The sequence below is a fragment of the Fusibacter sp. 3D3 genome (assembly GCF_001748365.1).
Classification (GTDB): Bacteria; Bacillota; Clostridia; order Peptostreptococcales; family Acidaminobacteraceae; genus Fusibacter_A.
Window position 1 is genome coordinate 1 of the sequence record NZ_BDHH01000018.1, and the last position, 98,177, is coordinate 98,177.

Annotated in this window: 89 protein-coding genes, 2 tRNA genes, 6 pseudogenes and 1 riboswitch; of the genes and pseudogenes, 17 read left to right on the forward strand and 80 right to left on the reverse strand. The window is 36.4% G+C overall.

All coding sequences use genetic code 11. The features are described 5' to 3' along the window. Positions 1–20 precede the first annotated feature (20 nt). The 4 genes and pseudogenes from F3D3_RS17730 to F3D3_RS17745 all read right to left on the reverse strand — a co-directional run. Positions 21–374 (reverse strand): annotated as a pseudogene (locus F3D3_RS17730) (Glu/Leu/Phe/Val dehydrogenase dimerization domain-containing protein); the annotation flags it as partial. A gap of 140 nt (positions 375–514) precedes the next feature. Then, the gene (gene gabT / locus F3D3_RS17735; RefSeq protein WP_069875798.1) at positions 515–1,909 is read right to left on the reverse strand and encodes a 4-aminobutyrate--2-oxoglutarate transaminase; all 1,395 of its coding nucleotides are present in this window, start codon (positions 1,907–1,909) and stop codon (positions 515–517) included. Between the two features lie 88 nt (positions 1,910–1,997). Then, positions 1,998–3,464: an APC family permease gene (locus F3D3_RS17740; RefSeq protein WP_069875799.1), complete on the reverse strand. Its 1,467-nt coding sequence runs from the start codon at positions 3,462–3,464 to the stop codon at positions 1,998–2,000. Between the two features lie 260 nt (positions 3,465–3,724). Continuing rightward, positions 3,725–5,485 (reverse strand): sigma-54-dependent Fis family transcriptional regulator, encoded by a 1,761-nt coding sequence (locus F3D3_RS17745; protein ID WP_069875800.1) that lies wholly within the window; start codon positions 5,483–5,485, stop codon positions 3,725–3,727. A gap of 534 nt (positions 5,486–6,019) precedes the next feature. On the opposite strand from F3D3_RS17745, the gene F3D3_RS17750 reads away from it, so the two are divergent. From F3D3_RS17750 to F3D3_RS17760, 3 genes are all read left to right on the forward strand, one after another. Then, positions 6,020–7,474 carry a 4-hydroxyphenylacetate 3-hydroxylase family protein gene (locus F3D3_RS17750; RefSeq protein WP_069875801.1) on the forward strand — a complete coding sequence of 485 codons (1,455 nt, stop codon included), beginning with the start codon at positions 6,020–6,022 and terminating at the stop codon, positions 7,472–7,474. A 21-nt stretch (positions 7,475–7,495) separates the two neighbouring features. Next, positions 7,496–7,789 carry a NifU family protein gene (locus F3D3_RS17755; protein WP_069875802.1) on the forward strand — a complete coding sequence of 98 codons (294 nt, stop codon included), beginning with the start codon at positions 7,496–7,498 and terminating at the stop codon, positions 7,787–7,789. A 284-nt stretch (positions 7,790–8,073) separates the two neighbouring features. Then, complete coding sequence (locus tag F3D3_RS17760) at positions 8,074–9,366, forward strand: acetyl-CoA hydrolase/transferase family protein (RefSeq protein ID WP_069875875.1); 1,293 nt, start codon at positions 8,074–8,076, stop codon at positions 9,364–9,366. A 154-nt stretch (positions 9,367–9,520) separates the two neighbouring features. Here F3D3_RS17760 and F3D3_RS17765 read toward each other — a convergent pair whose 3' ends face one another. The 5 genes from F3D3_RS17765 to F3D3_RS24275 all read right to left on the reverse strand — a co-directional run bounded on the left by F3D3_RS17765 (position 9,521) and on the right by F3D3_RS24275 (position 13,096). Further along, the gene (locus F3D3_RS17765) at positions 9,521–9,874 is read right to left on the reverse strand and encodes a hypothetical protein (protein WP_255364405.1); all 354 of its coding nucleotides are present in this window, start codon (positions 9,872–9,874) and stop codon (positions 9,521–9,523) included. 220 nt (positions 9,875–10,094) lie between these two features. Then, entirely contained in the window at positions 10,095–11,228 is a 1,134-nt protein-coding gene (locus F3D3_RS17770; RefSeq protein WP_069875804.1) for an anti sigma factor C-terminal domain-containing protein, read from the reverse strand. Then, complete coding sequence (locus F3D3_RS17775) at positions 11,218–11,709, reverse strand: RNA polymerase sigma factor (protein ID WP_069875805.1); 492 nt, start codon at positions 11,707–11,709, stop codon at positions 11,218–11,220. Before F3D3_RS17775 ends, F3D3_RS17770 begins: the two co-directional genes overlap by 11 nt. A gap of 243 nt (positions 11,710–11,952) precedes the next feature. Further along, positions 11,953–12,741, reverse strand: a complete 789-nt coding sequence (locus F3D3_RS17780; RefSeq protein ID WP_084389143.1) for a TspO/MBR family protein — start codon at positions 12,739–12,741, stop codon at positions 11,953–11,955. A gap of 175 nt (positions 12,742–12,916) precedes the next feature. Beyond that, positions 12,917–13,096 carry a hypothetical protein gene (locus F3D3_RS24275; protein ID WP_175438420.1) on the reverse strand — a complete coding sequence of 60 codons (180 nt, stop codon included), beginning with the start codon at positions 13,094–13,096 and terminating at the stop codon, positions 12,917–12,919. Between F3D3_RS24275 and F3D3_RS24740 the strand changes: the two are divergent. Continuing rightward, positions 13,085–13,748: pseudogene (locus F3D3_RS24740) on the forward strand (transposase); the annotation flags it as partial. The gene F3D3_RS24275 and the pseudogene F3D3_RS24740 overlap by 12 nt on opposite strands. Before the next feature lie 64 nt (positions 13,749–13,812). On the opposite strand, the gene F3D3_RS17790 reads toward F3D3_RS24740, so the two are convergent. The 8 genes from F3D3_RS17790 to F3D3_RS17830 all read right to left on the reverse strand — a co-directional run bounded on the left by F3D3_RS17790 (position 13,813) and on the right by F3D3_RS17830 (position 21,087). Beyond that, the gene (locus F3D3_RS17790; RefSeq protein WP_069875808.1) at positions 13,813–14,706 is read right to left on the reverse strand and encodes a nucleotidyl transferase AbiEii/AbiGii toxin family protein; all 894 of its coding nucleotides are present in this window, start codon (positions 14,704–14,706) and stop codon (positions 13,813–13,815) included. Beyond that, positions 14,706–15,293, reverse strand: a complete 588-nt coding sequence (locus F3D3_RS17795) for a type IV toxin-antitoxin system AbiEi family antitoxin (protein ID WP_069875809.1) — start codon at positions 15,291–15,293, stop codon at positions 14,706–14,708. The genes F3D3_RS17790 and F3D3_RS17795 overlap by 1 nt, the downstream gene beginning before the upstream one ends. 836 nt (positions 15,294–16,129) lie before the next feature. Beyond that, complete coding sequence (locus tag F3D3_RS17800) at positions 16,130–16,870, reverse strand: type II toxin-antitoxin system PemK/MazF family toxin (protein ID WP_069875810.1); 741 nt, start codon at positions 16,868–16,870, stop codon at positions 16,130–16,132. Positions 16,871–17,438: 568 nt separating this feature from the next. Then, positions 17,439–17,777, reverse strand: coding sequence for a hypothetical protein (locus F3D3_RS17805; RefSeq protein ID WP_069875811.1), 339 nt, complete (start codon positions 17,775–17,777; stop codon positions 17,439–17,441). A 1-nt stretch (position 17,778) separates the two neighbouring features. Then, complete coding sequence (locus tag F3D3_RS17810; protein ID WP_069875812.1) at positions 17,779–18,846, reverse strand: site-specific integrase; 1,068 nt, start codon at positions 18,844–18,846, stop codon at positions 17,779–17,781. A 346-nt stretch (positions 18,847–19,192) separates the two neighbouring features. Continuing rightward, positions 19,193–20,191 carry a type II toxin-antitoxin system antitoxin SocA domain-containing protein gene (locus F3D3_RS17820; RefSeq protein WP_069875813.1) on the reverse strand — a complete coding sequence of 333 codons (999 nt, stop codon included), beginning with the start codon at positions 20,189–20,191 and terminating at the stop codon, positions 19,193–19,195. Positions 20,192–20,212: 21 nt separating this feature from the next. Then, the gene (locus F3D3_RS17825; protein ID WP_069875814.1) at positions 20,213–20,638 is read right to left on the reverse strand and encodes a hypothetical protein; all 426 of its coding nucleotides are present in this window, start codon (positions 20,636–20,638) and stop codon (positions 20,213–20,215) included. A 98-nt stretch (positions 20,639–20,736) separates the two neighbouring features. Then, complete coding sequence (locus tag F3D3_RS17830; RefSeq protein WP_175438421.1) at positions 20,737–21,087, reverse strand: helicase C-terminal domain-containing protein; 351 nt, start codon at positions 21,085–21,087, stop codon at positions 20,737–20,739. On the opposite strand from F3D3_RS17830, the pseudogene F3D3_RS23485 reads away from it, so the two are divergent. Next, a pseudogene (locus tag F3D3_RS23485) lies at positions 21,066–21,167 on the forward strand (IS3 family transposase); the annotation flags it as partial. The gene F3D3_RS17830 and the pseudogene F3D3_RS23485 overlap by 22 nt on opposite strands. 221 nt (positions 21,168–21,388) lie before the next feature. Here F3D3_RS23485 and F3D3_RS17835 read toward each other — a convergent pair. From F3D3_RS17835 to F3D3_RS17845, 3 genes are all read right to left on the reverse strand, one after another. Further along, positions 21,389–22,567, reverse strand: coding sequence for a M20 family metallopeptidase (locus tag F3D3_RS17835; protein WP_069875816.1), 1,179 nt, complete (start codon positions 22,565–22,567; stop codon positions 21,389–21,391). Positions 22,568–22,599: 32 nt separating this feature from the next. Then, on the reverse strand, positions 22,600–24,003 hold the full coding sequence (locus F3D3_RS17840) for a YfcC family protein (protein ID WP_069875817.1): 1,404 nt from the start codon (positions 24,001–24,003) through the stop codon (positions 22,600–22,602). Positions 24,004–24,136: 133 nt separating this feature from the next. Further along, positions 24,137–25,015 carry a LysR family transcriptional regulator gene (locus F3D3_RS17845; RefSeq protein ID WP_069875818.1) on the reverse strand — a complete coding sequence of 293 codons (879 nt, stop codon included), beginning with the start codon at positions 25,013–25,015 and terminating at the stop codon, positions 24,137–24,139. Between the two features lie 119 nt (positions 25,016–25,134). On the opposite strand from F3D3_RS17845, the gene F3D3_RS17850 reads away from it, so the two are divergent. Genes F3D3_RS17850 through citF form a run of 3 tightly spaced genes read left to right on the forward strand, consistent with a single transcriptional unit; the run spans position 25,135 to position 27,651 of the window. Beyond that, entirely contained in the window at positions 25,135–25,386 is a 252-nt protein-coding gene (locus F3D3_RS17850) for a citrate lyase acyl carrier protein (protein ID WP_069875819.1), read from the forward strand. Then, positions 25,383–26,255: a CoA ester lyase gene (locus F3D3_RS17855; protein WP_069875820.1), complete on the forward strand. Its 873-nt coding sequence runs from the start codon at positions 25,383–25,385 to the stop codon at positions 26,253–26,255. Before F3D3_RS17850 ends, F3D3_RS17855 begins: the two co-directional genes overlap by 4 nt. Further along, complete coding sequence (gene citF / locus F3D3_RS17860) at positions 26,245–27,651, forward strand: citrate lyase subunit alpha (protein ID WP_069875821.1); 1,407 nt, start codon at positions 26,245–26,247, stop codon at positions 27,649–27,651. The genes F3D3_RS17855 and citF overlap by 11 nt, the downstream gene beginning before the upstream one ends. Before the next feature lie 39 nt (positions 27,652–27,690). Here citF and F3D3_RS17865 read toward each other — a convergent pair whose 3' ends face one another. Next, positions 27,691–27,921 carry a transposase domain-containing protein gene (locus tag F3D3_RS17865; RefSeq protein WP_374700088.1) on the reverse strand — a complete coding sequence of 77 codons (231 nt, stop codon included), beginning with the start codon at positions 27,919–27,921 and terminating at the stop codon, positions 27,691–27,693. Positions 27,922–27,995: 74 nt separating this feature from the next. On the opposite strand from F3D3_RS17865, the pseudogene F3D3_RS24750 reads away from it, so the two are divergent. Next, positions 27,996–28,247: pseudogene (locus F3D3_RS24750) on the forward strand (IS66 family transposase); the annotation flags it as partial. Positions 28,248–29,275: 1,028 nt separating this feature from the next. Continuing rightward, a complete protein-coding gene (locus F3D3_RS17870) occupies positions 29,276–29,962 on the forward strand; it encodes a type II toxin-antitoxin system PemK/MazF family toxin (protein WP_069875823.1) in 687 nt (228 codons plus the stop codon). 322 nt (positions 29,963–30,284) lie between these two features. Here the strand turns inward: F3D3_RS17870 and F3D3_RS24940 are convergent, their stop codons facing one another. From F3D3_RS24940 to F3D3_RS17900, 8 genes are all read right to left on the reverse strand, one after another. Next, positions 30,285–30,416: a hypothetical protein gene (locus F3D3_RS24940; RefSeq protein WP_255364406.1), complete on the reverse strand. Its 132-nt coding sequence runs from the start codon at positions 30,414–30,416 to the stop codon at positions 30,285–30,287. A 268-nt stretch (positions 30,417–30,684) separates the two neighbouring features. Then, positions 30,685–31,635, reverse strand: coding sequence for a nucleotidyl transferase AbiEii/AbiGii toxin family protein (locus F3D3_RS17875; RefSeq protein ID WP_069875824.1), 951 nt, complete (start codon positions 31,633–31,635; stop codon positions 30,685–30,687). Further along, positions 31,610–32,380, reverse strand: coding sequence for a DUF6088 family protein (locus F3D3_RS17880; protein ID WP_069875825.1), 771 nt, complete (start codon positions 32,378–32,380; stop codon positions 31,610–31,612). Before F3D3_RS17880 ends, F3D3_RS17875 begins: the two co-directional genes overlap by 26 nt. A 255-nt stretch (positions 32,381–32,635) precedes the next feature. Next, positions 32,636–32,770, reverse strand: a complete 135-nt coding sequence (locus tag F3D3_RS24945; RefSeq protein WP_084389147.1) for a helicase C-terminal domain-containing protein — start codon at positions 32,768–32,770, stop codon at positions 32,636–32,638. 42 nt (positions 32,771–32,812) lie between these two features. Beyond that, a complete protein-coding gene (locus F3D3_RS17885; protein ID WP_069875826.1) occupies positions 32,813–33,334 on the reverse strand; it encodes a DNA/RNA helicase domain-containing protein in 522 nt (173 codons plus the stop codon). Further along, positions 33,331–33,960 carry a hypothetical protein gene (locus F3D3_RS17890; protein ID WP_069875827.1) on the reverse strand — a complete coding sequence of 210 codons (630 nt, stop codon included), beginning with the start codon at positions 33,958–33,960 and terminating at the stop codon, positions 33,331–33,333. The genes F3D3_RS17885 and F3D3_RS17890 overlap by 4 nt, the downstream gene beginning before the upstream one ends. Before the next feature lie 44 nt (positions 33,961–34,004). Continuing rightward, on the reverse strand, positions 34,005–34,523 hold the full coding sequence (locus F3D3_RS17895; protein WP_242877168.1) for a ParB N-terminal domain-containing protein: 519 nt from the start codon (positions 34,521–34,523) through the stop codon (positions 34,005–34,007). Beyond that, positions 34,510–35,298 carry a ParA family protein gene (locus F3D3_RS17900; protein ID WP_069875828.1) on the reverse strand — a complete coding sequence of 263 codons (789 nt, stop codon included), beginning with the start codon at positions 35,296–35,298 and terminating at the stop codon, positions 34,510–34,512. The genes F3D3_RS17895 and F3D3_RS17900 overlap by 14 nt, the downstream gene beginning before the upstream one ends. Before the next feature lie 178 nt (positions 35,299–35,476). Here F3D3_RS17900 and F3D3_RS17905 point away from each other — a divergent pair, with 178 nt between their 5' ends. Both F3D3_RS17905 and F3D3_RS17910 read left to right on the forward strand, forming a co-directional pair. Continuing rightward, a complete protein-coding gene (locus F3D3_RS17905; RefSeq protein ID WP_069875829.1) occupies positions 35,477–35,692 on the forward strand; it encodes a helix-turn-helix transcriptional regulator in 216 nt (71 codons plus the stop codon). Positions 35,693–35,728: 36 nt separating this feature from the next. Beyond that, positions 35,729–36,844 (forward strand): sigma factor-like helix-turn-helix DNA-binding protein, encoded by a 1,116-nt coding sequence (locus F3D3_RS17910; RefSeq protein WP_069875830.1) that lies wholly within the window; start codon positions 35,729–35,731, stop codon positions 36,842–36,844. On the opposite strand, the gene F3D3_RS17915 is transcribed toward F3D3_RS17910, so the two are convergent. After that, the gene (locus F3D3_RS17915; RefSeq protein WP_069875831.1) at positions 36,805–38,418 is read right to left on the reverse strand and encodes an IS1634 family transposase; all 1,614 of its coding nucleotides are present in this window, start codon (positions 38,416–38,418) and stop codon (positions 36,805–36,807) included. The two genes, F3D3_RS17910 and F3D3_RS17915, sit on opposite strands and share 40 nt — an antisense overlap. Before the next feature lie 96 nt (positions 38,419–38,514). Between F3D3_RS17915 and F3D3_RS17920 the strand changes: the two genes are divergently transcribed. Beyond that, positions 38,515–39,612: an RNA-binding domain-containing protein gene (locus F3D3_RS17920; RefSeq protein WP_069875832.1), complete on the forward strand. Its 1,098-nt coding sequence runs from the start codon at positions 38,515–38,517 to the stop codon at positions 39,610–39,612. 303 nt (positions 39,613–39,915) lie between these two features. Here F3D3_RS17920 and F3D3_RS17925 read toward each other — a convergent pair whose 3' ends face one another. The 4 genes from F3D3_RS17925 to abc-f all read right to left on the reverse strand — a co-directional run bounded on the left by F3D3_RS17925 (position 39,916) and on the right by abc-f (position 45,299). Beyond that, positions 39,916–41,046, reverse strand: coding sequence for an ISAs1 family transposase (locus F3D3_RS17925; RefSeq protein ID WP_069872581.1), 1,131 nt, complete (start codon positions 41,044–41,046; stop codon positions 39,916–39,918). A 151-nt stretch (positions 41,047–41,197) separates the two neighbouring features. Further along, positions 41,198–42,700, reverse strand: coding sequence for a glycerol kinase GlpK (gene glpK / locus F3D3_RS17930; protein ID WP_069875833.1), 1,503 nt, complete (start codon positions 42,698–42,700; stop codon positions 41,198–41,200). Between the two features lie 76 nt (positions 42,701–42,776). After that, the gene (locus tag F3D3_RS17935; RefSeq protein WP_084389148.1) at positions 42,777–43,616 is read right to left on the reverse strand and encodes an MIP/aquaporin family protein; all 840 of its coding nucleotides are present in this window, start codon (positions 43,614–43,616) and stop codon (positions 42,777–42,779) included. Between the two features lie 186 nt (positions 43,617–43,802). After that, complete coding sequence (abc-f, locus tag F3D3_RS17940) at positions 43,803–45,299, reverse strand: ribosomal protection-like ABC-F family protein (RefSeq protein ID WP_069875834.1); 1,497 nt, start codon at positions 45,297–45,299, stop codon at positions 43,803–43,805. 491 nt (positions 45,300–45,790) lie between these two features. On the opposite strand from abc-f, the gene F3D3_RS17945 reads away from it, so the two are divergent. Then, complete coding sequence (locus F3D3_RS17945; RefSeq protein ID WP_069875835.1) at positions 45,791–46,993, forward strand: winged helix-turn-helix domain-containing protein; 1,203 nt, start codon at positions 45,791–45,793, stop codon at positions 46,991–46,993. Between the two features lie 88 nt (positions 46,994–47,081). On the opposite strand, the gene F3D3_RS17950 is transcribed toward F3D3_RS17945, so the two are convergent. The 14 genes from F3D3_RS17950 to F3D3_RS18010 form a co-directional block, all read right to left on the reverse strand. Then, positions 47,082–47,567 (reverse strand): GNAT family N-acetyltransferase, encoded by a 486-nt coding sequence (locus F3D3_RS17950; RefSeq protein WP_069875836.1) that lies wholly within the window; start codon positions 47,565–47,567, stop codon positions 47,082–47,084. Between the two features lie 324 nt (positions 47,568–47,891). Continuing rightward, positions 47,892–47,966 (reverse strand) — tRNA-Met (locus F3D3_RS17955). Positions 47,967–48,004: 38 nt separating this feature from the next. Then, positions 48,005–48,079, reverse strand: a tRNA-Met gene (locus tag F3D3_RS17960). 372 nt (positions 48,080–48,451) lie between these two features. Further along, positions 48,452–49,966 carry a Ppx/GppA phosphatase family protein gene (locus F3D3_RS17965; RefSeq protein ID WP_069875837.1) on the reverse strand — a complete coding sequence of 505 codons (1,515 nt, stop codon included), beginning with the start codon at positions 49,964–49,966 and terminating at the stop codon, positions 48,452–48,454. A gap of 51 nt (positions 49,967–50,017) precedes the next feature. Then, on the reverse strand, positions 50,018–52,057 hold the full coding sequence (gene ppk1 / locus F3D3_RS17970; protein WP_069875838.1) for a polyphosphate kinase 1: 2,040 nt from the start codon (positions 52,055–52,057) through the stop codon (positions 50,018–50,020). Position 52,058: 1 nt separating this feature from the next. Further along, complete coding sequence (locus F3D3_RS17975) at positions 52,059–53,567, reverse strand: HD domain-containing protein (protein WP_069875839.1); 1,509 nt, start codon at positions 53,565–53,567, stop codon at positions 52,059–52,061. A gap of 145 nt (positions 53,568–53,712) precedes the next feature. After that, positions 53,713–53,874, reverse strand: coding sequence for a hypothetical protein (locus F3D3_RS24280; RefSeq protein ID WP_175438422.1), 162 nt, complete (start codon positions 53,872–53,874; stop codon positions 53,713–53,715). Positions 53,875–53,905: 31 nt separating this feature from the next. Further along, positions 53,906–55,177: an HD domain-containing protein gene (locus F3D3_RS17980; RefSeq protein ID WP_069875840.1), complete on the reverse strand. Its 1,272-nt coding sequence runs from the start codon at positions 55,175–55,177 to the stop codon at positions 53,906–53,908. A gap of 73 nt (positions 55,178–55,250) precedes the next feature. Beyond that, positions 55,251–55,988 (reverse strand): hypothetical protein, encoded by a 738-nt coding sequence (locus tag F3D3_RS17985; protein ID WP_207645400.1) that lies wholly within the window; start codon positions 55,986–55,988, stop codon positions 55,251–55,253. Positions 55,989–56,156: 168 nt separating this feature from the next. Next, positions 56,157–57,422, reverse strand: coding sequence for a carbohydrate-binding domain-containing protein (locus F3D3_RS17990; RefSeq protein ID WP_069875841.1), 1,266 nt, complete (start codon positions 57,420–57,422; stop codon positions 56,157–56,159). A gap of 42 nt (positions 57,423–57,464) precedes the next feature. Continuing rightward, complete coding sequence (locus F3D3_RS17995) at positions 57,465–58,145, reverse strand: DUF4956 domain-containing protein (protein ID WP_069875842.1); 681 nt, start codon at positions 58,143–58,145, stop codon at positions 57,465–57,467. 14 nt (positions 58,146–58,159) lie between these two features. Further along, a complete protein-coding gene (locus F3D3_RS18000) occupies positions 58,160–58,921 on the reverse strand; it encodes a polyphosphate polymerase domain-containing protein (protein WP_069875843.1) in 762 nt (253 codons plus the stop codon). A 208-nt stretch (positions 58,922–59,129) separates the two neighbouring features. Beyond that, positions 59,130–60,650, reverse strand: coding sequence for a HAMP domain-containing sensor histidine kinase (locus tag F3D3_RS18005; RefSeq protein WP_069875844.1), 1,521 nt, complete (start codon positions 60,648–60,650; stop codon positions 59,130–59,132). Further along, entirely contained in the window at positions 60,640–61,317 is a 678-nt protein-coding gene (locus tag F3D3_RS18010; protein ID WP_069875880.1) for a response regulator transcription factor, read from the reverse strand. The genes F3D3_RS18005 and F3D3_RS18010 overlap by 11 nt, the downstream gene beginning before the upstream one ends. A gap of 187 nt (positions 61,318–61,504) precedes the next feature. Between F3D3_RS18010 and F3D3_RS18015 the strand changes: the two genes are divergently transcribed. Further along, the gene (locus F3D3_RS18015) at positions 61,505–62,068 is read left to right on the forward strand and encodes a TetR-like C-terminal domain-containing protein (RefSeq protein ID WP_069875845.1); all 564 of its coding nucleotides are present in this window, start codon (positions 61,505–61,507) and stop codon (positions 62,066–62,068) included. Between the two features lie 206 nt (positions 62,069–62,274). Here F3D3_RS18015 and F3D3_RS18020 read toward each other — a convergent pair whose 3' ends face one another. Together F3D3_RS18020 and F3D3_RS18025 are read right to left on the reverse strand one after the other, a co-directional pair. After that, a complete protein-coding gene (locus tag F3D3_RS18020) occupies positions 62,275–62,748 on the reverse strand; it encodes a hypothetical protein (protein ID WP_175438423.1) in 474 nt (157 codons plus the stop codon). A 146-nt stretch (positions 62,749–62,894) separates the two neighbouring features. After that, entirely contained in the window at positions 62,895–63,317 is a 423-nt protein-coding gene (locus tag F3D3_RS18025; RefSeq protein WP_069875847.1) for a hypothetical protein, read from the reverse strand. A gap of 442 nt (positions 63,318–63,759) precedes the next feature. On the opposite strand from F3D3_RS18025, the gene F3D3_RS18030 reads away from it, so the two are divergent. Next, positions 63,760–64,239 (forward strand): prolyl-tRNA synthetase associated domain-containing protein, encoded by a 480-nt coding sequence (locus F3D3_RS18030; RefSeq protein WP_069875848.1) that lies wholly within the window; start codon positions 63,760–63,762, stop codon positions 64,237–64,239. Positions 64,240–64,500: 261 nt separating this feature from the next. Here the strand turns inward: F3D3_RS18030 and F3D3_RS18035 are convergent, their stop codons facing one another. The 30 genes and pseudogenes from F3D3_RS18035 to rimP form a co-directional block, all read right to left on the reverse strand. Then, positions 64,501–65,076: a helix-turn-helix domain-containing protein gene (locus F3D3_RS18035; protein WP_069875849.1), complete on the reverse strand. Its 576-nt coding sequence runs from the start codon at positions 65,074–65,076 to the stop codon at positions 64,501–64,503. A 41-nt stretch (positions 65,077–65,117) separates the two neighbouring features. Further along, entirely contained in the window at positions 65,118–65,639 is a 522-nt protein-coding gene (locus tag F3D3_RS18040; protein WP_069875850.1) for a QueT transporter family protein, read from the reverse strand. Beyond that, positions 65,632–66,333 (reverse strand): radical SAM protein, encoded by a 702-nt coding sequence (locus F3D3_RS18045; protein ID WP_069875881.1) that lies wholly within the window; start codon positions 66,331–66,333, stop codon positions 65,632–65,634. The genes F3D3_RS18040 and F3D3_RS18045 overlap by 8 nt, the downstream gene beginning before the upstream one ends. A 102-nt stretch (positions 66,334–66,435) precedes the next feature. Beyond that, complete coding sequence (gene purB / locus F3D3_RS18050; protein WP_069875851.1) at positions 66,436–67,866, reverse strand: adenylosuccinate lyase; 1,431 nt, start codon at positions 67,864–67,866, stop codon at positions 66,436–66,438. Positions 67,867–68,032: 166 nt separating this feature from the next. Next, positions 68,033–68,293, reverse strand: coding sequence for a stage V sporulation protein S (locus F3D3_RS18055; protein ID WP_069875852.1), 261 nt, complete (start codon positions 68,291–68,293; stop codon positions 68,033–68,035). 14 nt (positions 68,294–68,307) lie between these two features. Continuing rightward, the gene (locus tag F3D3_RS18060; protein ID WP_069875853.1) at positions 68,308–68,574 is read right to left on the reverse strand and encodes a stage V sporulation protein S; all 267 of its coding nucleotides are present in this window, start codon (positions 68,572–68,574) and stop codon (positions 68,308–68,310) included. A 485-nt stretch (positions 68,575–69,059) separates the two neighbouring features. Continuing rightward, positions 69,060–70,616, reverse strand: a complete 1,557-nt coding sequence (gene rny / locus F3D3_RS18065) for a ribonuclease Y (RefSeq protein WP_374700089.1) — start codon at positions 70,614–70,616, stop codon at positions 69,060–69,062. A gap of 228 nt (positions 70,617–70,844) precedes the next feature. Further along, a complete protein-coding gene (locus F3D3_RS18070; RefSeq protein WP_069875855.1) occupies positions 70,845–71,615 on the reverse strand; it encodes a sirohydrochlorin cobaltochelatase in 771 nt (256 codons plus the stop codon). 154 nt (positions 71,616–71,769) lie between these two features. Next, complete coding sequence (locus tag F3D3_RS18075; protein WP_069875856.1) at positions 71,770–72,897, reverse strand: ABC transporter substrate-binding protein; 1,128 nt, start codon at positions 72,895–72,897, stop codon at positions 71,770–71,772. Positions 72,898–72,974: 77 nt separating this feature from the next. After that, on the reverse strand, positions 72,975–73,751 hold the full coding sequence (locus F3D3_RS18080) for an ABC transporter ATP-binding protein (RefSeq protein WP_069875857.1): 777 nt from the start codon (positions 73,749–73,751) through the stop codon (positions 72,975–72,977). A 10-nt stretch (positions 73,752–73,761) separates the two neighbouring features. After that, positions 73,762–74,766, reverse strand: a complete 1,005-nt coding sequence (locus tag F3D3_RS18085) for an iron ABC transporter permease (protein WP_069875858.1) — start codon at positions 74,764–74,766, stop codon at positions 73,762–73,764. Between the two features lie 310 nt (positions 74,767–75,076). Next, positions 75,077–75,251: riboswitch (cobalamin riboswitch) on the reverse strand. Positions 75,252–75,369: 118 nt separating this feature from the next. Further along, a complete protein-coding gene (gene recA / locus F3D3_RS18090) occupies positions 75,370–76,386 on the reverse strand; it encodes a recombinase RecA (protein ID WP_069875859.1) in 1,017 nt (338 codons plus the stop codon). A 277-nt stretch (positions 76,387–76,663) separates the two neighbouring features. After that, positions 76,664–77,926 (reverse strand): competence/damage-inducible protein A, encoded by a 1,263-nt coding sequence (locus F3D3_RS18095; protein ID WP_069875860.1) that lies wholly within the window; start codon positions 77,924–77,926, stop codon positions 76,664–76,666. 95 nt (positions 77,927–78,021) lie between these two features. After that, positions 78,022–78,546 carry a CDP-diacylglycerol--glycerol-3-phosphate 3-phosphatidyltransferase gene (pgsA, locus tag F3D3_RS18100; protein ID WP_069875861.1) on the reverse strand — a complete coding sequence of 175 codons (525 nt, stop codon included), beginning with the start codon at positions 78,544–78,546 and terminating at the stop codon, positions 78,022–78,024. Then, complete coding sequence (rimO, locus tag F3D3_RS18105; protein ID WP_374700090.1) at positions 78,530–79,873, reverse strand: 30S ribosomal protein S12 methylthiotransferase RimO; 1,344 nt, start codon at positions 79,871–79,873, stop codon at positions 78,530–78,532. Before rimO ends, pgsA begins: the two co-directional genes overlap by 17 nt. A gap of 59 nt (positions 79,874–79,932) precedes the next feature. Beyond that, positions 79,933–82,785, reverse strand: a complete 2,853-nt coding sequence (locus tag F3D3_RS18110) for a DNA translocase FtsK (protein ID WP_069875863.1) — start codon at positions 82,783–82,785, stop codon at positions 79,933–79,935. Positions 82,786–82,799: 14 nt separating this feature from the next. Further along, on the reverse strand, positions 82,800–83,996 hold the full coding sequence (gene dapG / locus F3D3_RS18115) for an aspartate kinase (RefSeq protein ID WP_069875864.1): 1,197 nt from the start codon (positions 83,994–83,996) through the stop codon (positions 82,800–82,802). Between the two features lie 67 nt (positions 83,997–84,063). Then, on the reverse strand, positions 84,064–84,495 hold the full coding sequence (gene dut / locus F3D3_RS18120; RefSeq protein ID WP_069875865.1) for a dUTP diphosphatase: 432 nt from the start codon (positions 84,493–84,495) through the stop codon (positions 84,064–84,066). Between the two features lie 100 nt (positions 84,496–84,595). Continuing rightward, entirely contained in the window at positions 84,596–85,879 is a 1,284-nt protein-coding gene (locus F3D3_RS18125; protein WP_069875866.1) for a pitrilysin family protein, read from the reverse strand. 136 nt (positions 85,880–86,015) lie between these two features. Next, the gene (pnp, locus tag F3D3_RS18130; protein ID WP_069875867.1) at positions 86,016–88,115 is read right to left on the reverse strand and encodes a polyribonucleotide nucleotidyltransferase; all 2,100 of its coding nucleotides are present in this window, start codon (positions 88,113–88,115) and stop codon (positions 86,016–86,018) included. A 261-nt stretch (positions 88,116–88,376) separates the two neighbouring features. After that, a complete protein-coding gene (rpsO, locus tag F3D3_RS18135) occupies positions 88,377–88,643 on the reverse strand; it encodes a 30S ribosomal protein S15 (protein WP_069875868.1) in 267 nt (88 codons plus the stop codon). Positions 88,644–88,747: 104 nt separating this feature from the next. Next, a complete protein-coding gene (locus F3D3_RS18140; RefSeq protein WP_069875869.1) occupies positions 88,748–89,686 on the reverse strand; it encodes a bifunctional riboflavin kinase/FAD synthetase in 939 nt (312 codons plus the stop codon). A gap of 31 nt (positions 89,687–89,717) precedes the next feature. Continuing rightward, complete coding sequence (gene truB, locus F3D3_RS18145) at positions 89,718–90,617, reverse strand: tRNA pseudouridine(55) synthase TruB (protein ID WP_084389150.1); 900 nt, start codon at positions 90,615–90,617, stop codon at positions 89,718–89,720. After that, positions 90,617–91,594, reverse strand: a complete 978-nt coding sequence (locus tag F3D3_RS18150) for a bifunctional oligoribonuclease/PAP phosphatase NrnA (RefSeq protein ID WP_069875870.1) — start codon at positions 91,592–91,594, stop codon at positions 90,617–90,619. Before F3D3_RS18150 ends, truB begins: the two co-directional genes overlap by 1 nt. Positions 91,595–91,695: 101 nt before the next feature. Further along, a pseudogene (rbfA, locus tag F3D3_RS18155) lies at positions 91,696–92,043 on the reverse strand (30S ribosome-binding factor RbfA); the annotation flags it as partial. Positions 92,044–92,132: 89 nt separating this feature from the next. Beyond that, positions 92,133–95,321 (reverse strand): translation initiation factor IF-2, encoded by a 3,189-nt coding sequence (infB, locus tag F3D3_RS18160; protein ID WP_069875871.1) that lies wholly within the window; start codon positions 95,319–95,321, stop codon positions 92,133–92,135. Positions 95,322–95,336: 15 nt separating this feature from the next. Continuing rightward, positions 95,337–95,645, reverse strand: coding sequence for a ribosomal L7Ae/L30e/S12e/Gadd45 family protein (locus tag F3D3_RS18165; protein WP_084389151.1), 309 nt, complete (start codon positions 95,643–95,645; stop codon positions 95,337–95,339). After that, a complete protein-coding gene (gene rnpM / locus F3D3_RS18170; protein WP_304456025.1) occupies positions 95,632–95,901 on the reverse strand; it encodes an RNase P modulator RnpM in 270 nt (89 codons plus the stop codon). Before rnpM ends, F3D3_RS18165 begins: the two co-directional genes overlap by 14 nt. Then, a complete protein-coding gene (gene nusA / locus F3D3_RS18175; protein WP_069875873.1) occupies positions 95,898–96,983 on the reverse strand; it encodes a transcription termination factor NusA in 1,086 nt (361 codons plus the stop codon). Before nusA ends, rnpM begins: the two co-directional genes overlap by 4 nt. Before the next feature lie 13 nt (positions 96,984–96,996). Continuing rightward, positions 96,997–97,464 (reverse strand): ribosome maturation factor RimP, encoded by a 468-nt coding sequence (gene rimP, locus F3D3_RS18180; RefSeq protein WP_069875874.1) that lies wholly within the window; start codon positions 97,462–97,464, stop codon positions 96,997–96,999. Positions 97,465–97,865: 401 nt separating this feature from the next. On the opposite strand from rimP, the pseudogene F3D3_RS18185 reads away from it, so the two are divergent. Beyond that, positions 97,866–98,177: pseudogene (locus F3D3_RS18185) on the forward strand (transposase); the annotation flags it as partial.

The following is a 98,177-nucleotide window of genomic DNA, read 5'->3' on the forward strand; positions in this document are numbered from 1 at the left end:
GWAKAAGAGCCAGTTAATTAGTTTTTCAAGATTTGCTCGAACCCTAAGAACTTAACGATGCCGATGTATACCGATTTGTGGAATCTTAAACCACCTTTGTAAGGTCCAATAGCGCCATTGAATTGAACTCTAAAGCCTCTATTGACTTGAAGTTTACCAGCATCATCCACCCAAGGTACTCTAAAAGTGATTTGTCTTTCTGGTTCTGCAAATCTTGCTAATAAGTTGGCTTCAATGTACTCTGGATGTTTTGCTAATACAGGTTCTAAAGATTTGAAAACTTCTTCCACTGCTTGTAAAAATTCTGGTTCGTTAGCATTTCTCATTTTAACTTGTTCAAATACTGCTTCAATATACGTTGCTACTTTTGTCATTTTAATTCAACCTCTTCTTCTCTTAAATATTCATCTAGGGTTAGAGTGTCAAAAGCCAGTTTTACATGAAGCATCAGCCCTCACTCTGATGCTTCATGAACTGCCATAAACCTTGAATGCAAGCTTTTTATCCTAAAACCTTACGCACTCGCACTCTCATCCGTACTTTCGAGCATAATACCATTTACTTTTGCAACTGCATTTTCAATAATATCAAGCGCTACAGTGAGCTGCTCATCTGTAATGCAGAGTGGCATTAAGAAACGTAGATTGTTGCCACGGATACCTGCATCCAAAACAACAAGTCCCTTTTTATTGCATTCTTGAATAACCGCTTTTGTCTCATCTTTAGCAGGTTCTTTAGTCTCGCGATCTGTGACAAACTCCATGGCAATCATAGCACCAAGCCCTCTTACATCACCAATCATTTCATAAGCATTTTTCATTTTGTTAAGTCGCGCCATAACGACTTCTGAAATTTTACTTGCTTTATCTGCAAAATTATCGCGCTCCATGATTTCAATCACTTTAAGCGCTGCAGTTGTTGAAATAGGGTTTCCACAGTAAGTCCCACCGATTCCCCCTGCTTGTGCAGCGTCGATGATTTCAGCTCTTGCAGTAACTGCGCTTAGTGGTAGACCGCCAGCGATTGATTTTGCACTTGTCATAATATCTGCATAGACACCGTGCTCCGCCCAATAGTCACTCGCAAACATTTTACCTGTTCTGCAATATCCAGATTGTACTTCATCACAGATTAAGAGCATGCCATATTCATCACATACGCGTCTAAGTTCTTTAACATACGCCATAGGGACTGGAATAAAACCGCCTTCCCCTTGAACTGGCTCAATAATGATCGCCGCTACTTCTTCAGGGTTTACTTCTTCAAGGAAGAAATTGTGTAGTTTCTCAATGAAGTAAGCCATTGCATTCTCTTCAGATATACCATTTGGACGTCTATAAGCATACGGGAATTCCGCACGGTGAATGCCTGTTGGAAAAGGACCAAATCCAAATTTGTACGGCTTGACTTTGCTTGTTAATGCCATTGTCAATGCTGTACGACCATGGAATGCACCCGTAAAGGTAACGAGTTCACTACGCTTAGTGTATTTACGTGCAATTTTCACTGCATTTTCAACCGCTTCAGCACCACTGTTTACAAACATCGTTTTCTTTGGAAAATCACCTGGTGATATAGCGTTAATTTTTGCTGCTAACCGTACATATTGCTCATATTGAACTACGTTGATACTCGTGTGAAAGAACTTCTCCGCTTGTGATTTAACAACCTCTACCACTTCAGGATGGCTGTAACCAATGTTCATAACACCAATCCCGCCAGCAAAGTCCATGAAAACATTGCCATCGATATCTTGGAACATGGCACCTTCACCCCGTTCGATAAAAGTTGGAATGCCATACGAAACCCCTACCGGTACATTTTCAGATCTTAAGGCTAATAATGCTTTTGACTTTGGTCCTGGTAACTCAGTAACCATCTTTGGTAAACTTAATCTTAACTTTGTCATTATACTTTCCTCCCAATTCCATATCTGTCATGTGATATAATATGCATTCAAATCTACTTAATTCAAATCCACTCAATTCAAACTCACTCTAAGCACTCTTATCTTTTTTTGCCACCGTGATCTCTTTTTTTTCTCCAATGATTGCTGCTCTGCCATACTCTTCGCCAAAGATCAAGAGTTCTCTTTCGCGTTTAGTCACATTAGGGTACGCCCTTTTTGTCATGAATGCCAACACCGCACCAAGTACTGTCCACCCCAAGATCATGCCCCATTCAAAAGGCCACACAAGAGCACCTGGTGAACCCGGTAAGTATAGCATGATAAATGCAATCGAGATTACAATCGCAGTATAACCCACAAACTTCCAATGCTTAATTGCGAATGGTCGATTCAAGTTGGGTTCTTTCTTTCTCAAGGCAACGAACGAAACCGTGACCATTAGATACGTTATAACCACGCCGAATGAACTTGCATTTACAAACCATACAAGAGCGTTTTTGCCAAGCAATGGTGATAATAAACAGATAAAACCAATCATAAGAATTGCAGCGTATGGCGATTGTGTTTTCGGATGTAATTTGCCAAAAATCGGTGGAAGCATCTTAGCTCTACCCATTGCAAACAATACCCGCGCACCCCCTACGATAAAGCCATTCCAGCTTGTGAGGATTCCACAAAGTGCCCCAACAATGATGACTTTTCCCCACATTGCCGAACCAAACAAGTAAGCTGCTGCATCGGCAACAGGCACAGCACCATTATCTCTAATTGTTGCTGGAGCTGCTTTGGCAATTCCAATTACCATCATGATGTACCAGCCTGCCGCCATGAAAATGGATAGAATCAAGATTTTTGCAACTTGCTTCAGCGGAATATTCATTTCCTCAGCCGACTGCGGTATGACATCAAACCCTACATACATCGCCGGAGCCATGAGCAATACAGCGATCAGTCCCTTACCACTTGTAAACATCACACCCATGAACTCAGTGTGTCCGACTGTCGTTCCACCGACCATAAAAAGAACGCCTACGCCTGTCAATCCAAGTGTTGCAATCGTTTGGAACAAAGCCGCACTTTTGCCACCCATGTAGTTCAAAATAATTAAAATGAGGCCAACACTCATGCCAACCGCACACCACGAGAGATAAACTTCATAGCCTGCAATCGTCCATAAATAACCAAGCTTTGGTATCGGGATCACATAATCAATCGCTGTGGATATGGCTATGCCTTCCCATGCAGCTACACCTATATAAGCAAAACAAGTTGCCCAAATGGTGATCCAAGACGCCACATAGCCTAAACTTCTATAGGCAAATACAAGTCCCCCACCCGCACAGGGTAACGCAGGCGTAAGCTCTGCATAACATAGCCCCACAAATATACACATTATCGCACCGATTGCAAACGCACCAATTGCACCGAGCCAACCTGCTTCTTTAACCCAATAGCCTGCAAGCATTACCCAGCCCCAACCGATCATAGCCCCAAAAGCCAAAGACAATACATCGCCTTTCGAGTAAACCTTTTCAAGTTCCTTACGTGACTCCATTCATGTTCCCCCTTATACATATTTTGTGTTCAGCCTATAACATCGCAAATCCCATGCCAAAATAAACCCTAGCAAAATACCCGTTTTTTTGCATAAAAAAAATATCAATCTTGCAAAAAAGAGTGATATCTGAATTATCAGAAAATTATCGAGTGTTTTCAACACTTCCAGACGAGTCACAAATGACTCCTATAATTCATTTGTGACTCACGTCTGTATTTCTATCCGTATTATTTTTTTAAGTTATCGTTTCACACACACTACGCAATGTCACAACAGCCATACTTCCGAAGCTTCCTAACCACCGTAGATTGGCTTACACCAAGAGCTTCAGCTGCTTTGTAAGTACTATTGAACTCTTTATATGCCCTCAAAATTAGATTTTTTTCAGTCTCTTCCATAGCCAGTTTTAGAGGCAATATTTCCTTTACTTCGACTTCCTTCTTGGACTTTATCAATAATTGTGCAGGCAAATCAGATACTCTGATGATATCTCTATCCACTGTCACCATAATTCTTTCGATGCAGTTCTCTAAATCTCTGACATTTCCAGGCCAATCATAGTCCGCCAAAACTTCATAGACGTCTAAATCCATTTTTCTGTTTGTGCCATATTTTGCATTCAATCTTTCCCAAAAAAGATTGACCAACATGATGATATCTTGCTTCCGCTCCCTTAGTGGTGGTATCTCTATCGGAATAACATTCAAGCGATAAAACAGATCCTCTCTGAACGTCCCCGCCTTTACCATGCATTTAAGATCCTTATTCGTCGCCGTAATAAGTCTAAAATTAGAAGTTAGGGTTTCAGTGCCTCCCACTCTTGTAAATTTTTTTTCTTGGATGGCTTTTAAGATTTTGACTTGCATTTGGAGAGGCAATTCACTGATTTCGTCTAAAAAAAGCGTGCCCTCATTTGCAATACTCAATTGTCCTTGTTTGCCTTCTTTTCTTGCCCCTGTAAACGCGCCATTTTCATATCCGAACAATTCCGACTCCAGTAAAGCCGCTGGAATTGCACCACAGTTGATACTCACAAAAGCACCCTTTGATCGATCACTTTGCTTATGAATTTCACTCGCCAGCATACTTTTGCCTACTCCAGACTCCCCTGTGATCAAAACATTTGAATCCACTCTAGCAACTCTATTGGCAGTCATCATGACTTTTTTCATCTCTGGACTTATGGAAATCATGGCATCTTGTTGTGTTTCTTGTTGTCTGAGAATACCCAATTGATAATAAAAATCTTGTGCTGTTTTTTTAGCCTCTGACAATTGCTCTTTAAGTATATGAACCTCGGTGATATCTTTAGCCGTGCTAATGACAGACATAAACGCTTTGTTCTCGTCAAATATAGGATATCCTGTTACAATTAATACTTTTCCCGAATTCGTTTTCTGTGTAATGGAAATCCGTTTCTGCTCTTTAATCACTTTCATCGTGACCGAAGGATTAAAAATACCTTTTTTCTCTAATTGCTTCACATTTTGACCTACAAAATCATCCATTTCAGCATTATACAATTTTCTATAGGCCTCATTTACTTTTAAAATATTCCCCTTTGCGTCTGTAACTACAATTTCATCATAAGAAGAATTGAGGACTGATTCTAACTCTCGGCTAATGCAATTACAGAGTTTTAAGGTATTCACAAAAGTTTCATTGTTCTGAGTATTTTCAAATACAACCGCCGCACCGACTATGTCTAGATTGATATCGATTGGGCTGATGTTTACAAAATGGGTTTCTCCAGAGAAGGAGGCCTTTACATTGCAAAAGCAAAGGCCGTTTATCAACACTTCTTTAATATTGCCAAAGGCTAAGATATTGGACAACTTCGTTTCTTGTATACTTTTCAGCGAATTATTCAATTGTTTTTGTGCTCTTTTGTTAGCGAAAATGATATTTTCATTTTTGTCTATGATCATTAAGCCTTTATCCAGTGTGTTGAAAAAAGAAAGAACCGATCCTTCACAAAAGATGGATTCCAATATCTCATTTACTTCGAACGATACCATTTCACCCTCCTATTTTAAATACATAAAGCGCTAACTCATTAACCCCACATTAAATTGAGCACAAGTTTTGTCATTCCATTTAATCTCTTATTTTATGATAGTTCATTAGTTAACGTCACGCAAGTCATTAAATTCAATTCGCCAAAATTATTGATATAAATTTCACATTATAGGTTTCTAATGTTTCAAATTTAGCCAATCAATTCGTTTTTATAGAAAAAATAGGCACATCTCAAGTTGTTTCTTTTTGGGAACGCGTTTTATTTATGAAACTAACTTTTCAAAACCTTACTTTGCAGGTGCCGCAGTCTAAAAAACAACGATTCAATTGTTCCATATATGAAACGATTGAATCGTTATATCGCCCACACTTTTTTTCCGATTTCTTCTCAATCCGATCTCAATCCATGCGGCCTCTCGATTGTATCTAATTTGCCTCACGTTATTCATTATTGGCATGTATATTGCTTTAATAATGGATAACATAAAACAATTGAAAACAGAAAACTTTACGAATTGAAAGGAGAAATACACATGGCATTAATGAATGGACAACAATACATTGAGAGTCTTCGCAAATTAAACATTAAGGTGTATATGTTTGGAGAGTTGGTTGAGAATCCAGTAGATCACCCTATGATTCGCCCATCGATCAACTCGGTGGCTATGACTTACGAACTCGCTCATGCAGCAGAACATGAAGATTTAATGACAGCGACTTCACACTTATCTGGAGAAAAAGTGAACCGATTCACGCATCTACATCAAAGTACTGATGATTTAAGGAAAAAAGTCAAAATGCAAAGACTGCTTGGTCAAAAAACGGCTTCATGTTTCCAACGTTGTGTGGGGATGGATGCCTTTAATGCCGTATTCAGTACAACCTTTGAAATCGATAAAAAACACGGCACTAAATACCATGAAAATTTCACAAAATATATGCACTTCGTACAAGAAAACGATTTAACGATAGATGGCGCTATGACAGATCCTAAAGGGGATCGTTCACTATCTCCAAGCCAACAACCTGATCCAGATTTGTTCTTACATGTTGTAGAGCAAAGAGCAGACGGCATTGTGGTTCGTGGCGCTAAAGCACATCAAACTGGCGCTGTAAATTCTCATGAACATTTGATCATGCCTACCATCGCTATGCGCGAAGACGACAAAGCTTATGCGGTGTCTTTCGCAATTCCATCCGATGCAGAAGGCATCTTAATGATCTATGGCCGTCAATCTTGTGATACGAGACGCCTCGAAGAAGATGCGGATTTAGATCTTGGTAACAAACAATTTGGCGGTCAAGAAGCCCTAGTTGTTTTCAATGATGTCTTTATTCCAAATGATCGCATCTTCTTAAATGGTGAAACTGAATTTGCAGGGATGTTGGTTGAACGTTTTGCTGGCTATCACCGTCAAAGCTACGGTGGTTGTAAAGTGGGTGTAGGCGATGTGCTTATAGGCGCAGCTTCTGTTGCTGCTGAATACAATGGTGCAGACAAAGCCTCTCATGTTAAAGATAAACTCATAGAAATGACACACTTAAACGAAACACTTTATTGTTGTGGTATTGCATGTTCTAGCGAAGGCTATCCAACCGAAGCTGGTAACTACCAAATTGATCTTTTGTTAGCAAATATCTGTAAGCAAAATGTAACACGCTTCCCATATGAAATTGCGCGTTTAGCTGAAGATATCGCTGGTGGTTTAATGGTTACAATGCCTTCAGCAAAAGATTTTAAACACCCAGAAATTGGTCCACTATGCGAAAAATACTTCAAAGGTATCAACAAAGTGCCTACTGAACAACGTATGCGTATTCTTCGTTTAATTGAAAACTTAACGCTTGGAACTGCAGCAGTCGGCTACCGTACTGAATCTATGCATGGTGCAGGTTCTCCACAGGCACAACGTATTATGATTGCAAGACAAAGTAACTTACAACATAAAAAAGACCTTGCTAAAAAAATAGCAGGTATTGATAAGTAAATGAATAAGAGGTGTATAATCATGTTTGATCAAATCAAAAAAGTCTTAATGGAAGAGGTTAGACCTCAGCTCAGACTCCATTCTGGAGATATTGAACTCCTGAAAGTAGAAAACAATACCGTTGAAGTCAAACTACTGGGTGCTTGCAGTAATTGTCCATCCGCAAATTTGACACTTCTAGAGGTGGTTGAAACAGCGTTAATGGCGCATTTTCCAGAAATTGAGCGCGTCATTTCAGTTAGTGAAACCAGTGAAGAATTGATTGATTTTGCAAAAAAACTATTAAGCAAGACGAAAGCAAGTGATCTTCATTGAAGATTGGCATCAAATATTGCGGCGGCTGCAATCCCCGATATGCGCGAACCGCATTTACAGGCCGTATTATAAGCACTCTACCAGACAGTATTGTTTTTGAAAAAGCCACTGAGGCATCAAACTATGATGTACTCCTCGTTATCAATGGGTGTAGGAACGCATGCACCCATTTTTCTCGTTTTTCAGTAAAACAGGATGTTATTCAGGTGATCCATGATTCAGACTATGAAAAGGTCCTGAATCTCATCACCCACTATAAAAGTGAAAAAGAACAGGAGATAGCCATGACCTTTCATAAGATGTACAATGAAAAACTGACCTCCGCAGAAGAAGCCGTTAAAATGATACGTTCTGGAAATCGCGTCGTCATTGGCCATGCTGCAAGCGAACCCAAAGCACTGGTCGCTGCTATGGTCAACAATAAAGCGCAATATGAAAACGTCGAAATCGTGCACATGGTGGCACTTGGAAAGACGGATTATACAAATCCTGAAATGACTAAACACTTTAGACACAATGCACTCTTCGTCTCTGGAAGCACAAGAGGTCCCATAAAAGAAAATCGTGCAGATTACACGCCTTGCTTTTTTTATCAAATTCCAAAGCTCTTAACAGAAGGTCATTTAACGCCAGATGTGGCATTAATCCAGTTAAGTCCTCCCGATGCCCATGGGTATTGCAGCTTCGGTCTATCGGTTGATTATACCAAGCCAGCAGCTATGGCTTCCAAAACTGTCATCGCAGAAATCAACGATCAAATGCCCCGTACTGCTGGGGATTCACTCATACACATTTCAGAGCTAGATTACATCGTTGAGACTTCATACCCCATCATTGAGCTCCCACCACCGCGAATCGGTGATGTGGAAAAAGCCATCGGTGAGCACTGCGCTTCGCTTATTGAGGATGGTTCTACCCTTCAACTGGGGATTGGTTCTATTCCAGATGCGGTGCTCCTTTTCCTAAAGGATAAAAAGGACCTTGGCATCCACTCGGAAATGTTCTCAGATGGTGTCGTTGAATTGGTTGAAGCCGGCGTCATCAACAACAGCCAAAAGACTTTGCACAAAGGCAAAATGGTTGCGACTTTCTTGATGGGCACCAAACGTCTATATGATTTTGTCCATAACAATCCAACCGTTGAAATGTATCCTGTGGATTATGTCAATGATCCCTGTGTGATCATGCAAAATTCTAAGATGGTCTCCATCAACTCTTGTATTCAAGTGGACTTAATGGGGCAAGTGGTATCCGATAGCATTGGGCTCACTCAGTTCAGCGGTGTTGGTGGCCAAGTGGACTATGTCCGTGGTGCGAGCATGGCTAAGGATGGCAAATCCATCATTGCAATGCCTTCAACGGCTAGTAAGGGCACGATTTCAAGAATCGTACCTTTTATCGACGAAGGTTCTGCAGTGACGACATCTCGTAACGATGTACATTATGTCATCACAGAACATGGTATCGCTGATTTAAGAGGTAAAACATTGCGTGAGCGCGCTACTGCTCTGATTGCCATTGCTGATCCTAAGTTTCACGCTGAGCTCACTGAAGAGTGGCATAAACGGTTTTCTTAGAGATAGGTTGTGCTCTATGTCCCACATGCGTGAGGGGCGTCTTCTGAGTAGAAAGGTCTCGAAAAATTTTAGAATTAAATAGAGTTGAGTATCAAATGGAATTTAATATATATAATGAACGGGCCAAAGCATCTATGCTTTGGTCCGTTCTGACTTAAGAATCTATATAACGCTCTTTAAAAGTGCTTACTGTACTGGTGGGAATTCTCACGGAATCCGCCATAAAACCGATTGTTTTAATTTCAGGTAAGATGAATTCGAGTGCTTTTGCAGCACCAGTAGAAGTCAAAATGATATTGTTCAGCGCAGATCGATTCTTTCTCAGGTCTTTATCCCCTGCACCAGGCATGGCATCCAGCAAATTCTGATTGTTCGTTGCCGCATGAATCGTCGACATTGAAGCGGTTAAAATCCTTGAGATCCCTGTTTTCTCACAAGTTCTATTGTAACACTGTTCGGGATAAAATAAACCCCGATTTGATGAATCTTTTAAAATTTTAGGAGGCAAATTTGAAAATTATAGATTCAATAAAAGGAATATACGGTTCCAATTCACGCTTTAAGGTTTTTTCATCCATAAAATAATTGGGATCAGTTGATATATATTCAGGTATTATTTGAATATCACTAATTATTTTGCGATAGAAGCGCTATATTGGTAAATCATAAGTTTAAAAATCAGATTCACATTAAAAGAGCTAACTTAGCAAATTACAAGCTTTCCAATTTTATTTTCTGCTATATTTAGATGCTTTCATATCTACTATTTGGATGCCATATACATCTGCTTTTTCAATGAAATTGACAAGATCATTGGTTTCGCCATAAATCAGCATCCCATCCACCTTAATGCCATTTTTATCAATGTATGACAAAGTATCTTCATAAAATTTTAGTCTCATATTATTTTTATCAAAAACTGTGACAAACGTTTTTCGATCAATCATATAATTCAAAAGTGTTTTGACATGTGTTTCATAATTGACTGCTAGGACTTCTTCAAAGGGACCGTCTACTTTTTCACCATTAAGATACATATCGTTTAAGTAAAACAGTGGATACAATTCTTTATTTGGACTATCTCCAAAACTGGTTCTGATTGACTTAACCGGTTGAAAACCAATTTTTTCATTTTGACGCTCTGTACCATGCTCTATAGACATCCATTGAAATACTAATTGATTGTAGGTTTGCTCATAGGATACAGCTTCTAATAATGACAACGGATTATTAAAAGTGATAAATACCGAAGCATAGTTATGCTCTGATTTTAAATCTTCAAGTGGCATTTCATAATCGAATAGAAAAGGCACCTCTTCAGTAAGCTTTGTTTCTAGATCATATGAAAATAAATAATCAAAAAAACCTGCTCTTGTATTTCGAGTCAACTGAATGGGGATTCGTTCTTCATTCCGTCCAAATTCATTTGTTCTTATCAAAATAATATCGTAACTGCCATAACCTTTTTTATTTACTAGAGCCATTTTTGATTGATAGCTAGGAACAGTCAGTTCTGTTAATGCTGTCATATCAAAGGTGATATCATTCATGCTTTCCCCTTGTGTCACTTTTTTAGGGTTATAATACATAGAATCTATCAACGGTGAAATCGCACTATTGATAAAAATATATATCAAAATAATACTTATTACTGAATATAAAACATTCTTCCTTAATTTGTTTGAAACCTGCTCTTTGATTTCTAATGGATCCGTATTCTCTTCTAGAAACAAATCATCAAGTGATTCTGCAAGGTAGTCATTGATGATTTTATTTTTTTCTATTTCAGCTTCAACTATTTTTATTTCAGCATCAGTGGCAGTGCCATTTTTATATTTTATAAACAACTCATTAAAATCCATCTATTTCTTCCTCCTGTAATTCTGCCATTAACTTAATTCTGGCTCTATAAAGCAATGTTCTTGCTGCACCGGGACTTACTTTTTTCATTTCTGCAATTTCTTTTAATGAGAAACCATTAAAATAGTAGTGTATTAATATTTCTTTGTATGGATTGGATAATCCAACTATAGATTCATAAACGGTTCTTTGTGTCTCGTTTAAAATCAATTGCTCCAATGGTCCTTTGCCTTGATCTATATAGTCATCCTCTATCGACAATTGAGGCTTCTTTTTTAGCGAATCTTGCCACAGGTTTTTCCCAACCCTAAGTAGCCAATACTTTAGATGTACTTCACACCCCTCTAAACTCAAAATGGCTTTAAAAAAAGTATCACTGACAAGTATTTCTGTCTCGTGATGATTTTTACAAAGTGAGTATATGTACAAGTATACATCCCTATAATACTTTTTATAGACCATATCGATGATGTCTTTTTTCAATTTTTCACCTCCCTACTTAATAAACGATTTTCTTTTAAATATGTCACATATGTATTGAATAGATTTTGAAAAATATTATTCACTTAATAAAAATACCAAACCGCCATTAAAAATACTAGGGGATTTGGTATTTTAGATTACTATAAGTTTTCTTTAGATTTCAAGTATTTATCTTGGTATCCGGCACAAAGACAAGAAATTCGATTATTTTGATTCATCAATATCTTGAAAAGAAGAAATGCACTATGCGCCATAACCCTTATCACTCAAAATTCGCCCCCTGATCACAACCCCCGTTGTCAAAATCAAGAGCGCAAGTGTCACATAAATCGTCATAACGACACCACTATATTCACCCTTAAACCCTATTGCCGAGGTATGTTTTGACCAAATCCCTAAATAGGCCCAAATCACAGTCAAGCCATAGGCCCCGCATTTACTCCATAGCATAGTCGCACAAGCAATTAATGCTGCAACAACCAAAATCGCCATCATCCATAATGCTTCTGAGATACCAAATCGATTCCAATTGATACTCACAAGATAGGTTGTGATGTTGGCAACCGTCGCCACTGTGATCCATCCTAAATAAACGCCAATCGGCGGTTTCATCCATTTGATCTCTGTTTTAGAAAATGGCGTCTTGATCAGCACATTCATCATTAAAATTAAACTCACTAATATTATGAGCATGATGAGTACACTAATTCCAATTAAGCGATAATGCCATGCTAAAATCCACGTTGCATTTGCAAACGATGAAATCATAAATAAATTCATAATGCGGCTAATGCCTTGATTTCTTAATGGATTATTGAGATAGTTGCTCCGCCTTACTAACGAAAAAACCATCAAACCTAGAAGCACATAGATAACACCCCATATGCTGAAAGTATACCCAGCAGGCGCAAATAAGTTAGGATAAGCATCCGATATATCCCCCGTATTTTGTCCATTAATCGGCAGTAAATTCGCAAGTACATTTAATGTGATCATCGTCATATAAGATAAAACAACCCATGCTTTTTTCATGGTCAGACCTCCAGTCATTTATTTAATCATAATGTTTTCTCTTTCAGGATTGATAATGAAGTTTTCTTTATATAATGATACCGCAATTCTTTCAAGAGGTCACACCAGTAGTCATTTAAATGGTTTTAGAGATTATGGATAAAAAAACCTTAAAACAAACTATAGGAAGTTTATTTCAAGGTCGGGATTTGAATTTACGTTTAAAGGGGATCAATCGAAGCTCATCTAATACTGATAACCCTTCTATATTTTTCTTACCTTCAAGTAAAAAATCATAATAGTCGCTGTTAAACAAAATAGCAGAAAGGCTCGCCACTTCATCAGAAACATGAAGTGGCATTAAGTGATATCCCACTTATCCCAACATCAGAATAAGTGTGACATTACGTATATGCCGGCTGGAATAAAAGGCAAATATCACTATTTATATTTAATCTTAGATTTATTCAGCAGAAAAATAATTGCATGGGAAGTTTATGAAAAAGAATACGCAAGCAGACTTGTGCGTCGAGCGATTATGAGCGAAAACCGTACAAAAGATAAGAGACCACTTGTGTTGCACTCGGACAATGGAAGCCCGATGAAAGGTGCAACCTTACTTGAAACGTTAATCACGCTAGGTGTCATGCCTTCAAACAGCAGACCTCGTGTAAGCAATGATAATGCCTATGCGGAATCAATCTTCAGAACACTTAAGTATCGACCGGGCTATCCACGAAAAGGGTTTGCAACTATTGAAGACGCTCGAAAATGGGTCCTCGGATTCGCACCGCTGGTATAACAAGGAGCATCATCACAGTGGGCTTAATTTCCTGACCCCAGAACAAAGGCACAACGGTCAATCAGAAACAGTTTTAGCCAATCGCAGAGCTGTATATGAAGCGGCTAAACTGAGACATACTGAGAGATGGTCTGGGAAAACGCGTAATTGGACTTTAAGTGAAAAAGTATGGTTAAATCCTGAAAAAGAAGAATCAATAGAATGCATTGAAAAATTATCATCTTAATTTTCAGGTTTTACTGACAACTATGTTGACAAACACCGTTACCAACCACATTGTCTAAATCAACTTATTTCCAAAGCAATTCTTCTGAGCTCCAATTGAATTCATATGGCTCTTTTTCTTTCAGAGATACAACTACCGGCACAAGAAATTTCTTGATACCTTCAATTACATTACCAAATTCTAACTGGCTCATTGCACGTTTCTTATTAATAAATGCATTCCATCTTGCTACTCTAGCTCTATCCTCATAAAACTTTTCTTCAAACGCCACAATATCAGTCAAAGGTGTTTTTCTATGACCGAAAGTTTGTTCAATTGCTTTTGATAGTTCATTTCCATCGAAGTTAAATTTATTAATCAGTAAATATACATCGTAAAAGTCTTTAAACCTACTGTTCGCGTAACCGAGTGAGACAATTGCTTCAAATTTTTCAGCTACAACCGATGACACTGAATACGCATAAATCTTCGGAAACTCCATATCCAGTAATGTTGGAAATCCCATAACAACTCGTTTAGGATATACCACATCACCAAACCCTATATCTATTGAAACAGGAACTCTTGTTTTATCCAACATAGCATTAACAGTTACATTGATACCAGGATACTCTTTAAGTTCCGTTATTGATTTTATCGAAATAGAATTTAGATCATAAACAATTGCATCATCAAATTTAATCGAAAATATTTCTTCAAATATTTTTCTCATAGTTTCAATCGTGTTATCCACTGATCTTCCTAATAAATCGATATCCCTTGTAGCTCTGCTAAAATCACCATCAAATACTGCATATAGAAATATACCACCCTTTAACGTGAAATTTTCATTATATTTTGATTGAGAAATTCTATAAATCGTACGTTCTAGGCAATATACTACCAACTCGTCTTGAAATAGTCGTTTGTTTTCTTTAGCGGATTTTTTTAGTTTGGCTTTAACAGAATCAGCATTCATCAAACGAGCACCTCCAAATAAGATTTTAGGATATCATGACATTTTAATTTTTCACTGTACTGTATCAATTTATTTAGATTCCTATCCTGTCGGCTAAGATAGTTTGTCAATATTTCTTTTGTTTCTTCAATACCAATTTTATTACGATAATATAATATATCAACAACAGTTTTCTCAATATCATATATCTTGAATCCATCTTTAGATGAAATTATGTTTTTAATTCCCAAATCATATCTATTTTTTTCAAAATAATACATTTTAAAAACAGGCCAATCTGGTAACGTAGATACATTCTTCTTTTTAGGGACAGCTACATCAATTGAATCAGGTCTAAAATTTGTCAATCTATAGTACACAGCCGCACTCAGCAAGCATACTACACCCTCTGGTGTATATGCAGTAACATAATAAAAATCATTATCTTCACCTTCAAAATAATTGTTTTCATAATAGCTTTTATTTAACCTTATTAGCCAGCCTTCATCCACTAATTTATTGATTTTATAATATGTCAATCCAACTGCCATAAGCTCTTTGGTGTGATATATTTTCTTGTCTTTCAAAAGAATTTCATCTATGTTCATACTACGACCTCCTTATGTATTATTGTACTATTTATTCTTAAACTAATACACCTTTTTTTAAAACAAATGCGGCTATTTTAGAAAATAGCCGCATTTGTTTTGATTTTTAATGGTAATAGATTTTAATTTTATGCTGAAGTCAAAAGGCAGTCAGGACTCAAAAGAGGTATCTAGCTCTGAACCTACATCACTTAACTGGCTTAAGACCTCGTATTACAAAATAAAGATTTCAACAATAAAATACTGTCAAAATCTTTTCTTAAATCAGACTGCTTTTTTTCGAGCTTTTAGCTCTCTCAGATACCTGTACAGTCTCAGATTTAGTTCCTATCCTAGGCCTTTCTGATATTACCTAGTGTCAAACGGCGATAACATAAAAATTTTAACCACCTTCATGTCTCTAATCATAGTATAATGTGGTTTTTTAAAATTATCAAGTGTAACTAAAGCTCGTAGAATTATAGATCACCGTTTAGACGATAGTCTTATTTTACCGCTGTTAAAACCATCCACTTATATGGCAGGATCTCTCCTTCAACATTCTATATTGTAAACCGAAGTAAATAAAACAGCTACATACCTTGCGAGCATGTAGCCCATCAAAATCTGACGCATACATTTTGTATGGTCTATCTTCAAATTACTGGTTGAACTTAATCAACCTCTCTTGTTTCATTCTTACCCATAAAATAAGAAATCATTCAAAAAAATGATAAACTGTACACCTTGCGAGTATACAGTTCACTTAAAATACTGGCGCATACTTTAGTATGACCTCTCTTAGTTGTATAGTATATCTTACCCCTCAAAGTTGTCAAGTAAATTTTGTTATAATATTACTTGCCTTTTAATAATGCTAATTCTGATTTTAATCGTTCGTTTTCCTCTTCAATATTGATTGTTTTCTCAGAAATCAATGCATTAAGAGATTCAACTTCATTTATTCTAAGTTTTAGAGTTTCAAGCAATTCATCTTTTTTCGGTGTAAAATTTTTCAATATCACATTATCGATCTGATTAAGCAAATCTACCCTCAGTTTTTTCTTCGTTCTATTTATTGATCGGTACTTACTAATTCTGCATATCTGATCAACCTGTATGACCGATTTCTTTTTGAAATAAAATTCATTTTGATCTGAACTTGGTTTAGTTTGAGCATCTACAAACACTTCAAAAGGTGGGTGGATTATTTCCTTGCCCGTACTTGGGTCAATTTGCGCCGCCGTTATCGGTGCAACAATTACCCAATCCTCATTGTTATCATAAAGTACAACACACGGATGCGGATATCTAATTTCAGTTCCCATATTAGAAGTCCCAAAGTCTACAGATAAAACTATGTCACCTCTTGAATAATTATAGAAACTATTTTTCCCTGTACCAGATTCATAATCAATCCACTTATCTTTGTAAAGAACCCAATTTGCAACTTTTTCAATCTTACTATTTACAAAGTGCTTTTCGGCCTTTTGAACAACATGACTTAAACTAGACATCAAATCTTGATCGCTTTTTACAACTTTATGTTTTAATGAATGATCCTTAGATTTGGCTTGCACCAAATTCACATCAATCATATTTCCTCCCCTAAATTAATATTTTTGTAAATCTGATATCAGTTTAACATATAAAAAAGACATGTAACCCTATAAACAACATTAAATAACTACAATAGATTGACGGAAGTCACTTTAAATCATCAATCTCCATAAGAAGACCGATATAGGGTCTTTTACGACCTTTTTCTTCATTCTCTCAAATATGATTTTGAAATTTATCAAGATATTCTATATAAGCCGTATCTATATGGTAAAACTGCAATTGACTCATTGTACACTCCTAAAAATAAAATAAAAGACGACTCAATTAAATAGTCGTCCACAATGTTAAAGCTTCCCACTTATATGGCAGGGACTCTCCGACTGTTAAAACCATCCACTTGTCTGGCAGGATCTCTCCGTCTACAACTATACAATACGCCTGACGCACTAAAATGTCAATGTCGCCCTTAAAACAGAACAACAAAATTCACAAACCAGTCATGTGCTTTTCAATATTATACACTAAGAAAAGGACCAAATCAAAGCACATCGCACGATGCACCCTCAATTTGGCCCTTTTCTTAAAGTACATTTCTAAATTTCTTCATTCTTTAAGCTCCATGCTCTCCTTCGTCACCATCTCATACATTTCTTGAAACATGATCTGGTTCTTTTTAATGAGCTCCATAACCTCATCAGTAAGATTTAGCTGCAACGCATTTTGCAACTCCCTCGTGATATTCCTGATTTCTATGGCCAGCTTATCGCTCTTAAACTTCCCTACGTTGATATGAATCTCAGCATTTAAGATAGCTTCCCTCAAATAATCACCTTTGATCTCACCCGTCACCTTTATTCTCTTGTCTATGGTTTCAAACTCTTCATCCGTGCATCTAAACGCTATGGTCCTTGGCCTTTCTCGGTTTCTATTTGGGCAAGCCATCTTATCTCAATTCCTTCCTATACTCTTCATCGAGTTTATTGGCAATTTCAGCCTGTTTGTTTGGATAAAGATGAACATAGGTATTCAATGTGGTTTCGACCTTCTCATGTCCAAGCCGCTCTGCAATTGCAACAGGTGTAAATCCTAACTCAATCAAATGACTGCTGTGACTATGTCGTAGATCGTGAAGCCTGATTTTCTTAACACCACTTTCCTTTACACCACGCTTCATTTCACATGTTAAATAGCCTTTTGTAAATCTGAAGATCCGATCAGTCTTCTTTAGCTTATAAAGCCTGGTAAAATAATCTTCAAAATCAGTTGCTAAAAATGTTGGTATACTAACGACTCTTTTACTTTTAGCCGTCTTTGGCTCTGTAATCACATCGCGTTTGTCAAATCTTTGATAGGACTTAGTAATTGAAATCGTCTTTTTCTCCGTATCAATATCTGCTCTAGTTAGGGCCAATAATTCACCAATCCTCATTCCAGTCCAATATAGCGTTGCGAAGTCCACATAGGATCCTTGTTTATCCATAACAGCCTCAATAAAAGTGTCAAACTCCTCTTTGGTCCAAAACTGCATGTCCTCCGCATTGCTTTTCCCCATACTACCGGCTTTTTTGCATGGATTGCTTTTTAATTCATAAAACCTAACCGCATGGTTAAGGATCGCACTTAACTGATTGTTGATGGTTTTGAGATAAGTCTCAGAGTAGCCCTCTCTCATGAGTTCATTCTGCCATTTTCTAATGGTTGCTGCTTTGATGTCACTAATGCGCAAATTCTTAAAATAAGGCAGCACTTTCAAATCGATGATATACTTCTTTGTTCGCATGGTATGCTCTTTAATTCTCGGTTCAATATCATCATAATAGACTTCAATAAAATCAGCGAAGTTCATTGTAAAATCAGCTTGATGCTGAGACAAATAACTCCTCGCCCATTCCTCAGCATCCTTTTTAGTTCTAAAGCCTCTTTTGGTCGAGTTCTTTACATTCCCTTGCCAATCTTTATAGTAATATTGAATTTTCCATTTTCCTGTATTCGCATCTTTGGTCGCCTTCATTACCAAACCTCCCTTATGAAATTAAGCCATAGTACTTTTCCTCAAAATACCTGATGGGTAGCTTGCCCGAAATCACTATGAAACCTTTGCTTTCAAGCTCCTTATTAAGTTTCCTCATGATCTTGTAGCTTGTGCTAACACTAATGCCCAGCAATTGTGATACTTCTTCCACCGTGTAATATATTTTTTTAACTTCGCTCAGATAAAATCCTATCAATGTTTCGTTTATTTTTTTTTTTGAATAAAAAAACCTCCTAAACCCAAATGGTCAAGAAGGTATCTCACATTATAAAGCTTTACAATAAAAACCACCACATTGTATACGTGGTGGCAAATAAATCAAATTCTAGTGTCTGATTTTTTCAAACAGGTCTTCAGAGTAGTCTTTAATGTCTGCAATCGCTAGCATCTTAAATTTGTCATAAACCTGATTGAAATACTTTTCAATAATATCTTTTCTGATAATTCTATTTGATGCTTCCTCATCAGTAAGTCCAACTCTAGTTTCTTTCCAAGGTGTAGTAGCATGAGTCATATTTTCAAGAATCTTACCACTATAACAGCCAAAACAATTGATTATTGCATCAATAACTTCTTTTTCGCTATCCGACAAATCAAAGCACTCAAATTGCTTTTGATTGTCATCTATAGGATTATATCCATGATCCTTATACTTAAAATAAATATCCCGATATACTGGACCATGAACCCACGCTTCGCAATCTTCACTAAACATAAAATTTCCTACGAATACTTTATGGAAAGCCTGAGCAAAATAAAGCAATTTTTGCAACGCTAGTGGTGTTATTTCAATACTTCTAGAAATAATGTAATTGCATGCACTGTCAATTTTAGTTTCTGCAAAGTAAGTTTCAACTTTACCTATCAACATATTTGTAGCATCAAAGCTCTTTTTAAATGCAGTTTCTGTCACTTTATCATTATTTGTTACCAAAAGTTCTAGGAAAGACTCAGGTGATTCATTCATCCTCTTAAGTTGATCAGAGTATGTTTTTGATGGAATATCTCCATTAACAAATCTCGTTAAAGTTGTTTCACCCCATCCTAACAATAACGACATCGGTCTTTTACCAATATCATATTTTTCAAGTAGATCAACTATTTCTGGGACAGTAATTAGTCCTTCTTCGGCTCTAAATGCTCTATCCATGGCAGCTAAATTTTGATCTCTTAAATCAGAGACGAATATTTCATTTCTGCACTCTGAACAGTGAGCTATTTTTTCTTTAAAATTGATGCGTTTGCCTTTAATCTCTTTTTCTCTCTCAATTTCGTCAATTTGATAGTCCATATATTCTCTACACTCTTCACAAAATGCTTTCATACATTTCACCTCCTCGCTAATTTATCTAAACAAGTATTTTGATGGCATATTTCTTTCATGGAATGATACAATAATCATAAACTCTTCCCCATTCATTGTCTGAGTTTTATTCGTTTTTATGTAGATGTCTACTGAAACTAACTCACCCCATCTATCTAACTCATACTCTTTATTAAAAACATATAAGACTTCATGAGCAAATTTGGGATTCTTATTATTTACTGCATAACAAAAATCATCAAATTCTAAATTCATTAGGATTTCTTTTTCTTTCCTTGAATCAATTTTATAATCCTCGATAAACTGTTTGTTTTCTTCTCGATTGCTATTTCTAGATATTGTATACTTATCTTCAAGAACTAGACTCTTCAGTACTTTAAGATACGTCTTAATATCATCAGGTGAGAAATCTAGTAATTTTTTTGTCTCAACTAACTGTTCACTCATTCGGCATCCACCTCTGTTCTATCGTATTAATAGTATACCCATTTAATACGGAATTATCAACACAAACGTATCAATTAATACATTTATTTATTTTCATATTAGATAAAGTATGCTTCATCTTTTTTCAGAATTAAAAACTTCCTTATATCATCAATATTTGATGCCACATCACAATTAGGCAGAGCATCTATAACTGATCTGTGATACTTCCCGGCATGTGCTGCCCTCGAATCCAATATTGAAATAACACCTGAATCCGTTTCACATCTAATCAATCGACCCACACCTTGCCTCAGCTTGATCAGCATTTTAGGAATGAGTACTGAGTCTAAATACACATTCATGTCCGGGTATAATGTCTTTTCATACTCACTTATGGGATCCGGTATTGGAAAAGGGAGTTTAACAATAATCAGATGATTTAAAACTAATGCTGTCAGATTATACAAATTGGTACAATAACTTCCGAATGCATTCAACATTAGGCTATTTGACGCCTGTAGAATATAGGCAAAAACACCTTAGTTAATTTGTCCAGTTTAGTGTTGACAATCCAAATTTTGCTACACCACTTCCTTCATCCATATCATTACTGATACCAACTTGTGGTTCGCTACACTTGGCGGTAAATACCCGTGGCTAGACTTTCACTAGCTAGATTAGTGCCATGCCTGGCACACATATAAAAGTGCAGCAATCTATTTTTAAGATTACTGCACTTTCAAACTCATTTGCTCTATTTCTATGAGATTAGCAAACTATATCTAGATTTTCCTTACGATTTACAAATTCTGTCTTGATTTCGTCAATCAATTTGTCAGATGAAATGAGATCATAGACTGTACCTGCTAAAATCTTCGCACCATAAATCACAGCCGCATGTCCACGTTCACTTTTTCCATCTATAAGAAATGCTTCAGAATGCGATGATGCACCAGAATCAACAAAAGCCACTCTAATACATGAACCCGGCAATACAAAGGTTACATTTCCAAAATCTGTAGACCCCGTTTTTTCTCTATCCGGCATGAGACAAGGTGCATTTACTAGACGAGCATTCTCCATCATTAATGAATTGAGCTTTATCACGGGAACCTTGCTTTCTAAGGTTTTCTCAATTTCAATTTCAAAAGTTGTATCCGTCATAAGAGCTGCTCCGTGTACAACTCTCCTAAAACGTTCTACGAGCTTTGAAAGATAAACTGAATTATAAGACCTTAAACTAAAAGAACCAACTGCCTTTGATGGCACCACATTATTGGGCCCGCCTGCATCACTAACAGTATAATGCATCCGTGTATCTTCAAGTACATGTTCTCTTAAAAACTCAACCCCTTGAAAAGTCAGTAAAAGGGCGTCTAAGGCACTTCTGCCTTGTTCAGGTTTTAAGGCTGCATGAGCACTAATGCCATGATAGGTCACTTTAAGACTTGTTGCTGCCATGGATTTTACGTCCGTCTGTGTTGCAGGACCACCATGCATCATTAAAGCGACATCTATGTCCCTAAAGTATCCTTCTTCAAGCATTTTAATCTTGCCGCCACCACCTTCTTCACCAGGTGTGCCGTAAACAACCAATTGATACATTTCAGGATCGATGAATTCTTTTACCGCTATTGCCGCTGCCAATATGCTTGGTCCTTGCATATGATGTGCACAACCATGCCCCATCCCTTCAATCGCATCATACTCACAAAGCAAACCAATGCGTTTTGAAGAATTTTCATTACCATAAACTGCCTTAAAAGCTGTTTTTAAGCTTCCAAGTTGTCGCTCTACATCAAACCCATTTGCCTCTAAATACTGTGTCAATTTGTCAACTGCTAAATATTCTTCAAATGCATATTCGGGATGATCAAATATATAATCTGATAGCTCTAATATTTCTTCTTTTTTGTTTTCAATCCAATTGAATAATTTATCTTTCATTCTACACTCCGTCAACTTCTATACTGAATAAATCACATCGGTCCCAAATGAATCATTTGAGCTATAAAGACTAATACACTTCCTGTTACAACCCAGATTAGGAACATTTTCCACATAAACTTCATCCATCTGTCATAAGGTATATTAGCAGCGCCTAAAATACCCATTAACGCTGTAGACGTTGGTAAAATATAATTACTGAAGCCGTCACCAAAATTGTAAGCGAGAACAGCCGTTTGACGAGTAAGGCCAACCATATCCGAAAGCGGCATGATAATTGGCATGGTTGCAGCTGCCTGTCCACTTCCAGAAGTAATAAAGGCATTGATGAAGTTATTGGCTATATACATGGCGATACCCTGAGCAAAACTCGGAACTACATTTAACATATTTCCAAGTGCAAATACAATTGTATCAATAATGTGACCAGCAGAAAGAACACCGGATACAGCCTTTGCCATACCAATAATAAGAGCTGCAGAAACCATCTTTTTTGCACCGTCTACAAAGCAACCGGCAATTTCACTTGGGCCGAATCCCGCAAACACGCCTGCGATGATGCCCAGCCACAAGAATGCTGCCGAACTCTCAGAAAGCCCCCAGTCTAACTTAATACCACCATATACGATTACCGCTAATACTGAAACCAATGAGAGAATCACCATCCACTTTCTAGTATCCATATGACTCATATCTTCAAGATTGGTATCTGAATTAAGTGTATCCCTTTGATCCAGTTCATACATTGGGCTTAAAGTAGGATCCTTTCGAATTGACTTCGCATATCGAATCAAAAAGATATTGGTAATAATCATATATACTACAAACGAAAACGCTCTATATTCAATTCCCGAATAAAGTGGTAGTTCTCCAATTTTTTGAGCGACAATTGTTGTGCTTGGATTTAGTGTTCCTGTTGAAAATCCAACTGCTCCCCCAAGTAAAATGACCGCAACACCCACGATGGAGTCGAAGCCCATGGCTCTTGCCATCATTACCATGACTGGTGCAAATCCTATGAACATGTTAACACCCTGTGTTGTACAGATTAATCCAAAAGCAAGAGTCAATAGTGGTATAAAAACAGACTCACTATGAGAAAATCGCTTTGCAATCTTACCGATGACACCTTGAAGAGCACCACTGGTAACAATAACACTAAAGGCGCCACCAGAAAGGATGATCAAAAAGAATAACTCTGCTGACTTAATTAGCCCTTCAACAATATGTTTAGGAATTTGAAATAAACTAACGGGCATTTTTTCTGTATAGGTGAATGCCTGCGGATTTATGACATTGATTCCCTGATCGTTTTTAAAGCGTTCAAACTCCCCTGCTGGAACTATCCATGTTAGCATTACTGCAAACAAGATAATGAATAAAATAATAACAAACGTATGCGGTACTTTAAATAACTTTTTCTTTTCTGAACTCATATTTACCCCCTTAAAAATTTGCGATCGCTTTGAGAGTATTTTAGCACCTCATTTTTTTGAAGGGAAATACCAATATTCTATCTCATAGTCATAAAAAAAATTAATTGCCCAATAAGATTGGACAATTATTTCTCTACAGCTCACTGCAATCCATAAGAATATAATCAATAAACTTCTTTATGGCTGGCTTCTCAAGGAGTTGTTTTCTGTATAGTAGTACTGTTGGTTGAATAATCGGAACACCACTTTGCCATACAAGAGGATAAAAAGACAAATTTTTCCGATTTCTAACATGAATTTTAGGAAGAAATGTCCAGCCCAAACCTTGAGATATCATTTCCATGCATGCCTCAATTGAATTGACACCCATAATTTTCGGTTTTGGCATCACGCCAAATTTTTCTGTCCACCATTCAAAAAATAACTTGTCAGACTCAGTTATTACAGAAGATTGGTCCTGTATCCACGGCTCAGAAAGAAGCGTTTCAAAGCATACTGGTTTTGAAGTGATAATGCCCTTGGGCTCTTCAAAAATTATATGTCTGCCTTCATTCCATTCCATATTGCCCCTTTTGATGATTAAATCAACCACACCTGTTCTTAGCATTTCAGGTAATTCTAATGTACTCGAACCTGTATGAAGTTCCACTTCAACCTCAGGAAAATGTTCAGTAAATTCTTTAAGAATATGAGCAAGCCTAAATTTGGCATACACTGTGCTTACGCCAATTCTCACCTTTCCATAAAGGACATCATCAAGGTTTTGTACTGATTTCTTAACCAGTTCAAGTTGTTCAAGCATCTCCTTTGCATACTTTAGCAAGTACTCCCCCTGTGGTGTGAAAGTTACACCGCTTGAATATCTATTGAGCAATGCCACATTAAATTCCTTTTCTAACTTATTGAGTCGGTATGTTAGAGCTGGTTGCGAAATATATAACCTTTGTGCTGTTTTGGTCAGACTTTTTTCCTCGTCTATTAGTTTTAAAACTTCCCAATCTCTTGAATCCATTTCCGACCTCCGGCAATAAAATTTGTTTATACCCCTAAAGAAATTTTCTGTATTTCTATTTTGTTGTATATTATACTACACTTTTATTAAATTACAAATGCATAATAAAGGGGACCATTATGGAAAAAAATTGTGCCACAGGAGATTGTATCATCCAATTTAAACTTAAAGATTTGGGAGGCATCAAACTAAAAATCATGAGTTCATCATATGCGCTTTTTAAAGATACCATCACGCAAACTGTTGAATCTTTCTGTGAAATATCAAGGATTGAACATGCTGAAATCGAACTAATTGACGGCGGTTGCTTAGATTTTGTGATCCGCGCAAGACTAAAGACTGCTTTGCGCAGAGAAAGGAATTCATTATGAGACGTAGTATGTTATTTTGCCCTGCCAACAATCCTAAGCTATACTCGACGGCACCACTTCTAAAACCAGATTGCATCATATTCGATTTAGAAGATTCAGTTGCTATAGAAGAAAAAGACAGTGCTCGAGATTTGTTAGTTGAAGCTGTAAAATTCTATAATTACCCTGCAAATGAGGCTGTACCTGAAATTTTTGTGCGTATCAATGCACTTCATACGCCATATGCTTCACTCGATGTTGAAGCAGTTGTATCCTCTGGTCTAAGCAAAATTAGACTCCCCATGTGCGAGTCAGAAGAATCTATATTAGCTCTGGATAACCTGATTAGTGAATTAGAAGACAAATACAAAATCCCAAGTGGTTCAATAAAAATTCAAGCTGCTATTGAAACCCCAAAAGGTGTCTTAAACGCTGAATCCATTGCCAAAGCCTCTGAAAGGGTTATTTCACTCTCTTTTGGTGCTGAGGATTACACCAATTGTCTTGGCATACACCGTCTCTCTGAGATGCCAATTTTGGATTATGCCAGAGCTCACATTGCCTTAGTCTGTCAAGCCTACGGATTAGATGCAATAGATACCGTCTGGTCAGATATTGCGGATACTGAAGGTTTCATCAAAGAGTCTAATAAAGTCCTTAATATGGGGTTTTCCGGTAAATCATGTGTGCATCCCTCTCAATTAGAGCCACTCCATAAGGTCTTCACACCTTCATCACATGAAATAGAAAAAGCTCTTCATCTCATTGAACAATTTAATCGAAACAATGAAGACCATTCTGGGGTGGCTTTAATTGACGGTAAAATGGTGGATAAACCCATCATTGAGCGCCATAAAAATATTAAAAAGGAGTTAACACATGAAAACTAAAGACAAGGTTTATCCATCAATAGAGTCCCTTCTTAATGCATTGCCCTTAGTAGATGGGTTAACGCTATCTTTTCACCATCATCTGCGATCTGGGGAAGGGATTATTTTGCCTATTCTAGCTCAATTCAAACAACGTGGTATAAAAAAACTAACCTTAGATGTCTCCTCATTAACATCTGCACACGAAGGCTTAATACCCTATATCATAGATGAAACGGTAACAGAAATTCATACAAGTGGTATGAGGGGACGATTGGCTGAAGCCATCTCAAAAAATGGTATCCTCCAAAAGCCAGTAATCTTTCGAACTCATGGAGGTCGTGCACGTGCAATAGAAAGTGGTCAGGTAAAAATAGACATTGCATTTATTGCTGCTTCATGCTGTGATGAATATGGTAATATGAATGGACAAGTCGGCCCATCTGCATTTGGATCAATGGGATACCCTATAGTTGATGCCAAGCATGCTCGTATAGTTGTTGCAGTCACAGACAATCTTGTTAATTATCCTGCTTATCCGATCAGCATACCTCAAACACTAGTAGATTACGTTACACTTGTACCATCAATTGGAGATGTTATAAAAATGGATACCCGAATTTCAAAAAATCCAATTGAACATTTAATCGCTAAAAAAACTACTGAAGTTTTGATTGCTTCAGGATATGTAAAAGATGGTTTTTCATTTCAAGCTGGAAGCGGAGGTATTTCATTATCTGTCATAAGTTATCTTAAATCATTTTTAATTGAAAACAACATAAGAGGTTCATTTGCTTCAGGTGGCATAACGAAGTATATGGTTGAAATGCTTGAAGCAGGTGCTTTCAATGCTCTACTTGACACACAAACCTTCGATATGGTCGCCGCTAAATCTATGATCAAGAATGCTAACCACATTGAAATGTCAGCATCCATGTATGCCAATCCGAATAATAAAGGTTGTGTTTCAGAAAAATTAGACATTATGATTTTGTCAGCAACTGAAATTGATGTCAATTTCAATGTAAATGTACTGACCTCCTCACTTGGCATTATTATGGGGGCTCAAGGCGGTCACCCAGATACTGCTGAAGATGCAAGGCTCAAAATTGTCGTGACAACACTTATGAGAAAAAGAATTCCAATCGTCATAGATAAGGTGACAACTATCGTTACTAAAGGTGAATTTATTGATATCCTTGTCACCGAATATGGTATTGCTATCCATCCGAAGAGACAGGACCTTATTTCGAAATTAAATATGGCTGGAATACCACATGTACCGATTGAAACACTTAAAACACTTGCCGATCAGCTATCTGGACCAAGAACAAAGATAACCTTTGGAGATCAAGTAGTTGGAATTGTTGAAGACCGTCATGGTAACACGATAGATTCAATTTACAATGTTATCTAGTAAACGGTAAACCATAAGTACCTTTACAAAAAAACTGCCTTATTGGGGCAGCTCTGTTTCATTCGTTTTTTTACACTCAAGTGGTAACTCATCGCTCCAAGGTAGAAGCCCATCTAAAAAGGATAGATTTTTATCATCCATGTGTTTTGGGATTTCTTCCAATAAATACTTGAAGTATGCGTAAGGCTTTAAATTGTTAGCTTTGGCTGTTTCAGCTATGCTGTAGATAACCGCACTTGCTTTGGCTCCATCAATGGTATCTATGAGCACCCAGTTTTTCTTGCCAATACAGAATCCTCTTATTGCTGATTCGTGGTTTTATCTTCATATTAGGATAAAACCACGAATCAGCAATCAGACCATTCACGATTGGAAGAAAAGGTTGGCTCTTTTGTGACACACCAGCTGGAGCTGAGTCAAGCGCAATCGTCTATAGCATCGTTGAAATGGCAAAAGCACATGGACTAAATATCTATAAATACCTAAATTTCTTATTATCACAAAGACCTTCAATCTCGATGAATGACAGTGAACTTGAACTCTTATCACCTTGGAATGAAGTTGTTAAAGCGAGTTATAGTATCGAAGTGAAGTAAACGTCTCCACCAAATCCAACTTCTGTTGGATTTAATTTTACATACGCCCGATTATTTAGCGCTTACCATTTTTTTCATTATGAGCACCTCACAACTTGATTATAAGTTATATTGGTTCGATTTATTATGCATATTGAACCTATATATCTTTCATTTTTTATTTACTTTCGTGCTTATATCGCGCTTCTTATAAGCGAAAAAGTAAACACTGTTTAGTTATTATTAATACCCGTTCTAATAAAAAAAGTCATAGAACATCAACATGATAAAACAGTTGATGTCTATGAGTCAAATCATCTTGTGTCCTATCTGAATCCATTTTTTATGATAATAGAAACAACACAGAATAATATGCACCACTAGATGTAATAAATAAACACTTCAAAACATCTAAAATAATTTCTGACTCACTCCCACTCGATTGAGGGGCCTTGACTCTAACTCGTTTTTGATACTTTTTCAATGTTTCTAGTGTGCTTTTTATCTCTATTATCGCTTGTTTTATTCCCTATTTTGCGGCTGGAAGTCAAAAGGCAGTCAGGAATCAAAAGATGTATCTAGCTCTAAACCTACATCACTTAACCGGCTTAAGACCTCGTATTACAAAATAAAGATTTCAACAATAAAATACTGTCAAAATCTTTTCTCAAATCAGACTGCTTTTTTTCGAGCTTATGGCTCTTTCAGATACCTGTACAGTCGCAGATTAAGTACCTATCCTAGGCCTTTCTGATATTACCTAGTGTCAAACGGCGATAGCATGAAAATTTTAAAAACCTTCATGTCTATAATCTTAGTATACTGGGGTTATTTAAAATTATCAAGTGTGATTAAAGCTCTTTGAATTGTAAATCACCGTTTAGAAGGTATTCAAATCCCACTGTTAAAACCATCCACTTATATGGCAGGATCTCTCCCTCGACATTCATATTATAAACTCATATTAACAAAATGTAAATATAAGTAGAAAACAGCCGTTTAAAATGTTAAACTGTTCCTATTACGATTTACATGCAGGAGGTTAGCTTTTGAAAAATTTTCATACGAAAGCGGAGTTAGCTGAAAATCTATCGTCAACACTTGAAGACTTAAAAGATACAATCTTGAACAAACTCACTTTTAAACAAGCAAAACTATTAACATTTTGGCTAAATGATTGGAATAAAAAATATCTTATTTACGAATCATCCTTTGACCCCAAAACGTTAATTAAATATTCTAAAGGCAATATAGTAAAACTTCATTTTGGATACAACATTGGTTCTGAACAAGGCGGGTTACATTATGCAGTCGTCTTAGATAAGGCCAATTCAAAATCTTCTAAAACATTAACGGTTGTTCCTTTAAGATCACTTAAGGAATCAGAAGCAATTGATGACATCGATGAGCGTTTTGAGCTCTTTCTAGGCGAAGCATTATTTATTGATAAATTAGAATACGTTGAAATGAAAATAGCAGAAATTGAAGAAAGTATCCGATTAATAACACCAGAAGATCCCGAATACACAAAACTTATAAACTTGAGAGATAAATTTAATAAAGAGTCCACAAACTTAAGAAAAGGATCTGTGGCAATCTTCTCTCAGATTAGAACAGTAAGTAAACAACGTATTTCAGAACCAATAAAATCATATCATTCTTTAGCCAAATACAAACTTGATGAAAAAACTATTAACGCACTAGATGAATGTATAAAAAAAAGTTACCTTTTATAACCAAAAAAAGTTACCTTTTATAACCAGAAAAAAAAAGTTACCTTTTATAACCCGATTGACAACCAGCACTATCTGTGTTAACATATTTTAGTGCGTTGACACAATGCAAACAAAAGAGTATACTTAAAGTAAGTTAAAACAATGTCGCTTTTGCGACCGTCCATATGGACATCAAAAATACAATAGTTTAGAAGGACACAGCAATGTGTCCTTCTACTTTTTTTGGATAGGATGATACACTAAAAAAAGGACCAAATCAAAGAACATCAACACGATGCATCTTCAATTTGGCCCTTTTCTTAAAGTACATTTCTAAATTTCTTCATTCTTTGAGCTCCACGCTCTCCTTCATCACCACTGCATACATTTCTTGAAACATAATCTGATTCTTCTTAATAAGCTCCACAACTTCCTCCGCATGATCTAACTGCAGTGCATTTTGAAGTTCTCTCATGATATTCCTTATTTCCAGAGCAAGCTTATCTGAGAAACCTCTTCCACCGTGTAATATATCTTTTTAACTTCGCTCATATAAATCTCTCCTTATCAAGTATCAAACCCAATCATTGAATTTTTATCTGTCTAAGAAATAGCGCTATTGATTAATTCATACTAACGCTCAGATAAAATCCAATCAACGTTTCGTTTATTTTTTTTTGAATAAAAAAACCTCCTAAAACCAAATGGTCAAGAAGGTATATAAAAATCTATTCAATATATTTCTAAGCATTGCACCTAACGAGTGCTTTCTGAATCTCTAGCATTACTTTTTTAACACCGTCAAAATCCGGCAGGTCACCATAAACAAACTCTGCACCAAACCGCTCTCTGTAAGCAATTTCGATTCTTGAGTCATTTAAAATAGAAAACAGTGGAGCTGTTTGCCATAGGTGCTCTATAGGATACATGTCTTTAAATCTTGATTCTGCTTCAGCCTCTTTTACAATAGCCACCATCTCAGATAAAGCATAATTATCTTCATAGAACTCGATAACTAAATGATAAGTCATATATAGATCATACAAATGTCTCGTTTTCGTCTGTATTTCTTTCAAATCCACCTCATAAGACATCCGTATTAATGATGCTAATTTTTCAACAACTGTTCTTTCAATCGTTAGAACATTAAGTTCAAACTTTCCAAGTTCAAATTCATCAATTACATCTTGCATATTATTCTGATTCAAATACAGCTCGATAAATGTACCTACTTCTCTTTTTTCAAAAGGATGTGGATGCATAAAACTCGTAAGTTCAAACCTAATATTGGGGTGAAGTTCCCTCAGATCCCCGGCAAACATAGATTTGTACGTGAACTGAGTATATCGATAGTCTCCCGATTTTCTTTCATTCTCAAATTCACTAGGACTAAGTTCAAAACTCATAATTTCTTCAACATTCTGTATGGTTTTTTTGATTTGTGATCCAGACATGCCATTTGCAAGGAGCGCAATATCAATATCCTCAGAAAATCTATGCAAATCTTCATAACATTTGGTAAGTGAAGTGCCTCCTTTAAAAACAACTTTTTCTATATACTCTGATTTTGATAAATGATACAGAGCATGAGTAATCCAGTAGTCTTTTTCGACAATTGTTGGATCTAATCCTAGATATTCTGAAACGATACGGATTAGGTCCGAAAAATCATCCGTGTTTTTGTGTAGTAGCATAACCGTTCCCCCAAGTTCTATTGCCTTCAAAGACTTCAGGGTTAATATCAATAATCGTCTTCTTACCCTTCTGAACATCTTCTTTCAAGTATTTTAACAGCGCTCTAAAATACTCGTCATCAATATTAGTCTTTTCTACAATTAACCCGAATAGAACTTTTACTTTCTTACTATATTTTTTTACTTCTTCCAAAGTTGCAATGCGATCATACACTTCAAGTTTTTCTTTATAAATTGCAATCAGTCTTTTAGCTACATTTTCTTTATCATTGTCTTGAATAAGATCAATCTGGTCGATGATATCTAAGAATTGGAGCGCTCTAATATTTTTTTCTTTTATATCACCTTTAGCTTTAATGACCAGAACATTCAGGTCACTATCTATCTTCTTTTGTCTAACATTCTGGGCAATCCACACTCTATTCGGCATTTGTGTAGTCATTCCCCATTCATTCCAAATTTGCGGTCCCGTTACATAACCGAGAACTGCATCGCCTCGCTTTAAGTACTTCTTTTCAATGAGTTTTCTCTTATCTAAACCGATTGTGCCAAATCTTGATTTTTTCGGTTTATAATAAATGCCCTTTGCATAGTTCTCGATGATGCCTTCTCCAGCTAATCTGTTTAAAGCAACATATACCGTATCCTTATCGTTATCCAAGCCTTTTACAATCTCTTCTATAAGAATGGGCTCCGTTTCTTGATAATGTTCTATACGTTCTTTTACGACATGAGTAATGTTCATATACTCACCACCTTTCACATTTTTATTTCTTTTCAACTCTAAACGGTTTATTTATACGCATTCTTAACCGATACCATTTTTACATTTATTATTACATTCATTATAACGCTAACTCATGAATTATGCAAGAAATCCTTAGAATCAATGTCTAAAGTACGACTTATCTTTTTTCACAAGTAGAAACTTCCTTATGTCTTCAACACTTGATGCCATATCGCACTCAGGCAGAGCTGCAACAACTGATTTGTGATATTTTCAAGTTGGTGCTGCCCTCGAATCCAATATAGAAATAACACCTGAATCTGTTTCACTTCTAATCAATCGTCCCACCCCTTGCCTCAGCTTAATCAGCATTTTGGGTATGAGTACCTCGTCCAAATACACAATCATGTCCGGGTACAATGTCTTTTCATTAACCTGTATATTTTCTAATCAACAAATATGATCTAATGATATGAATGTTTTTAAAGCATCCAGCATCTTCTTTAAATCAATGACATATTGCCTTTCTTTGTAGGTCATCAAGGGTATCAGCTCTTGAAGGGTTAAGAGCTGCTTTTTTAGTAATAAAACGATTCTATGTGTAATTTCTGCAGGGAACCTTTCCGTTTCTTCCGTTAACTGATCGGCGGGGATACGATCAACTAATTCGTCGAAAATTATTTGGTTTAATGCCAGTACTTCATTGCGTCGATTCTTTAATATCTTCTGGCTCTTCTTTTTAACTTCTACTGTAATTATCCGCTTCATCAAATGATGAAGATCATTTTCATGTACGGTTGAACCATACATTTGCTCAGCTGCATCTTTAAGTTTATGCGCCTCATCTATTATAACTATCTTGTGATCTGGAAGTAGTGGCTGTCTGTCATCTTTTCTTTTAAGCAAATCAGCTAAATAATAATTGTGATTACAGATTTGAAAATCAAATACCGCTTTTCTTGCTTGCTTCATAAATAGCTGATAGCATTCACTTCCCCAAGATCGATGACGCCATTTGAAAGAAGTCTTTTTAAAGCCGTATACTCTGTAATTCTTTTCTTTGATGGGTCAAGGGTATTCACATAATCCCTTAACCGATTTTCGCGAACATAGTTTTCTTTATCTTTTCTGAGTACATAGGTGATAGGCGCCTTTAAAATGCCACTTGCCAAGAGCTGAGCAGATATTTCAGGAATATCTTCCTGAGTAATAGCTCTCTGTAATTCTATGCTTGATGTCGTAAACACAATTGGCATTCGATTATGCAGGGCATTCTTTTTCAAAAAAAAGTTAAATACGATTGCTGCCACCAAATACGCATGTGTTTTCCCTAAACCAACAGGAATATCACTGAGTAGAATCTTATGTTCAAGCATATTGCGATATATATGTTTCGACAAACTCTCCTGTTCTTCTCTGACAACAAACCCACTTTTAGAAAATACTTCTTTAAAGATTACATCAATCATTTCATCGCCGTTGGAAGCTCTTTTCGAATTGAAGAAAGACAAGCCCTTTATCTTCGACACGATTAGGGGATAATCCTTATCCAATATTGCACTGCGTCTAAAAAACAAATACTTCTGATCACCAGTCACAAATTTAGCTACACGATAAGTAAAGTTCTTCCCAGTAAAACACTCTAGTAAAATGCAATCAAATCTGGCACTTTTGACAACCTTTCGATTTCACTTAAAAGATCCGTTCTTACACCCTGGCTCTTCATCGCATGATGCCTTGTAGCAATAACCGTAGCCCTCTCGGAATGTTCTAAATCCGTGAATGACCTTTGCATTAAATTGGTTTCAGTGACAATCAAAATGGCTTCTTCTTCTGTTAAACCCTCTTTAATCACAACAGGTACATCTGTAAGTCCAGCAATCTTGGCTGCATTAACCCTGTTATGACCACTTAAAATTTCATAATGATCTTCTATTTTCCTAACGACGATTGGAACGATAACACCGTAGTTCTTGATGCTCTCTACCATGTCATTTAGACGATTCCCTTCATAAAGCTTAAAAGGATGGTTTTTAAATGGCGCTAAAGTATCTAATTTCAGCGCCGTGATTCCCACTGTTTTCTTTTGATCAATGTCATCGTCATCATCACCAAAGATAGAAGCAAATGTTTCGACTTTTTTCATTTTAGTTTTGTCCATTTTCAATCAACTCCTTTGTTAACGTCTGATAAGCGATTGCTGCTTTATTGGTTGGCATATAATCCACGATACTTTTGCTTTGAAGATTGGCTTCTCCCACTTTGACTGACTTAGGGATTTTAATATCAAAGACTTTAATATGCTCTCCATAAACCTCCAACACCATATCAATCATGTTTTTAGATAGATTAGTCCTTTCATCAAACATCGTAAGTAAAATGCCTTCAAATGTGATTTTAGGATTGATCCTTCGTTTTAGCTTCATGATGGTTTGTAACAGTAGCTCAAGCCTCTTAACAGAAAGGTATTCGGGGGTTGCAGGGATAAGCACACTATCACAAGCTGCTAAAACATTTAGCGTCATCAAACCTAATGAGGGTGCAGAATCCAAGATGATAAAATCATAATCCCCACGAATCTCTTCAATGATGGTTCTTAGAACATATTCTCTGCTCATGGTGCTGACTAAACTTATTTCAATGGCAGAAAGTTCAATGCTACTTGGAATGATATCTACGCCATCACTTTCAATGATGTAGCTTTCTTTTGGAGGAAGATCCTTTTCATTCATAACATCCATCATTAGGTGATACAGCGTCGTTTCAAGCTTATCTGGTTTTTCGATACCAAAACAATCTGTAAGCGATGCCTGGTTATCACAATCTATTGCCAAAACCCTGAAACCTTCTTTTGCTAATATAGTTGCGATGTTCCTACACGTAGTACTTTTTGAAACCCCACCTTTTTGTGAGGCAACTGCGATTACTTTACTCATAATATTTTTGCTCCTTTTCAATATTCATTTTATAGTTTTATAATACACTTTTAAATTAACCAACGCTAGATTTCGTCAATTTTATTTAATAAAACGCGAACGGGAAATAAGGACAAACCAAACTCGTTGCAATTATTCACTAATCGGTGTATTATTTAACTAAGGTAGGTGATTATTAATGAAACTGACAATGGGTGAAAAGATAAGAATTATCCTTAAAAGAAAGAACATCACGATTCTTGAGCTCAGTAATCGTCTAGGAACAACGAATCAGAACATGGCAAATAAGCTGAAAAGAGATAACTTCTCAACTAAGGAATTAGATGAAATCGCAAAAGCTCTGGATTGTGAATTTGAAGGGTATTTTGTGGATAAAGATGGGGATAAGATTTAGTTTTTTACATCAAGAAAGATCACTGGGGGTGTGACAATGAGTAATTTTGTCGATTTATTTAAGAGTTTTCTATACGGGTACTTTGAGGAAAAAAATGATGCAAGAGAGAAAAATATCATAGAAAAGCGATTTGGCCTAACAACAACTAAAATATACACCCTTGATGAACTTGGAATTCTTCACAAGGGAATTTCGCGCGAAAGAATAAGACAAATTGAAGATAAAGCCATAAAAAATCTTCGTACTTTGATTGACGAAAAAAGAATTAAGAAAATCAACTTCTCATGTGATAGTTTATTGTCTTCTGAATTTAAGCGCTTTTATAATATCATTTTCGAAAATGAAGTTATTTTAATGCACGACTTTATAACATTTACAAACTGCAAAGTTGATGATATTAGGTATTTGAATCTCATTTTAAAAGTTATGGATGTTAACATTATTCCTTCACCAAACCATAGTTGTAATGTAATAATTTCACCAATTTTAAATAAAACTATATTAGAGAAAGAAATCCAAAGCACTTATAAAATACTTAGAAAACATGTGGCTTACATTTCTATTGATGATTTACTTATCGAAACCAAAAAAAAGCGAAGAACTTTTGATCAGAATTATATTTTATTAGCCCTTAAATGCATTAAACTAGAGACTTTAACAATTGACGGTACATCATTAGTAGGTGTTTACTTGGATCAGTCCTTTTCAGCTGGAGATATAGGGTATAGAATCCTCGCTAAGTATAGGCATCCTATGTCAATTTCAGATATTTATATTGAATTTAACAAGCTAATACATCATAACAAACTAAACATTTCCAAATCGATCAGAAATCTTACTAATCAAATGGCTCAACACGATAAAATCATTAACATTGGTGCAAAACAATGGGCGCTTAAAGAGTGGAATCACGATAAAAAGTTTATAAAAGAAACTATTAAAGAAGCCTTTCACAGTAAAGGGGTAGCATTAACAAAAGAAGATGTTATTTCATTTGTAGGACAGACCATGCCTCATATAAAAAGTCAAACAATAGTTTCGTACCTAAGTTATGACGACTTTCTAAAGATAAAAGGAAACTCTTTTATCTTAAAGCCTGGATTCTCGGCCTCTCATGACGAGGCCGGAATCGATACATTTAGCGCTTCGTAAATCACCTCTTGCTTTGTAAGAATTTCTCCTACTCTTAACGAACGACCAGGTGACTCAAAGCATTCAATCACATCAAGTTTATCTAGTAGTTGCGACATTGTGTATTGATCATAAAGTTTTGCTTCTTTCATCTTCCGATGGAGATGAGAAACCAATATAAGCGCTATAAACTCTGCAAATATTTTTCCCTCAAGGCTTCGTTCAGAAGATACAAGTAATCTTCGCAAATTGAGGCGCTCTCTAAGATTACCAAAGCCTTTTTCGACGACATCCTTCATTCTATAAAAATGTAACGCTGTAAAGGCATCCATCTTTTCATTAGCGATCAGTGAAAAATAACCTAGATAACGTCTGGCTTTGTGTATGGCTTCTTCTTTGTAGGTAACAGTTATTCCACGCTTAGGTGTTTTTTTTACTTCAAAGAAAACAGCATACGCTTTTTCATGAGCATCAACACGTTTTCCTTCTTTAAGCTCTTTATACAAACCGGCGATACGTTTATCAAACGCAGTTTCCTCATCAGCACCTTTATCGATATTATAGTAATAGTGAATATACATCCTACGTTTGTCTTTGATGGTATCACCTTTGTATGGACGCTCCTGAGTATAATCCCAGTCAGCTGTTACTGTATATCCATAGGTATTTGTTGATGCGTCAAAGTTCATGGGCATACGGATATCATCATACACTTCATCAAGATTTTTCTTGATAAAAGCTAGCGAAAGTTTAACTCCAATTAAAAACTTAATATGTTCTCGATATAAACCATTGATGTTCTGCTCTGAGTAAAAGCCTCGATCCATGACGAACTTCGTCTTGCCAAATCCAAGAATATCAAGATCTTCGAGCAGATTTTTGACCGTTTTTGAATCAGGTATATTGCCTGCAAGTTTGCGGTAGTAGAATGGCAAGCCTGATTTTTCTCCAAATACAAGAAGAAGGTTCAACTGTGGCAGTTTATTATCTTCCTTATTCTTGCCATACTGAACCTGAGTAAGTGTTTCAGAATAGCTCGAGATACTTGTACTATCATATGCCCAGTATTCATCCTCAATACGACGTTTTGCCTGTAGTCGGAAGAACTTAGTTATCTTCTCATCAGATATTTCAGAAAACAGTTCACTGCTCCTTGGAGAAGCAATATCTGCTCCATGAGGATGTTTGTGCGTATGATTCCATTTTTCAAAGCGGTAAAGTGGTGTATTATCCTCAAGTACAAGGTAAAAAGCAATTGATAACAGTTGATTATAAATATCTGGAAAACAGGTGCGTAAATCCGCGGTAAGTCCTAATTCTTCAGAAAAAGCTTCAAGCAAATAGGTTGCACCATAATACATATGTCTTGATTCGATTGCAACAACAGGACCACGTTTAGTTATAACCTTTGGTTCAATTGGCTTATCTTTTCTACACCGTCCATCTGTTGGATTAATCTCGCCTGTCGTCGTGTCGACACGGCCAATAAGTTTGCGTTTGCATCGGGACTGCTGTTTTTCCTTATCCCAGTGGTAAGTAGCTTCGTATGCATATGTAATACCTGATCGTTTATCGTACTGTTTTACTATTGCCATTAAAAATCACCTCGTCATGTATTATTTGCTTTAATTATAACACATGGCGATATAAAACTCAAGTTAAAATAGCCAAAATCAAGTGAAATCAATTTATTGAAGCAGTTGAACCCCACTAGTTCTCGTCATGAGTTTCGAGAATCTAGGTTAAAGGAGTGGAAAAGCAAATATACAGAAAATATCATCAACAGCCGACGCAGACGAAATTTTGATGATTTATTATTATCTACCTACACATACTACAATCAAGAAACTCTTTCTACTGATGACATCTGGAATTATATTAAAGTTAACTTTGATTCACCAAAATATTACTTAAAAATATATCTTGAAAAAAGAGCATACCTCTACCACGAAGCAATTGATGATACCGATTATTGGACAAAAAAGGCAAATTATCTGGAGATTATCGAATCTAGTCGAGGCAATAAAATTAATAATATCAATAAACTAGCTGTCAGTTACTTGAATGATAATGGTGGGAGCATGGTTTTGAAAGACTTAATTAATGTCTTGGTTAACCAACATAAATATCATGAAAAAACATGCTATCAAACTTTGTCAAATAACAAACAAGTAAAAAAGTTTCCTAAAGATAATGTTATGTTGATATCAATACTAGAAAATAAATTTACAAACGTTTCCTTAATCAATGTTTCTGAACAAGAGTTTGAGGAGTTCTTAATGAAATCAAAAGCTGAGGAATCAAAGTATGATTTTAAACAAGGTTTCCTTAATTTATCTGATGATAGAAGCTTCAATGCAAAGAGCTTTGAAAAGATAATGAAGAACATTTGTGCTATGGCTAATCATGGTTTTGGACATACTGGCAGACTATTTATTGGTATCTGCGATACAGAAAATGACACATTGAGAGTTGAACAATTAGACAAAATCGACATAATTCGATTAAATGGTGTTGGTGTTGCAGGACTTGAAAGAGAAGCCGTTCATCTTGGCTACGATTTAGAAAAATATCAAAATTTTATCCTAAGTAAAATTGAAAATTCAAAACTTCCTTTAAAGCTGAAGAATCATTTAAAATCTAATGTAGGATTCATTCACTACAAAAACAAGTATATTATGATGATTGAAGTAAATTGTACAGATGGTCCATCACTATACAACGAAACCGAGTTATATATACGTAAAGGACCAAATGTTGATTTATACTTAAAACTGACCCAGGTTTAACGCTTAAAATTGACCCACTAACAGGGTGAAAATTGAGTTCTATATATTTTGATTATACACTGAACCTTGAAAATTTAACACTGTGAATTGACCCACCTCCACGGCTATCGCATGAAAATCTACCATAATCAAGGCTTTTATTCAAAGTCTTAAAAAAATAGCATTGCGCTATTGGATTATGTGGCATGACTTATGTTTTAATGCAGAGCTCAATCCTTTTTACAGTTTTGAGGGCACAACTAATAAACCGTTTGTATCACTACAGCCGACTTACCCTACGAATGGTATAACTCAGCCTTTTTTCTACAGCTCAGATACKACTTTCGTTAGAAAAGACTCATCTATTGATGCTTTATAACGCTTCAACTTTAAACTGGTCTTCTTTTTCGTGATGGTCTCTTGTTTTAAAATATTCATGGCTATCTTCTTCAACATGGATTGATTTGCAGCACCGTTATTCATTCTTACTCGGCTATGATCTTCTCTAAAAACAACATCAAGTATCCAATGACAACTTTCTACACCCCAATGTGATCTCACGGCCTTTGCAAACACTTCACATGGTCCTTCTTCTGGTGTTTTTAAACTGGATATGAAATAGCTCACTTCTACGCTTTCTTTTCCTTTTGTGGTCACTGTGCGCCTTACCATACCTATGCTTGATAAGTTTTTCCATTTGTCTTTTTCTACATACCATTCTATATCGTTTGTCTGATAATACTCTCTTTTTTCAATTCTTCCATGACCTTTTTCTAGAGTTGTTTTTCTACTTACTGGGTAATCTCTAAAATTGGATTCAATTGCATCTTCAAAATAACTTTTTACTTCTTCATTAAAATTACCTTGATTCCCTTTTAATGAGAGTACATAATCTGCTTCTTTTCCTATTATTTTTTCGACTATCTTTTTTTGTGTACCCATAGCGTCTATTGTGATTATGCTATCCTTTATAAATAGCAAATCCAACAGTTCGGGGATTGCTGTAATTTCATTACTCTTTTCTTCTGTTTTCAATTGTCCTAGCAAAAGATCATTTTCTTCTACCCACGCATTTACCAGATGGATTGCCTTTCTATCTTCTGTATGTGATCCCCTTGATGTTTTTCCATCTACAGCGATTATTCTGCCAGCGGATTCATTCGATAGCTTGCTTGTCCAGCTTATAAAGGCTCTATTAAAAGAATCACTATCCAAATTTTCAAATACGCGTTTATACGTATCATGAGAAGGTACGCCATTCTCTAAATCCACATATTTTTTAAACCATTCTTTTTTTGCCTCTACAAAGGATTCTACTTCTATCCAGGTATTCGCATTTGCAATCGTTGCAATCACTGTTGTAAAGATTATTTCTATCAGCTTATGTTTTACTTTCCACTCTTGTCTAAAATCGCTTACATTTTCAAATGCACTTTTAAACATTGTTTTGTCCATATGAATTCTCCTCCAGAGTTTTTTTCCTCTAGTATTGAATTCGACATTACTTCTTTAATTCCTTTTTGTAATTATTACCATTTATTCCTTCTGCATTTTCGCATTCACTTTTCCTAAAATACTCTACATTTTTTTCATGCGATAGCCGTGATTACTCAGCATCTTCCCATCCCATTGAACGCTCAACTGCTTTTTTCCAGCCTTTATAAAGTTTTGCCCTATAATCTGGTTCTATTTGATTTTCAAACTGTCTGTCTATGGCCCAGTTGTTTGCGATTTCTTCTTTAGATTTCCAGAAGCCCACTGCAAGTCCAGCGAGATAAGCCGCTCCTAAAGCTGTTGTTTCAGTCACTTTAGGCCTATTCACTGTAACGCCTAGAATATCTGCTTGAAACTGCATCAAGAAATTATTCGCAGTTGCACCACCATCTACTTTTAAAGTAGCCAGTTTAATGTTTGAATCCTCTTGCATCGCTTCAAGCACATCTCTTGTCTGATAAGCTATAGATTCAAGCGTCGCTCTGATCACATGATTCTTATTTGAACCTCTAGTCAATCCAACCAAACTGCCTCTTGCATACATATCCCAGTAAGGTGCGCCAAGACCTGCAAATGCAGGCACGAGATAAACGCCATTGGTATCTGCCACTTTTGAAGCAAAGTATTCTGTATCCGCCGCATCAGAGATCATTCTCATTTCATCTCTCAACCACTGAACAGAAGCCCCTGCAATAAAGATAGAGCCTTCAAGTGCGTATTCTACCTTGCCATCGATTCCCCAAGCGATCGTTGTCAATAGGCCATTTTCTGATGGCACCATCTTTTCGCCCGTGTTCATGAGCATAAAACAACCCGTGCCATATGTGTTTTTAGCCATTCCGGGTTCAAAACAAGCTTGACCAAAGAGCGCAGCTTGTTGATCTCCAGCGATACCTGCAATTGGAATTTCTGCACCCCCAAAGGTTTGGGCATCTGTGTGCCCATAGACTTCAGAAGACTGCTTAACCGTCGGCAGCATAGAAACAGGAATATTGAGGGCTTCTAAGATTTTAGTATCCCAGCAAAGATCCTTGATATTGTAAAGCATCGTTCTAGAGGCGTTGGAGTAATCCGTAACATGGACTTTGCCACGGGTTAAATTCCAGATGAGCCATGTATCGATGTTGCCAAATAGAAGTTCGCCTTTTTCCGCTTTTGCTCTTGCACCTTCTACATTGTCTAAGATCCACTTGACCTTTGTTCCTGAAAAATAGGCATCCACAACAAGACCTGTACTTTCACGAATGTGTTTTTCATAACCTTTGGCTTTAAGATCATCACATATATTAGCCGTTCTGCGACATTGCCAAACGATGGCATTATAAATCGGCTTGCCCGTTTCTTTATCCCATACAACTGTAGTCTCACGCTGATTTGTTATTCCAATAGCAGCAATTTCATGAGGATTCACTCCAGCTGTTTCTAAAACTTCCCGAGCCACACCTGATTGTGTCCCCCAAATTTCCATGGCGTCATGTTCTACCCAACCTGCCTTTGGGTAGAATTGAGTAAACTCTTTTTGAGCTACTTTTAATATATTGCCATTTTTATCAAAAATAATAGCCCTTGAACTTGTAGTGCCTTGATCTAATGCTAAGATATACTTCTTTTCCATCTTGGTATGCCTCCTCAAATTCTCAATTGTATTAAGCGTACTTTTTTGTCATCTGGACCTTCTCTTCACAATATTCTTATGCTGCTTTTTTATTTGATGCTATAGTTGAATCTGACTCAGATACTGATGTTACAATATATCGACTCACACCTTTGTCATAGATGACAGCACCTAACAAGCCCCAAATTATCGGACCAACAATCGGTACCCAAAAATAATTGTTTGGTGCTGGCAATCCAATGTTCCCCCATCCTGATACAGCCAAGAAAATTTTAGGACCTAAATCCCTTGCAGGATTCATAGCAAATCCCGTTAAAGATCCAAACGATCCCCCTATGATGGCTATGGTAAGACCCACTAAGATCGGACCAAATGGTGCATATTTGCCTTGTGGTGCATTTGCATTTTTAGCATCCCCAATTGCCAAAATGACCATTAACAAAAATGCTGTAATCGCAATCTCAACAAACATCGCCTCTATATTGCTGAGATAAGATGCTGGATAAGTCGTAAAAATACCCGCTGTTTGTACGCTGCTTGCTGAGCCTCTTATCATCCCATTTGTAGCTTCAAACGCCAAGAAAGCTTTTCTGAATAAAGCATAAGTTACGAGTGCGCCTGTAAAACAACCCGCAATTTGCGAAATGATATAAGGCACTACTTTTTTCTTAGGAAAGTCTCTAAAAACAGCCAAGGTAATCGTCACAGCTGGATTGATATGAGTCCCAGAAACGGCACCTGTAATATAAATAGCCATTGTAACACCAGCACCCCACATCAAACCAATATCCCACATATTATAGGATTGATTGTTTAATAGTAGTGACGCCACCGATCCTGCACCAATAAAAATAAGAATGAAAGCCCCAATAAACTCTGCTAACAATTCACCGAACAAATTGTCTTTCTTTAACATGATTATCCTCCTCAATATAAATCGTTTATGCTCCATGGATACCCTCTTATAGTGCAAGTCTTGTGCCAAACTGTAAAAATGTTCAAATTTGAATAAACAGTAATATATCGAAACAATAGCGTTGTTCTTTTTTACCAAGAAATGATTCGAAAGTGATGCTCGCTTGGTAAAATCTATCAACGTATATTACATTTCTCGGCGTACAATTTTTTCTGCTTCAAAGACAAGTAAGCCATTGCAAATTTTCTCTATAAGGTAGCGGTCATGAGTTACCATTATAATCGTCCCATTGTATTGAGCCAGTGCATTTTCAAAAGTTTCCTTACTCTTTAAATCCAAGTGATTGGTGGGTTCATCCAATATTAAAAGATCATATTCACCTAGCAATAATTTTAAAAGTTTGAGTTTAGTCTGTTCGCCAAGACTACAAGAGACGACTTTATGACTCAGATCAAGCGATTTAAAACCCAATTGATAGAGCTTATTAGACAAATCCACCAAAGCGGTTTTGTCGTATATAGCAAAATAGGATTGAATGGATACTTCTGGTGAAATATCAATGGCATATTGATCCATATAGCCCAGTTTCAAAGTGGGGCTCATGAGCAATTCCCCCGAATCCAGTGATAGCATCTTTAAAATAAGCTGTGTGAGCGTGGTCTTGCCACAACCATTAGCCCCTATGACACCGATCCGATCGCCACGTGTCATGTAGAAGTCACTTTCTTTAAAAAGTGTTTTATCTCCAAAACTTTTTGAAATTGCCTTTGCTTCTATAATATTTTTACCTTTTGAACCCGCTGGTTTAAAATGCATGACAATTTCTCTCTCTACTCTGGGTTTATCAACACCTTCAATTTCTATTTTTTCAAGTCTCTTTATTCTGGATTTAATCTGCTTGTCTTTTTTCTTCGCTTTCATTCGGAAATACTCTTTTTTACCCATTTTAACTTCTCCGCCTTTTTGCTTTTTGGTGGCATCTCTATGGGCTTTATCAGACCAAGTTTTCAGTTGTCTGATATCCGCTTGAATTTGCTTTTTATAAGCTTCTTGAACTTCATAAGCATTTTGTTGAGCCTTCATACGCTCTGATTTTAAGCGCACATATTGAGAATAATTGCCTTCATACGAAGTTGAAACGCCCTTTTCAATTTCTATAATTTTAGTACAAACTTGATCGAGAAAGTAACGATCATGCGAGATCATGATTACTGTCCCTGGAAAGTAACTCACTTCATTTACAAGCCAATCTATGCCATTATAATCCAGATGATTGGTGGGTTCATCTAATATAAGCACAGTTGGCTCTGTTGCCCATATTTTGGCAAGCGCCACTTTAGTACGTTCACCACCACTCATGGCTTCATCTGATACAAGATCGACTTTCAATCTGCTTTCGAGCTCAAAATATGTACTATCAAGCTCTGGCATATCTATATTTAAAAACTCATAAGTGCTGGATTGAGTTAATAACCCCACTGTGTTTCCTCTATCATGCCATTTGACCGTGCCGGAATCTGCTTTTAATTTTCCCGCTATTAATTGGATCAAAGTCGTCTTGCCAGCACCATTTTCACCGACAATCCCCACCCTTTCGCCATAGTTTACTTCTAAATTAACCGCTTCAAGAACAGATTCATAGCCATATGCTTTACTTAAATTTTTACAGGTTAATATTGTCATATAATCACTCCTTATGTCATGTACACTTCAAGTCTTTTGACCCAAATCTATGGTTAGGGTGTCAAAAGTCAGTTTCGCATTAACCCTTTATTGAGTATAAAAAAGGCTGTGCATTGAACAAACTCAATGAACAGCCTTATCTACATAAGTAAGCGAACGCCACAAGAGAACAACACAAAAGTATCGCCCTTTTACATAAGATTTATAAGCAGTCATAAATGTTCTCAGCACAAAAAAGTCTAATTAAAAGAATAAATATTATTCTTCCGTCATAGGTAAAATATTATTCCTATATTGACATTAAACGCTCATTACTAAGAACTTACTTCATTGAACTCTCCTCACATTAATCTTTAAAAGTGACTCTTTAAAGTATAGAAGAGAATTTAAACCCAGTCAATACCAATTTCAAAAAGAATGTGAACTTAATCCATTTGTAACATTTGACGACAGAACGTTTGTTTGGTAAAATTTAAACAGTGAGGTGACTTATGAAATCAAAATATATTTTAACAATCCCGCAAGCGCGCTATTTTCTTCTAAAAAAACACGGTCTTATCGATGCTTTTAAATTTAAAGATAAGGAAGGCGTACTGGCCTTCATCAAACAAGTGGGTTGCATTCAATTCGATCCCATAGATGTCTGCGGCAAAAATCCCGAACTCGTATTACAATCCAGAATAGAACATTTTAATAAGGAAATGCTTTCAGAATTGCTCTATGAGGATAGAGGTCTCGTCGATTACTTTGATAAAAATCTCTCCATTTTCCCTATTGAAGACTGGCCTTATTTCGCCTCTAAAAGAACGCATTACCAGAATTATCATCGCAGTCAAAAAGAGGTCGATCAAGTCACCAACGATGTACTCCAGTATATACACGAAAATACATTTGCCTGTTCTAAAGATATCCATTTAAGAGAAAAAGTAAACTGGGCTTGGAGTGATACTTCACTTGGAAGAGCAACTCTTGAAACCCTCTATTTTAGGGGAGATCTCGTGGTACATCACAAGAAAGGCACTCTAAAATACTACGCTCTTACAAAAGATTTTATAGATTCTGAAATTCTCAACTGTCCCAATCCAAATGAATCTCAACAAGCGCAAATTGAATGGCATATTTTAAGACGTATTGGCGCTGTCGGCATGCTCTGGAATAAAGCATCTGATGCTTGGCTTGGCATAGATCAAATGAAAACCGCACAAAGAAAATCGGCATTTGAAACACTTATAAGGACAAACAAAGTCATTGAACTTGAAGTTGAGGGTCTAGAAATGCCATTCTATATTTTAGAGCAAGATCAGCTCTTACTTGAAACATGCCTTGAGGTTTTTAAAAATTCAACTGTGACTGAAAGCCTTCTGCCACGCGTTTCTTTTTTGGCACCTCTAGACAACTTATTATGGGATCGCAAACTGATTAAAGCTCTTTTTAACTTCGAATACAAATGGGAAATTTACACCCCATTTGTAGAACGACAATTTGGTTACTATGTACTGCCCATTCTATACAAAGATACTCTGGTTGGCAGAATAGAAATGGTCAATAATAAAAAAGACAAGACCTTAGAGGTTAAAAAAATCTGGTATGAAGAAACCTTCAAGCCAGATCCAGAATTTAAAAAGCATCTTAAATTGAGCCTAAAAAGATTTGCAGACTTTAACAAATGCATCAAGGTTAAAATGCTTAAATAGAGAGCAGATAGTCGCAACTTAAATTATCTTCCCGCCCTGAAAAGGGCATTCATAAACCTTTTTATCCCCCCAAAAAGATCATTAAACGCTATAACATCAACTGCCAATTGGTCACATCGATCCATTGATTGAATTTAAACCCCGCTTCTTTAAATTCAGCTACTTTCTTAAAGCCAAATTTTTCATGAAGTTTTCGGCTGTTCTCATTGGGTTGAGATACCCCTGTGATAATAGAGTGATAGCCACCCTCTTTAAGTTGATTTATAAGCACTTCATACAATTGAGAACCAATCCCTTTGCCTGCACTATTTCGATCTATATAGACAGACGTTTCGATAGAAAAACGATAGGCAGAACGTTCTTTCCATCTAGTGCCATAGGCATAGCCGATGACCTTGCCATTTTCCTCATAAACATACCAAGGTAAATCAGATGAAAACACCTTATTTAACCGTTCCATCATACCTTCAACTGAAATTGCTTCTTCTTCAAAGGTAAATGTACTCCCCAAAACATAGTAATTATAAATTTTACAAATCGCTGGCACATCTGACATTTCTGCTTTTCTAATCATCTTACGACCTCTTTCTTCACTCATTGTCCATCAAAACCTTGTTTTGCCTGACCCGTCCTCATCTAACCGCTTAGAGCAGGTTAAACACTCCTGCCTCTAAGCTGGCCGAAAACTAATGATATATAATTAAAAAGACAGCATATCAATATGCTGTCTAAAATTTTATATTATTATAATCTATTATTGGCTTCATGTCTAGGATATATCATCACGCATTCATTTGCTTAAGCAGATGTCTGGATAACCCGCCATTACGCTTTCTAACGTTTCCAAAACAATAACTTACATATAATGCGTCATTATTTACCACGCTTTTAAAAATAATGGTTGCGGAGGCAGGATTTGAACCTACGACCTTTGGGTTATGAGCCCAACGAGCTGCCACTGCTCCACTCCGCGATATTCTAATTATTTGTTCAAACAACCCTAAATAAAAATGGTTGCGGAGACAGGATTTGAACCTGTGACCTTTGGGTTATGAGCCCAACGAGCTGCCGCTGCTCCACTCCGCGATGTTTCTTCCGAACAAGACTCATTATATCACACATCCGCGAAATTAGTAGGGTTATTTGAAAAAAACATAATAATTTTGAATTACTCAATATAATATTGATAGATATAATATTCTGTATCCACCCTATATCAATGCTTTAAGAGAATAATGGTTCAAAATTATATTTCGAAATTGTCATATTCTATTTTGACGTTAAAAGTTCTTTTTACCAAGCTATTCAAAATCAAAGCGTATACTCAGTCCGCTTCGCTACCTTCGTAACACTTGCACAATCCTATCGGATTGCATTCAATGGGCGTTTGGACTCCCACTGAACTCGGAATATGAACCCCCACTTTGAGAAGCGGGGGACATCTCCTCAAGGGTTATATTAAAAATAGATATGAAGTTCACTACCATAGTATTTTTTAAAGCGATCGGCAAATCTCATGGCAGATTCCATATCAAGAGTAGGAATTTCATCCGATTCTAATTTGATGTAAGTGGCATTTTCTTTTATATCTATGGACAAATCTACAATGCTACCCACTTCGGCCCGATCTAATTGCTCTGATATTTGCAAAATTACAGCTAATTTAGTGAATTTATTAAAAAAGTCCTTATCAATAAAAGGTTCATAAATTTTAAATCGGTCTTTGATGTTAGAGCTCCTATGATTTCCCACTAAAAAAGCAACTGCAAGATGTTCAAAATTAGAAAGACCATCAATTTTGCTATTCATAAGAAGATACATGCCATGAAGATGATGATCGTAGTATTCGATGTGCATCCCAATATCATGAAGTAATGCCGAAATTCTTAAAAGCCTTAAATCATCAGAATCAAAATCATGCAATGGCGCTAACCCCTCAAAGAGTTTTATGACAATTTTCTCAACTTGATGCGCATGTATCGCATTGACAAAAAAACGATTCATCATATTGTCGACACTTGCCTCTAAAACATCTGGAAACATAACAGATTGATGTCTGTTCAAATTGAGATACTCCAAAAAATAACCATCTCTTAATCCATACGCGCTAATGCGCATCTCAGGAGCGCCTATAGACTTCATGATCACATTGAGTGGTGTTGATCCAAGTGTCATCAAATCTGCACGGCGTTTATTAATACCATCCAATTTATCCAAAGCATCTGGATCCGTATTCTTAATCAGATCAATCACAGTGTTGACATCTTCAGAGGACATTCTATAATTGTGTAAATTTTCAATAGGATATCGGTTCAAATTTCGATGTACTTTACCCAAGGACCTAATGATGCCGCCAAGCCCTATTATCGGTAATCCCTCACCTTGTTTCAGCCAAGAAATCTTTTTTAACTGATCTCCTATAAAAGCTTCTGCACTCTCAATTTGTTTCTTTCTGTTTTTTTGCTTCTTATAGTGCTCCGTCAATATGACCGAACCGAAGGGCAAGCTTATAGATTCGATTAATTCACGGTCCTTTACCAGTACAATTTCAGTACTGCCACCACCAATATCCACTAGAACAGCATCGGAAAAAGCGATTGTATTGATAACGCCAAGATAATCATAATAAGCTTCTTCTTTTCCAGTGAGCACACTGAATTCAAGTCCAATTTCATTTTTAACCTTTTCCAAAAAATACTTTTGATTTTCAGCCATTCTTACAGCAGCGGTACTCAATGCAAATATCCGTGATACCTCATTGACACTTAACAAACGTTTAAAATATTTTAAAGCATTGAGCGTTCTGTTTATAGGCTCTGATTTCAAAAGGCCATCTTGATCTAAACCTTCACTCAGTCTAACCATTTCCTTCGCTTGTTCAAAAACACTATACCCGCCGAGTTCGTTGATGCTATAGATATTCATACGCACTGAGTTGGAGCCCAAATCTATAATGGCAATTTTATCGTCCAATTAATCACATTCTTTCTTTCGTTGATTTTTATCTGTTTTTTAAATTTTTGTCTAAATCTTTTTTATTATTTCTTCATTGTCATTATACTCCAAGGTTTTTAAAAAATCATGCACTTTAAGCTCGTCTTTGCCCTCGCTGGTTTTTTTCTCATAATTACCACCTGGCAAAAGCTTCCATGATTTTTGATTGTCTCTAAGATAGAGTTCGAGTGTTTTTTCAATGCGCTTTGCAATCGTCTTATCTTCAATTGGAAAAAGCAATTCCACACGTCTGTCTAAATTACGCGTCATCCAGTCCGCACTTGACAAGTATACTTCTGGGTGATGATCATTGTGAAAATAAAAGATTCTCGAGTGTTCTAAGAATTCACCTACAATACTGATCACTTCAATATTTTCGCTCAACCCTTCAACACCTGGTACGAGAACACACATCCCCCTGACGATCAAATTTATTTTCACACCCGCTCTGGAGGCTTCATAGAGACGATCTACGATTTCTTTATCCACCAATGAATTCATTTTGGCAATGATCTTAGCGGGTTTACCGTTCTTTGCGAGTTCTGTTTCTCGATCAATCAGTGTATAGAATTGCTTTCTCAAATGATAAGGTGCAACGATGATTGAATGTGTAAAAATATCATTTGAAAAGCCTGATACTAAATTAAAGAATATAGAAGCATCTGCTCCGAAGCTTTCCTTACATGTGAAAAGACCCATATCAGTATATACTTTGGCTGTTTGGTCATTATAGTTCCCTGTGCCAAGGTGGACATATCGACGTATCCGCTGTTTCTCTTTTCTGACCACAAGTGTGATTTTGGAATGTGTTTTAAGACCATATAATCCATAGATTACATGAACACCTTTTTGCTCCAATTTTTTAGCCCAGTTAATGTTGTTTTGTTCATCAAACCGTGCCATAAGCTCTAGAAGCACTGTGACTTGTTTGCCCTTTTCAGCAGCATCCGCAAGCGCTTTGACGATTTCAGAATCCCCGCTCACACGATACAGCGTTTGTTTAATGGCAAGCACCTGAGGATCTTTACTGGCCTGCTTTATAAAATCTACCACAAAATCAAAGCTTTCATAGGGATGGTGCAAAAAGACATCGCCTTCTCGGATGGTCTTAAAAATATTTTTCTTCGCCATAAAAGGCAGTTTACGTGGGATATACGTCTCTTTAACCAAATGTTGCAGTGCTTTGGGTGGTTTAAACTTAAACCACACTGTTTTATCCATTAAACCTTTTATTTCATATACCTGAGAGGCTTCCATATGAAATGCAGAAATCAAAGTATTTTTAAGCCATTCATCTGGACGGTATGAGATTTCTAACCTTATGGCCTCACCCCATTTTCTGAGTTTAATTGCTTCTTCGATGACATTTAGCAGGATATCTGAATCTTCTTGAATGACATTTAGATCGCCATTACGCGTGATTCTAAACTGGCAGGTGGCTAATATCGTGTTTCCGATAAACAAATCTGCTATAAATTCTTCAATGATATCTTCTAAAAGCACATAACAATGGTCGCCATATGAACACTCAATACTATAAATACGCGTTAATACTAAAGGAACCTCCACAAGGGCAAGTCTTTCAACATTTTGAACTAATAGCTTAACCGCAATATAGAGGCTCTTATTTGAAATCAAAGGGAACGGTCTGCTGAAATCCACCGCCATAGGCGTTAAAACTGGGAAAATACTGGTATTGAAAAGTTGTTTTAACGAACCTCTGATACCCTTCGTAAAATCACTTCGTCTTAATAAGTTGAATTGATTATCCTTAAGCCCTTGCATGAGTTCGTCACTGATTTTATTCTGAAGTTCAACAAGTTCGCTGACCTTTTGGTTAATGCTGATGAAGAGCGCTTCTGGCGTCATACCCGAAGGATCTGTCTTTGCATACCCAATATTCATTTGATCCTTGATCGAAGCTACCCTTACCATGAAAAACTCATCAAGATTCGAAGAAAATATAGCATTGAACTTAATGCGTTCAAGCATGGGCAGCGACAAATCATTGGCTTCAAGTAAAACGCGTTCATTAAATTTTAACCAACTCAACTCTCTATTAAAATACATACTATTTCTCCTTTAATTCTGGAATGATACCAAACGTGTTTATAAAGTTGGATAATGTAAATTGAAAACATAATTCTTCAAGCGTGATATCTTGCTTATACTTAATATAGATACTCATATAATCATCCGTGATCTTCACGCGGTCTATTTTAATTTTCTGTTGTTTACCCTTATCAAGTGCATCTGCTATGGACATGATGGAGGAAAGCTTAAAAACTGTGCTGTAATTCGTTTCCGAAATGCCTTCTAGTTCAAAATCAAGATCCTTATGCTCTGAGCTTGAAATGAGCCTGCAAACATGTGCCACAATTCTGATTTCTTCCTGAGTAACCCCTAAAATGCTCAAATTACTAATTTTATCGTAAGAAGTAATCAAGTAATCTTTCATTCGAGTATATTTTCCAATTTCATGTAATATAGCACTTAATCTCAATAAAAGTTCATCTCTTTCTCCAAACTCAAAGTGTTTTCTAAGTGCTTCAAACAATGTAAGTGCGTAAACTTCAACGGATTTGAGATGTGCTTCTGAACTCTTATAACGTTTACTGATATTAAGGGCTTGCGTCAATATATCTTGATTAAACGCGCTATATCGATTTAGATTATAATCCTTCTCGATAAAATTGGCGATGATACCGTCTCGCAATGATATGTCTGGAATTAAAAGCGATTCTGCACTCGTAAGATCAAAAAACATGTTGTATATGAGCACGCTTACAACGAATTCATACCAGTTAAACCCACGCGCTTCCATATCAAATCTCAAAGCTCTATGATCATCAATAAGATTATAATAAATCGCTTTAAATTCTTTTTTGGAAATGGTACTTTTGTTCTTAAAAAGCAACTTTTTATAAAGTTTTGCTTCCCCTCCAAGACAAATAAAATGCTTAATTTTTTTGATTTGAATATTCTGCCACATATGCGAGGTGCGCGTCTCTAATAATTCAAGGAGTACCTTAGGATAAACAACAGATCGTTCTTCAAGTTCATACATGATGCTTTTGAGATTCTTTGTGCCCAGTTTAATTTCATCATTTTTAGCCAAATGATTTCGGTGATAAATAGAGACATCACAACTGCCAGAGTTTATTTCAACCACAAGTGCACTTTTTCTTACATCGCGATAATTGGGCATGTAATCCCTCATAGATTTATAAGTTAAAAATTTTTCAATGCTATCCTCTATAATTTCCAAATCAATACCCGTTTTAATTTTAAGCATTTCAACGACCATTTTGGAATTATTAGCTTCTCTCATGGCACTGGTGCCAACTGCACGGTACTTTTCAACACCATAACTTTCAAGCACTTTATTAAAATCACTTAGTATTTTCAAAATTTCTTTGACCGTCTGATGTTGTATAAAGCCAAACTCATAGACGTCTTCTCCAAGGACTATGTCTTTGGAAATATCTTCGAGCACTGTAATTTTCGCATTTACATATTCAATTATTTTTAATTTAATAGAGCTGGCACCTATATCTATTGCCGCATATATGGGTTTCATTGAACACCTCTTTACTGTAGTCTCTTTATTATAATCTATGGATTTGAATAATTGTCATTTATATAAGATGAATTTACACGAATTTAACAATTCGTATATCAAATGCTTTATAAAAGCGTTGATAATCATCAACGCTTAGAAGGCACTATTCTTTTATTTTCTTAGATTTGCATAAGAGCTCTTCCTCATCGGCAACACGACCACATTTTTTACAAACATATCTAGGATTTTTGACATGCTCTATATATTCGATTAAATGCGTCTCTAAATAGTCTTCTTTAACGCGTTTGCACATTTTTTTAGACATAACAACCTCCAATCTTAGAATATTTATACCACTATAAAATGATTTTATTCAGGTTCATCAATTTTTTCAATAAAAAAAGTCTTTTTTTAAGCTCTGTTTTTAAGAATTTAGTTTGTAATTTGGTTTGATCCATTAAAAATCGCTTTTCATCAGAAGACATCTTATAATGTTTAAAAAAATGGTCTCTATCCTGTATGTCGTTTAAATCCCCTAGCAATTCGTGAAGTGTTAAAAGCGTCTCTTGAAACACGGGATGCGTCATTTTCAAAAGGTCACTTCCTAAGATGTATTTTAAGGGTTTGCCTTTTATTCGAAGCTGATGGAGTGCATCGGAATCATCTAATTCTGTAAAACTAAGGATTTGGAAGTATCGCTTAATCATTTTGCTTAAACCGATATCATCAAATTTCAGGTGACATTCATTGAGAGATAATAAATGCTCTATGCCCATAACATAGTCAGAGGTATAGTGCACTTTTATGTGCTTAATAAGTCTATCATGCGCTTCTTTTAGTGCTACTTCAAGAGATATTTTGAGCTTACTTAAAGGTTCAAACGCATCAAGTGATCTGGATAATACATAAAGTGATCTGCTTTTTGACAAGACCTTAAAAATAGGTTTAAGTGCTAGAAGCATGTCTTTTTTCATGGGTTTGTTATCTCCAAAATAGAGCAAAGCTTGCAACTTCCGTATGGTTGTACGCATTTCATGAACCCAGTGATTCATTTCATTTGGAGGTGTACTGAGAAGACCCATAAAATGTTCACAATAATTAGAATAAACGGTCTTTACAAAGGATTCTTCAGAAGCAGAGAAACGAATCTCATCAAGCGCCATCAGATCAAGTCTTATTTGTTCAAACTCATTATCTATAGACATTCCAAATTCATCTTGGTGCGCAAGACTATCTGCATCTTTTATGAGTTCCTCAAAAGGACCATGAACCTTTGATTTTTGATTATGATGCAAAATTGCTGAATAGATGACTTTTCGGGTATGTTTTGAGAGCATGCCCATCTTCTTTAATCGCGCCTTTGCAATTTCAGCACTTCTTTTGGAGTGAATTTTCCCACTGACACCCTCCATTATTCTCGAGACATCGTGGAAATACGCAATACAAAGCGCGAGATTCTCATCCAATTTTCTTTGTGATGCCAATGCTTTTATATGTCGCTCAACATTTAAAAAATGACTATGTTCATACAGTGAGCGTTCTGTAAAAGGTAGAATTTCACATCTGATCTGGTCGACCCATTCTTTTGAAACAGTCTCTATTTTATCTTTATTGTGCTTATTCGACATGAATGCCTCCTCCTAAATTAAACTTCGTACATTTAGATACTTACCCAAAAGAAACTCTTTTAACGCGTGTCTTTTAAAGATGTGACATCATCTTTTCAACCCAACTGGGTTCTATTTTCCGCAATCTATTTTTCTTTAAATTCTCTTTTATGATCCAACGGATCTGTTTGCTCTCCGTTTTAATTAAATCTTCAAAATATCTTTTCCCAACCTCTGGAGAAGCGACAATAGCGACACTCCACCCATAAGCAAGCGCTTTTCTGAGAGATTTTTCCTCATCTGTAAGTGTGCGCGTGATAAGTTCAAAGGGTTTTGTAACAGAAAGCAAATAATTCAATACAATTAGATTCGTTTCTTGATCCTTTAGGAGTACTGGCTCACAAAGTGTAGCAGTCAGAGCACGTCGTTCAAGGGCAGTTCCAGAGCACCAGCTTTTTAAAAACAGGATCACGGGCCTCAGCCCTATTATTTTTGCAACCTCTTGCAAACCTATAGCTACGGCTTCTCTAATCCTCCAACTGCTATGATTTGCATACTTTTTAAGTTCTACATCTAATAGGTGCAGTCCTTCAAAATTAAGATGACCATCCATAAAGTGATCTGCTTGGTTTATACAGAAACTAACCACGCCACACATGACCACAAATTCTTCTTTAGAATTGTTCAAATCATCACAATTATAGCTAAGACATTCTTTACACATTTCATCGGATGCTGCATGAGCAAATTTATATAAGAGTTCCAAATTACCTCTTGGTCCAGGTAAATTTGAATTTGCCATCAGATAGGATATTGTATATTGATTTTCCAAAATAAACCTCCTATATTTGTAAAGTCAGATGCTGAAATAAATATTGTCTTTAAAACGGTCTGCTCCAATCAAACTTTCATTTTCATCTTTTCTCCCAAAACCTCAAAACGGTGTAATATAAGTATATACCTATATTACACCGTTTGGTCTCATTTGAAAACACTTTATCTATTGTCCGTTGGAATTATCATTCTTATTATTCATTGGAATTTTTTCCCCCTCTGGTGGTGTCCTCTCGCCTTCTGGCAAACCCTCTGGTGGTGTAAATTCACCCTCTTCTGGTGCCTTTGCACCATCGGTACTGCTTCGACCCGATCTGCCGCCCCTATTGCCGCCCATTCCTTTCGATTCACCAATTGTTGTACTCACCTCTGATATTACAAAACTTTCAGCCGCTTTATCGGTTCTAATAAGATTATATGTTTGCCCTGTTTTGATTGAATCTGTACTGATCAGAACTGATGAAGCCGCTTCCTCTAATGTGGTATTAAAAAGTATGTTGCCAGCTTCATCTGTTAATGTAATCTCTTCATGAGCTGTAAATGGGTCATATATCCAAATGACATTTTGAGTGGCGCTTGTATCTGTTTTGATACTCATGTTGCCACCTGATGCGACTAATGTACCGCCATTAATGGTAAACTTATAGGCGCCACCATCACCTATATCCACTGGTCCATTAGCATTATTACCCGCACTGACCTTTATATAACCGCCATTTATAGTCAAATCACCATTTGAATCAATGCCATCGCCTCCAGAATTTGCAATTATAGTCCCACCATTTATAACGATACCATCGCCTGCATTTAAAGCATCGTCTACGGCTTCTATATTAATGATCCCACCATTGATGGTCAAAATATCGTTACTTTCAATACCTTCTTGATAATTTCCAAAGATATTTAACGTGCCTTCACCACTTATGGTCATATCGTCACCACTAAAAAGTGGCGCTTCGTGTTCTTCTTCTTTCCCACCATCACTCAATGTATTCACAGTATTCTCCACGAGTAAAATATAGGTGTGCTCTGCATCTAAAGTCAAGATTGCTGGACCACTGCTGTTGGTAATGTCTACGCCATCGAGTTCCAGCGTAAACGTTTCGTGCTTACCCTCTAATAGGATCTGACCCTCTCTGAGCGTCCCGCTGATATTATAAACCCCACCTTTGGTAATATGAATAACTTGATCTGTTACAGTGATCCCTTCTTGGTCACCTTCTATAACGATCTCATCACCCAGTTTTATGAGCGCTGAATTTTCATAAGCAGTCTCAACGGATACACGTTCCCCATCTTGATCTTTTAACGCCCCTATGGGGGTTGCATTTCCATTTGAACAACCTGATATAACCATTGCTATAATCATCGTTAAAATGAAAACGACCAAAGCTTTATTTTTGCCTTTATTAAATGAATTAAATAGATTCATGTGATGCCTCCTCTTAAATTTATAATGGTTCATTTATTTTTTTTAAAAATCACTTAAATTTGCACCCGCCTGAAGTGTGATGTTCAAATTGCCATTTCTACATCTCAACGCGTCAATAAAATGTTTTTCATCAACATGCGATTTGAGTAAAACGCTATACTCGAGTTCGTAAAGGCTTCCAAGTTCTATGGTCTTTGTTTTCATAAGTTTATGCGACACTGTATTTTCAATAAAAACACTTTCAAATACAGATTCATATGAAACGTCTTCTGGAATCACTATTTTAAGTTTTTGCAGTGTTATGTTCGATGCGCCAAATCTGAATTTAGTAAGTGCAAACATGATAAAACTTAAAAAGAGTGCAATAACAATACCGTAAGAGATGAGTCCCATACCACATGCGAGCCCAACTGCCATGGAAAAGAGTACAAATGTGATATCCTTTGAATCCCCTGGAGCACTTCTAAAACGGATGATTGAAAACGCACCTGCTAAACTAAAAGCACTGGCAATATTGCTGCCTACTAAAAATATGATTGCACCCACCACAGGTGGCAACATGACTAACGTCAAAGCGAAACTTTGCGAGTGTGACTCGCCTGCATGACTTTTTATATAGACTAGGCTGATTAAAAGGCCCATAAAAAAAGCAATGGATATTGAAATTAAGAGTTCGCCCATTGTGAGGACATCGTTTTGTATTGTAAATAATAAATCTAACATGGATGGTATTCTCCTTATGCAATCTTGTCAAATATCAGTGTCTCGTATCCTCGCGCATTTTTTAGGATGAGCTGATGTTCCTTATTATAAGCATTTCCATATTTTGAAAAGCTCGTTGGATAGATATTGTAATGTGTCAAAATTTGACTTAGCCATAAAGGCATATTATGTGCCGCTTTGATTTCCATAAGATAATATCCCGAATTAACCAATGGCTTTCCATGAATCCCCGCTTCAAAATTAAGATTATCTATTCTGTAACAAATATTGGAATCAAAAGAAATTCTGAGATCCTGTGTAGTCTTACTAAAATAGGCTATTCTATCATATGAGATATACATGCTTGGAAAGAGGTCATATCTTTTAATCATGTAATCAATTTCTTTGATAACTTGCGGATTCATATCATCTTGAGCTTTTCTTTGATTTTCCTTGATCATAAAATCATATGCTTCATTTGCCTTAACGGAAGTACGCCGTTTATTGACGATGCCGTTAACTTTTTTCTTGATTTCAACATATATTTTTGTATCGGGATTTGGCACGCCATATGCTCTAAGTCTCAATTTTTCTTTGTATTTTGGTTTTGCTAATGAATTTTTAATGAGTTGATGATCTACTGTATCATAATAAATATTCGAAATTTTATAGGGATGTCCCTTTTGATTATAAACATCCTTATCCAGATATTCACTAAAATGTTCTAAAAGCATTTTATAAGTAACCTCATCTATCATGTATTTATTCTCGTAACGGTTAAAAACTTCAATTGCCATAATGTTCAACTCCTTTTGTAATTTCTAAGTTAAGTTTAATACTGTTATGTGATAGATTCGTGATAGAAATGATGATATTGTGTGAAAGTTTAGTGAAAATCATTGTGATTTAAAATAAAAAAAATCACTTCTTTTACCAAAATCAAGGTTCATACCTCTCAACTGATAAAAAAAGTGATTCGTTTAATCCTATGCAGCAATTCGTATTTTAAGCGAACTCATTGTCTGTCCACTTATTTTCAAATGGCAATTCAAACCAAAAAGTACTGCCTTGTTTAGGTATGCTTTCTACCGAAAAAGTGGCATGATGAAGTTCTAAAATTTGTTTGACAATGGAAAGACCAAGGCCTGTGCTTTTTATTTTATCACTTGGTGTACGCGATTTGTAGTAGCGATCCCAAATATGGGGCAGGTCTTCGTCGAAAATCCCAACACCGTTATCTTTTACTTCAAAACGAATGCTCTGATTTTTCATAAAAAGCTTAATGTGTATTTTACCGGATTCATCAGTGTAGTTGATGGCATTTCCGATCAAGTTATACAAAACCCTTTCAATATGTGTCCGATCCGCATTAATAAAAAGTGATTCTTCAATATAGGTTTCAATGAAATAAGGCTCATGTTCGCTCAGAAGTTCAAATCTAGACACAGTCTCTTTTAATAATGCACTTAAGGAAAAATATGCTTTATTAAGTGGCGCAGTCCTCGATTGTAGCGATGAAAGGTCTAAAATATCATTGACCAGTTCCGCAAGCCGATCTGCCTCGTCCACAATAACTTTTAAATGTTTCTCACGTTTAACAGGCTGGTTGCCTGAAATATCTCTAATCATCTCAGCATAAGCCTTAATCATGGTCAGCGGTGTCCTGAAGTCATGCGATATATTGGCAATAAGCTCTTGCCTTAGGCCTTCAATCTTTGATAGTTCAACGCCAGCTTCTTCAAGAGTCGTGGCGAGCTCATCAATTTCTGAATAAGACCCTTTTGTAAATGATAATGCGTATTCTCCTTTCGAAAGGAACTTGGATTTCTCATTTATTTCCAATATAGGTTTTGCGACTTTTTTGGAAATAAAATACCCCACAAATAAACTGCATATAAGCGCACCAAAGGTAACGTATATAAGTTGTTTTTTTAAGATCACAATGGTAGCATCAACGGGTGGCATTGGTGAACTCATATAGAGCACGATAGCTTCAAATTTTACACCATAGATAAATGTGTCTCCATCAAATTTTTCTTGTGCCATCGTATAGGCGATTCGTTCTTTTTCGCTGAGTTTTAGCCGATTTAAAAAATCATCATAGTCTCTTGGCAGTGGTCTAACTTGGTCAAATGGATTGTCAGCGGGGTTCTCCAAGGCATTATTGGGTGGATTACTAGGCGGACTATCTGGTGGTGGATCTGATGTATCATTTGGTTGTCTCCATAAACCACCAGCGCTATGTTCATCAGAAGTAAACAGAACTTCACCAGCATCCGTTGTAATATAGATTAAGATCGAATTCTTAAATGAAATATCGTCTATTGTTGTTTGAAAATCTTCTGCACCGTATTCAGAGATAATGCTATCAGCAAGTTTAGAGATGTTCTGCTTTTTCATGCTTTCAAAAAAACTGTTCAGGAAGACAATCTGAAAAATCCAAAGCATCGCCACAATAAAAATAGAGAATGCGGTGAAATAAAGCCACATTTTGAAATTGATTGATTTTCGATTTTTAAAATTCAAATTTATATCCCACCCCACGTATGGTTACAATCAAATCACGATAGTCTCCAAGTGAATTTCGAAGCATTTTAATATGGGTATCCACTGTACGATCATCGCCATAGTAGTCGTAGCCCCAAACAGAATTTAAAAGTTGTTCCCTGCTGAAGGCGATATTTTTGTTTTCCGCCAATTGAATCAAAAGTTCATATTCTTTAGGTGTTAATTCGATGCGTTTATCATCTACGTGAACCACATGCCCAGCTCTGTCGATGACAAGCCCTCTAAAGATCATCAGCCCACTACTCAAATCTTCTTTCATCGAGAGCTTTCCACGCTTTAAAATAACATTAATCCGCGCCATGATTTCTTTTGGAGAAAAGGGCTTGACGACATAATCATCTATTCCCATCTCAAATCCAAAGAGTTTATCATATTCTTCACCCCTTGCAGATAGCATGAGAATCGGTGTTTCAAGTGTTTTTCGCAGCGCTTTCACCGTGGAAAATCCATCAAGTTTTGGCATCATAACATCTATAATGATGATGTTAAAATCCGTCTGTTTACATTTTTCTATCGCCTCATGACCATCAGAAGCCTCTTCAACCAAGTACCCTTCAAACTCTGCATATTCTCTAATCACTTCTCTAATATGTTTTTCATCGTCTACAATGAGTAATTTAATCATGATGTCTCCTCTATTTCGTTTTGTCACTCTATCCCATATTGACTGAGTTTTTTCATTATTTTGTTTTTGGGTTTTAAAAATCATACCATAGTCAAAACCGTTTGTCATGAATGTTATATAAAATCTATTGCCAACATGATAAAATATAATCACCCTATAAATCCGCAGAATGACAAGGAGTATTCACATGTCCAATCATACAAAAGAACAGCTTGCTTGCAGCCTAAAAAAAATGATGTCTAAAACCTGTATGGATCATATTACCGTTAAAGATTTGGTAGCAGATTGCGGCATAAATCGTCAGACTTTTTACTACCATTTTCAAGATATCTATGATTTATTAGGGTATATTTTTAGATCTGAAGCACTGGAGTCCATCGTGGATTACAAGACCTATGATACTTGGCAACTGGGTTTTCTAAAGATATTTCAATACGCTGAAAACAACCGAGCGTTTTGCTTAAGTACTGTCAACTCACTGGGTAGAGATCATCTGGAAATATTTTTAAATCAACAGGTTTTTGATTTACTTTTAGGTGTTGTCAATGAACTTGCTGGTGAACTTCCCATCAGAGATGAAGAAAAAAACTTTATTGCGCGCTTTTACACTTATGGATTTGTAAATTTAATGCTTGAATGGCTTAAGTCTGGTACAAAGGAAGAACCCAAAGCCATTATTGATAAGTTGAGTAAACTGGTGGATGGTGATATCTCAAGAGCCATTGATAAATATATTAAGTCCAAAACATAAGCACATATAAATAAAAAAGAGAACTCTGAAAGCTTAGGATTTACGCCCGCACCACTCTTTAGAGTTCTTTTTATCTGTATTATACTGAGTATAACGTAGTGCTATCAAAACGTATACTCAGTCCGCTTCGCTACTTTCATAACACTTGCACAATCCCAACGGATTGCATTCAGCGGGAGTTTCTGAATCAGGGATATGCTATTAACTCAATTATTAAACATACTCCCATAATTAAAAATTTTCTCATGATCAATTTTCCGCTGTCCATTTTCTTTAATAATAATGGATTGATTAGACTCCGTATAAACCTTACCATCACTTGCCTGTATTTGTAATGTGTAATTGATGATAAATCGATCCTTTTCTGAATCATATACAAATTTATCAAATTTAATCTCTTTAAATTGTAAACTGATTTTCGGATTTGCTTTAACAAAATCTACATATAGAGACCCTATTCTATTTCCATAAAATTCCATAAAAGATTCTTCAGTGAAAAAATTCTTATAAGTATCCATATATACGATTTGATCCTCAAAATCAGCTATCGCATAGCTCTCACTGTCAACACTAACGGTACAAAGCTGTTGCTTATACGATTTTAACATGGACTTGATCATAACACGATCGATAACCTTAAATTGAATGATTAGCCCTACGACAATTAAAACGATTGACAAAAGGGCTATGTATTTAATGTATGCCTTTTTTATAGAAATATCCACCTTTCGAGATGTCTTATAAATTACTAAGTGATAGGTTCCTTATGCAATATAAAATCATTGTCTGCCAATCACTTTATTTTGCCAGACAATGATTTCGTCTATTATTTAATATGCATCTTTATGCGTCCTTCAGAATTGTTTTCCTTTACTTCAGATGTATCTACGGACTCAAGTTCTTTTTTCAATCGGCATCGGTCACAATATTTACCAAACCCAATTTTTGTACCACACATGAGACAATGATTGCCTACTTTGTCCGTATTGAGCGACAATCGCCCTTCATCAACGTACTTTAGAATTTGTCTGGCGGTTATCTCGATATCCATTTCTGCCAATATGTCTATAATCCCTTGTGGCGAAATATCTGGATTATCATAGACGACGTCCCGAGTAGCTTGAAATTTATCGCGCTCTGGATCGCCAGTACTTTTAAAATGTCGAGTGGACAACGCACAAGCACTGCATATTTTACTATCCCCTTCATCACCAAAGAACCGGCCACATTGTTCACATTTTCTAAGCATTTTATCCTCCCCTAATACTTTATTATATTAAAATTGATTCAACTCATCAAAGCGTATACTCAGTCCGCTTCGCTACCTTCTTAACACTTGCACAATCCTATCGGATTGCATTCAGTGGAAGTTTGGACTCCCACTGAATTAGGAATATGAACCCCACTTAAAGAAGTGAGGGACATCTCCTCAAGGGTTATAATGGGAAACTTTAATCATTGCCCGTCAAAACTAATGCTTTATAGCAAATGGTCTTTATACATGCTAAAAAGATCAGCTCGCACCATACCATTATTATATCATATTTTCTAGATAATTCACTTATCCCTTAGCCCTTATCAAGATTCTATCAGATTATGCCTTAAGAATATAAGTTAATCTACCTTCTATTCTAGCAAATGCTTATTTAAAATGTTAAAATGATTAAAAATTAAAAAACACGAGGTGTGGCATGCAATACGTATACGATGTTCTTGATGCTCTCCATATCCAATACAAGGTTTATCAACATCCTCCTGTCTATACCGTCGATGATGTCGATAAACTATCACTTGAATTTGAGGGCAAAGGCTGCAAAAATCTATTTCTAAAAGACAATAATGGTAAAAAACATTTTTTGATTGTAGTTGAAGATCATAAACGCGTTGACTTAAATCAGCTTTCTAAAGATCATGAATTGGGTCGAATTGGATTTGCCTCTGAAAATCGGCTTATGAAATATTTAGGACTATTACCTGGGGCAGTTTCTCCCTTTGGCATCATCAACGATACAAGCGGTGAAGTAATTGTCATCGTGGACAAGGATTTACTTTCAGAAAACTTACTGACTTTCCACCCTAACATCAATACTGCAACCGTTGAACTGAAAACAAGCGATTTTGTTAAATTCCTTGAAAGCCGTAAAAACACGGTTTACTACTGGACACTCTGACCGAGTATAAGCTTTGATATTTACATTTATACCCATAGGTCATCGGAAATTATCATAAAAGTATAAAAAAATGTCATGAATCTTTAACCTAGATTCATGACGTTTTTATCCGTCTTATGCGTTTCATTTTGCAAAAGCTCAATAAGTGGGCTCACATGCCCCCATTCACAGTAGCATTTTAGAAAATAATAAGAAAACCGTACTCATACCCATGTGCGCATTTCTATCAGATAAAAATTTATTTTGCAGATTACCGTTCTATTATAAATTATACCGCCAGAGTTCATGGTTAGTACAGTAAAAATAGAAAGTTCCACCCTGCATTCTAGGCAGTCTAATCTCAGAACTCTGCTCTGGATACATCCGAATGAAAAGTATACGATCTATCCCTATATATGCAAAAAAAGATATATAATGCTCTTTTTCCATAGGATGATTAAACGTTATATGGTAATCATATTCCACTTTACTAATAGTGATTTTATGTGCATCATCCATAGTTTTAGCCACTAATGCTTCTAATTTTCGACCACAGCAAGCGATTTCGGATACTCCAGTGCTATGAATAATATTGTTGCAATTTGGGCACACATAAAATTTAATGTGCTTCATATTACCACCATTTAATTCATTTAAATCCATATTTCCAGATAATATTGAATCCATATTTATACCCAATATGTGCGAAAGCGCTTTCAAAAGTGTGACATCCGGACAGCCCATGCCACGCTCCCATTTCGAAATAGTTTTGTCACTGATATGCATTGCATCAGCAACTTCTTTTTGAGTCATTTTTTTTTCTTTTCGTAAACTCAATATGAAAAAATACTGCTCCATAAAAAAACCGTTTGAGTCGATCCGCCCAAACGGTTTTTTGCTTACTTATAGGAATACTTGCTAAATTTAAGAAGTTTTACGACACCTTCGTTTTTAGTAATCCAGCTGAATATTGGCACACCTGCCAGTGTAATGACGACGAATTCGCCGACCGCCACCATTATTGTCCAAAACCAAAAAGATTCTTTTGCGCCTAAGACGATTGCGATTTCAAAAGCCACAATGAAACTGAAAATAGCTGGCCATAAGCTTGCAATCACAAGACTTTTAAGATTATTTCCAAACCACTTTCTAGTTTTTACAATCATCAGCAAACTCACTAATGAGGCTAAAGAACCAAAAAGAGCATCGATAATACCAAATGGGCCCAATAGATTCGCCATAAAACACCCAATAACAAGCCCAGGTATATAAAGCGGATCAATAAATGCTAATAAAACCATGACTTCAGATACTCTAAACTGGATTGCTTCATAACTTAAAAGGTAAAATGCAAAGGTAATCACAACATAGAGTGATGCCACCACAGCTGTTCTAACTAAAAAATTGGTTTTGTTATTCATGTTTTATGCCCCCTACACCGAAGTCGGTATTGTGCCAAAGAATTTCAAGGAACGGATTCACTTCTAAATGCAAATAAGTCTCTTTAAACCACTGTATCAATTCGGGATCAGATTTTATCTGAGTCGAATTATCTTGATAAATATTGATACACCCTTGTTTAAAATACTTTAGAAGAATCTGAATATCGCTTTGAATCATTTCACGAGTTTGTCCCTTTATGCCAACCATCAAACATATTGAAGAAAAATAGTTTGAAACTGCCTCAGGGTCTTTAAAAGTCACCCCTTTTTTAAGCACTTTGTTCCTAAAATAATCATCAAATGTTTCTATACCACATTTGAAAGTAATTGGGATCTTAAAATATGAGCGCATTTCTTCTAATCTATCCCGATACATATAATGACTTTCTAAATACAAATGTTCAATCTGCTTTTCTTCAATGATTAATTTAATGTCTCTAAGAGTATCCTCTGGCAATTCAAAGCAACTTCCTGAATTGATCACTTCCAGTGTATGATGCTTGCCTGTAATTTTTTTTAATACTGATTGATTAAGCGTTACTATTTCAAGTTCATCTTCCGAATTATCATGAATATAGTCACAAAAAGTACAAATCCCCCATTGACATCTCCTAGATTTTAACAGGACAATTTCACGGGGGTTTTTTTGATCAATAACGCTGTAACGTTCTATTGACATATTTATCAACCCCTTGTTTTTTATAGTGGGTACCAAGGAAACACTCTTAAAGACGAAATTAATTATAACACATCTGATAAACATGTAAAGTCTTTTTTATACTTTCAGCGCAATATTTGTGCCTAAATCAGTTGCATGTGCTTCTCTAATCGGCATGACGTGCTTTATAATAAACGCATCGACCTGTTCAGGACTTCTACCGATATAATCCGATGGATTCAATAATGTTTTAATATCTTCATCCGATAAATTAAAAGCAGGATCCATTGAAATACGCTCCAAAAGATCATTATCAAGTCCAAGTTCTTTCACCATACGGCCTGCTTCCATAGAATGGACGCGAATCGCCTCATGCATTTTTTGTCTATCGCCGCCCTTTTTTACAGCTTCCATAATGATGTTTTCAGTTGCCATAAAAGGCAATTCTGCCATCACGTGTTTTTCAATGACTTTTTCATAGACCACAAGTCCCGTCGTCACATTATTGGCAATATCAAGACACGCATCTATTGCTAAAAAACTCTCTGGTATCGCTAGGCGCTTATTAGCACTGTCATCAAGTGTTCTTTCAAACCATTGTGTCGCTGCAACGAGTTGAGGACTTGAAGCCAATGACAAGACATATTTGCATAGAGATGAAATTCTTTCACTTCTCATAGGATTTCTTTTATAAGCCATTGCCGAGGAGCCAATTTGGTTCTTCTCAAAGGGTTCTTCAATTTCTTTTAAAGATTGTAATAATCTGAGATCATTTGTCATCTTATGGAGGCTCATCGCTACACCTGAGAGAACGCCAAGTACTTTCGCATCAATCTTTCGTGTATAAGTCTGTCCAGTAACGGATAAAGTTTCTTTAAAGCCCATTTTAATGGCAACCATTTCATCGAGTTGACTCACTTTAGCATGATCATTCTCAAATAAATTAAGAAAGGAAGCTTGAGTTCCAGTGGTGCCTTTAGCCCCCCTCATCTTCATTTGATCCATGAGAATACAAACATCTTCATAGTCCATGACCAAGTCCATTAACCAAAGAGCTGCTCTTTTACCTACTGTGGTGAGCTGTGCCGGTTGATAATGTGTAAATCCAAGTGTTGGTATATCTTTCGTTTCTTCTGCAAAATGTCCTAATTTATCTATGAGTACTGCTAGTTTCTTTTTAACAATGTCAAGGGCCTCTTTCATAACAATAAGATCCGTATTATCGCCTACATAAGCACTTGTAGCCCCTAGATGAATGATTGGCATTGCATTTGGACACTGTTCTCCAAAAGCATGTATATGTGCCATCACATCATGTCTAACTTCTTTTTCGAATTCGGCTGCTCGTTTAAAATCAATATTGTATATATTTTTTTTCATTTCTTCAATTTGAAGATCCGTTATATTTAAGCCTAATTCTTTTTCGGATTCAGCAAGTGCAATCCATAATTTTCTCCAAGTTGAAAATTTCTTCACAGGTGAAAATTGTTTAAGCATCTCTTCGCTTGAATATCTTTCAATTAAAGGATTTTGATAATTTTCGTACATCTTTTACCTCCAAATTGGATCAAAGCCCTTTAAAATCCGAACTATTTATCCAACATCTTATTTTTCATACATCTTCGTTATCAATTATAGACTAATTTTATTTAGGGCGCAACTTAAAAAAAAGAGCACACAGGCTCTTTTTGAAATTAAGCATTCTAATTTTAATTTATCTAGGTTGAACAATGAGTTTAATTGCGGTTCTTTCTTCACCGTCAATAATAATATCTGCAAAAGCAGGAATACAAACTAGGTCAATCCCTGAGGGAGATACAAATCCTCTTGCTATTGCAATCGCCTTTATAGATTGATTAATTGCCCCCGCTCCAACTGCCTGTATTTCAGCGCTTCCATGTTCTCTTATAACACCTGCTAAAGCACCAGCAACTGAGTTTGGATTTGATTTTGAAGAAACTTTTAATACTTCCATGAGCATTGCCTCCTTTAAATATTGTGCTTTTGAATAATCAATTTAATAGCAGTACGTTCCTCACCGTTGATCATAACCTCAGTAAAAGCGGGAATGAAATTCAAATCTACACCACTTGGTGCCATAAAGCCTCTAGCTATGGCAATGGCCTTAACCGATTGGTTAAGAGCACCAGCCCCAACCGCTTGAATTTCTGCGCTTCCTTTTTCTCTAATAATGCCCGCAAGCGCACCAGCTACAGCATTAGGATTTGAATGACTTGCTACTTTTAGTACTTCCATTTCTGTTATCCTCCTTACTGCTAATAGAGTTCGTTCTAATGATTCTAATTATGTAAAAATATACCCGATGTTATGAGGGTTAAACAAATTCATTTTAGGGTAGGTCAAAACCACTTCGCGGGGCGCGTTTTGCTGCGCGAAAACGCTGCCTGCGCTACTAAAAGATTATGGATACTTTTTGACCTTCGGTCAAAACCACTTCGCTTAACGCGTTTTGCTGCGCGAAAACGCTGCCTGCGCTACTAAAAGATTATGGATACTTTTTGACCTTTGGTCAAAACCACTTCGCTTAACGCGTTTTGCTGCGCGAAAACGCTGCCTGCGCTACTAAAAGATTATGGATACTTTTTGACCTTCGGTCAAAACCACTTCGCTTAACGCGTTTTGCTGCGCGAAAACGCTGCCTGCGCTACGTTAGTTTAGTTTAACTAAAAAGAAGAATTCCTAAGAATTCTTCTTTACATCCATCACAGTTCTATTATATCTTATTTTGCAAAGTCAGTTACCCTAGATTCTCGAATGACATGTACTTTAATTTGTCCTGGGTAATCCAAGTCTGCTTCAATTTTTTTACTGATTTCTCTTGCTAATAAAAACATATCATCATCGTTTACTTTTTCTGGATATACTACTACACGAACTTCTCTACCTGCTTGGATTGCAAAGGATTTTTCAACACCTTCGTATCCATTTGCAATGCTTTCTAAAGATTCTAATCTCTTGATATAAGTGTCAAGAGTTTCTCTTCTTGCTCCTGGTCTAGCAGCGGATAACGCGTCTGCAGCAGTCACTAAAATTGCCTCAACTGTTTCAGGTTCGTAATCTCCGTGATGCGTACTCATTGCATGAATTACAGCTTTTGATTCACGGTATTTCTTTAAAATTTGCATTCCAAGTTCAATATGTGTGCCCTCAAGATCATGGTCCACAGCCTTACCGATGTCATGCAACAATCCAGCACGTTTTGCAATTTTAACATCTGCACCAATTTCTGCAGCCATTAAACCCGCTAAGTGTGCTACCTCAATAGAATGTCTTAATACGTTCTGTCCGTAACTCGTTCTAAACCTTAAGCGTCCTACCAATTTTATAATTTCGGGATGTAGATTATGAATACCAATATCAAAGGTTGCGTTCTCACCTTCAGTTTTAATAATTTGATCAATTTCTTTTTTTGATTTTTCTACCATTTCTTCGATTCTTGCTGGATGAATTCTGCCATCAATAATCAATTTTTCAAGTGCTACTCTTGCAATTTCTCTTCTGATAGGATCAAAAGAGGATAAAATAACAGCTTCTGGTGTATCATCGATGATTAAATCTACTCCTGTGAGTGTTTCTAATGCACGGATGTTTCTACCTTCTCTACCGATAATTCTACCTTTCATCTCATCATTAGGTAAATTGACAAGAGATACGGTGCTCTCTACAACGTAATCCGCTGCACATTTTTGAACTGCATAAGCCAAAATATCTTTAGCCTTTTTATTTGCTTCTTCTTTTGCTTTTGACTCAATATCTTTGATTAAGATAACAGACTCATGCTTTACTTCTTTCTCAACATCTGAAAGAAGTTGAGCTTTCGCTTCTTCAATAGTCAATTCAGAAATTCGTTCTAATTCCTTGATTTGATTTGAGTAAAGTAATTCAGCTTCTTGCTCTCTATTTTCAATAGTTTTAAGCTTGACCGCCAACTTTTCTTCTTTAGATTCAAGTGTATTTGCTTTTTTCTCTAAAGATTCTTCTTTTTGAAGATTTCTTCTTTCAAGTTTTTGAATTTCTAAACGACGATCCTTTGTTTCCTTGTCTATCTCTTTTCTAATTTGGAGTACTTCTTCTTTTGCTTCAAGGACTTTTTCCTTTTTGACGGATTCAGCTGATTTTGCAGCTTCAGCAATAATCTCTTTTGCTTTAAATTCAGCACTTAATATTGCTTTCTCAGCTGTATTTTTTCTGACTATATAACCGACTCCAAAACCACCTGCGCCCAGAACAGCTCCAATAATTACTACGAGAAATACTGGCACGCTAATGTCGTTCACCCCCTTATATGTTTGTTATAAGATCAGCAACTCAATCTTATTATATATAGGCCAATTTTAAGATACACCTATACGATTATTTTATATTTTTTTTAACAAACTGTCAAGATGCGCACGAGCTGAAAGCGGTTGAAACAACGATTATTTCAGCATTTTGATCCTCATCAAACTCACGAACACGCTATTTTAATTAATTATATTTGTTTGCTTCCTACTTACAACCTAATTTTAAAGAAATTCACTAAGATGTTTATAGTATAATGCTTGAATGCCCCTATATTCTCCAAGGCCCTTCACAACGCATTTGACTCCTATTCCATTTTGTTCAAATAGAGATTTCCAACTATCTGATTCACTTGAGGCCATATCGTTTATGGCGTGATCTCCAGCTACAAACATAAGAGGCGTTAAAATCACTTTTTTATAGCCTTTTTTCTTTATCAACTCAATAACGGTTTCAACTTCTGGATAACCTTCTACCGTTCCAACAAATATATGTTCGTGCCCACTTGCCTTTGCAATATAATCAAGCGCTGGGTATACTGAATTGACATAATGCTCTGTGCCATGACCCATTAAGACCAATGCAGTTTCCTGATCGGTTTCAAACGCATCTCCTAATATTTTTATTACCCTCATCATATCTTCCGTGTTCGCAAGAAGTGGTGTACTAACTTTAAGTTTCTCAAATTTATGTTCAAACTGTATTACTGTTTGCGTTATTTTTTCAAACTCAATTCCATAAATCAAATGTGTTGGCTGTATCACTACGCGCTTTATCCCCTTTTGATGCATTTTATCCAGCGCCATTTCCACACTGTCTACTTCGACATTTCTTTTTTTAAGGATTCTTCTGACGACGGCACTGGTGTAGGCATGATAAAGTTCATGTTCTGGACACTTTTCTTTTATAAAGGTTTCAAGACCTATAATATTTTGCTGTCTTGTTTCTTCGTAACTTGTCCCGAAACTCGTAATAAGAATTGCAGTTTTTTCCATTTTTATTCTCCTTAATCTAAGCTTAGAGTGTCAAAAACCAGTTTCACCCCCTCTACCCAATTCTGTATTGCATACTATCCATAAGTGCCTCATAGGTAGAGAAGCTTATAACTTTTGATTTTTCTTTTGACAGTCTAACCCTCTAATATGATTTCTACAACGCTATCTCTGGATAAAGCAATTCAAACATCATCTTATATGATTCGTTATACTTATGATTGGGGCGATTGTGAAACAGATTGGTTGGCATAAAATAGACTTTGCCATTCTTAACAGCCTCTAAACTCTCCCAAACTGGATTTCCCAAAAAATGTGAATCTAGAATTTCACGTGCCTCTTCTTCAGAACCAATACATTGAACAAAAATCATATCTGGGTTCATAGATAAAATGGTTTCAAGGTCAATATCAACCCTCACCGTTGTAGATTCTCCAGACATCTCATTCGCAACATTGACGGCATGCAGTTGTTCAATAATTACACCCATATCTGATGACACAAGATTGGCACTAATGGAATCCGTTTTGGGCAGTATTGAGAGCACTCTTGGTGTATTTTCTATTGGCGCAAGGTCAATTATAGTTGCAATTTCCTCAGCAGTTTTATTGGCAATCGAATTCCACAATTCTGGTTTAGAATTAATATTGCAAAACACCTTAAACCACTTCAAATAGTCTCCTACACCACTATAAGTAATCGCTATTACAGGAATGTTTGCCGCTTCAGCGGGTGCCGAAATAGTTGAATAACCACTCATTGCAGTTGAACATATGATCAAATCAGGTTGTTCCGCTAAAATAGCTTCAACATCCCAATTTTTAGCAGATGAAGATGTTGAAATTGTCACCACACCTTCATCCTCTAAAAAATTGCGCCCTATTTGTTCTTCGTAGAGCGCTATTGCACTCTTGCCACCAATTCCGATACGCACAGTCCCCCCAGCTTCAGTCCAAAGACATGCATGACTTCCATACAAAACAGCCACCTTTTGGGGATTTTTTGGAATGGCAATTTCAGCTCTTCCTGAGTCATCCTTAAAGATCACCTCAATATCTGTAACTTGAACCTCATCTGCGGCTTTAAGCAGCTCACTTTGAGTTAGGCTCACCTCTTCTGAAACTTCAACAGGCGCATTTGCATTTACAGGCTCTTTTACCTCTGTAGTCGGTTTAGCTGCTACAACTTCAGCATTACCTATTTCGCTTTTTTCAGCATTACACCCAGACAAGATCAGAATGCTGAATAAAAAAATGAACATTAATTTCAAACTATTTTTATACATGGTTTTTTGCCTCTCTTTTTATATGATTTTTATTACAAGCTTCCTTCTCAAGAAAGAAGACATATAAATCAGTGCATTTATCTCTTTTCTGGAATTATAAACGGGCATGCATTGCGATTATCCTCGTAGATTTGAGCTTTAATGTTAAAAATATCTGACAATCGTTCTTCAGTAATCACAAATCTAGGATCACCATAAGCATAAATCTTTTTATCTTTAATAGAAAACAAATGCTGGGAATATCGTGCTGCCAAATTAATGTCATGCAATACCATAATAATTGTAATATTCAATTTTTCTCCAAGTGATTTGATCAATTCCATTATTTCAAGTTGGTATCCGATATCCAAATAAGTGATGGGCTCATCTAATATGAGAATTTCCGGTTCTTGACATATGGTCATAGCAATCCATGCCCTTTGTCTCTCGCCACCGGACAAATGATCCAGTGTTCTATCTTCCAAATTTTTTAGCCCTGTTAAATTTAATGTATTCTGAATAACTTCACGATCTTGCTCACTCAAACCCTTTCCAAATTGTCGGTACGGATATCTGCCATATGACACAAGCGTTTTAACATCAATATCAGAAGGCGAATAATGAATCTGTGGTAAATAGGCAATTTTTTTAGCCAATTCTTTTGGACGATAATGATCTAAAGGCTTATTTTTAAATACAACTTCACCCTTTTTAGGACTCACCGCTCTTGAAATTGTTTTTAGAAGACTTGTTTTACCACAACCATTGGCACCAATAATCGTGGTTGTCTTTCCCCTTGGAAAGTCCATTGTAATATCATTTACGATTTCTTTTTCGCCATATCGAATACTGATATTCTTGAATCCAAAATACATATAAACCACCTTACGCTTTCTGTCTGTTTCTAAGCAAATAAAGAAAAAAAGGTGCCCCAACAAAAGAAATTATAATACTGACCGATATCTCCCCAATAGGTAAAATAATGCGCCCGATCGTATCACACATCACCACGAGTGAATACCCTAGTGCAATTGAGGTCGGAAATAAGTATTTATAATCTGACCCAACCAAAAGTCTAGCAATATGCGGAATAATTAAGCCCACAAAATTGACAAGCCCTGAAACCGATATCGCCGCTCCTGCCAGCAAAGAAGAGATCGTTATTAAAAAAAAACGAAAGCGTTCCGTCCGGACACCAAGTGAATTTGCCATTTCATCTCCAAGCATCAAAATATTCATCTTAGAAGGTAAAAAAAAGCAAATCATGATGCCAACAATTGCATATGGCAATATGAGAGATAGGTTTTTCCATGCAACGCCATTCAAACTGCCAACAAGAAATCCTGTCGCATTGGCTATTTTATCTGGAAAAAAGCTTCGTATGATATCATTGAATGCCCCAAAAACTGCTGAAACTGCCATACCTGATAAAATCATCTTTACAGGACTTACCCCTTTTTCATAAGCAATTGCATAAATAATCAAAGTGGTAAGAAAAGCACCTAATATAGCACCTAATGGCAACAAATAAAACAAACTGGGAAACACAACCAAAGTCATATAGCCAACAAAACTAGCACCACTAGTTACACCTATTGTTGAAGGCGATGCAAGATGATTTCGCATGACCCCCTGTAAAATACAACCCGATAATGACAGACATATCCCTACAAGTCCCCCCGATAAAATTCTTGGGAGCCTAACATGCCATATTATAAGTCTTGCCGATGAATCATCCGCGACTAAAACCGCTCGTAAAGATTCTTCTATCGTAAACGACATAGAGCCTACACAGACAGAAATCACAGTAACCATCAAACTAATCAAAAACAATAAGGTTATTAAAGACACCTTATAAAATTTTGTTTTTGTTTTTGAATCATAATTCAATATAAACCTCCTGCCCCAAAAAGACTAAAAAATGTCTCTATTCGCTATTTATAGACTATATACTGAATATAATCTGCTTTATTTGGAAATCGAATTGCCTCACTAGGGCATTTTTGCATACATCTGGAGCATAACAAAACGCATGATGTAGGCCTCATCACAACGGGAACACCCTTTATGATCTCGTAAACATTTTTTGGTTTAATAAGTTACTTATTAGAAGTATCTTTATTAACTACAAAAAAAACACACCTCTCAGGGGTGTGCAATTGTCAATTTCTGCATAACCAATAAATAAACTCCATCCCCGAGAATTGGTATTATTAACGGTAGGTCTCCTGACTTGCCATCTTCCTTAAGTACACCTTCCCATTTTCACAGTGGTATCGTACTCTCGTCCAGCTTACAGTAGTGGGTGCTGCTCAGGATTTTCACCTGATTCCCTTTTTTACACCAAATTGGTGACCGCAAATAAAAGTATTAAGTTTTTTATTATGATATCACAATTAATTGGCATATGCAACAAATAAAATGTGAATGCCTTATAAAAAAGGTCATCTCAAATAAACGCTACATGAGACGACCTCACTTTATACAATTATGCTATTTTTCTGTTACTTTAGGTGCATTTGCCTCAAGATTATAAAACGCTCTGACCTCTTTTTCAATTGTGTCGCAGATCTCAGGATTTTGGATGAGATATTCTTTAACATTCTCTCTACCTTGGCCAATTTTATTGCCTTCATAACTGTACCAAGAGCCTGATTTTTTAATAATATCTGCAGTTGCTGCCACATCTAGTATACTACCTTCTTTAGAGATACCGGTACCATACATGATATCAAATTCTGCTTGCTTAAAAGGAGGTGCCACTTTATTCTTAACCACTTTTACTCTTGTTCGATTGCCTACAATCTCAGTATCTTTTTTGATGCTGTCAATTTTTCGGACATCTAGTCTGACAGAAGCATAAAACTTGAGGGCATTCCCCCCTGTTGTAGTCTCCGGATTACCAAACATAACACCAATCTTCATTCTCAATTGATTTATGAAAATAACTGTACAATTCGATCGATTGATAATCCCCGTCAACTTTCTGAGTGCTTGAGACATCAAACGCGCCTGTAACCCCATATGAGAGTCTCCCATCTCACCTGTGATCTCAGCTTTAGGCACAAGAGCTGCTACCGAGTCAATAACAACGATATCAATGGCACCACTTCTAACAAGTGCATCTACAATTTCAAGTGCTTGCTCTCCTGTATCGGGTTGAGAAACAATAAGATCATCAATTGCAACACCAATATTTCCAGCATATACGGGATCAAGTGCATGTTCTGCATCTATAAAAGCGGCAACGCCGCCACGTTTTTGAGCTTCAGCAATCATATGAAGCGTTACTGTGGTCTTCCCTGACGATTCAGGTCCATATATTTCAACAACTCTACCTTTTGGAATTCCACCTATGCCAAGTGCAATATCTAAATCAATAGACCCCGTAGGTATACTTTCTATATTCATTTTTGCGGATTCATCACCAAGTTTCATGATAGAACCTTTACCAAACTGCTTTTCTATTTGACTCATTACATTATCTAATGCTTTTTGTCTTTCACTCATCTAATTAAACACCCACCTTTTTGTAAGAACATTTGTTCTAATTCATTATACCATATTGTCTTCCACTGTCCAGTCTTTTCAAATAACTTTAACCTATTAATATAATAACCATATTTTTACAAATTGTAAAGCCCTAAATTTCACTTTGAGTATCAAAAGTCAAAAGTTGAGCAACCATCTACCCTATGATGTCGTTTACGAGAAGTATGTGATACAGCATATGGTAGATGGTTTATGCAAAACTGAGATTTGAAACTCTAAACCCTATTACTTTTTATTATAATTTTGAAAGTTCATCATAAAGCATCTTTAAAGCTTTGTTCACAGCTCTATTTTGTACTGTTAATCGATCTCCAGAAAAATGATTTTCAAAAGTCATGATTTTATGACCAATTTTCAGGCCAATATACACAAGTCCCACTGGTTTTTCAACAGTTCCACCAGTTGGTCCCGCCACACCTGTAATAGAGACCCCAATGGTTGAGCCCGTTTTTTCACAGAGTCCTTTGACCATTTCAAAGCAAGTTTCATGACTTACAGCACCATGTGTCAACAACGTTTGTTCAGAAACACCGACTTCATCAGTCTTTGCTTTATTGGAATACGTTACAATTCCGCGATCTACCACTTTAGAAACACCACTGAATTTCACGATACTTTCTACAAGTTTCCCCCCAGTACAAGATTCAACAAAGGCTATTGATAGATTTTTTTCAAGGAGCATAGACGCCACTACTTCATTAATATCTTTTCCTTCTTCTGAAATGATATAGCTGCCTATTCTCTTTTTAATTTCTGAAACCATTGAATTCACACTTTGCTGGCACTTTTCATTGCTATGCCCAAATGAGGTGACTCGGACAAGCACCTTACCGTCCCCCGCGTAAGTGGCAATTGTTGGGTCCGTCTGGTCATTGATAAGGTCAAGAAGCGCATCCTCTGTACTCGATTCGCCAAGATCATACACACTTAAATATTTAGAAAACATTTTATTTGGATTCAATGCCAGTAAATAATTCTGAATATATTCATCATATAGCCATTTCATTTCTTTAGGCGGCCCTGGCAAAACGACAATATGCTTGTTTAGAGCTTCCAATTTCATAATACAAGCAGGTGCAGTACCCATATCGTTATCTAAAATTTGAGCATTTTCAGGAAAATAAGCTTGTCTCTTATTGTTTTCTGTCATCACACGATTAAATGCTCTAAACCTTTTTTCGATGCGCTCCATGCTATGTGGATCAAACACCATTTCAAGACCTAATGCTTTTGCAATAATATCTTTTGTGATATCATCTTGAGTCGGGCCAAGGCCACCAGTGGTGAAGATGATATCACATTCATCTATGAGCAATTTCAGTATATTTTCAATTCTCATCGGATTGTCGCCCACTGTCATGTGATAATAAACACCAATGCCAATTTCATTTAATTTTTGACTTAAAAAAGTGGCATTGGTATTAACTGTCTGTCCCATGAGTAACTCTGTACCAATCGCCAGTATGCCTGCCTTTAGATATCTTGAAGACTCTGTCATCCTCTTGCCTCCTGCTATTCGTTTTAGATTTATGTTTTTTTAGGTGTAAACGCATCAAGGTTGACATAATACATTTACGTCAACCTAATTGCTTTTTATTTAAGAATTTGTTTGTTTTTAACAATATAATCATATCCCGATATAATCGTTAAAATTGTTGCAATCCAGATTAAAATTGTATCCATTGGAAAAGAGAGCATTGAAAACGGAAAATTATGCATCAAGATGACTATGACCATGATCATCTGTGAAATCGTTTTGAATTTTCCCCACCAGCTCGCTGCGATAACAATTCCCTCAGAGGCAGCAACCGCCCGAAAGATGCTTACAATAAATTCTCTAGAGATAATCACAATAACCACCCAAGAACTTATTTTGCCAAGTTCAACAAAGCAGATAAGTGCAGAGGTTATCAAAAGTTTATCCGCAAGGGGATCCATGAACTTTCCAAAATTTGTGATCAAATTCAACTTTCGCGCTAAATAACCGTCTAAAAAATCCGTGAACGAAGCCACGACAAAGATAATAAGTGCAAACAACATCATTTGATTTAACAAGAAATAAATAAAGATTGGAATCAAAAGTACTCTTAAAAGTGTTAATTTATTTGCTATGTTCATGATACACCTCACCAATGACATCATATTCCAATGCATCTATCATTTTAACCTCTATAAAACTGCCTATATCCAAAGCTTCCGTTGTGTTGATGTAAACCACACCGTCAATTTCAGGTGAATCGTATTTCGTACGTCCCACATAAATCTTATTTTCTTCAACAAGTTCTTCCACAAGGACCTCATAAACTTTGCCCACTTTTGAATAACTTAAGCTCTCCGAAATATTCATTTGAAGTGCCATAAGTGCATCTCTGCGTTCTACCATAACGGTTTCAGCTACTTGATTTGGGAGTTTAAAAGCAGGAGTGTTCTCCTCATTTGAATAAGTGAAAGCCCCTAGGCGATCAAATTTAACTTCTTTAACCAATTTTAAAAGTGCATCAAAGTCTTGTTCTGTTTCTCCTGGAAAGCCGACGATGCAAGTAGTCCTAATAACGGCTTCGGGATCTCTTTTTCTAATCTTTTGAGTTATTTTCAGAATATCCTCATGTGTGGTTTTTCGATTCATCAATTTTAATATTTTATCACTTGCATGCTGAATTGGAATATCAAAATAATTCACAACTTTATCATTTGAGAAAAAGCCCTCTAATAAGTCATCCTCTAAAATATCTGGATATGAATACTGAACTCGAATCCATTTTAAGCCTTCAATTGCATTAAGTGCTGTCAAAAGTTTTGGTAGAGAAGGTTTCTTATAAAGATCAATGCCATACCTTGAAGTATCTTGAGCAATTAAAATGAGCTCCTTTACGCCCATAGAAACCAAATCCTCAGCTTCCTCTATGATATCTTCAAGCGCTCTGGACCGATATTTGCCTCTAAGTTTAGGGATGATACAATAAGTACACTTGTTATCGCAACCTTCTGCAATCTTAAGATAGGCATAATAACTTGGCGTTGTTAAAATCCTAGGTAGATTTTCTGGGATCTGCAGGTCTACAGACTCTATAAAGACCTTCTGACTTTTATTCTGATCTAGTGTTTTAATGACTTCATTTACTTTATAAAAATTACTGGTGCCGATGATGGCATCAATTTCTGGGATCTCTGCTAAAAGTTCATCGGGATATCGTTGAGATAAACAACCTGTTATGATTAATTTCTCCAGATGACCTTCCGTTTTTAATCTTGCAAAATCTAAAATCACATTGATGGATTCTTCTTGAGCATCGTGAATAAAAGAACACGTATTCACAATTAAAATCTCTGCCTCTTCAGCTTGATCACACAATGTATAGTCTTCGTCTAATATGCCCAACATTTGCTCTGAATCCACTAAATTTTTAGAACAGCCCAATGTTTCTATATATAATTTTTTCATAATACCCTCTTATTTTTTCATCTTATTTCTTGATAAATTTAATCGGTAGGATTTGATATAGATTACACTTCAGAATGTAAAATCCCCTCTTCTTCAATGAGATCTTCGTCATAAATAGCGTCATCCGATGACCGGTCATAATCAAAATCATCTTCACTTGAAATAATCGTTTTGTGACTGGATACACCCTCTAATTCTGACACATCACACATCGAATCAAATTCTGCTAGGGTCATCAATACTTCTCTGGGTTTACTGCCCCTAGAGGGCCCAATAATGCCACGTTCTTCCATCGAATCAATCATTCGAGCAGCTCTATTGTATCCCACTCTGAATTTTCTTTGCATCATGGACGCAGAGGCCAGACCTGAATCTAAAACAACTCTTATGGCCTCTTCAAGGTATTCATCTGCTTCATCAAAATCTTGCTCCACACTTTGGACTTCATCTAATATCGCTTCATTGTAGGACACCTCTAAAGATTGGTTTTTAATAAAGTCGACAACGCCCTCTACTTCTTCATCTGACATAAAAGCGCCCTGTGTCCGTTTAGGTTTCGCCGCACCCACTGGATAGAAGAGCATGTCGCCTTTTCCTAATAGCTTTTCTGCTCCACCCATATCAATTATGGTTCTGGAGTCAATAGAAGAAGAAACTGAAAACGCAATTCTCGAAGGAATATTGGCTTTGATCAATCCTGTTATAACATCAACAGAAGGCCGCTGAGTTGCTACAATTAAATGGATTCCAGCAGCTCTAGCCATTTGAGCGAGCCTACAGATCGCATCTTCGACTTGATTTGGCGCTACCATCATCAAGTCCGCAAGTTCATCGATGATCACGACAATTTGGGGTAAAAGTTCTATGCCTTGAAGTTCTGCTTTTTTGTTGTAACCCTTCATGTCACGAACAGTTTGTTCTGCAAACAACTTGTAGCGCCGGGTCATTTCATTTACAGCCCAATTAAGTGCTATAGATGCCTTTTTAGGATCCGTCACAACTGGCAAAATTAAATGCGGAATGCCATTGTAAGTACTGAGTTCAACTACCTTTGGATCTATCATTAAAAATTTAACTTCATCTGGTCTTGCGTTAAATAAAATACTTGAAATAATCGTATTGATACAGACTGATTTACCCGAACCAGTCGCACCAGCAATCAGCAGATGTGGCATACTCGCGAGGTCGCCCACAATTGCATTTCCAGATATGTCTTTGCCCAATCCTATGGTGATCTTAGACGTTTGTTTTTTAAATTCTGGCGAATTAAGCACTTCTTTTATCGTCACCATGGATGTCACTTTATTAGGCACTTCTATCCCAATAGCGGCTTTTCCTGGTATCGGTGCAATTCGCACATGACTCGTCGCTAAATTAAGCGCTATATCTTCACTTAATCCTACAATTTTACTGACCTTAACGCCAGGGCTTAACTGCACTTCAAACATAGTAATGGAAGGACCACGCTTAACAGAAACCACTTTTGCTTCAACATTGAAATTGACAAGCGTTTCTTCTAGCAATTTGGCCATTTCAATGTATTCTTCTTGATTGTCTAAAAGTTTAGCGTTTTTATTTTCATTAAGTAAAGTGATCGGTGGCAAGACGTAATGTTCTACGGGTTTAGCGATATTTTCTTTGATTTCATCATGGACATTTTGTCTGACTTCAGGCTCAATATCCTTTTCTTTTATCTTGACCACTTTCTTATCTTGCACCTCCGGCTGAGGGCTCATATTTAACGGACTTTCGGCTGTCGTTACATTTTCAGTTGCCTTAGACTCAATCACAGGTTCACTACTGTATGCCCCATTGGGTTCCATTTCAGGTTCCAGTTTTGATCCGCCTTTAAAAATAGATTTAACACCTGACATAACCAATTCTGGTGCGGAGTGATGAACCGGTTGAGGCATAATAGGAGTAGGTGTAACTTTTCCCGTCGATGTTACAGCTGAATTCATCTCTAACTTTGGTTCTATCTTCGTCTCTACCTTCGCCTCATTTGCTTGAACCTTTTGTTTATCCGCGTTATCATATGAATCATAATCAAATGCTTTAACATCTTTTTTTCTCGAAGCTTTTCTAAAAGTATCTAGAGTATTTAAAAAATGTTCAGAATCTGCTTCTATAGTATGTTGTGATGCTTCTTTTAGAGGAGATGCTTTTTGAGGTTTTGATACCGTTTCAGGTCGAGCGGCAGCCGCTGTAGCTCTGGCTTCCATCAATCTAGCCAGTTCTTCTTGCTTAATCTGTTTTTTCTCAAGTTGCTTCTTGCGTTTCTCATCCCATAAATCATGAAGTGATATTCGAGTCCAGACGATGAATCCCGAAACAAAAGAAACGATGATCAAAATAAATGCGCCTATATTGCCAATCAGTTTGAGCACACCAAATGTAACCAGTTCACCCATCACACCGCCACCTTTAAGGAGGACACTTCTATCAAAGGTCACTTTATACTGCTGTGCTGTTCCAAAATTTGAATCCACTTTAAAAAGTTCTCTTTCCACACCCGAAAAAACCATCATCGTTGTCAAAAGCATTGCACCCAGCAGAATAAGTGACATCGCAATATAAATTCGATTCCTTGCAGGTCTAAAATTCATATTGATGTGCACAAAAATATAAATAAATATAAAAACGGGCAGAATAAACCCCACATAAGAACATAAACCTAAATAAATGTTTTTAATAGCATGTCCAAACTGTCCCACGGTTGAAGTGTATAGACTCAACATTGTAAACAGCGTAAATGCAACTAAAGCTATAATTTTAAGCTCATAGGTTACTTTATAATGATGTTCCAGCTCTTTCGCTGTTTTCTTGGCAGGCTTTTTTGCTGCAGTATTACTTCTACTTGTGGTAGATGCTTTCTTTCTAGTTGTCGTTCTCTTGGTTGTCTTTGGGGTAGCCAAAAGATCACCTCCGTCTAATCGTTTAGTCCAAATTCATCATGTAATGCCTGTATTGCCTTCGTTAATTCCTGCTCTCTCACTAAACAAGATATGGTCGTGTAGGAGTCAGCCGTTTGTAATATATTCACCTTATTAAGTGTCAAGGCCAACGCCACGCGTTTCATCACACCCGGTACACCATGAATGCCATGCCCGATAACGGTTACTTTAGAACAAGCTTCTGTAATTTGAGTCGTCAAATCCAATGCACTTGTCAAATTGAGCATCGTAATATGATGTATATGATCCACCGTAAAGATTTTTTCATTTTCTAGAAAGCTGATAAGATCAATAGAGATATTCGCCTTTTCAATATCTTGAAGTAGCCTTTCAAATCTAGGATCATAATTATCAACTTTAACCTTAACTTGTATAATATCGTTTTTATAGGCAACCGCTGTCACTATTTTTTTTACCTCAGGAACATGCGCCCCATAAATAAGCGTGCCTGAACTTTCAGAGAATGTGTTTTTTATGATTAAAGGCCTATTACTTCTCTTCGCAATCGCCACAGCTTTTGGATCTACAACTTTAGCACCGTCAAGTGCCATTTGATGCATTTCTTCGTAACTGATTTTATTTAAAACCTTAGCATCTCCCACGTGTCTTGGATCAGCCGTCATGACACCATCAACATCCGTATAAATCTCAATATATTCCGCAGCAAGAACTTCCCCTAAAATTGCAGCTGTGGTATCGGAACCACCTCTTCCCAGTGTTGTAATATCACCTAATTCAGATATACCTTGGAAACCCGTTACGATTACCACGTATCCCCGATCTAAATGCTTTGTAATATTTTCGGTATTAACCTTTTTCACTGTGGCATTTCCTGCAATATTATCCGTTATGATCCCTGCCTGATATCCCGTTAACGCTCTTGCTTTTATCCCTTGACCTCTCAACCAGTTGGAGATATAAGCTGCAGAGATGGTCTCTCCGCAACTCATCAACAAATCGAGATCTATCGTGTTCATTTCATAATGTGGTTGTTGATACATATGAATCAGAGTATCCGTTGCATACGGCGCACCCATTCTGCCCATTGCAGAGACCACAATCACCAATTGATCGCCACTTGAAATAACTTTTTTAGCATTTGATACAATAATATTTCTACCTTCATCAGTGGATACTGAGGTTCCACCGTATTTTTGCACAATAATCGACATTTTTACCTCTATACTATTAGAATAATAACTTTAGAATAAAAACTTTTTTTATAATGTTGAAACGGCTTTAAACGCCAGTAGAACCAAATCCACCGGTGCCTCTATCCGTCTCTTCCACCGAATCCACTTGATCCCATAAAACTCTTTCATATTTTGTAATAATAAGCTGTGCAATTCGATCCCCTTTTGATATTTTAAAGGGCTCATTGCCTAGATTGATGATTGGAACTCTTAATTCACCTCGATAATCGCTGTCAATTGTACCAACACAATTGACAAGTGTAATGCCATTTTTGATAGACAACCCCGATCTTGCTCTCACTTGACCTTCATATCCAACTGGTATTTCCATAAATAGTCCTGTTGGCACTAAAGTTCTCTCCATTGGGTTTATGATTATTTCAATTTCATTATTAGACAAAAGATCCATTCCTGATGAACCCAGTGTTTGATAATTGGGTAATGGATTATTTGATTTATTTACAATTTTTACAGTCATAGCAACCTCCAGTAATACATACTGTTGCGTGCTGGTTCACAGCACGCAACCCTATAGTCTATTATATCAATTTTTCACAACAAACATCAAATTTTATATTTTAAGTGAGGGTTAAGATGTCGTTTTTCAACATGTTGAAAAGCTTTTCTGTGGATGCCTTATCAATATCTCCCACAATAGCAAGTGCAATTTTATCTTTTTCAAAACAGAGGTCAATTAACGCGTTAACGGTTTCTGTTTTAATGTTGTTTATTTTAGCCATCATCTCATCAAGGCTTTTTTCTTTTTGAGTAAAGAGCTCTAAGCGTCCAATCAAGTCCATATAGTTATCTGTCCCTTCAAGACCCAGTACAAAACTCCCTCTCAAATGAGCTCGCGCATGTTCTACCGCTTCATCCGTAAGTCGATTTTGCTTTATTTGATTGATCGTCTCGATAATTAACTTAATCGTTTGTTCAAGATTTTCTTTGGAAACACCAAAACTTATATTCATCGTGCCTATATCATCATAGAAACTGGGTTGACTAAAAATGGAATATGATAATCCCGCTTCTTCACGAATTTTTTGAAACAGCAAACTGCTGTTGGTACCACCAAATACGTTTGAAAGTAACATCAAATCATAGCTTCTGTCATCATCATAAGGGACACCTGGCATGTCTATAGAAACTTGAATTTGCTCATTATCTTTATACTTATATCCAAATTCAGAATGAAACTTGGGCCCTATGACATTTGATGCCAATCTATCATTCTGAACCATTGCGCCAAAGTATTTTTCACAAAGTCTTTTAAGCTCAACTTCATCAAAGGCACCCGCAATTGAAATAACCGCATTATTGGCTACATAAAAATCTGAATAATACGATATAAGATCTTCTCTTTTAAAGTTTGACACCGTCTCTTTTGTTCCTAAGATAGGCAATGACAAAGCATGATCTCCAAAAGTAATACCCGTCAAAATATCTTCAACCAAATCTTCAGCAGAATCTTCATACATATTGATTTCATCTAATATAACTGTTTTTTCTACTTCAATATGCTCAGATTCAAACGTAGAATGTTGTATCATGTCTGACAACACATCAAAGCCCACTTCGAGATCTTCTCCTAAAAGTTTCGTGTAATAACAAGTACATTCTTTGGCTGTGTACGCATTGATTTCGCCACCTATACCGTCGATAATTAAAGCGATGTCTTTAGCGGATCTCGTCTTTGTTCCTTTGAACATCATATGTTCTATAAAGTGAGAAATACCATTATTGCATTTAGACTCGTTTGCCGACCCCGCCTTGATCCATACGCCAACACATACGGATTTGTAGCCTTCTAATTTTTGGTATACCACATTCAGCCCATTACTCAATTGCATTTTATTATGCAAACTGCCACCTCATCTTTGTACATTTTAATTTTGCTACAATATTTGACTTTTGACTAATGATTTAACATTAAGAAAGATAATACTTGCACTAAGGCAAATATTATCTTTATCTCTTTGCTTATGAAAATACATCAATCTATGCTTCAGTTTTATTTTCTTCCAATAAGACTTTTCTAGATAAGTTGATTCTACCCTGATCATCAATCTCTATGATTTTAACCGTTACTTCGTCCCCAATGTTTAATACATCTTCCACTTTGGCAACACGTTTCGTGTCAATTTGCGATATGTGACATAAGCCTTCTTTTCCAAAACCTAAATCAACAAACACACCAAATTTCATCAAGCGTGTCACTTTACCAGTGAAAACTGCACCGACTATTGGTTCTTTCGTGATCCCTTCAATTTCTGCAAGTGCCTTTTCGCCACCAATACCATCATTAGCAGTAATCAAAACGGATCCATCATCTGAAATATCGATCTTAACATTATAAGCAGAAGTAATTCTCGTAATGACCTTACCACCTGGTCCAATAACATCTCTAATTTTATCTGGATTGATCTTAATACTAAACACTCTAGGTGCATACTTGGACATTTCTGGATTTGGCGCCTTAATGACTTCAGCCATTTTGCTTAAGATAAACAGACGTCCTTCTTTAGCTTGTGCAAGCGCATTTTCAAGCAATGCTTTATCAAGACCATCTACTTTGATGTCCATTTGAAGTGCTGTAATACCATCCTTTGTACCCGCCACTTTAAAGTCCATATCGCCGAGTGCATCTTCCATACCCTGAATATCTGTTAAGATAGAAATTTTATCGTCTTCTTGAATCAATCCCATTGCAATACCAGCAACAGAGTCTTTAAGAGGTACACCCGCATCGAGTAACGATAATGTGCTTCCGCAGATACTTGCTTGCGAGCTCGATCCATTACAAGTGACTACTTCTGACACTACTCTAATAGCATACGGAAAATCTACTTCTGATGGTAATACCGGTATTAAAGCTCTTTCCCCTAATGCGCCATGACCCACTGCTCTTCTATTAACTCTATTCATGCCCGTCTCACCAACTGAAAAAGGAGGGAAGTTATAATGATGCATATAGCGTTTTGTCTCTTCAAGCCCTAATCCATCAATACGTTGAGCTTCTCCAAGCGCACCCAAAGTTGTGATTGAAAGTGCTTGTGTCAACCCTCTTGTAAAGAGCCCCGATCCATGTGTTCTAGGCAATAGACCCACTTCACTTGAAATTGGACGAATGTCTTTAATCCCTCTACCATCTGGTCTAACGCCCTCATTTATAATCATTTTTCTGACAATATTTTTCTCTATCGCTTTAAATTGCTCTTTTAAGAAATCTTTATCCTCTGGATGAGTTTCTTCAAAATGGGCAATCATCTCATCTTTAAGTTCATCTAATGCTTCATTACGATCATATTTGTCCTGAATCCTAACCGCTTTATCCATTCTCTCTGCTAAGAAATCATAGATTTCTCTCACATAAGTTGAATCAATTTCTGGGATTTCAATATTAAATTTCGGCTTTCCAACCTCTTTGTTGATCATTTCGATAAACTCACAGATTTCTTTAATCGTTTCATGTCCAAACATGATCGCTTCAAGCACAATGTCTTCTGATAGAATATCAGCCCCTGCTTCAACCATAACCACAGCTTCTTTTGTTCCAGAAACCACAAGATGTAATCTCGATTGTTCCATTTGATCAACCGTTGGATTAATGATCAATTTATCATCCACATATCCAACGATAACCGCTGCTGCTGGTCCGTTAAACGGAATATCTGAAATCCCAAGTGCAATTGAAGTGCCATTCATCGCCAACGTATCTGGTGTACAATCTTGATCTACCGATAATACAGTCGCCGTTACTTGAACATCATTTTTCATGCCATCAGGAAAAAGCGGACGAATAGGTCTGTCGATCATTCTCGCTGTCAGCACTGCTCTTTCAGAAGGTCTGCCTTCTCTCTTAATAAATCCTCCAGGAATTTTACCTACTGAATATAATTTTTCTTCAAACTCAACGGTTAATGGAAAGAAATCAATTCCCGTTCTCGGTTTTTTAGTTGCTACAGCAGTGACCAAAATCACAGTTTCACCATAGCTTACAAGTGCCGAACCATTAGCCAAATTGCCCATTTTTCCAAGCTCTACTTTAAACAGTCTTCCAGCGATTTCTTTTTCAAAAATTCTTACTTCTTTAATCATAATGCCTCCTAATAATTTGACATTACCGCACAGAATTTATCCTACTTATTTCAAATCAACGCTCAATGACATTTGTGAACATAAAACTGAGAGCTCACTTCAAATAAGTAGGATTTTAAGATAAATTCCTAGATAATGTTTTTAGTAAATTTACTTACCCTTTATATTATACTAAATTAACGCACAAATATAAAGGATTAAATCTTTTAATGTCCACAGTTCAAAAAAAAGGTAGATTATACAATCTACCTTTGTCTCACACTATTTTCTTAACCCTAATTCTTGAATTAAGCCTCTGTATTTATCAAGATTGTTGTCTTTCAAGTAAGTCAAAAGGTTTCTTCTTTGACCGACCATTTTCAAAAGACCTCTTCTTGAATGATGATCTTTTTTATGTGCTTTTAAATGCTCATTTAAGTCATTGATTCTAAAAGTTAAAAGTGCAATTTGAACTTCTGGAGAACCAGTGTCCGTTGGATGTGTTTTGAATTTCTCAATAATTTCTTGTTTGTTTTCTTTTGTAATCATGTTTATTGCCTCCATTCATAATTTAGCCCACAAGCTATGTAGTCGTCGGAGTCTCGAGCAACAGAGCAAGCGGTATACAACATTAGAATTATATCACTATTAGGCTACTTCGGCAAGTGTGTTTTAAAATATTCATCTGCCATTCTTAAATCACTTTGCATTTTGACAACAAGTTCGTCCACCGTTTCAAACTTCATCTCATCTCTGAGTCTTTTAATAAAATGAACTTCAATTTGCTGTCCATATAAAACTTGATTAAAGTCAAAAATATAGGTTTCCATGTTAAGTCCCACTTGATCGAAAGTTGGATTATAGCCTACATTGGTGACACTTTTATAAACCGTATTTTTATAGAGGGTTTCCGTAATATAGACCCCAGGTTTAATCGTGCTGATATTCTCTTTTATTCTGAGATTAGCGGTTGGGATGCCAATTGTTCTGCCCACTTTTTTGCCTTCGACAACCATCCCTTTGACAAAATGTTTTCTCCCAAGGTAAAAATTGGCTTCAACAATTTTGCCTTCATTTAAAAGTTCTCGGATGAGCGTGGATGAAATTCTAATATCATTCTTCATAATAGGCTCAACAATTTCAAAGGTATAGTCATATACTTTTGAAAATTCTATAAGCATATTGATATCCCCTCGGGCTTTTCTGCCAAATCGATAATCATACCCCACAGTGAGATGTTTCATATTGAGTTTTCCAATGAGAACGTCCTTAATAAAATCTTCTGGTTCTATTTTGAGCTGATCTTCATCAAACTTAATCAGAGCGAGATAATCCAATCCAAACCGTGTAAAAATCTGAGTCTTTTCATCCACATCCATAATCTTAGGGGGTACATTATTGGGTGTCAATACCTCTCTAGGATGATTCGAAAAAGTATAGACAAAAGTTTTTAAGCCTCTGCTCTCAGCTGCTTTTTTCATTTCGCTTAGAACTTCCATGTGTCCAATATGCAACCCATCAAATGTTCCAAGTGCCACTGAAGTGGCATTTTTCTGTACATCAATTTCCTCTAGTTCAAAATAAATCTTCATAAAAGCACCTATTCTTTAACGATTGTCTCACTTATAATAGTTTCTTCATGAACAATCCCTTATCTGTATTTTCAGCGATACCGTAAAAAGTAAGGCCTACATATATTCTATAAAACTTTTTAGCATTTTTCAATTGAATCTCATCTTTGAATGAGTCTAATTGAATTTTAACACCATTTTGAATGAGTTTATGATATTTTATTGAATCTGGTAGTACAATCTGTTCCATAAAAGAAAGCGCATCCTCTATGGACACCAAATGTGTTGATATCATATCCAAATCGATCAGATCAATTGGCACAGCACGTTCCAGTTTAAAGGGGTCAGACATCGTTCTTCTGAGTTCTGTCATATGTCCATAACATCCTAAGGTCAATCCGATGTCGTGACACAAAGTTCTGATGTACGTCCCCTTCGAACATGCAACATCAAACTCTATTGTATGTTGTCTTACAACTATGTTTTCGATTTTATAAATGGTTCTTCTCCGCGCTTCTCTTTCAACGACAATCCCTTTTCGAGCAAGGTCAACCAATTTTGCGCCATTTATTTTTAAAGCACTATACATCGGTGGTACTTGATCAATTTCGCCGATAAAACTTTCAACAACTTCTACAACGCTTTCTTTATCAATTTGAAAATTAGGATCTGCTACTTGATGCGTCACCACACCCCAGCGATCTTGAGTATCAGTAGCAGACCCTAAGCACATTTCGCAATGGTAACCTTTTACATTTTCAAGTAGAAAATCTACTATTTTAGTTGCACGCCCTATACAAATTGGCAAGACACCTGTGGCCATTGGATCTAAAGTTCCAGTGTGACCAATTTTCTTGGTCTTTAACCTTTTGCGCAAAATGGCTACAACATCATGAGAAGTCATGTCTTTTGGTTTGTCTATAACGATGATACCATTAATTTCTTGAGACATTATAAGGACTCTCCTATCATCTTAAGAATTGCATTTTCGATCTCAAGATCACTGCCCACGGCTTTAAAACCCGCGGCCTTTTTATGACCGCCACCACCTAAAGCAACCGCTACCCTACTGACATCGAACTCATTTTTGGATCTCATTGAAATCTTATATTCACACTGATCTATATGCTTAATAAAAACGACAACCTCTACGCCTTTAATATCTCTTACATACTCAACAACACCATCTGTGTCATAGGTTTCAAAGACTAATTGTCTTTTCAATACTTCAGATAGCTTTACGATTGCACATTTGCCATCAAAATGAAGCGACAATGTATCAAAAACTTTGTTAAGTAATAATAATTTTTCAAAGGATTTGTTTTGGAAAATTTCGACATTAAGTCGATTGAAATCAAATTTGTGCTCTACCAGCGCCTTACAAACTTCAAATGTATAAGGACGCGTGTTAGAATATCTAAAGCTTCCTGTATCTGTAACAATGGCTGCATAAAGACCTTGAGCAGCAAAAATATCCAGTTCCAAGTTGAAATATTCGGATATTTTATAAACGATTTCTCCTGTTGAAGATGCTTCAGATTCTATTATATTCAAATCGGCAAATTCTTGATTGGTAATATGGTGATCTATACTGATCGTCGGAACCTCTGATGACATAAGTACTGTTCTGTCTCCAATTAATTTTAATTCTCCAGTATCCACAATAATAATCAGTTCGTATTTAAGTTTTTTTGCTTCTTCCAAAGTGATAACAATGCCTTTGTTTTCCTCAAATAAAAACAATAAATTAGAAGGTATATCGTCATCTAAGACAATATACCCTGTTTTATTAAAGTCTTTAATTAAATGATACATCCCTATTGCTGAACCTAAAGTATCACCATCAGGTAGTGTATGAGGAAAAATCAAAATTGTATGAACATTTTCTTCTACTATATGATTTTTTAAAGCCTCAAATTTTGTATTCATTTTAGTTTCCTCAAATATTATTCTTCATCATTTTCATCGTCATCGTCGTCGTCATCAAAATCATCTGAAATCATTGTTTCATCCGTAATTTCGGCTTCATCTTGTTTTATATTAAGCGAACCAATGATATCATTAATATGCATTCCGTGCTCAATAGATGTATCTTGCTTGAAAATAGGTTCAGGTGTATATCTTAGCTTTATACCTTTTCCAATTTCTTTTCGAATAAACCCTTTTGCACTATTGAGACCGTCAATCGTTTGCTGTGTATTGTGATTTGGATCAAATACACTGATATAGATCGTTGCGTATCTAAGATCATTCGTAACATCTACATAAGTCACTGAAGCAAGTTTCGATACCCTAGGATCCTTGAGATCAAACATAATAATGTGACTCACAATTTTCTTTATTTCTTCATTTATGCGTTTATTTCTAGATTTAGACATATAAACACCCACTTTCTTTTCTGTGTTTATAGAATGGACCATCAGTGCCTGATGGTCCATTCTCAATACACTCATCGCTGAGATATATCTTATAGATCTCTTTTGACTTCTTCCATGATGAATGCTTCTATCTCATCATTTTCTTTCAAATCATCATATTTTTCAAGACCAATACCACATTCATATCCAGTATTAACCTCTTTTGCATCATCTTTAAATCGCTTAAGTGATGAAATTTTACCTTCAAAGATAACAATCCCTTCACGAATAAGTCGAACTTGAGCATTACGTGTTACTTTACCCGTTGTCACATATCCACCTGCAATCGTACCGATATTAGGCACCTTGAATGTTGCACGCACTTGAATTCTACCAAGTACAACTTCTTTGAAAGTAGGTTTTAACATACCCTTCATTGCCGTTTCAACATCATTAATTGCATCGTAAATAATACTATACGTCCTGATACTGACACCTTCTTGATCCGCAATATAAGATACGTTTGAAGATGGTCTTACGTTAAAGCCAATAATAATGGCGCTTGAAGCAGATGCTAATACGACATCCGTCTCAGAGATTGCACCCACACTTGCATGGAGAATATTGACACGTACTTCTTCGTTCTTAATTTTAAGGAGCGATTGTTTAATCGCTTCAACCGAACCTTGAACATCGGCCTTAACGATAATGTTAAGATCTTTGATTTCACCTTGCTGAATTTTTTCAAATAATTCTTCCAGTGTAAGACCGCTATTTTTACTGAGCGATTTTTCTCTAACTTGAATTGCATTTCGATCTGCAAACACTTTAGCGGTTTTCTCATCTGGTGTCACAAAGATTTGATCTCCTGCTTGTGGGATATCAGACAATCCATCGATTTCCACTGTTGTAGAAGGTCCGATTTTTTTGACTTTCTTCCCTTTATCATTGTACATTGCTTTTATTTTACCAGCAGATGCACCTGCAACGATAGGATCGCCAACACACATTTGACCTTTTTCAAGGATGATTGTTGTAACGGTACCGCGACCTTTGACAACTTTTGCTTCTATGACAGAACCCACACCTAAACGATTTGGATTCGCTCTTAATTCAAGCACTTCTGCAACGAGCAATACCATCTCAAGTAATTTATCAAGACCTTCACCTGTTTTTGCAGAAACTGGTACTGCAATAACATCGCCGCCCCATTCTTCAATGAGTACACCACGATCGGCAAGTTCTTGCTTTACACGATCTGTATTGGCATTTGGCTTATCAATTTTATTGATTGCAACTATGATCGGTACCTTTGCAGCTTTACTATGGTCAATCGCTTCAATGGTTTGAGGCATGACACCATCATCTGCTGCAACAACTAAAATTGCAATATCCGTAACCTTAGCCCCTCTAGCTCGAAGCGAAGTAAACGCCTCATGACCAGGTGTATCTAAGAATACAATTTTCTCGCCTTTATGAACAATTTCAGAAGCACCAATGTGCTGTGTGATACCACCAGCCTCGCCATCAGCAACACCTGTATCTCGAATAGCATCCAGCAAAGATGTTTTACCATGATCGACGTGACCCATAACGGTAACTACAGGCGCTCTTTTAACCATGTCCTCTGGTCTATCTTCAGAATCAAGCTCGAATAGTTCAACAAGATCTTCTTCTTCTACAACAAGTTGTTCAAGCTCAATATTGTATTCTAAAGCCAACAACTCTGCCAGTTCAAAGTCAAGTTCCTGATTAATGGTTGCCATCGTTCCTAATTCCATAAGTTTCATGATGACTTCATTAATGCCTTTATTGATCTTTTCAGCAAATTCTTTTACTGTGATCGGGATTTCAACTTGCAAAATTTCTTTCGCCAATCTCTCATCCAATTTTTCTGTTTTCTCTTTTTCAAACTGTTGTTTATACTTAACTTTTTTCTGTTTTGTCTTCTTTCCAAAGTTAAAGTTTCTACGCGGATCGACTTCTTTAACAGAAATTTCTTCTTTGAGTAATTTTTTAGCTTTTTTAGATTTGTTTTCCAATTTATCTTGGTCAAAAGTCACAACAATCTTATCTTTTTTAGGTTTTTTCTTCTTTGGTGTTTTTTCTTGAATTTCAGAAGTAATGGATTTAATAGATGAATCTACTTTCTTATTTGGCCCCCTATTATCACGGCCTTGATAATTACTTGGACCTCTATTATTACCACTACTGCTTGTCCCTCCAGTACTTGAACCGCCTTCTCTTGGTTTGTATCCACCTTCTCTTGGTTTATACCCACCCTCTCTTGGCTTGTATCCACCCTCGCGAGTTGCACCACTTGAGGTTCTATTATCATACGTCCGATTACGATTATCGCCCGTTGGTCTATCGCCTGTCGGTCTATCACCTGCCGGCCTTGGACTACGGTTGTCATAGCTTCTATTTCGGTTGTCACCTGTTGGTCTATCACCTGCTGGTCTGTCGCCTGCTGGTCTATCGCCCGAACGATTATCATAGCTGCGATTTTGATTATAACCACCTGGTTTTTGATCCCCAGTTCGATTTGCATTGTTTCTATTGTCATAACTGCGGTTATTATTATAGGTTCTGTTATCAGATGCTGGTCTATCAGATACTGGTCTATCACCCGCTGGTCTATCACCTGTTGGTCTATTATCATAACTTCTGTTGCGATTATCATAATTCCGATTTCTATTATCAGAAGCAGGTCTATCACCCGCTGGTCTATCTGATGCGGGTCTATCAGATGCTGGTCTATCAGATGCTGGCCTTGGTGTAGAAGTCCGATTGTCATTGTTTCGATTGTCGTAGCTTCTATTTTGGTTATAACCGCCCGTTCTCTGATCGCCTGATCTATTATCGTAAGTTCTTGGTCGATTATCATTTGTTCTTGGTCGATTATCAGTGCTTCTAGTATCAGTTGTTTTAGGATCACCGGTACTAGTTGCAGCTGTAGTTGATCTAGCATCCGTTGGTCGATTATTGGACCGGTTATCATACGATTTATTGCGTGTATCGCTGCTATAACTTTTTGTGTGTTTTTTGTTTTCTTCTTCTTTGATCTCTTTAGTACGATCATAAATGATCTTGTGATGTTTTTCAGCAGGTTTTGTTTGAGTTTGATCTGTCGCTGCTGTTTTAGGCTTGAAGTTACTCCTCAATTTTGTAACTTCGTTATCCTCTAAAGTACTCATGTGAGATTTGATTTCAAGACCTAATTTTGTTGCTGCATCTTGAACCTCTTTATTGGATTTGTTTAATTCCTTTGCTAATTCATATATTCGGATTTTTGACATAGCTTCACCTCCGTGTTATAAAACATCAATTTTTTCAATCAATGCTCTAGAAAATTTTTTGTTTGAAATTCCGAACAAACCATAGTTCTCTTTGCCAATTGCTTTTGACAATTCATCCTTAGTAAAAAGGATTTTATAAGCAACGTCTTCCGATTCGCACAACTGGATTATTTGTTTAGTAGTTGTTTCATTGAGATCACTTGCAATGATCATCAGTGAAATTTTTTTGCGTTTTATGCCCTCAGTACAAAGGGTTTCACCTAATACTAAATTTCCAGATTTTTTTGCGAATCCAATAAGCGTTAAAACGTTATTCATGATCATCTAACTTCTCCTTGAGTGCATCAAAAACAGAATTATCAATTTGAGTCTCAAAAGCACGGTTAAATGCATTCTTTTTAATCGCTTGATCAAAACACTTTTTATCTTTACAGATGTAAGCACCTCGACCATTTGCTTTTCCAGTAAAATCAACGAAGACTTCATCCTCTTTATTTTTTACAACTCTAATGAGTTCTTTTTTGGGCTTTTGCTCACCGCAACCAATACATTTTCTCATTGGTATTTTCTTCATAATTATTCATCATCTCCGTATACTTCTTCATATTCACCAATTTCACGCAAATAATTTTTATACTGAGTTTCACTTTTAATATCAATCTTCCAGCCTGTTAATTTAGCTGCTAAACGCGCATTCTGACCTTCTTTTCCAATCGCAAGTGATAATTGATAGTCAGGGACAACCACAAGTGCAGAGTTGTCTTCTTCATCGACTTCAACTCGCATTACCTTAGAAGGACTAAGCGCATTTGAGATTAAAATAGCTGGATTTTCATGCCATTCAATAATATCAATTTTCTCCCCCTGAAGCTCATCAACAATGTTTTGAACGCGATGACCCTTTTGTCCAACACATGCACCAACAGGATCTAAATCTGGATTGCTTGAATAGACAGCAATTTTAGTTCTTGAACCTGGCTCTCTAGAAATGTTTTTCACTTCAACTTCGCCATCGAATATTTCAGGTACTTCAAGTTCGAATAAACGCTTTACAAGACCTGGATGTGTTCTCGAAACATAGATTTGTGGTCCTTTTGTTGCATTCTTAACCTCAGTGATATACGTTTTTATACGTTCTCCTTGAACATACTCCTCTGATGGAATTTGTTCATTTGGTGCTAGCATCGCTTCAGTTCTGCCCAGATTGATGTAAATGGTGCCTTTTGCGATTCTATGAATCACGCCATTTACAATTTCACTTTCCCTGCTTGCAAATTCATCATAGATGACACAGCGCTCAGCTTCTCTTATCTTTTGCACCACAACCTGTTTAGCCGATTGTGCAGCAATTCTGCCAAAGTCCCTTGGCGTTACTTTCTCTTTGACAATATCGCCACTTTCAAAATCCTTATCCAATTTCTTAGCTTCATCAACAGAAATCTGCGTTATTTCATCGAAAACTTCATCTGCAACAATTCTCACAGAATAGACATTAATTTCGCCCGTTTCACGATTTAATTCAACTTCAACGTTATGAGTTGCACCAAAATTGTTCTTATAAGCTTTGATCACTGCATCTTCAATAACATCGAAAAGCATATCCATGGCAAGACCCTTTTCTTTAACCAATTGTTCCAATGCAATAAGAAGTTCTGTTTTCACGTCTTTATCCCTCCTATTCAAATTCTACAACAAGTTTTGCCACAGAAACCTTACTTTTAGGAATCGCGACCTCACCCATTGCTTCATTTTTAATCATAATATTATCATCAACCAATCCCAATAAAACCCCATTTATAACTTTTTGTCCTTCAAAGGGTTGGTAGAGCTTTAACTGAATTTCTCTATCTTTAAACCGTTCAAAGTCATAATCTTTTTTTAAAGTTCTCTCTACCCCTGGGGATGTTACCTCTAAAAAGTATTGTTCCTCAATCGGATCAATAGAATCCAATTTACTATTGAGATGTTGACTGACCAGCTGACAATCATCTAGAGAAACGCCATCCTCTTTATCTATAGTTACACGTAAATAACGGTATGGTCCCTCTTTGACAAATTCTACATCTAGAAACTCCATCCCTTGAGCCTTCGCAAACGGTTCAACGATTTCCGCCACAACATCTACGACTTTTTTCTTTTTCATAAGCCACCTGCTTTCATTTTTCACCATTATAATTTATATTGTTAATGCATTTAAATTCAATTTATGTACTCAAAATAACGCACAGAAGAAAACATATAGAATTACAATAACAAAGAGTGGGAACCCCCACTCCTTATGTCTTAACCTATTAACTATTATATTATAACACATTGCCTACGTTTATGCAAACGAGAATAGGGATAATTGATTGTCATCTGGCATACCGTCAAAACAGCCGTGAGTCTTCATTGCCTCAATTACAGTTTTGGATACGGGTTTTCGACACTTGTAAATGATATTTTTTTATAGAATGCTGTATTTAGGCCTTTAAGGCTTATTTTTTTGTCAAATTTTTCAGTTTTATATGTTGTACGGAGTTGTATATTGTGATATAATAGGCTATGAAATTAAATTATGATAAGAAATCAAAAGACCCAACCTACTTTGTGCAAAAGGGCTACCGTAACGGTAATAAAACCACAACAAAGAATATCGCTAGAATTGGTAAACATTCTGAACTGCTAAAGATTACAGATGATCCTTTGGCTTATGCCAAGGAACAAGTTACTAAGTATAATGATGAAGAAAAAAATGGCAAGGTGACTATGGAGGTGAAAATCGATTTTGCTGAAAAAATCAAACTCAACAACGACCTTGTTTCTTCTAGTACAAACTTGAATATCGGATATCTGTTTTTACAGCAGCTTTATCAC

What these genes read in the sequence shown, in the direction of transcription:
- gabT (WP_069875798.1), bottom strand. Translation starts at nt 1,909, where the DNA reads ATGACAAAGTTAAGATTAAGTTTACCAAAGATGGTTACTGAGTTACCA.
- F3D3_RS17740 (WP_069875799.1), bottom strand. Translation starts at nt 3,464, where the DNA reads ATGGAGTCACGTAAGGAACTTGAAAAGGTTTACTCGAAAGGCGATGTA.
- F3D3_RS17745 (WP_069875800.1), bottom strand. Translation starts at nt 5,485, where the DNA reads ATGGTATCGTTCGAAGTAAATGAGATATTGGAATCCATCTTTTGTGAA.
- F3D3_RS17750 (WP_069875801.1), top strand. Translation starts at nt 6,020, where the DNA reads ATGGCATTAATGAATGGACAACAATACATTGAGAGTCTTCGCAAATTA.
- F3D3_RS17755 (WP_069875802.1), top strand. Translation starts at nt 7,496, where the DNA reads ATGTTTGATCAAATCAAAAAAGTCTTAATGGAAGAGGTTAGACCTCAG.
- F3D3_RS17760 (WP_069875875.1), top strand. Translation starts at nt 8,074, where the DNA reads ATGACCTTTCATAAGATGTACAATGAAAAACTGACCTCCGCAGAAGAA.
- F3D3_RS17770 (WP_069875804.1), bottom strand. Translation starts at nt 11,228, where the DNA reads ATGGATTTTAATGAGTTGTTTATAAAATATAAAAATGGCACTGCCACT.
- F3D3_RS17780 (WP_084389143.1), bottom strand. Translation starts at nt 12,741, where the DNA reads ATGAAAAAAGCATGGGTTGTTTTATCTTATATGACGATGATCACATTA.
- F3D3_RS17790 (WP_069875808.1), bottom strand. Translation starts at nt 14,706, where the DNA reads ATGAATGCTGATTCTGTTAAAGCCAAACTAAAAAAATCCGCTAAAGAA.
- F3D3_RS17795 (WP_069875809.1), bottom strand. Translation starts at nt 15,293, where the DNA reads ATGAACATAGATGAAATTCTTTTGAAAGACAAGAAAATATATCACACC.
- F3D3_RS17800 (WP_069875810.1), bottom strand. Translation starts at nt 16,870, where the DNA reads ATGATTGATGTGAATTTGGTGCAAGCCAAATCTAAGGATCATTCATTA.
- F3D3_RS17805 (WP_069875811.1), bottom strand. Translation starts at nt 17,777, where the DNA reads ATGGCTTGCCCAAATAGAAACCGAGAAAGGCCAAGGACCATAGCGTTT.
- F3D3_RS17810 (WP_069875812.1), bottom strand. Translation starts at nt 18,846, where the DNA reads ATGAAGGCGACCAAAGATGCGAATACAGGAAAATGGAAAATTCAATAT.
- F3D3_RS17820 (WP_069875813.1), bottom strand. Translation starts at nt 20,191, where the DNA reads ATGAAAGCATTTTGTGAAGAGTGTAGAGAATATATGGACTATCAAATT.
- F3D3_RS17825 (WP_069875814.1), bottom strand. Translation starts at nt 20,638, where the DNA reads ATGAGTGAACAGTTAGTTGAGACAAAAAAATTACTAGATTTCTCACCT.
- F3D3_RS17835 (WP_069875816.1), bottom strand. Translation starts at nt 22,567, where the DNA reads ATGAAAGATAAATTATTCAATTGGATTGAAAACAAAAAAGAAGAAATA.
- F3D3_RS17840 (WP_069875817.1), bottom strand. Translation starts at nt 24,003, where the DNA reads ATGAGTTCAGAAAAGAAAAAGTTATTTAAAGTACCGCATACGTTTGTT.
- F3D3_RS17845 (WP_069875818.1), bottom strand. Translation starts at nt 25,015, where the DNA reads ATGGATTCAAGAGATTGGGAAGTTTTAAAACTAATAGACGAGGAAAAA.
- F3D3_RS17850 (WP_069875819.1), top strand. Translation starts at nt 25,135, where the DNA reads ATGGAAAAAAATTGTGCCACAGGAGATTGTATCATCCAATTTAAACTT.
- F3D3_RS17855 (WP_069875820.1), top strand. Translation starts at nt 25,383, where the DNA reads ATGAGACGTAGTATGTTATTTTGCCCTGCCAACAATCCTAAGCTATAC.
- citF (WP_069875821.1), top strand. Translation starts at nt 26,245, where the DNA reads ATGAAAACTAAAGACAAGGTTTATCCATCAATAGAGTCCCTTCTTAAT.
- F3D3_RS24940 (WP_255364406.1), bottom strand. Translation starts at nt 30,416, where the DNA reads ATGAGAGAACTTCAAAATGCACTGCAGTTAGATCATGCGGAGGAAGTT.
- F3D3_RS17875 (WP_069875824.1), bottom strand. Translation starts at nt 31,635, where the DNA reads ATGCTACTACACAAAAACACGGATGATTTTTCGGACCTAATCCGTATC.
- F3D3_RS17880 (WP_069875825.1), bottom strand. Translation starts at nt 32,380, where the DNA reads ATGAACATTACTCATGTCGTAAAAGAACGTATAGAACATTATCAAGAA.
- F3D3_RS24945 (WP_084389147.1), bottom strand. Translation starts at nt 32,770, where the DNA reads ATGATTGTGTATTTGGACGAGGTACTCATACCCAAAATGCTGATTAAG.
- F3D3_RS17885 (WP_069875826.1), bottom strand. Translation starts at nt 33,334, where the DNA reads ATGAAGCAAGCAAGAAAAGCGGTATTTGATTTTCAAATCTGTAATCAC.
- F3D3_RS17895 (WP_242877168.1), bottom strand. Translation starts at nt 34,523, where the DNA reads ATGGACAAAACTAAAATGAAAAAAGTCGAAACATTTGCTTCTATCTTT.
- F3D3_RS17900 (WP_069875828.1), bottom strand. Translation starts at nt 35,298, where the DNA reads ATGAGTAAAGTAATCGCAGTTGCCTCACAAAAAGGTGGGGTTTCAAAA.
- F3D3_RS17905 (WP_069875829.1), top strand. Translation starts at nt 35,477, where the DNA reads ATGAAACTGACAATGGGTGAAAAGATAAGAATTATCCTTAAAAGAAAG.
- F3D3_RS17910 (WP_069875830.1), top strand. Translation starts at nt 35,729, where the DNA reads ATGAGTAATTTTGTCGATTTATTTAAGAGTTTTCTATACGGGTACTTT.
- F3D3_RS17915 (WP_069875831.1), bottom strand. Translation starts at nt 38,418, where the DNA reads ATGGCAATAGTAAAACAGTACGATAAACGATCAGGTATTACATATGCA.
- glpK (WP_069875833.1), bottom strand. Translation starts at nt 42,700, where the DNA reads ATGGAAAAGAAGTATATCTTAGCATTAGATCAAGGCACTACAAGTTCA.
- F3D3_RS17935 (WP_084389148.1), bottom strand. Translation starts at nt 43,616, where the DNA reads ATGTTAAAGAAAGACAATTTGTTCGGTGAATTGTTAGCAGAGTTTATT.
- abc-f (WP_069875834.1), bottom strand. Translation starts at nt 45,299, where the DNA reads ATGACAATATTAACCTGTAAAAATTTAAGTAAAGCATATGGCTATGAA.
- F3D3_RS17945 (WP_069875835.1), top strand. Translation starts at nt 45,791, where the DNA reads ATGAAATCAAAATATATTTTAACAATCCCGCAAGCGCGCTATTTTCTT.
- F3D3_RS17950 (WP_069875836.1), bottom strand. Translation starts at nt 47,567, where the DNA reads ATGATTAGAAAAGCAGAAATGTCAGATGTGCCAGCGATTTGTAAAATT.
- ppk1 (WP_069875838.1), bottom strand. Translation starts at nt 52,057, where the DNA reads ATGTATTTTAATAGAGAGTTGAGTTGGTTAAAATTTAATGAACGCGTT.
- F3D3_RS17975 (WP_069875839.1), bottom strand. Translation starts at nt 53,567, where the DNA reads ATGAAACCCATATATGCGGCAATAGATATAGGTGCCAGCTCTATTAAA.
- F3D3_RS24280 (WP_175438422.1), bottom strand. Translation starts at nt 53,874, where the DNA reads ATGTCTAAAAAAATGTGCAAACGCGTTAAAGAAGACTATTTAGAGACG.
- F3D3_RS17980 (WP_069875840.1), bottom strand. Translation starts at nt 55,177, where the DNA reads ATGTCGAATAAGCACAATAAAGATAAAATAGAGACTGTTTCAAAAGAA.
- F3D3_RS17990 (WP_069875841.1), bottom strand. Translation starts at nt 57,422, where the DNA reads ATGAATCTATTTAATTCATTTAATAAAGGCAAAAATAAAGCTTTGGTC.
- F3D3_RS17995 (WP_069875842.1), bottom strand. Translation starts at nt 58,145, where the DNA reads ATGTTAGATTTATTATTTACAATACAAAACGATGTCCTCACAATGGGC.
- F3D3_RS18000 (WP_069875843.1), bottom strand. Translation starts at nt 58,921, where the DNA reads ATGGCAATTGAAGTTTTTAACCGTTACGAGAATAAATACATGATAGAT.
- F3D3_RS18010 (WP_069875880.1), bottom strand. Translation starts at nt 61,317, where the DNA reads ATGATTAAATTACTCATTGTAGACGATGAAAAACATATTAGAGAAGTG.
- F3D3_RS18015 (WP_069875845.1), top strand. Translation starts at nt 61,505, where the DNA reads ATGTCCAATCATACAAAAGAACAGCTTGCTTGCAGCCTAAAAAAAATG.
- F3D3_RS18025 (WP_069875847.1), bottom strand. Translation starts at nt 63,317, where the DNA reads ATGCTTAGAAAATGTGAACAATGTGGCCGGTTCTTTGGTGATGAAGGG.
- F3D3_RS18030 (WP_069875848.1), top strand. Translation starts at nt 63,760, where the DNA reads ATGCAATACGTATACGATGTTCTTGATGCTCTCCATATCCAATACAAG.
- F3D3_RS18035 (WP_069875849.1), bottom strand. Translation starts at nt 65,076, where the DNA reads ATGGAGCAGTATTTTTTCATATTGAGTTTACGAAAAGAAAAAAAAATG.
- F3D3_RS18040 (WP_069875850.1), bottom strand. Translation starts at nt 65,639, where the DNA reads ATGAATAACAAAACCAATTTTTTAGTTAGAACAGCTGTGGTGGCATCA.
- purB (WP_069875851.1), bottom strand. Translation starts at nt 67,866, where the DNA reads ATGTACGAAAATTATCAAAATCCTTTAATTGAAAGATATTCAAGCGAA.
- F3D3_RS18055 (WP_069875852.1), bottom strand. Translation starts at nt 68,293, where the DNA reads ATGGAAGTATTAAAAGTTTCTTCAAAATCAAATCCAAACTCAGTTGCT.
- F3D3_RS18060 (WP_069875853.1), bottom strand. Translation starts at nt 68,574, where the DNA reads ATGGAAGTACTAAAAGTAGCAAGTCATTCAAATCCTAATGCTGTAGCT.
- F3D3_RS18070 (WP_069875855.1), bottom strand. Translation starts at nt 71,615, where the DNA reads ATGGAAAAAACTGCAATTCTTATTACGAGTTTCGGGACAAGTTACGAA.
- F3D3_RS18075 (WP_069875856.1), bottom strand. Translation starts at nt 72,897, where the DNA reads ATGTATAAAAATAGTTTGAAATTAATGTTCATTTTTTTATTCAGCATT.
- F3D3_RS18080 (WP_069875857.1), bottom strand. Translation starts at nt 73,751, where the DNA reads ATGTATTTTGGATTCAAGAATATCAGTATTCGATATGGCGAAAAAGAA.
- recA (WP_069875859.1), bottom strand. Translation starts at nt 76,386, where the DNA reads ATGAGTGAAAGACAAAAAGCATTAGATAATGTAATGAGTCAAATAGAA.
- F3D3_RS18095 (WP_069875860.1), bottom strand. Translation starts at nt 77,926, where the DNA reads ATGACAGAGTCTTCAAGATATCTAAAGGCAGGCATACTGGCGATTGGT.
- pgsA (WP_069875861.1), bottom strand. Translation starts at nt 78,546, where the DNA reads ATGAACATAGCAAATAAATTAACACTTTTAAGAGTACTTTTGATTCCA.
- dapG (WP_069875864.1), bottom strand. Translation starts at nt 83,996, where the DNA reads ATGTCGATTATTGTGCAAAAATACGGTGGAACCTCAGTATCCACTGAT.
- dut (WP_069875865.1), bottom strand. Translation starts at nt 84,495, where the DNA reads ATGACTGTAAAAATTGTAAATAAATCAAATAATCCATTACCCAATTAT.
- pnp (WP_069875867.1), bottom strand. Translation starts at nt 88,115, where the DNA reads ATGATTAAAGAAGTAAGAATTTTTGAAAAAGAAATCGCTGGAAGACTG.
- rpsO (WP_069875868.1), bottom strand. Translation starts at nt 88,643, where the DNA reads ATGATTACAAAAGAAAACAAACAAGAAATTATTGAGAAATTCAAAACA.
- F3D3_RS18140 (WP_069875869.1), bottom strand. Translation starts at nt 89,686, where the DNA reads ATGAAGATTTATTTTGAACTAGAGGAAATTGATGTACAGAAAAATGCC.
- truB (WP_084389150.1), bottom strand. Translation starts at nt 90,617, where the DNA reads ATGTCTCAAGAAATTAATGGTATCATCGTTATAGACAAACCAAAAGAC.
- F3D3_RS18150 (WP_069875870.1), bottom strand. Translation starts at nt 91,594, where the DNA reads ATGAATACAAAATTTGAGGCTTTAAAAAATCATATAGTAGAAGAAAAT.
- infB (WP_069875871.1), bottom strand. Translation starts at nt 95,321, where the DNA reads ATGTCAAAAATCCGAATATATGAATTAGCAAAGGAATTAAACAAATCC.
- F3D3_RS18165 (WP_084389151.1), bottom strand. Translation starts at nt 95,645, where the DNA reads ATGATCATGAATAACGTTTTAACGCTTATTGGATTCGCAAAAAAATCT.
- rimP (WP_069875874.1), bottom strand. Translation starts at nt 97,464, where the DNA reads ATGAAAAAGAAAAAAGTCGTAGATGTTGTGGCGGAAATCGTTGAACCG.